We start from the raw sequence: 115,343 nt of genomic DNA, 5'->3' as shown, positions 1-115,343 counted from the left end.
CCATCCGGGCCCGGCGGTCGCTGGACTCCGCGGCCGGGTGGCTGGCTCCGCTGGGTGGGGCGCACCTGCGGTCCGGGGAGGAGATGGCCCGGTTGTTCGCGTGGTGCCCCGAGGCGGTGACCGCGGCCGCCGAGCTCGGCGAGCGGTGCGCCTTTGGCCTACAGCTCATCGCGCCGCGGCTGCCGCCGTTCGATGTTCCCGACGGGCACACCGAGGACAGCTGGCTGCGGTCGTTGGTCATGGCGGGCGCCCGCGAGCGTTACGGGCCGCCCAAGAGCGCGCCCCGGGCGTACTCCCAGATCGAGCATGAGCTGAAAGTCATTGCCCAACTGAGATTTCCGGGCTACTTCCTGGTGGTGCACGACATCACCCGGTTTTGCCGGGACAACGACATCCTGTGTCAGGGCAGGGGATCGGCGGCCAACTCCGCGGTCTGCTATGCCCTGGGCGTCACCGCCGTCGACCCGGTGGCCAACGAGCTGTTGTTCGAGCGCTTCTTATCGCCCGCCCGCGACGGGCCACCCGACATCGACATCGACATCGAGTCGGATCAGCGCGAAAAGGTCATCCAGTACGTCTACCACAAATACGGCCGCGACTACGCCGCCCAGGTCGCCAACGTCATCACCTACCGGGGGCGCAGCGCGGTGCGTGACATGGCCCGCGCCCTGGGCTTCTCGCCGGGCCAGCAGGACGCGTGGAGCAAGCAGGTCAGCCACTGGACCGGGCAGGCCGACGACGTTGACGGCATCCCCGAGCAGGTGATCGACCTGGCCACCCAGATCCGCAACCTGCCGCGGCACCTAGGCATCCACTCCGGCGGCATGGTCATCTGCGACCGCCCGATCGCCGACGTGTGCCCGGTGGAATGGGCGCGCATGGCCAACCGCAGCGTCCTGCAATGGGACAAAGACGACTGCGCGGCAATCGGCTTGGTGAAATTCGACCTACTCGGGCTGGGCATGCTCTCGGCGCTGCACTATGCGAAAGACCTGGTGGCCGAGCACAAGGGCATCGAGGTGGACCTGGCCCGCCTCGACCTCTCCGAGCCGGCGGTGTATGAGATGCTGGCCCGCGCCGATTCCGTCGGCGTGTTCCAGGTGGAGTCACGTGCGCAGATGGCCACCCTGCCGCGCCTTAAGCCGCGAGTGTTCTACGACCTGGTGGTGGAGGTGGCGCTGATCCGCCCCGGGCCCATCCAGGGCGGATCGGTGCACCCCTACATCCGGCGGCGCAACGGCGTCGACCCGGTCATCTACGAGCACCCGTCGATGGCGCCGGCATTGCGAAAGACGCTGGGAGTGCCGCTGTTTCAGGAGCAGCTGATGCAGTTGGCGGTCGACTGCGCCGGCTTTTCCGCCGCCGAGGCCGACCAGCTGCGCCGCGCCATGGGGTCCAAACGCTCCACCGAACGCATGCGCCGGCTGCGCGGCCGGTTCTACGACGGCATGCGCGCGCTGCACGGCGCCCCCGACGAGGTGATCGACCGGATCTACGAAAAGCTGGAGGCGTTTGCCAATTTCGGCTTCCCCGAGAGCCACGCACTGAGTTTCGCGTCGCTGGTGTTCTACTCGGCGTGGTTCAAGCTGCACCACCCGGCGGCGTTCTGTGCGGCGCTGCTGCGCGCCCAGCCGATGGGTTTCTATTCGCCGCAGTCGCTGGTGGCCGACGCCCGCCGGCACGGCGTGGCGGTGCACGGCCCGTGTGTCAATGCCAGCCTGGCGCACGCCACGTGTGAGAACGCCGGAACGGAGGTGCGTTTGGGCTTGGGCGCCGTCCGCTACCTCGGCGCCGAGCTGGCCGAGAAGCTGGTCGCGGAGCGAACAGCCAACGGCCCGTTCACCTCCCTGCCGGACTTGACGTCGCGGGTGCAGCTTTCCGTGCCGCAGGTCGAAGCGCTGGCGACGGCCGGGGCGCTGGGCTGCTTCGGCATGTCTCGGCGGGAGGCGCTGTGGGCGGCCGGGGCCGCGGCCACGGGCCGGCCGGACCGGTTACCCGGGGTGGGCTCGTCGTCGCACATCCCGGCGCTGCCGGGGATGAGCGAGCTGGAGCTGGCCGCCGCCGACGTGTGGGCCACCGGCGTCTCCCCGGACAGCTATCCGACCCAGTTCCTGCGGGCGGACCTGGACGCGATGGGGGTGCTGCCCGCCGAGAGGCTGGGATCGGTGTCCGACGGCGACCGCGTGCTGATCGCCGGCGCGGTGACTCATCGGCAGCGACCCGCCACGGCCCAGGGGGTGACGTTCATCAACCTCGAAGACGAGACCGGGATGGTCAACGTGCTCTGCACGCCCGGGGTGTGGGCGCGACACCGCAAGCTCGCGCACACGGCGCCGGCGCTGCTGATCCGCGGCCAGGTCCAAAACGCCAGCGGCGCAATCACCGTCGTCGCCGAACGGATGGGCCGCCTCACCCTGGCGGTCGGCGCGCGCTCGCGCGACTTCCGGTGAACCTCTGCGCCGACAGTGAAACGGGCGACGCGACACGCCGCAAACGCGTCGTGGATTTCACTCTGGCGGCGAGCGGGGGCCAGCCCGCTCAGCCCGTGGGCGTCGTCCACACCCGGGTCGGGGTGATCTTCAGCCGGGTGCTGTAGGCGGCGATCGCCTCGGTCAGCCCGAACTTCGCGGCATCCTCGCGGTACTTGGCCCAATACGGCGCGTCGTCGCGGCAGTCGACATCGGTGGCCACCACCGCCGCCGTCCCGCCCACCACGATGATCCCGGCGCCGTTGCCGTCGGAGTCCAGGTTCAGGCTGACCTGCGGATGGGCGGTGATGTGGGCGACCTTGGCCGCCTGAGGCATGGAGTACACCGTCAGGTCGGTCCCGTCGAAGTAGAACCACACCAGCCGCGGAACCGGCTGCCCCGATCGGGCGACGGTGGTCAACCACCCGTAAAGGTCGGACGTGAGCCTGGCAGAAACCTCTTGTGTCAGTTCGACGCTCATGGCCCAACGGTAGCCTGCCCACATGACCCTCAACCTGTCCGTCGACGAGGTCCTGACCACTACCCGCTCGGTGCGCAAGCGTCTCGATTTCGACAAGCCGGTGCCACGCGACGTGCTGATGGAATGCCTCGAGCTGGCGCTGCAGGCGCCCACCGGTTCCAATTCCCAAGGCTGGCAGTGGGTGTTCGTCGAGGACGCCGCCAAGAAAAAGGCGATCGCCGACGTCTACCTGGCCAACGCCCGGGGCTACCTCAGCGGGCCGGCGCCCGAGTACCCCGACGGCGACACCCGCGGCGAGCGGATGGGGCGGGTCCGCGATTCGGCGACCTATCTCGCCGAACACATGCACCGGGCGCCGGTGCTGCTGATCCCCTGCCTGAAAGGCCGGGAAGACGAGTCGGCGGTGGGTGGCGTGTCGTTTTGGGCCTCACTGTTCCCGGCGGTGTGGAGCTTCTGCCTGGCGCTGCGCTCCCGCGGGCTGGGTTCGTGCTGGACGACGCTGCACCTGCTCGACAACGGCGAGCACAAGGTGGCCGACGTGCTCGGCATTCCCTACGACGAATACAGCCAAGGCGGGCTGCTTCCGATCGCCTACACACAAGGCATCGACTTCCGGCCGGCCAAGCGGCTGCCGGCCGAGAGCGTGACGCACTGGAACGGCTGGTAATTAGCCGGGGTTGCCGTCGGTGCCGCGACTGCCGTTAAACGCGTCCCCGCCGAGGCCGTCGCTGCCTGGCCCGCCGTTTGTGCTGTCAGCGTTACCGGTGCCGGTGCCGCCTGCGTTGCCGCTGCCGGGGGTGCCATGGGTGCCCCCGGCACCGCCGGTACCGCCGCCACCGCCATTGCCGGAGTTGGCGTGCTGGCCGGCCAGTAACCCGCCACGTCCACCGGTGCCGGCATGCCCCCCGTCACCGCCGTCGCCGCCCGTTCCGCCGTGACCAGCGTCGCCACCAGCGCCGCCGTTACCCCCGTGGGCGTCGAAGGGGATGCTCGACGTGCTCGTGGCGTTTCCGCCGCCGGCGCCGTCACCGCCGATGCCGCCATTGCCGCCGACACCGCCTGAGCCGCCGGTGCCGCCGTTGCCGCCGTTGCCGCCGTTGCCCATCAACCAACCGCTCGCGCCGCCCGCGCCGCCGGATCCGCCGTCGCCGCCACGCCCGCCGGTGCCTCCGGTGCCCCCGTTGCCGCCGTCGCCGCCGTCGCCGCCGACCGGCTGGGTGCCTAGGGCGCTGTTACCGCCCTGGTTGGCGGGGACGCCGCCGGCGCCACCGGTACCGCCGATGGCGCCGTTGCCGCCGGCGGCACCGTTGCCACCGTTGCCACCGTTGCCACCGTTGCCGACCAGCCACCCGCCGCGACCACCGGCACCGCCGGCGCCGCCCGCACCGCCGGCGTGCCCGTTCGTGCCCGTACCGCCGGCACCGCCGTTGCCGCCGTCACCGCCGACGGAACTACCGGCGGACGCGGCCTGCCCGCCGGCGCCGCCCGCACCGCCATTGGCACCGCCGTCACCGCCGGCGGCGCCGTTCCCGCCGGCGCCTGCGTTGGCGATCGAGGTGTTTGCGGGGTTGCCATTGGCGTCTCCGCCCGCGCCACCGTTGCCGCCGTTGACGCCAGCACCCCCGGGCGTGCCGTCACCGCCTTGGGTGCCGATCAGGACGCTGGTTTGCGGCTCGATATTGCTGTCGCCGGCGGCGCCATTTAGCGCGGGGTTTGTGACGGGGGCCGGATTCACGCCGTCGTTGCCGGTCAGACCGTTGCCGCCTTGGCCGCCGCTGCCGCCACTGCCCCACAATCCGGCGGCGCCGCCAGCGCCCCCATTGCCGCCGGCACCGCCCGCGACGATCGCATTCCCGCCGATGCCGCCGTTTCCGCCGTTGCCGTACAACCAGCCGCCGCTGCCGCCGGCGCCACCGGCCGCGCCGGCACCGCCCGACCCGCCAGTACCGCCGTTGCCGATCAATCCGGCGTTGCCGCCGTTGCCGCCGGCCATTCCGGGCGTGGCGGCGCTGTTGTAGCCGGCGCCCCCGTTGCCGAACAGCAGACCGCCATCTTGCCCGTCGGGGCTGCTGGCGGTGCCGACAGCCCCGTCGCCAATTAACGGGCGCCCCAACAGCGCCTGAGTGGGCGCGTTAATTGCGTTCAGCAGATTCTGCTGGACGTTGGCGGCCTCGGTGAGGGCGTACGATCCGCCGGCACCGGTCAAGGCCTGGACAAACTGATCGTGTAACGCCGTCGCCTGGGCCGCGACCTGTTGGTAGCTCACAGCGTGCCCGGAAAACAGCGACGCCAGGGCGGCCGAGACCTCGTCGGCACCGGCTGCCAGTAGCCCCGTTGTGCCGGCGGCTGCCGCTGCATTCGCGGCACTTAGCGCAGAACCGATGTTCGCCACATCCGACGCGGCCGCCGCCAATGCCTCCGGGACTGCTACGACAAACGACATCACAACCCACCCCCAGGCTGCCAGCACGCAACCTGCGAGATCACAACACCCGGATGCTAGCGCAATATGGGCCAACGGGCGTGGGGTTTGCGGCAGATTCATTGACCGCAACGCCTTCGCTGCGCGCCGCCGCTGACAGCTGCGCCTGCGCTGCCGTTGTTGCCGGTGAAGGTGTCACCGCTGACGGTGGTGGTAGCTGGACGCGCAAGCTCACCGGCATCGATTTTCCCGGGATGTCGTGGTCCGATGTGATCGCCCGGGTTGCGTTCGGTGTGCTGTCACCGGTTGGGTGCTCCTGTCCGGCGCCCGACGCCGATGAGCTTCGTTGTGCGCATACCGGCTGGTTCGGTGTCACCTTGGTCGCGACTAGACCGCCCCGGCAAAGCCGTGCTGACGCCAGGCCTCGTAGACCGCGACGGCTGCGGCGTTGGACAGGTTCAACGAGCGCCGGCCCGCCAGCATCGGAATGCGCACCTGCCCGGTGATGTGCGTATCAGCCAGGGTGGCCTCGTCCAGGCCGGTGGGTTCGGGCCCGAACATCAACACGTCACCGGCCCGGTAGCCGACGTTGGTGAACAACGTCGTCGCCTGCGCCGTGAAGGCGAACACCCGCGCTGGCGACAGCGCCTCCCAGGCGTGCGCGAGCGAGGCATGAACGGTGACCGAGGCCAGGTCGTGGTAGTCCAGCCCGGCCCGTCGCAGCTTGGGTTCGGACAGGTCGAAGCCGAGCGGCTCGACCAGATGCAGTTCACAGCCGGTTGCGGCGCACGTCCGGATGGCGTTGCCGGTGTTGGGGGCGATACGCGGAGATACGAACAGCAGCCGGAACATCCGCCGATCATGGCAAAGCGCCCGGTGCCCGTTTGCCGGCCTGTCCGGTGACATGCTCGGTGACAGCGGTGGAGACCTCGGCCGTGGGCTGTCATACTCGTCGGATTGCCAGTTGTTTACGTCCGCGCCCGGCCGGCTGGGGCGGACGGCATCAAGGCATGAGCAGGAAGTCTATGAGTCTCTCCGTTTTTCGAGCGCTGCATAAGGGTGCGGCCGGTGGCACGGCCGCGGCCACGTGACCATGTTCGCCCGCCCGACCATCCCGGTCGCGGCGGCCGCTTCTGATATTTCCGCCCCGGCTCAACCGGCCCGCGGCAAACCTCAGCAACGCCCGCCGTCCTGGTCGCCGCGCAACTGGCCGGTCCGATGGAAAGTGTTCACGATCGCGCTTCTGCCGCTGGTAGTGGCGATGGTGTTAGCAGGATTGCGGGTCGAGGCTGCGATGGCCAGCACCAGCGGCCTGCGGCTGGTCGCCGCGCGCGCCGAAATGATACCCGCGATCACGAAATACATGTCGGCGCTGGACGTCGCCGTGCTGGCCAGCTCGACCGGACACGATGTGGAGGGGGCGCAGAAAAACTTCACCGCCCGCAAGTACGAGCTGCAGACGCGACTGGCCGACACCGACGTCATCGCAGACGTGCGGTCGGGAGTGAACACGCTGCTCAACGGCGGTCAGGCGCTGCTGGATAAGGTGCTGGCCGACAGCATCGGCTTGCGGGATCGGGTCACCGCCTACGCGCCGCTGCTGTTGACGGCCCAGAACGTGATTGACGCGTCGGTGCGGGTTGACAGCGAGCAAATCCGAACCCAGGTGCAGGGTTTGAGCCGAGCCGTTGGCGCCCGCGGGCAGATGACGATGCAGGAGATCCTGGTGACTCGCGGCGCCGACCTTGCCGAGCCGCAACTGCGCAGCGCGATGGTTACCCTGGCCGGCACCGAACCCTCGACGCTGTTCGGGATGAGCGCGGCGCTCGGTGCAGGCTCGCCGGACACCAAGAACCTGCAGCAGCAAATGGTGACCAGGATGGCGATCATGTCCGATCCGGCCGTTGCACTGGTCAACAACCCAGAGCTGCTGCACTCGATACAGATCACCCGCGACATTGCCGAGCAGGTGATCACCGACACCACCGAGGCGGTGACGAAGTCGGTGCAAAGCCAGGCCACCGACCGGCGGGATGCCGCGATTCGCGACGCCGTGCTGGTGTTGGCCGCCATCGCGACCGCGATCGTCGTCGTGTTGGTGGTGGCGCGCACGCTGGTCGGGCCGATGCGGGTACTGCGTGATGGGGCGCTCAAGGTTGCTCATACCGATCTCGACGGCGAGATCGCGGCGGTCCGCGCCGGCGACGAGCCGATCCCCGAGCCACTGGCGGTGTACACCACCGAGGAAATCGGTCAGGTCGCGCATGCGGTCGACGAGCTGCACACCCGGGCCCTGTTGCTGGCCGGCGAGGAAACGCGGTTGCGACTGCTGGTCAACGAGATGTTTGAGACCATGTCGCGGCGTAGCCGTTCCCTGGTCGACCAGCAGCTGTCGGTCATCGACCAACTGGAGCGCAACGAGGAGGATCCCGCCCGACTCGACAGCCTTTTCCGGCTCGATCACCTGGCCGCCCGGCTGCGCCGCAACAGCGCCAACCTGCTGGTGCTGGCCGGTGCGCAGATTACCCGTGACCACCGCGAGCCGGTGCCGCTGTCAACCGTGATCAGCGCCGCCGTGTCAGAGGTCGAGGACTATCGCCGCGTCGACATCGCGAGGGTACCCGACTGTGCGGTAGTCGGCGCAGCGGCTGGTGGCGTCATTCATCTGCTTGCCGAGCTGATCGACAACGCGTTGCGCTACTCGTCACCGACCACACCCGTTCGGGTTGCCGCCGCAATCGGCAGCGAAGGCAGTGTTCTGCTGCGAATCTCGGATTCCGGCCTGGGCATGACCGATGCCGATCGGCGGATGGCCAATATGCGGCTGCGGGCCGGCGGTGAGGTCACCCCGGATAGTGCCCGGCACATGGGTCTGTTCGTAGTCGGCCGGCTGGCCGGTCGGCACGGCATCCGAGTCGGGCTGCGCGGTCCGGTGACCGGTGAACAGGGCACCGGCACCACCGCCGAGGTCTACCTGCCGCTAGCCGTGCTCGAGGGGACGGCCCCAGCGCAGCCGCCAAAGCCGCGGGTATTTGCGATCAAGCCGCCGTGTCCTGAACCCGCGGCGGCCGATCCGACGGACGTTCCCGCCGCCATCGGGCCGCTACCACCGGTCACGTTGCTCCCGCGCCGTACCCCGGGGTCCAGTGGCATCGCCGACGTCCCGGCCCAGCCGATGCAGCAGCGGCGGCGCGAGCTGAAAACACCCTGGTGGGAGGATAGGTTTCAACAGGAGCCCAAACAACCGCCCGCACCAGAACCGCGACCGGCGCCGCCGCCCGCCAAACCCGCGCCACCGGCGGGCCCGGTTGATGACGACGTCATCTACCGGCGGATGCTCTCCGAGATGGTGGGTGACCCGCACGAGCTGGCCCACAGCCCCGATCTGGACTGGAAGTCGGTGTGGGACCACGGCTGGTCGGCGGCCGCCGAGGCCGCGGACAAGCCCGTGCAGTCCCGCACGGACTACGGCCTGCCGGTGCGCGAACCCGGGGCCCGGTTAGTGCCGGGGGCGGCGGTGCCTGAGGGACCCGATCGGGAGCATCCGGGTGCAGCGCTAGCATCCAACGGCGGACTTCATCCCGGCCGAGCGCCGCGGCACGCGGCTGCGGTACGCGACCCCGACGCGGTTCGTGCCTCCATCAGCAGCCATTTCGGCGGCGTGCGCACCGGGCGGTCGCATGCCCGCGAGAGCAGTCAGGGACCCAATCAGCAATGAAAGCCCGCTTGCCGGACAGCCCGCTTGACTGGCTGGTGTCGAAGTTCGCCCGCGAGGTTCCCGGGGTGGCCCATGCATTGCTGGTGTCGGTCGACGGGCTTCCCGTGGCGGCCAGCGAACATCTACCACGCGAACGCGCCGATCAGTTGGCCGCGGTGACGTCCGGGCTGGCCAGCCTGGCCGGCGGCGCCGCGCAACTGTTCGACGGCGGGCAGGTGCTGCAGTCGGTGGTTGAGATGCAGAACGGCTACCTGCTGTTGATGCAGGTGGGAGACGGGTCGGCGCTGGCGGCGCTGGCCGCGACCGGATGCGATATCGGCCAGATCGGTTATGAGATGGCCATCCTTGTCGAGCGGGTGGGCGGTGTTGTTCAATCCTGCCGGCGATAGACCGAAGGCGGGCCTGGTCCGCCCCTACACGCTGACCGCCGGACGTACCGGTACCGACGTCGACCTTCCGCTTCAGGCGCCGGTGCAGACCCTGCCGGCGGGACCGGCTGGCCGCTGGCCGGCCTACGACATGCGACGCAGGATCTTGCAATTGTGCATTGGCAGTCCGTCGGTCGCGGAAATCTCGGCTCGGCTGGATTTGCCGGTGGGTGTGGCGCGTGTGCTGGTCGGTGATCTGGTCACGTCCGGTTACCTTCGGGTGCACGCGACCTTGACCGACCGATCGACCCGCGACGAACGCCACGAACTCATAGGAAGGACCCTGCGTGGCCTTAAAGCACTCTGAGGCATCCGGCACCGCGTCGACGAAGATCGTCATCGCGGGCGGATTCGGGTCCGGCAAGACCACACTCGTCGGCGCTGTTTCGGAGATCATGCCGTTGCGCACCGAAGCGATGGTCACCGATGCCTCCGCCGGCGTCGACATGCTGGAGGCCACTCCCGACAAGCGGAGCACCACGGTGGCGATGGACTTCGGCCGCATCACCTTGGGCGAGGATCTGGTGCTTTATCTATTCGGTACCCCGGGCCAGCGCCGGTTCTGGTTCATGTGGGACGACCTGGTGCGTGGTGCCATCGGGGCGATCGTCTTGGTCGACTGCCGGCGTCTGCAGGACAGCTTTGCGGCGGTCGACTTCTTCGAACACCGCAACCTGCCGTTCTTGATCGCCATCAACGAGTTCGACAGCGCGCCAAGGTATCCGGTTAGCGCGGTGCGCGACGCGTTGACGCTGCCCGCACACATTCCGGTGATCAATGTTGACGCCCGCAATCGCAGGTCGGCGACCGATGCACTGATCGCGGTGAGCGAATACGCGCTGGCCACCCTGTCTCCTGCGGGCGGTTGAAAAGCGTTGCAGCAGTGGGTTGATTGCGAATTCACCGGTCGAGACTTCCGCGACGAGGACCTTAGCCGCCTGCACACCGAACGGGCGATGTTCAGCGAATGCGATTTCAGCGGCGTGAATCTGGCCGAGTCACAACACCGAGGGTCGGCGTTTCGTAATTGCACCTTCGAACGGACGACACTGTGGCACAGCACATTTGCCCAGTGCAGCATGTTGGGCTCGGTCTTCGTGGCTTGCCGGCTGCGGCCGCTGACGTTGGACGACGTGGATTTCACGCTCGCCGTGCTCGGCGGAAATGATCTGCGTGGTCTCAACTTGACCGGCTGCCGGTTGCGAGAGACCAGCCTGGTGGATACCGACTTGCGCAAGTGCGTGCTGCGCGGCGCCGACCTCAGTGGTGCCCGTACCACGGGCGCCCGGCTGGATGACGCCGACTTGCGGGGCGCGACCGTGGACCCGGTATTGTGGCGGACCGCGTCGTTGGTGGGTGCGCGTGTCGACGTCGACCAAGCCGTGGCCTTTGCGGCGGCGCACGGGCTGTGCTTGGCAGGGGGCTAGATCGGTGAGCCGGGACGCGACGACGGGGTGCGTGACAGCCGTCCGATGATGCCCTGGTGATGGCCGACCTCGAAGGTGATCCACGGCCCGGTGGGCTTCCCGATGTTGATAGTCAGGCCGTCATAAATGTCGACTTCCGACACCCGCTGGCCGTCGACGAACATCCCGCTCTGCGAATCGTTGTCGATCGCGATCCAATTGCCCCGATCGAAGCGCAGCAACAGGTGCGCACGGGCGATCAGTGGGTGCGCCACGCGCATGTCGGCACGAAGATCACTCCCGACAACCACGTCGCGGCCCGCGGCGAAGCATTGCTGCGACCGATCGGACCGAACTGTCAGCACCGGTGGATGGGGTCGACTCATCGGTTCAAATTATGCTGCGCGCGGTCAATAGTGCTTGAGCCGGATTCGCGCGGGGAAGTCAACCGGATTTCCGGCACAATGGGTTGCACTTCTTCACGGTGGCGTCAATCTGGACGCTATGGAGCCCCGGTGACCACACAGTGAGTGCGGCGATAAATCGTGGCCATGCACTGATTACAGTGTGTGCACGCCGACCGCACCTGGCTGCCTTCGGCCGCGATCCGATTGACCAGGTCGGGCTCGGCGAGCAGCGCCCGAGCCATCGCGACGAACTCGAACCCTTCGGCCATCGCCAGGTCCATGGTCGTTCGGTTGGTGATGCCGCCCAGCAGAATCAGCGGGATTGTCAGCTCGGCGCGAAACAACCGAGCCTCGCGTAACAGATAGGCATCGCGGTAGGGGTATTCGCGGAAAAACCTATGGCCGGTCATCCGGATGCCCCAGCGCAGCGGTGGTTTGAACGCGGCGGCGAACTCCTTAACCGGCGCGTCGCCGCGGAACAAATACATCGGGTTGACCAGCGAGCTGCCCGCGGTGAGCTCGATCGCGTCTAGCCCGCCGTCGTCCTGCAGCCACCTGGCGGTGGTCAGTGCCTCGTCGACTGTGATGCCGCCGCGGATGCCATCGGTCATGTTGAGCTTGGCGGTCACCGCGACCTGCTGCCGGACGGCGCGGCGCACGGCCATCACCAATCCGCGAGCTACCTTCGCCCGGTTCTGCAACGAACCGCCGAACTCGTCATCACGCCGGTTGAGCAGCGGAGACAGAAACGCGCTCGCCAGATAGTTATGCCCCAAATGGATTTCGACGGCGTCGAAGCCGGCGTCGACGGCCAGCCGGGCGGCATGGGCGTGCGCGGCCAGCACATCGTCGATGTCCTCGCGGGTCGCCTTCTGGGCGAACCGCATAGCGATCGGATTGAAGAACCGCACCGGAGCCAGCGCGGTCGCCTGGTTGGAGCGGGCGTCGGCCACCGGGCCGGCGTGGCCGATCTGGGCGCTGATCGCCGCCCCCTCGGCGTGGATCGCCTCGGTGAGCCGGCGCAGTCCCGGCACCGCATGCGGGCGCATCCAGATCTGGTTGCCGCCGGTGCGTCCGCCGGGGGAGACCGCGCAATAGGCGACGGTGGTCATGGCGACCCCGCCCGCGGCCGGCAGCCGGTGGTACTCGATCAGGTCATCGGTCACCAACGCGTCAGGTGTGCGGGCCTCGAAGGTGGCGGCCTTGATGACCCGGTTACGCAGCGTGAGCGGACCGAGTTTGGCCGGGTTGAACACGTCCGGGGCTTCGCAGCTGCCGGGAGCCACATGGGGAGCTTAAGCCCGCCGGAATACCACCAGCCCCCAAATCAGTAGTGGTATCGGGCCTTCAGCATCGTGACTTCGTCGTCGCCCGCTCGATACACCAGCCGGTGTTCGTCGTCGATCCGGCGCGACCAGTATCCCGACAACTCACCTTGGAGCGGCTCGGGTTTGCCGATCCCGCTGAACGGATCACGCTGAATTTCTCCGATCAACCGGGTGATCCGACGGGCCGTTTTGCGATCAGCGGCCAGCCAGAACAAGAAGTCCTCCCAGGCATCGGGATCGAAGTTGACGCTTCTCACTCCTCGCCGCCGGCCATCTCCCGCAGCTCATCTACAGACTTGGTGAAAGCCGAGTGCCCAGCCTTATCCCGGGCAACCGCTTCCATCAACCGCCTGGCGTTCTCCGGTGAGCGCAGCAGATAGACCGTTTCCTGCCACGCGTCGTAGTCGTCGGCGGACATCAGCACCGCATCGCCGGCCCGGGAGGTGATCCGCACCGGCTGGTGATCGGTATTGACCTGTTCGATGAGTGGAAACAGGCGCTGCCTCGCCTCGCTCGCACTGATGCTCATGCGTCCTCTCTTAGAAAGATGTACGGATAATCTGTACCACAATGGTACAAGTTGTCCGTACGGTGGGCGCGTGAGCGGGTCGTCGCCATCGGCACCGCGGACACGCATGCCAGACTGGCTGGCGTGGGCGCGATCATGCTGGACGGCAAGGCTACCCGCGACGAGATCTTCGGTGACCTCAAGCAGCGGGTGGCCGCATTGGACGCGGCGGGCCGCACGCCCGGCTTGGGCACCATCCTGGTCGGTGACGACCCGGGGTCGCAGGCCTACGTGCGCGGTAAGCACGCTGATTGCGCCAAGGTGGGCATCACGTCGATTCGCCGCGACCTGCCCGCCGACATCAGCACCGCCACGCTGAATGAGACCATCGACGAACTGAACGCCAACCCCGACTGCACCGGCTACATCGTGCAGTTGCCGTTGCCCAAGCATCTCGACGAGAACGCGACGTTGGAGCGCGTCGACCCGGCCAAGGACGCCGATGGGTTGCACCCGACCAACCTGGGCCGGCTGGTGCTGGGCACCCCGGCGCCGCTGCCGTGTACTCCGCGCGGCATTGTGCACCTGCTGCGGCGCTACGACATCTCGATCGCCGGCGCGCATGTGGTCGTTATCGGTCGTGGTGTGACGGTGGGCCGGCCGCTGGGGCTGTTGCTGACCCGGCGCTCGGAGAATGCCACGGTGACGTTGTGCCACACCGGTACCCGCGACCTGCCCGCGTTGACCCGGCAGGCCGACATCGTCGTGGCCGCGGTCGGGGTGGCGCACCTGTTGACGGCTGACATGGTGCGCCCGGGTGCCGCGGTAATCGACGTCGGCGTCAGCCGCACTGATGACGGACTGGTCGGCGACGTGCATCCCGATGTGTGGGAGCTCGCCGGCCACGTGTCACCCAATCCGGGCGGCGTGGGCCCGTTGACCCGGGCGTTCTTGTTGACCAATGTCGTGGAGCTGGCTGAGCGGCGATGACCGTGAGGGCCGTTTTCCGGCGCACTGTTGGCGCCCAGTGGCCGATCCTGCTGGTTGGGTCGATCTTCGCGGTGGGGTTCGTGCTGGCGGGGGCTAACTTCTGGCGCCGTGGTGCGCTGCTGATCGGTATCGGCGTTGGGGTGGCGGCGGTGCTGCGGTTGGTGTTGTCCGAGGAACGGGCCGGCCTGTTGGTGGTGCGCAGCAAGGGGATCGATTTCGTGACGACCGTGACGGTCGCGGCGGCCATGGTCTACATCGCATCCACGATCGATCCGTTAGGGACCGGCTAGGAGCCGCGCACGCCTAGGACCCGGGCAGCCCCGGCATGTCTGGCAGGGCCGGCAGGTTGCCGCTGGCGACGTCTGCCATCACCGAGGGGCAGTACATCGAAATCGCGATACTGGTGAAGGTTTGCGCCATGTCCTGGGACATGCCTTGGGCGCGCGCCACAACGCTGGCTACCGCGGTGTTAAACGACCCGCCGGGCTCGGCCAGGATCGGGCAGACGGACTGACCCAGCGCTTTGGCGTCGACCGGATCGCCGTAGTTGACGCCGGCATTGTTCAGCGCGGCGATGAACGCGTCGTCGACGGGGTTTGCCTGTGCTGGCGCGGCGAAGGCCGCGGCGCTGAGAATGCCCGCGGATGCCGCCAGCAGTCGCAGCGTCAGGGTCTGATGGCGCCGTAGGTTCATCTCAGGAACCTTGGTCCATGGTCGTCACATTTGGGACACGAAGTTATAAAGGTTTGCGCTCTGGCGCGTTCTGATACCGGCCGGGGTTCTCGATACGACACGATCGCGGTCGTGATGTCTCGCCAGACGTTTCTTCGCGGCGCCGTCGGAGCGCCGGCGACGTCGGCGGTCTTCCCGACGATATTGGCGCGCGCAACACCGGGTGATGGGTGGGCCAGTCTGGCCTCATCGATAGGCGGGCAGGTGCTGCTGCCGGCCAACGGCAGGGCGTTCACGAGCGGAAAGCAGATCTTCAATTCGAACTACAGCGGCTTGAATCCGGCCGCGGTGGTGACGGTCGCCTCGCAGGCAGACGTCCGGAAGGCGGTTTCGTAGCGGCGGCCAGCAAGCTCAAGATCGCTGTGCGCGGCGGCGGACATTCCTACATCGGCGCCTCGTCGGCCAATGGCGCCATGGTGCTCGATCTGCTGGGCCTACCGGGCGGGGTGCATTTCGACAGCGCCACGAGAAACGTACGGTGTCGGCCGCGACCGATCTCTATGCGGTCCATCAAGCGTTGGCCGGTGAGAGCCGGGCGATTCCGACCGGCAGCTGCCCGACCGTGGGTGTGGCGGGTTTGACCCTGGGCGGCGGGTTAGGCGCCGATTCTCGCCATGCGGGGTTGACCTGCGATGCGCTCAAGTCGGCGACGGTGGTGTTGCCCGGCGGTGATGCGGTGAGCGCGTCTGCCGACGACCACGCGGAGCTGTTCTGGGCGCTTCGTGGCGGCGGGGGCGGCAACTTCGGGGTGACGACATCGATGACGTTCGCGAGGTTCCCCACCGCGGACTGCGATGTCGTCCGTGTCGATTTCGCGCCGTCTGCGGCCGCGCAGGTGCTGGTCGGCTGACAGACGTGGCTGGCCGGGGCCGACCGCACCACGTGGGGTCTGGTTGACCCCGCGGTCAGCTCATCCGGAGGCAATTGTCATGTGCTGGCGAGCTGCCCGGCGCGGTCCGGCGCGGCTGTCGCGGATGCGATCAAGTCCGCGGTTGGAGTGCAACCCAGTGGAGTTGAGCACAAGACGCTGCGCCGTATGGACCTGGTGAGGTATCTGGCCGGCGGCCATACGACCTATCCGCCGGAGGGCTTCGTGGCTGGATCCGATGTCATCGGGACGACGAATCCGGCCGCGGCCCAAGCCATCGTCGCCGCCATCGGAACATGGCCACCCGCTGCGGGCCGCGCGTCGGCTCTGATCGATTCGCTGGGCGGCGCGGTGGGCGACATGGACCCGGAGGGCTCGGCATTTCCCTGGTGCCGCCAGTCCGCTGTGGTGCAGTGGTATGTCAACACCCCCAGCGACGGCCAGGTGGCGACGGCCAACAAATGGCTGAGCGACGCACACCACGCGGTGCAACACTTTTCGGTCGGCGGCTATGTCAACTACCTGGAGGCCAACGCCGCGGCGTCACAATACTTCGGCGCGAACCTGTCGCGGCTGACCACAGTGCGGCGCAAGTACGATCCCGACCGGATCATGTACTCGGGTCTGGATTTCTCTACCAGACAGGTCGCTGAACGACTTTTACCCGCTCTCGGCTTTCGAGTGAGGTTCGGGGTTTTGGTAATCAGGTGCGCACTGTGCACTGACACTGTGAAACGCTTGGGAACTTTGCCCAACCTTACGTGGTCGCGCTTAAAAGTGAACGTCGCAGTGACCCAAGAACAGGCTGGGGTCATGGATTTGCCGGCGCTGCCGGTTCGGCGCACGCCGCGGCGGTGAGCATGCTCGCGGACTCCGCCAGCAGTCGAAGTGTCAGGGCAGATGACGCCCTGCCGCTCGCCGGTCTGGACAGGGCATATGTGCATTTTGCTGCGGCGTCTGTGCAAAGTGCACCCAGTACCCGCGATTATCGGGGAATCGTTCTTGGGCCGTTGGCAATGCGAGCAAAATTATCGGGGCGTCGACACGTCATGTGGGGGGTGTCGGTGGGGATTGGTGTCGGGCTGGGAAGGGGAATGGGTGATGGAGTTTCCGGTGTTGCCACCGGAAATCAACTCCGTGCTGATGTATTCGGGTGCGGGGTCGAGCCCGTTGCTGGCGGCGGCCGCGGCGTGGGATGGGCTGGCTGAGGAGTTGGGGTCGGCGGCGGTGTCGTTTGGGCAGGTGACGTCGGGCCTGACGGCGGGGGTGTGGCAGGGTGCGGCGGCGGCGGCGATGGCGGCCGCGGCGGCGCCGTATGCGGGGTGGTTGGGTTCGGTGGCGGCCGCGGCCGAGGCGGTGGCCGGGCAGGCGCGGGTGGTGGTGGGGGTCTTTGAGGCGGCGTTGGCGGCGACGGTGGATCCGGCGCTGGTGGCGGCCAACCGGGCGCGGCTGGTGGCGTTGGCGGTGTCGAATCTGTTGGGGCAGAACACGCCGGCGATCGCGGCCGCCGAGGCCGAGTACGAGCTGATGTGGGCCGCCGATGTGGCGGCGATGGCCGGCTACCATTCCGGCGCGTCGGCTGCTGCCGCGGCGTTGCCGGCGTTCAGCCCACCGGCGCAGGCGCTGGGGGGAGGTGTCGGCGCGTTCCTTACCGCCCTGTTCGCCAGCCCTGCGAAGGCGCTGAGCCTGAATGCGGGTTTGGGCAATGTCGGCAATTACAACGTCGGGTTGGGCAATGTCGGGGTGTTCAACCTGGGCGCGGGCAATGTGGGTGGGCAGAATCTGGGTTTCGGGAATGCCGGTGGCACCAATGTCGGGTTCGGCAACCTCGGTAACGGGAATGTCGGGTTCGGCAACTCCGGTCTGGGGGCGGGCCTGGCCGGCTTGGGCAATATCGGGTTGGGCAATGCGGGCAGCAGCAACTATGGTTTCGCAAACCTGGGTGTGGGCAACATCGGTTTCGGCAACACCGGCACCAACAACGTCGGCGTCGGGCTCACCGGCAACCACCTGACGGGTATCGGGGGCCTGAATTCGGGCACCGGGAATATCGGGTTGTTCAACTCCGGCACCGGGAATGTGGGGTTCTTCAATTCGGGGACCGGGAACTTCGGGGTGTTCAACTCGGGTAATTACAACACCGGTGTCGGTAATGCGGGGACGGCCAGCACGGGGTTGTTCAATGCCGGCAATTTCAACACCGGCGTGGTGAACGTGGGCAGTTACAACACCGGCAGTTTCAACGCCGGCGACACCAACACCGGTGGCTTCAACCCCGGCGGTGTGAACACCGGCTGGCTGAACACCGGCAACACCAACACCGGCATCGCCAACTCGGGCAACGTCAACACCGGCGCGTTCATCTCGGGCAACTTCAACAACGGCGTGCTGTGGGTGGGTGACTACCAGGGCCTGTTCGGCGTCTCCGCCGGCTCGTCGATCCCCGCAATTCCCATCGGCCTGGTGCTCAACGGCGACATCGGCCCGATCACCATCCAGCCCATCCCGATCCTGCCCACCATCCCGCTCAGCATTCACCAAACCGTCAACTTGGGCCCGCTGGTGGTTCCCGACATCGTGATCCCCGCCTTCGGCGGCGGTATCGGCATACCCATCAACATCGGCCCGCTGACCATCACACCCATCACCCTGTTTGCCCAACAGACATTTGTCAACCAATTGCCCTTTCCCACCTTCAGTTTAGGGAAAATCACAATTCCACAAATCCAAACCTTTGATTCTAACGGTCAGCTTGTCAGCTTTATCGGCCCTATCGTTATCGACACCACCATTCCCGGACCCACCAATCCACAGATTGATTTAACGATCAGATGGGATACCCCTCCGATCACGCTGTTCCCGAATGGCATCAGTGCTCCCGATAATCCTTTGGGGTTGCTGGTGAGTGTGTCGATCAGTAACCCGGGCTTTACCATCCCGGGATTTAGTGTTCCCGCGCAGCCGTTGCCGTTGTCGATCGATATCGAGGGCCAGATCGACGGGTTCAGCACCCCGCCGATCACGATCGATCGCATCCCCCTGACCGTGGGGGGCGGGGTCACGATCGGCCCCATCACGATCCAGGGCCTTCATATCCCGGCGGCGCCGGGAGTGGGGAACACCACCACGGCCCCGTCGTCGGGATTCTTCAACTCCGGTGCGGGTGGGGTGTCGGGTTTCGGCAACGTCGGCGCGGGCAGCTCGGGCTGGTGGAACCAGGCGCCGAGCGCGCTGTTGGGGGCCGGTTCGGGTGTTGGCAACGTGGGCACCCTGGGCTCGGGTGTGCTCAACCTGGGCTCAGGGATCTCGGGGTTCTACAACACCAGCGTGTTGCCTTTCGGGACACCGGCGGCGGTGTCGGGCATCGGCAACCTGGGCCAGCAGCTGTCGGGGGTGTCGGCGGCGGGAACCACGCTGCGCTCGATGCTCGCCGGCAACCTCGGGTTGGCCAATGTGGGCAACTTCAACACCGGGTTCGGAAATGTCGGGGACGTCAACCTGGGTGCGGCCAACATCGGTGGGCACAACCTGGGCCTGGGCAATGTCGGGGACGGCAACCTGGGGTTGGGCAACATCGGCCATGGCAACCTGGGGTTTGCCAACTTGGGCCTGACCGCCGGCGCGGCGGGGGTGGGCAATGTTGGTTTTGGCAATGCCGGCATCAACAACTATGGCTTGGCGAACATGGGTGTGGGCAATATTGGGTTTGCCAACACCGGCACGGGCAACATCGGGATCGGGCTGGTCGGGGACCATCGGACCGGGATCGGGGGCTTGAACTCCGACATCGGCAATATCGGGTTGTTCAACTCCGGCACCGGCAACGTCGGGTTCTTCAATTCCGGGACCGGCAACTTCGGCATCGGGAACTCCGGCCGCTTCAACACCGGGATCGGTAATAGCGGAACGGCCAGCACCGGGCTCTTCAATGCCGGCAGCTTCAGCACCGGCATCGCCAACACTGGTGACTACAACACGGGCAGCTTCAACGCCGGCGACACCAACACCGGTGGCTTCAACCCGGGCGGCATCAACATTGGCTGGTTCAACACCGGGCATGCCAACACCGGGTTGGCCAACGCGGGCACCTTCGGCACCGGCGCCTTCATGACGGGCGACTACAGCAACGGCCTGTTGTGGCGGGGCGGCTACGAGGGCCTGGTCGGCGTCCGCGTCGGGCCCACGATCTCCCAATTCCCGGTCACCGTGCACGCGATCGGCGGGGTGGGCCCGCTGCATGTGGCGCCCGTCCCGGTACCCGCCGTGCACGTCGAGATCACCGACGCCACCGTCGGCCTGGGTCCGTTCACCGTCCCACCGATCAGCATTCCCTCACTTCCCATCGCCAGCATCACCGGAAGCGTGGACCTGGCCGCAAACACCATCTCGCCGATTCGCGCTCTTGACCCGCTCGCCGGTTCGATAGGGCTTTTTCTCGAGCCGTTCCGCCTCAGTGACCCATTTATCACCATTGATGCGTTCCAAGTTGTTGCCGGTGTCTTGTTCCTAGAGAACATCATTGTGCCCGGCCTCACGGTTAGCGGTCAGATATTGGTCACCCCGACACCAATTCCCCTAACCCTCAACTTGGACACCACCCCGTGGACGCTTTTCCCGAATGGTTTCACCATTCCCGCGCAAACCCCCGTGACGGTGGGTATGGAAGTCGCCAACGACGGGTTCACCTTCTTCCCGGGTGGGCTGACCTTTCCGCGGGCCTCCGCCGGGGTCACCGGACTGTCCGTGGGGCTGGACGCGTTCACGCTGTTGCCCGACGGGTTCACCCTCGACACCGTGCCGGCGACCTTCGACGGCACCATCCTCATCGGCGATATCCCGATCCCGATCATCGATGTGCCGGCGGTGCCGGGGTTCGGCAACACCACCACGGCCCCATCGTCGGGGTTCTTCAACACCGGCGGCGGCGGTGGATCGGGGTTCGCCAACGTCGGCGCGGGCACGTCGGGCTGGTGGAACCAGGGGCACGACGTGTTAGCAGGGGCGGGCTCGGGAGTTGCCAATGCCGGCACGCTGAGCTCGGGCGTGCTGAACGTCGGCTCGGGGATCTCCGGGTGGTACAACACCAGCACCCTGGGAGCGGGCACCCCGGCGGTGGTCTCGGGCATCGGCAACCTCGGCCAGCAGCTGTCGGGGTTCTTGGCAAATGGGACCGTGCTCAACCGGAGCCCCATTGTCAATATCGGGTGGGCCGATGTGGGCGCGTTCAACACCGGGTTGGGCAATGTGGGGGACCTCAACTGGGGTGCGGCCAACATCGGCGCGCAGAACCTGGGCCTGGGCAATCTCGGCAGCGGGAACGTCGGGTTCGGCAACATCGGTGCCGGCAACGTCGGGTTCGCCAACTCGGGTCCGGCGGTGGGCCTGGCCGGCCTGGGCAACGTGGGGTTGAGCAATGCCGGCAGCAACAACTGGGGGCTGGCCAACCTGGGTGTGGGCAACATCGGGTTGGCCAACACCGGCACGGGCAACATCGGGATCGGGCTGGTCGGCGACTACCAGACCGGCATCGGCGGCCTCAACTCGGGTAGTGGCAATATCGGATTGTTCAATTCCGGCACCGGCAATGTCGGGTTCTTCAACACCGGCACCGGCAACTTCGGACTGTTCAACTCCGGTAGTTTCAACACCGGCATCGGTAATAGCGGAACCGGCAGTACTGGGCTCTTCAATGCCGGCAATTTCAACACCGGCATCGCCAACCCCGGGTCGTACAACACGGGCAGCTTCAATGTCGGTGATACCAACACCGGTGGTTTCAACCCGGGCGACATCAACACCGGCTGGTTCAACACCGGCATTATGAATACGGGCACCCGCAACACCGGCGCCCTCATGTCGGGGACCGACAGCAACGGCATGCTGTGGCGCGGCGACCACGAGGGCCTGTTCGGCCTGTCCTATGGCATCACGATCCCGCAATTCCCGATCCGCATCACCACGACTGGCGGTATCGGCCCCATCGTCATCCCGGACACCACGATCCTTCCGCCGCTGCACCTGCAGATCACCTGCGACGCGGACTACAGCTTCACCGTGCCCGACATCCCCATCCCCGCCATCCACATCGGCATCAATGGCGTCGTCACCGTCGGCTTCACCGCCCCGGAAGCCACCCTGCTGTCCGCCCTGAAGAATAACGGTAGCTTCATCAGCTTCGGCCCCATCACGCTCTCGAATATCGATATTCCGCCCATGGATTTCACGTTAGGCCTGCCCGTTCTTGGTCCTATCACGGGCCAACTCGGACCAATTCATCTTGAGCCAATCGTGGTGGCCGGGATCGGTGTGCCCCTGGAGATCGAGCCCATCCCCCTGGATGCGATTTCGTTGAGTGAGTCGATTCCTATCCGCATACCTGTTGATATTCCGGCCTCGGTCATCGATGGGATTTCAATGTCGGAAGTGGTGCCGATCGATGCGTCCGTGGACATCCCGGCGGTCACGATCACAGGCACCACCATTTCCGCGATCCCGCTGGGCTTCGACATTCGCACCAGTGCCGGACCCCTCAACATCCCGATCATCGACATCCCGGCGGCGCCGGGCTTCGGGAACTCGACCCAGATGCCGTCGTCGGGGTTCTTCAACACCGGTGCCGGCGGCGGATCGGGCATCGGCAACTTGGGTGCGGGCGTGTCGGGCCTGCTCAACCAGGCCGGCGCGGGGTCACTGGTGGGGACACTCTCGGGGCTGGGCAATGCCGGCACCCTGGCCTCGGGTGTGCTGAACTCCGGCACCGCCATCTCCGGGCTGTTCAACGTGAGCACGCTGGACGCCACCACCCCGGCGGTGATCTCGGGGTTCAGCAACCTCGGCGACCATATGTCGGGGGTGTCCATCGATGGCCTGATCGCGATCCTCACCTTCCCACCTGCCGAGTCCGTGTTCGATCAGATCATCGACGCGGCCATCGCCGAGCTGCAGCACCTCGACATCGGCAACGCTTTGGCCTTGGGCAATGTCGGCGGGGTGAACCTCGGTTTGGCTAACGTCGGTGAGTTCAACCTGGGTGCGGGCAACGTCGGCAACATCAACGTCGGCGCCGGCAACCTCGGCGGCAGCAACTTGAGCCAATCGTGGTGGCCGGGATCGGTGTGCCCCTGGAGATCGAGCCCATCCCCCTGGATGCGATTTCGTTGAGTGAGTCGATTCCTATCCGCATACCTGTTGATATTCCGGCCTCGGTCATCGATGGGATTTCAATGTCGGAAGTGGTGCCGATCGATGCGTCCGTGGACATCCCGGCGGTCACGATCACAGGCACCACCATTTCCGCGATCCCGCTGGGCTTCGACATTCGCACCAGTGCCGGACCCCTCAACATCCCGATCATCGACATCCCGGCGGCGCCGGGCTTCGGGAACTCGACCCAGATGCCGTCGTCGGGGTTCTTCAACACCGGTGCCGGCGGCGGATCGGGCATCGGCAACTTGGGTGCGGGCGTGTCGGGCCTGCTCAACCAGGCCGGCGCGGGGTCACTGGTGGGGACACTCTCGGGGCTGGGCAATGCCGGCACCCTGGCCTCGGGTGTGCTGAACTCCGGCACCGCCATCTCCGGGCTGTTCAACGTGAGCACGCTGGACGCCACCACCCCGGCGGTGATCTCGGGGTTCAGCAACCTCGGCGACCATATGTCGGGGGTGTCCATCGATGGCCTGATCGCGATCCTCACCTTCCCACCTGCCGAGTCCGTGTTCGATCAGATCATCGACGCGGCCATCGCCGAGCTGCAGCACCTCGACATCGGCAACGCTTTGGCCTTGGGCAATGTCGGCGGGGTGAACCTCGGTTTGGCTAACGTCGGTGAGTTCAACCTGGGTGCGGGCAACGTCGGCAACATCAACGTCGGCGCCGGCAACCTCGGCGGCAGCAACTTGGGGTTGGGCAACGTCGGGACCGGCAACCTCGGGTTCGGCAACATCGGTGCCGGCAATTTCGGATTCGGCAACGCGGGCCTGACCGCGGGCGCGGGGGGCCTGGGCAATGTGGGGTTGGGTAACGCCGGCAGCGGCAGCTGGGGGTTGGCCAACGTGGGTGTGGGCAATATCGGGTTGGCCAACACCGGCACCGGCAACATCGGGATCGGGCTGACCGGGGACTATCGGACCGGGATCGGCGGCCTGAACTCGGGCACCGGGAACCTCGGGTTGTTCAACTCGGGCACCGGCAACATCGGGTTCTTCAACACCGGGACCGGGAACTTCGGGCTGTTCAACTCGGGCAGTTACAGCACCGGTGTGGGGAATGCGGGCACGGCCAGCACCGGGTTGTTCAACGCGGGGAACTTCAACACCGGTCTGGCCAATGCCGGCTCCTACAACACCGGCAGCCTCAACGTGGGCAGCTTCAACACCGGCGGCGTCAACCCGGGCACCGTCAACACCGGCTGGTTCAACACCGGCCACACCAACACCGGCCTGTTCAACACCGGCAACGTCAACACCGGCGCGTTCAACTCCGGCAGCTTCAACAACGGGGCGCTGTGGACCGGTGACTACCACGGGCTGGTCGGCTTCTCCTTCAGCATCGACATCGCCGGCAGCACCCTGCTGGACCTCAACGAAACCCTCAACCTGGGCCCCATCCACATCGAGCAGATCGACATCCCCGGCATGTCGCTGTTCGACGTCCACGAAATCGTCGAGATCGGACCCTTCACCATCCCGCAGGTCGATGTTCCCGCGATACCGCTAGAGATCCACGAATCGATCCACATGGATCCCATCGTCCTGGTGCCCGCCACCACAATTCCCGCACAGACGAGAACCATTCCGCTGGACATCCCCGCCTCACCCGGGTCAACCATGACGCTTCCGCTCATCAGCATGCGCTTCGAAGGCGAGGACTGGATCCTCGGGTCGACCGCGGCGATTCCCAATTTCGGAGACCCCTTCCCGGCGCCCACCCAGGGCATCACCATTCACACCGGCCCTGGCCCCGGAACGACCGGCGAGCTCAAGATATCTATTCCGGGTTTCGAGATTCCGCAAATCGCTACCACGAGATTCCTGTTGGACGTGAACATCAGCGGTGGTCTGCCGGCCTTCACCTTGTTCGCGGGTGGCCTGACGATCCCCACGAACGCCATCCCGTTAACGATCGATGCGTCCGGCGCGCTGGATCCGATCACGATTTTCCCGGGTGGGTACACGATCGACCCGCTGCCGCTGCACCTGGCGCTGAATCTCACCGTGCCCGACAGCAGCATCCCGATCATCGATGTCCCGCCGACGCCAGGGTTCGGCAACACCACGGCGACCCCGTCGTCGGGGTTCTTCAACTCCGGCGCCGGTGGGGTGTCGGGGTTCGGAAACGTCGGGTCGAACCTGTCGGGCTGGTGGAACCAGGCGGCGAGCGCGCTGGCGGGGTCGGGATCGGGGGTGTTGAATGTCGGCACGCTGGGCTCGGGTGTGCTCAACGTCGGCTCGGGTGTCTCGGGGATCTACAACACCAGCGTGTTGCCGCTCGGGACGCCGGCGGTGCTGTCGGGCCTCGGCAACGTCGGCCATCAGCTGTCGGGCGTGTCTGCGGCCGGGACCGCGTTGAACCAGATCCCCATCCTCAACATCGGGTTGGCGGATGTGGGCAACTTCAACGTCGGGTTCGGCAACGTCGGGGACGTTAACCTGGGCGCGGCCAACCTCGGTGCGCAAAACCTGGGGCTGGGCAACGTCGGCACCGGCAACCTCGGCTTCGCCAACGTCGGCCACGGCAATATCGGTTTCGGCAATTCGGGTCTGACCGCCGGCGCGGCCGGCCTGGGCAACACGGGGTTCGGCAATGCCGGCAGCGCCAACTATGGTTTCGCCAACCAGGGCGTGCGCAACATCGGGTTGGCCAACACCGGCACCGGCAACATCGGGATCGGGCTGGTGGGGGACAACCTCACCGGCATCGGGGGCCTGAACTCCGGTGCCGGCAATATCGGCTTGTTCAACTCCGGCACCGGCAACATCGGGTTCTTCAACTCCGGGACCGGCAACTTCGGCATCGGTAACTCGGGCAGCTTCAACACCGGCATCGGCAATAGCGGAACGGGCAGCACTGGGCTCTTCAATGCCGGCAGCTTCAACACCGGCGTGGCCAACGCCGGCAGCTACAACACCGGCAGCTTCAATGCCGGCGACACCAACACCGGGGGGTTCAACCCGGGCACCATCAACACCGGCTGGTTCAACACCGGCCACACCAATACCGGCATCGCCAACTCGGGCAACGTCGGCACCGGCGCGTTCATGTCGGGCAACTTCAGCAACGGCCTGTTGTGGCGGGGTGATCACGAGGGCCTGTTCAGCCTGTTCTACAGCCTCGACGTGCCCCGGATCACCATCGTGGACGCCCACCTCGACGGCGGCTTCGGACCCGTGGTCCTCCCGCCCATCCCGGTGCCGGCCGTTAATGCGCACCTGACCGGAAACGTCGCGATGGGCGCATTCACCATTCCGCAGATCGACATCCCCGCACTCACCCCAAACATCACCGGTAGCGCCGCCTTCCGCATCGTTGTGGGGTCCGTGCGCATTCCGCCGGTGAGTGTCATTGTGGAGCAAATAATCAACGCCTCGGTTGGGGCGGAGATGAGGATAGATCCCTTCGAAATGTGGACTCAAGGCACTAATGGCCTTGGTATAACCTTCTATTCATTCGGATCGGCCGACGGTTCGCCCTACGCCACCGGCCCACTCGTTTTCGGCGCCGGCACGAGCGACGGAAGCCATCTCACCATTTCCGCGTCCAGCGGGGCGTTTACCACTCCGCAGCTCGAAACTGGCCCGATCACGTTGGGCTTCCAGGTGCCCGGCAGCGTCAACGCGATCACCCTCTTCCCCGGTGGTTTGACGTTCCCGGCGACCTCGCTGCTGAACCTGGACGTGACCGCCGGCGCCGGCGGCGTGGACATCCCGGCCATCACCTGGCCCGAGATCGCGGCGAGCGCCGACGGCTCGGTGTATGTCCTCGCCAGCAGCATCCCGCTGATCAACATCCCGCCCACCCCGGGCATTGGGAACAGCACCATCACCCCGTCGTCGGGCTTCTTCAACGCCGGCGCGGGCGGGGGATCGGGCTTCGGCAACTTCGGCGCGGGCACCTCGGGCTGGTGGAACCAGGCGCACACCGCGCTGGCGGGGGCGGGCTCGGGTTTTGCCAACGTTGGCACGCTGCATTCCGGTGTGCTCAACCTGGGCTCGGGTGTCTCGGGGATCTACAACACCAGCACGCTGGGGGTGGGGACCCCGGCGCTGGTCTCAGGCCTGGGCAACGTCGGCCACCAACTGTCGGGGCTGCTTTCCGGCGGGTCCGCGGTGAACCCGGTGACCGTTCTGAATATCGGGTTGGCCAACGTCGGCAGCCACAACGCCGGTTTCGGCAATGTCGGGGAGGTCAACCTGGGCGCGGCCAACCTCGGCGCGCACAACCTGGGCTTCGGAAATATCGGCGCCGGCAACCTGGGGTTCGGCAATATTGGCCACGGCAATGTCGGAGTCGGCAACTCGGGTCTGACCGCGGGCGTGCCGGGCCTGGGCAATGTGGGGTTGGGCAATGCCGGCGGCAACAACTGGGGGTTGGCCAACGTGGGCGTGGGCAATATCGGGTTGGCCAACACCGGCACCGGCAACATTGGGATCGGGCTGACCGGCGACTACCAGACCGGCATCGGCGGCCTAAATTCCGGTGCCGGCAACCTGGGGTTGTTCAACTCCGGCGCCGGCAACGTCGGGTTCTTCAACACCGGGACCGGCAACTTCGGGTTGTTCAACTCCGGCAGCTTCAACACCGGCGTCGGCAATAGCGGAACGGGCAGCACTGGGCTCTTCAATGCCGGCAGTTTCAACACCGGTGTGGCCAACGCCGGCAGCTACAACACGGGCAGCTTCAATGTCGGTGACACCAACACCGGGGGCTTCAACCCGGGCAGCATCAACACCGGCTGGCTCAACGCCGGCAACGCCAACACCGGGGTGGCCAACGCGGGCAATGTCAACACCGGCGCCTTCGTCACCGGCAACTTCAGCAACGGCATCCTGTGGCGCGGCGACTACCAGGGCCTGGCCGGCTTCGCCGTGGGCTACACCCTCCCGCTGTTCCCCGCGGTGGGCGCCGACGTCAGCGGCGGGATCGGCCCGATTACCGTGCTGCCGCCCATCCACATCCCGCCCATTCCGGTCGGCTTCGCCGCGGTCGGTGGCATCGGCCCGATCGCCATCCCGGACATCTCTGTTCCATCCATTCACTTGGGCCTCGACCCCGCCGTCCATGTCGGCTCCATCACCGTCAACCCCATTACCGTCAGGACCCCGCCCGTGCTCGTCAGTTACTCCCAAGGAGCCGTCACCAGCACGTCCGGACCAACCTCAGAGATTTGGGTCAAGCCCAGCTTCTTCCCCGGAATCCGGATCGCGCCCTCTAGCGGCGGGGGTGCAACGTCCACGCAAGGGGCATACTTTGTGGGGCCCATCTCCATCCCCTCCGGCACGGTGACCTTCCCGGGATTCACCATCCCCCTCGACCCGATCGACATCGGCCTGCCGGTGTCGCTGACCATCCCGGGGTTCACCATCCCGGGCGGCACCCTGATCCCCACCCTCCCGCTGGGCCTCGCGTTGTCCAATGGCATCCCGCCCGTCGACATCCCGGCCATCGTTCTCGACCGGATCTTGCTGGACCTGCACGCCGACACCACTATCGGCCCGATCAACGTCCCGATCGCCGGGTTCGGCGGGGCGCCGGGTTTCGGGAACTCGACCACGCTGCCGTCGTCGGGCTTCTTCAACACCGGAGCTGGCGGCGGTTCGGGCTTTAGCAACACCGGCGCGGGCATGTCGGGATTGCTCAACGCGATGTCGGATCCGCTGCTCGGGTCGGCGTCGGGCTTCGCCAACTTCGGCACCCAGCTCTCCGGCATCCTCAACCGCGGCGCCGGCATCTCGGGCGTGTACAACACCGGCGCGCTGGGTGTTGTCACCGCGGCCGTCGTCTCGGGTTTCGGCAACGTCGGCCAGCAACTGTCGGGCTTGCTCTTCACCGGCGTCGGGCCCTAACGGATTCTTAAATGCACGCCGGTGGTCACGCCGTGTGTGCGGCGGTAACTCTGGTGTGGGCGCAACGACGCTAAATTTTGCGCCGACACCGGGCCCTTGCTGATATGGGGGCTCTTCAACCTTGACCGGGCAGGTAGCTCGTTGATCTTGGTCGGCGTGTTTAGCGGCTGAGGGCCCTTGGCCTTCTGAAGTCTAAGTGTTGCGAAGCATTCAGGCCGAGGAAGGAGCCAAGGGCTGTGTCTGACGCTACGACAGTGTTGTTCGGGCTGCCAGGAGCACGGGTTGAGCGTGTCGAGCGCCGCAGTGACGGGACCCGGGTGGTCGATGTGATCACCGATGAGCCGACGGCGGCGGCGTGCCCGTCGTGCGGGGGTGGTCTCGATATCAGTGAAGGAATACGCGGTTACCTCACCGAAAGATCTACCTTATGGCGAAGACCGCATCATGGTGCGCTGGAACAAAATTCGCTGGCGATGCCGAGAAGACTACTGCAAGCTGGGGCCGTTCACCGAGGCCATCACCCAGGTACCTGCCCGCGTCCGCAGCACGCTGCGGCTGCGTCGGCAGATGGCCAAGGCGATCGGGGATGCGGCCCGCTCGGTGGGCCGAGGTCGCCCAGGCTGACGCCGTGTCGTGGCCGACGGCACATCGGGCGTTTGTTGCCTACGCCGAGACGGGTATTGACCGAGCCGTTGCCCACCCCGGTGCTGGGCGTTGACCAGACACGGCGAGGAAAACCCAGATGGGAGCGCTGCGCCAAGACTGGCCGGTGGGTACGGGTCGACCCGTGGGATACCGGGTTCGTCGACCTGGCCGGTGATCAGGGGTTTATGGGGCAGCATGAAGGCCGCGGCGGCGCGGCGGTGCTGGCATGGCTGCAAGCGCGCACACCGCAGTTCCGGGAGAGCATCCAGTACGGTGGCCATCGACCCCGCCGCTGCCTACGCCTCGGCGATCCGCACGCCCGGGCTGCTGCCCAACGCCAAGCTCGTCGTCGACCACTTCCATGTGACCACGCTGGCCAACGACGCGCTGACCGCGGTGCGCCGCCGGGTGACCTGGGCGTTCCACGACCGGCGCGGCCGCAAGATCGACCCGCAGTGGGCCAACCGACGTCGCTTGCTGACCGCCCGGGAACGCTTGTCGGACAAAAGCTTCGCCAAAATGCGGAATCGGATCAACGCCGTCGACCCCCGCGCGCAGATTCTCTCGGCCTGGATCGCCAAAGAGGAGCTGCGCACCCTGCTGTCGACCGTGCGCACCGGCGGGGACCCCCACCTGGCGCGCCATCACCTACACCGCTTCCTGCCTGGCGCATCGACTCGCAGATCCCCGAACTGCTCACCCTGGCCACCACCATTGACTAGTCACCCAAGATCAACACCTTCTTGGTCACCGGCATCACCAACGCGCGCATCGGTCGTCGGTGAGGTCGCTGAGATGCTCGGTGACATCGACGGCCAGTGCGTCCAGGTCGAGGTGCCCGTCCCAGAACGCGGCCCAGCCGGTTGCGGCGGTCTTGATGGCCTCGGCCGGGCCGGGGTGTCGGCGACACCGCGGGTGTGCGCGGCGATGACGGCGGTCAACGTGGCGGGTCGGTGCGCCGGCCAGCAAGCGGATGTCGGGCCAACGCCCCAGCACCGCTGTCGCGGTCGGTAACGACCCGGCGAACGCGGTCCACACATCGGGGAACGCCTACCGCGCCAACGACATCAACCGACGCCAGGACCGGTTCGCGTCAATCACTGCGCCGGCACGTCGGATCACCGATCGACGTAACGCCAACTGCGCGGGCGTCGGCAGTGTCAGCGGCGTCAGGTCGAACACCTCGCTGGCGCGGGTGAGAACCTCGGCGTCGATGACGTCGGACTTGCTCTTGCCCACGATCGCACCCCGCAGCCGGGCGCAATGCCGCGCGCCGGCCATGTGCATGGTGTCACCGGCATTCTCGACAGCGATCGTGAGCGGCAGCCACGTCATCGAGGTCGGTTCCACGGTGGCGTCGATATCGTCGTAACCGCTGAGCTTGTCGGTGAGGGTGCGCAGTCCGGCCAGCGTGGGTTCGACACTGAATCGAATCGACCTCGCACCGACATCATCGCGGATCGCGATGTGGTGACAGGCCGTGATCGCCGCGTCGATTCCGACCAGCGTCCGCCTGCTCCGTCCTGGATTCTCGGCAGTCACGGGTTAGCGTTGTTGTGCATGGAGGTTCTCCCCTTCATCGTCAATCATGTTGTGTTGATGAAGAGTTCACGCATTCCAGGGCCCACCCAGCCGACCGTCGTGCGTGAACTCGTTGCGGTGGGAGAACCTTCGTACACAGCACTGCCGGCCGGTCTCCCACATCATCCCCGACCACAACGCGGCGGGAGTTCACGCGCGGCTCCGGTGCTTGTCGATGATTCGATGCCTCACCCAGGTACACGTCGATGCTGCGCACTTCCGCAACCTGGCCACCAATTCCCTAAACCGGGTCAGTTCAGGAGACAAAGCTGGAGCAGACGATCTCTTTCACGGGCCCAGACACTCAGCCCAAACGTCGAGCCCTCCAGCCTCTCCCGAGGCCACCGTACCTGACCACCACCCCGTCAAAGCGGCACTACAAGAGATACAAGCCGATATGGGCATTAATGCGCCGCAAATGTCGGCACGTTTGTACGCGATCGGGATATTGCAGATTAGTTTGTCGAAGTGCCCGCGCTCACCACGTCGTGGTGAGACGATGAGGTGTGAACGCATCGTGAGCGGCAGAGGTAGGGGCGGTTGAATTTTCCAGTTCTGCCCCCGGAAATCAACTCCGTGCTGATGTATTCGGGTGCGGGGTCGAGCCCATTGCTGGCGGCGGCCGCGGCGTGGGATGGGCTGGCTGAGGAGTTGGGGTCGGCGGCGGTGTCGTTTGGGCAGGTGACGTCGGGCCTGACGGCGGGGGTGTGGCAGGGTGCGGCGGCGGCGGCGATGGCGGCCGCGGCGGCCCCGTATGCGGGGTGGTTGGGTTCGGTGGCGGCGCAGGCCGTGGCGGTGGCCGGGCAGGCGCGGGCCGCGGTGGCGGCGTTTGAGGCGGCGTTGGCGGCGACGGTGGATCCGGCGGCGGTGGCGGTCAACCGGATGGCGATGCGGGCGTTGGCGATGTCGAACCTGCTGGGGCAGAACGCCGCAGCGATCGCGGCCGTCGAGGCCGAGTACGAGTTGATGTGGGCCGCCGATGTGGCGGCGATGGCCGGCTACCATTCCGGCGCGTCGGCTGCTGCCGCGGCGTTGCCGGCGTTCAGCCCACCGGCGCAGGCGTTGGGGGGTGGTGTCGGCGCGTTCCTCAATGCTCTATTTGCCGGACCCGCGAAGATGTTGAGGCTTAACGCGGGCTTGGGCAATGTCGGTAATTACAACGTCGGGTTGGGCAATGTCGGGATATTCAACCTGGGCGCAGCCAATGTCGGTGCGCAGAATTTGGGTGCTGCCAACGCCGGTAGCGGGAATTTCGGTTTCGGCAATATCGGCAACGCCAACTTCGGGTTCGGCAACTCGGGTCTTGGGTTGCCGCCGGGCATGGGCAATATTGGGTTGGGCAATGCGGGCAGCAGCAACTACGGCCTCGCAAACCTGGGTGTGGGCAACATCGGTTTTGCCAACACGGGTAGCAACAACATCGGGATCGGGTTGACCGGGGACAACCTGACTGGCATTGGGGGCCTGAATTCAGGAACCGGTAATCTGGGGTTGTTCAACTCCGGCACCGGCAACATCGGGTTCTTCAATTCGGGGACCGGCAACTTCGGGGTATTCAACTCGGGCAGCTACAACACCGGTGTCGGTAATGCGGGGACGGCCAGTACCGGGTTGTTCAACGTTGGTGGGTTCAACACGGGTGTGGCCAACGTGGGTAGCTATAACACGGGCAGCTTCAACGCGGGCAACACCAATACGGGTGGCTTCAACCCGGGCAACGTCAACACCGGCTGGCTGAACACCGGCAACACCAACACCGGCATCGCCAACTCGGGCAATGTCAACACCGGCGCGTTCATCTCGGGCAACTTCAGCAACGGTGTGCTGTGGCGGGGTGACTACGAGGGCCTGTGGGGGCTCTCCGGTGGATCGACCATTCCGGCGATCCCCATTGGTCTCGAGCTCAACGGCGGCGTCGGCCCCATCACCGTGTTGCCGATCCAGATTTTGCCCACCATCCCGCTCAACATTCACCAAACCTTCAGCCTCGGCCCGCTGGTCGTTCCGGACATCGTGATCCCCGCTTTTGGTGGCGGTACGGCCATACCTATCAGCGTCGGCCCCATCACCATCTCGCCCATCACCCTGTTCCCGGCTCAGAACTTCAACACGACTTTCCCCGTCGGCCCCTTCTTTGGCTTGGGGGTCGTCAACATTTCAGGAATCGAAATCAAAGATCTTGCCGGCAACGTCACCCTCCAATTAGGTAACCTTAATATCGACACCAGAATTAACCAGTCATTCCCGGTGACCGTCAACTGGAGTACCCCGGCAGTAACGATCTTCCCGAATGGCATCAGTATTCCCAACAATCCACTGGCGCTGCTGGCCAGCGCGTCGATCGGCACGCTGGGATTCACGATCCCGGGCTTCACCATTCCCGCTGCGCCGCTGCCGCTGACGATCGACATAGACGGCCAGATTGACGGCTTCAGCACCCCGCCGATCACGATCGACCGCATCCCGCTGAACCTCGGCGCCAGCGTCACTGTCGGCCCTATCCTGATCAACGGCGTTAATATCCCGGCGACCCCGGGCTTTGGCAACACGACCACCGCTCCGTCGTCGGGTTTCTTCAACTCCGGCGACGGTGGGGTGTCGGGCTTCGGGAATTTCGGTGCGGGCAGCTCGGGTTGGTGGAACCAGGCGCAGACCGAGGTGGCTGGGGCGGGTTCGGGTTTCGCCAATTTCGGTTCGCTGGGATCGGGTGTGCTGAACTTCGGCTCGGGTGTGTCGGGGCTGTACAACACCGGCGGGTTGCCGCCGGGGACCCCGGCGGTGGTCTCGGGCATCGGCAATGTTGGTGAGCAGCTGTCGGGGTTGTCCTCGGCGGGGACGGCACTCAACCAGAGCCTCATCATCAACCTCGGGCTGGCCGATGTGGGCAGCGTAAACGTCGGTTTCGGCAACGTGGGGAACGTCAACCTGGGTGCGGCCAATATCGGCGACTTGAACGTGGGTTTGGGCAATGTCGGCGGCGGCAACGTCGGGTTCGGCAATATCGGCGATGCCAACTTCGGGTTGGGCAATGCGGGTCTGGCGGCGGGCCTGGCCGGGGTGGGCAACATCGGGTTGGGCAATGCCGGCAGCGGCAACGTCGGCTTCGGCAACATGGGTGTGGGCAACATCGGGTTCGGTAACACCGGCACCAACAACCTCGGGATTGGGCTGACCGGGGACAACCAGACTGGGATCGGCGGCTTGAACTCCGGTGCCGGCAACATCGGGTTGTTCAACTCCGGCACCGGCAACGTCGGGTTGTTCAACTCCGGGACCGGGAACTTCGGGTTGTTCAACTCGGGCGGCTACAACACCGGGATCGGCAATGGCGGAACGGGCAGTACTGGGCTTTTCAATGCCGGTAATTTCAATACCGGTGTGGCCAACCCTGGGTCGTACAACACGGGCAGCTTCAATGTGGGTGACACCAACACCGGTGGTTTCAACCCGGGCAGCATCAACACCGGCTGGTTCAACACCGGCAACGCCAACACCGGCGTCGCCAATTCGGGCACCGTCAACACCGGCGCCTTCATCACCGGCAACGACAGCAACGGCATCTTGTGGCGAGGCAACTTCGAGGGCCTGTTCAGCGCCTACCTCGGATTCACTATTGAGCAATTCCCCCTCACCTATCATGCGGTCGGTGGAATCGGTCCCTTGCACGTGGCGCCCGTCCCAATTTCCGCCGCCCATTTCAACATCACCAATGCAAGCATCGGCCTGGGTCCCTTCACTATTCCAGAAATCCATATTCCCAAGATCCCCATCGACGTCCTGGGATCCGTGGGCTTAGGACAAACCACCATCTCGGATGTCACCGCTCTTAACGCCCTCAACGGTGGCATAGGGCTCAGCATCGGATCCTTCAAATTCAACGACCCGTTTATCAGCATCGCTAATTTCGGCAATCCCAACCCTCCCGCTATAGGCTTCTTTATATCGAACCTGTCAATCACCGGCCCCCAGATCAGCGGCCTCAGTATTGGGTCCCCAATTCCCCTGAGCCTTGCGCTGGGCACCACCACCTGGACCCTCTTCCCGAATGGCTGGACCATTCCCGCCCAAACTCCGGTGACCCTCGGCTTGTCCGGCGGCAACGACCCCTTCACCTTCTTCCCGGGTGGCCTCACATTTCCTAAGGCTTCCGCGGGCGTGATCAACCTGTCCGGCGGCACCGACCCGTTCACCCTGCTGCCCAACGGTTTCCAGATCACCACGGTCCCGGTGCTCTGGGACGGCACCGTCCTGTTCGGTCCCATCCAGATCCCGATCATCAACGTCCCGCCGACCCCGGGCTTTGGCAACACGACCACCACCCCGTCGTCGGGTTTCTTCAACTCCGGCGACGGTGGGGGATCGGGTTTCTACAACTTCGGTTCGGCGATGTCGGGTTGGTGGAACCAGGCGCACAGCGCGGCGGCCGGGGCGGGCTCGGGCTTCGCCAACTTCGGCTCGCTGGACTCGGGTGTGCTGAACTTCGGCTCGGGTGTGTCGGGGCTGTACAACACCGGCGGGTTGCCGCCGGGGACCCCGGCGGTGGTCTCGGGCATCGGCAATGTTGGTGAGCAGCTGTCGGGGTTGTCCTCGGCGGGGACGGCACTCAACCAGAGCCTCATCATCAATCTCGGGTTGGCCGATGTGGGCAGCGTAAACGTCGGTTTCGGCAACGTGGGGAACGTCAACCTGGGTGCGGCCAATATCGGCGACTTGAACGTGGGTTTGGGCAATGTCGGCGGCGGCAACGTCGGGTTCGGCAATATCGGCGATGCCAACTTCGGGTTGGGCAATGCGGGTCTGGCGGCGGGCCTGGCCGGGGTGGGCAACATCGGGTTGGGCAATGCCGGCAGCGGCAACGTCGGCTTCGGCAACATGGGTGTGGGCAACATCGGGTTCGGTAATACCGGCACCAACAACCTCGGGATTGGGCTGACCGGGGACAACCAGACTGGGATCGGCGGCTTGAACTCCGGTGCCGGCAACATCGGGTTGTTCAACTCCGGCACCGGCAACGTCGGGTTGTTCAACTCCGGGACCGGGAACTTCGGGTTGTTCAACTCGGGCGGCTACAACACCGGGATCGGCAATGGCGGAACGGGCAGTACTGGGCTTTTCAATGCCGGTAATTTCAATACCGGTGTGGCCAACCCTGGGTCGTACAACACGGGCAGCTTCAATGTGGGTGACACCAACACCGGTGGTTTCAACCCGGGCAGCATCAACACCGGCTGGTTCAACACCGGCAACGCCAACACCGGCGTCGCCAATTCGGGCACCGTCAACACCGGCGCCTTCATCACCGGCAACGACAGCAACGGCATCTTGTGGCGAGGCAACTTCGAGGGCCTGTTCGGCCTGAACGTCGGCATCACGATTCCCGAATTCCCGATCCACTGGACTTCAACCGGCGGCATCGGCCCCATTATCATCCCGGACACCACGATCCTTCCCCCCATCCACCTGGGCCTCACGGGACAAGCGAACTACGGCTTCGCCGTGCCGGACATCCCCATTCCGGCAATCCACATCGACTTCGACGGTGCCGCCGACGCCGGCTTCACCGCCCCGGCCACCACCCTGCTTTCTGCGCTGGGCATTACCGGACAATTCAGGTTCGGCCCGATCACCGTCTCAAACGTCCAGCTCAATCCGTTCAACGTTAACCTCAAGCTTCAGTTCCTCCACGACGCGTTCCCAAATGAATTTCCCGATCCCACAATCTCGGTTCAGATACAGGTCGCCATACCCCTTACTTCGGCAACGCTGGGCGGATTGGCCCTGCCGCTGCAGCAGACCATCGACGCCATCGAATTGCCGGCAATCTCGTTCAGCCAATCCATACCCATCGACATTCCGCCGATCGACATCCCGGCCTCCACTATCAACGGAATTTCGATGTCGGAGGTCGTGCCGATCGATGTGTCCGTCGACATTCCGGCGGTCACCATCACCGGCACCAGGATCGACCCGATTCCGCTGAACTTCGACGTTCTCAGCAGCGCCGGACCCATCAACATCTCGATCATCGACATTCCGGCGCTGCCGGGCTTTGGCAACTCGACCGAGCTGCCGTCGTCGGGCTTCTTCAACACCGGCGGCGGTGGCGGCTCGGGCATCGCCAACTTCGGCGCGGGGGTGTCCGGCTTGCTGAACCAGGCCTCGAGTCCGATGGTGGGGACGCTCTCCGGCCTGGGCAATGCCGGCAGCCTGGCATCCGGTGTGCTGAACTCCGGCGTCGACATCTCGGGCATGTTCAACGTGAGCACGCTGGGCTCCGCGCCGGCGGTGATCTCGGGTTTCGGCAACCTGGGCAACCACGTGTCGGGGGTGTCCATCGATGGCCTGCTGGCGATGCTGACCAGCGGCGGGTCGGGCGGCTCCGGGCAGCCGAGCATCATCGACGCGGCGATCGCCGAGCTGCGGCACCTGAATCCGCTGAACATCGTCAACCTGGGCAACGTCGGCAGCTACAACCTCGGCTTCGCCAACGTCGGCGACGTCAACCTGGGCGCGGGCAACCTCGGCAACCTCAACCTCGGCGGTGGCAACCTCGGCGGGCAGAACCTGGGGTTGGGCAACCTCGGGGACGGCAACGTCGGGTTCGGCAACCTCGGCCACGGCAATGTCGGGTTCGGCAACTCGGGCCTGGGGGCGCTGCCGGGGATCGGCAACATCGGGTTGGGCAACGCCGGCAGCAACAACGTCGGCTTCGGCAACATGGGCCTGGGCAACATCGGGTTCGGCAATACCGGCACCAACAACCTCGGGATCGGGCTGACCGGCGACAACCAGACCGGGTTCGGCGGCCTGAACTCCGGTGCCGGCAACCTGGGGTTGTTCAACTCCGGCACCGGCAACATCGGGTTCTTCAACACCGGGACCGGAAACTGGGGGTTGTTCAACTCGGGCAGCTACAACACCGGCATCGGTAACAGCGGAACGGGCAGTACCGGGCTTTTCAATGCCGGGAGTTTCAACACGGGTCTGGCCAATGCCGGTAGTTACAACACCGGCAGCCTCAACGCGGGCAACACCAACACCGGCGGCTTCAACCCTGGCAATGTCAACACCGGCTGGTTCAACGCCGGCCACACCAACACCGGCGGCTTCAACACGGGCAATGTCAACACCGGCGCGTTCAACTCCGGCAGCTTCAACAACGGCGCGCTGTGGACCGGTGATCACCACGGGCTGGTCGGCTTCTCCTACAGCATCGAAATCACCGGCAGCACCCTGGTGGACATCAACGAAACCCTCAACCTCGGTCCCGTCCACATCGATCAGATCGATATTCCCGGCATGTCGCTGTTCGACATCCACGAACTCGTCAACATCGGGCCCTTCAGGATCGAGCCCATCGATGTCCCCGCAGTGGTGCTGGACATCCACGAAACGATGGTCATCCCGCCCATCGTCTTCCTGCCGAGCATGACGATCGGCGGTCAGACCTACACGATTCCGCTCGACACGCCCCCGGCCCCCGCCCCGCCGCCCTTCAGACTTCCGTTGCTGTTCGTGAATGCGCTCGGCGACAACTGGATCGTTGGGGCGTCCAACTCAACCGGAATGAGTGGTGGCTTTGTCACCGCACCCACTCAGGGCATCCTGATCCATACCGGTCCCAGCAGCGCAACCACCGGTAGCCTCGCACTAACCCTCCCAACCGTCACCATCCCAACGATCACGACATCGCCTATCCCGCTCAAGATCGATGTGTCGGGCGGTCTTCCGGCCTTCACGCTGTTCCCCGGTGGCCTCAACATCCCGCAAAATGCGATCCCGTTGACCATCGATGCGTCCGGCGTGCTGGATCCGATCACGATATTCCCGGGTGGTTTCACGATCGATCCGCTGCCACTGAGCCTGGCCCTCAACATCAGCGTGCCGGACAGCAGCGTTCCGATCATCATCGTTCCGCCGACGCCCGGCTTCGGGAACGCGACCGCCACCCCGTCGTCGGGTTTCTTCAACTCCGGCGCGGGCGGGGTGTCGGGTTTCGGCAACTTCGGGGCCGGCAGCTCAGGCTGGTGGAACCAGGCGCATGCCGCGTTGGCGGGCGCGGGCTCGGGCGTTCTCAACGTTGGCACGCTGAACTCGGGTGTGCTGAACGTCGGCTCGGGGATATCGGGGCTGTACAACACCGCTATCGTGGGTTTGGGGACGCCGGCGCTGGTGTCGGGTGCCGGCAACGTGGGCCAGCAGCTGTCGGGGGTGTTGGCGGCCGGGACGGCGTTGACCCAAAGCCCCATCATCAACCTCGGGTTGGCCGATGTCGGCAACTACAACCTCGGGTTGGGCAACGTTGGGGACTTCAACCTGGGCGCGGCCAACCTCGGCGACCTCAACCTAGGGTTGGGCAATATCGGGAACGCCAACGTCGGCTTCGGCAATATCGGCCACGGCAACGTCGGGTTTGGCAATTCGGGCCTGGGGGCGGCGCTCGGCATCGGCAATATCGGGTTGGGCAATGCGGGCAGCACCAACGTTGGCCTGGCCAACATGGGTGTGGGCAACATCGGGTTCGCCAACACCGGCACCAACAACCTCGGGATTGGGCTGACCGGCGACAACCAGACCGGCATCGGCGGCTTGAACTCCGGTGCCGGCAACCTGGGGTTGTTCAACTCCGGCGCCGGCAACGTCGGGTTCTTCAACTCCGGGACCGGAAACTGGGGGTTGTTCAACTCGGGCAGCTTCAACACCGGCATCGGTAATAGCGGAACGGGCAGTACTGGGCTTTTCAATGCCGGTGGTTTCACTACGGGTCTGGCCAACGCCGGCAGCTACAACACGGGCAGCTTCAATGTCGGTGACACCAACACCGGGGGCTTCAACCCGGGCAGCATCAACACCGGCTGGTTCAACACCGGTAACGCCAACACCGGCATCGCGAACTCGGGCAATGTCGACACCGGCGCCCTCATGTCGGGCAACTTCAGCAACGGCATCCTGTGGCGGGGCAACTACGAAGGCCTATTCAGCTATTCCTACAGCCTCGACGTTCCCCGGATCACCATCCTGGACGCGCATTTCACCGGGGCCTTCGGCCCGGTGGTCGTCCCGCCCATCCCGGTTCCGGCGATCAACGCGCACCTGACCGGCAACGCGGCGATGGGCGCCTTCACCATCCCGCAAATCGATATTCCCGCCCTCAATCCGAACGTCACCGGAAGCGTCGGCTTCGGCCCCATCGCGGTCCCCTCGGTCACCATTCCCGCCCTGACCGCCGCACGAGCGGTCCTCGATATGGCCGCGTCGGTCGGGGCGACCAGCGAAATAGAGCCGTTTATCGTCTGGACGTCATCCGGTGCGATCGGCCCAACGTGGTACTCGGTCGGCAGAATCTACAACGCCGGTGACCTGTTCGTCGGCGGCAATATCATCTCGGGAATCCCGACGCTCAGCACGACCGGCCCGGTGCATGCCGTCTTCAATGCGGCATCTCAGGCGTTCAACACCCCGGCGCTCAATATTCACCAGATCCCGTTGGGTTTCCAGGTGCCGGGCAGCATCGACGCGATCACCCTGTTCCCCGGTGGTCTGACGTTCCCGGCGAACTCGCTGCTGAACCTGGATGTGTTCGTCGGCACCCCCGGCGCCACCATTCCGGCGATCACGTTCCCGGAGATCCCGGCGAACGCCGACGGCGAACTCTACGTCATCGCCGGCAACATCCCGCTGATCAACATCCCGCCCACCCCGGGCATTGGGAACACCACCACCGTTCCGTCGTCGGGCTTCTTCAACACCGGGGCGGGCGGGGGCTCGGGTTTCGGCAACTTCGGCGCGAACATGTCGGGGTGGTGGAACCAGGCGCACACCGCTTTGGCAGGCGCGGGTTCGGGTATTGCCAACGTCGGCACACTGCACTCCGGCGTGCTCAACCTCGGTTCGGGGCTGTCGGGGATCTACAACACCAGCACGCTGCCGCTTGGGACGCCGGCGTTGGTGTCGGGCCTGGGCAACGTCGGTGATCACCTGTCGGGCTTGTTGGCCTCCAACTTGGGGCAAAACCCCATCACCATCGTCAACATCGGGTTGGCTAACGTCGGCAACGGCAACGTCGGCCTCGGCAACATCGGCAACCTCAACCTGGGTGCGGCCAACATTGGCGACGTGAACCTGGGATTCGGCAACATTGGCGACGTGAACCTGGGCTTCGGCAACATCGGCGGCGGCAACGTCGGGTTCGGCAATATCGGCGATGCCAACTTCGGGTTCGGGAATTCGGGTCTGGCGGCGGGCCTGGCCGGCATGGGCAATATCGGGCTGGGCAACGCCGGCAGCGGCAACGTCGGCTGGGCCAACATGGGCCTGGGCAACATCGGGTTTGGCAACACCGGCACCAACAACCTCGGGATCGGGCTCACCGGCGACAACCAGTCCGGCATCGGCGGCTTGAACTCCGGCACTGGCAACATTGGCCTGTTCAACTCCGGCACAGGCAATATCGGCTTCTTCAACTCCGGGACTGCCAACTTCGGGTTGTTCAACTCCGGCAGCTACAACACCGGTATCGGCAACTCCGGGGTGGCCAGCACCGGGTTGGTCAACGCCGGCGGCTTCAACACCGGTGTGGCAAACGCCGGGTCGTACAACACGGGCAGCTTCAATGCTGGTGACACCAACACCGGTGGCTTCAACCCAGGCAGCACCAACACCGGCTGGTTCAACACCGGTAACGCCAACACCGGCGTCGCCAACGCGGGCAATGTCAACACCGGCGCCCTCATCACGGGCAACTTTAGCAACGGCATCTTATGGCGGGGCAATTACGAGGGCTTGGCCGGCTTCTCCTTCGGGTACCCCATTCCGCTGTTCCCCGCGGTGGGCGCCGACGTCACCGGCGACATCGGCCCCGCCACCATCATTCCGCCCATCCACATCCCGTCCATCCCGTTGGGCTTCGCCGCGATCGGCCACATCGGGCCGATCAGCATCCCGAACATCGCCATCCCCTCGATCCACCTGGGCATCGATCCCACCTTCGACGTCGGCCCTATCACCGTGGACCCCATCACCCTCACCATCCCTGGCCTAAGTTTGGATGCTGCCGTCTCGGAGATCAGGATGACGTCCGGAAGCAGCTCCGGATTCAAGGTCAGACCCAGCTTTTCATTCTTCGCGGTCGGACCCGACGGCATGCCCGGGGGCGAGGTCTCCATACTTCAACCATTCACCGTGGCACCCATCAACTTGAACCCGACGACACTGCACTTCCCCGGATTCACCATTCCCACCGGACCCATCCACATCGGCCTGCCGCTGTCGCTGACCATTCCGGGCTTCACCATCCCGGGCGGCACCCTGATTCCCCAACTCCCGCTGGGCCTCGGTTTGTCCGGCGGCACCCCACCCTTTGATCTCCCGACGGTCGTTATCGACCGGATCCCGGTGGAGTTACACGCCAGCACCACCATCGGCCCCGTCAGCCTCCCGATTTTCGGGTTCGGCGGAGCACCGGGCTTTGGCAACGACACCACCGCGCCGTCGTCGGGCTTCTTCAACACCGGCGGTGGTGGCGGGTCCGGCTTCTCCAACTCCGGGTCGGGCATGTCGGGGGTGCTCAACGCGATCTCGGATCCGCTGCTCGGGTCGGCGTCGGGCTTCGCCAATTTCGGCACCCAGCTCTCCGGCATCCTCAACCGTGGCGCGGGCATCTCGGGCGTGTACAACACGGGCACGCTTGGCCTGGTCACATCGGCCTTCGTCTCGGGCTTTATGAACGTCGGCCAGCAGCTGTCGGGCCTGCTGTTCGCGGGCACCGGGCCGTAACCGGCCGTTGGTCACACCGGGATTGACCTCACCGCGACGTCTTCTCGAACGTCTCCGCGCTGCCGTCGACCTCGGCTTCAGGGCGGCATCACCGATCGCGTATGAAATAAGAAGTCCTCCCAGGCATCACGATCGAAGTTGACGCTTCTCAACCCTCGCCGCCGGCCATCTCCCGCAGCTCATCTACAGACTTGGCGAACGCCCTTCGCCCCGGGCGTCCTTGCTGACAAGTGTCGTGGAGCTGGCTGAGCGGCGATGACCGTGAGGGCCGTTTTGCGGCGCACTGTTGGCGCCCAGTGGCCGATCCTGGCGGGGGTCAACTTCTGGCGCCGTGGTGCGCTGCTGATCGGTATCGGCGTTGGGGTGGCGGCGGTGCTGCGGTTGGTGTTGTCCGAGGAACGGGCCGGCCTGTTGGTGGTGCGCAGCAAGGGGATCGATTTCGTGACGACCGTGACGGTCGCGGCGGCCATGGTCTATATCGCATCCACCATTGACCCGTTGGGGACGGGCTAGAACCGGGTACCTTTCGCCTGCTCCGGTGGTGCCATTGCCGACCGATCCTGGCGCGGCTGACCACGGTGCGGCAAAGCTAGCAACCGATCCAATTGATGTTCTGCGTTTTCCGCGCTCTCGGCCTTTGGTGTGCGTTATGCCACGGTGATTGGTTAAACATGTGTGCACTGTGCACTGAGATCCCGAAGACTTTCGTAATCCCCCCCTTTCCTGCGCTGGTCACGAGCAGAATAAACGCGACGAGATTGGCAGCCGGAGTGCTTCGAGATGTCTATTGCTGCGCCGCAACGCAACGACCGGGTGAATCGATCCGCTAAACGTGGCGTTCGCCCGAGAACCGCCTAGGGCCATGGGATCGCTCGGGTTGCCGCCGGCGGTCAAGGCTCGCGCGAGCCGGCTGTACGCGCCATTGGTGTTGGAGGAATGGTCATGTCGCTGATGGTGGCGCCGGAGCTGGTGGCGGCGGCCGCGGCGGACTTGACCGGGATTGGGCAGGCCATCAGCGCGGCGAATGCGGCGGCAGCGGGCCCGACGACGCAGGTGTTGGCGGCCGCCGGTGATGAGGTGTCGGCGGCGATCGCGGCGTTGTTTGGTACCCACGCGCAGGAGTACCAGGCGTTGAGCGCCCGGGTGGCGACGTTTCATGAGCAGTTTGTGCGCTCGCTGACCGCGGCTGGCAGCGCGTATGCGACTGCCGAGGCGGCGAATGCATCACCGCTGCAGGCGCTGGAGCAGCAAGTGTTGGGTGCGATCAACGCGCCCACACAGCTGTGGTTGGGGCGCCCGCTGATCGGTGATGGCGTTCACGGGGCGCCGGGGACCGGGCAGCCCGGTGGGGCCGGGGGGTTGTTGTGGGGTAATGGCGGTAACGGCGGTTCGGGGGCGGCCGGTCAAGTCGGTGGGCCCGGCGGCGCGGCCGGGTTGTTCGGCAACGGCGGGTCCGGCGGGTCCGGCGGGGCCGGCGCTGCCGGCGGTGTCGGCGGATCCGGCGGGTGGTTGAACGGCAACGGCGGGGCCGGCGGGGCCGGCGGGACCGGCGCTAACGGTGGTGCCGGCGGCAACGCCTGGTTGTTCGGGGCCGGCGGGTCCGGCGGCGCCGGCACCAATGGTGGCGTCGGCGGGTCCGGCGGATTTGTCTACGGCAACGGCGGCGCCGGCGGGATCGGCGGCATCGGAGGTATAGGCGGCAACGGTGGCGACGCCGGGCTGTTCGGGAACGGCGGCGCCGGGGGGCCGGGGCCGCGGGCCTGCCGGGTGCCGCCGGCCTCAACGGCGGCGACGGCAGCGACGGCGGCAACGGCGGAACCGGCGGCAACGGCGGTCGCGGCGGGTTATTGGTTGGCAACGGCGGGGCCGGCGGGGCCGGCGGCGTCGGCGGCGACGGTGGTAAGGGCGGCGCTGGCGATCCGAGTTTCGCCGTCAACAACGGTGCCGGCGGTAACGGCGGTCACGGCGGCAACCCCGGCGTGGGCGGGGCCGGTGGGGCCGGCGGCCTGCTGGCGGGTGCGCACGGTGCCGCCGGCGCCACCCCCACCAGCGGCGGCAACGGCGGCGATGGCGGCATCGGCGCCACCGCCAACTCACCCCTACAAGCCGGCGGGGCCGGCGGTAATGGCGGTCATGGCGGGTTGGTCGGCAACGGCGGCACCGGCGGCGCCGGCGGTGCCGGTCATGCGGGTTCCACCGGCGCTACCGGTACCGCCTTACAACCGACGGGCGGTAACGGCACCAATGGCGGCGCCGGGGGCCACGGCGGTAATGGCGGAAATGGCGGCGCCCAGCACGGCGACGGCGGCGTCGGCGGCAAGGGCGGTGCCGGCGGTAGCGGCGGCGCCGGCGGAAACGGATTCGACGCCGCCACCTTGGGTTCGCCCGGTGCCGATGGCGGTATGGGCGGCAACGGCGGCAAGGGCGGTGACGGCGGTGGTGGCGGCGCCGGCGGCAAGGCCGGTGATGGCGGAGCCGGTGCCGCCGGTGATGTGACCTTGGCCGTCAACCAGGGTGCCGGCGGTGACGGCGGCAACGGCGGTGAAGTGGGCGTTGGCGGCAAGGGTGGGGCCGGCGGTGTTAGCGCGAACCCGGCCCTGAACGGTTCGGCCGGGGCGAACGGCACCGCGCCCACCAGCGGCGGCAACGGTGGCAACGGAGGTGCCGGCGCCACCCCCACCGTCGCGGGAGAAAACGGCGGCGCCGGTGGTAACGGCGGCCATGGCGGGTCGGTCGGTAACGGCGGTGCGGGTGGTGCCGGCGGAAATGGCGTCGCCGGCACCGGCCTTGCCCTCAACGGCGGCAACGGCGGCAACGGCGGCATCGGCGGCAACGGCGGATCGGCGGCCGGCACGGGCGGGGACGGCGGCAAGGGCGGCAACGGGGGCGCCGGAGCCAACGGCCAAGACTTCTCCGCGTCCGCCAATGGCGCGAATGGCGGACAGGGCGGCAACGGCGGCAATGTGGGCGTTGCCGGCCAGGGTGGGGCCGGCGGCAAGGGCGCCATTCCAGCCATGAAGGGTGCGACCGGCGCCGATGGCACCGCACCCACCAGCGGCGGTGACGGCGGCAACGGCGGCAACGGCGCCAGCCCCACCGTCGCGGGCGGCAACGGCGGTGACGGCGGCAAGGGCGGCAGCGGCGGGAATGTCGGCAATGGCGGCAATGGCGGGGCCGGCGGCAACGGCGCGGCCGGCCAAGCCGGTACGCCGGGCCCTACCAGCGGTGATTCCGGCACCTCGGGCACCGACGGTGGGGCTGGCGGCAACGGCGGGGCGGGCGGCGCCGGCGGAACACTGGCCGGCCACGGCGGCAACGGTGGTAAGGGTGGTAACGGCGGCCAGGGTGGCATCGGCGGCGCCGGCGAGAGAGGCGCCGACGGCGCCGGCCCCAATGCTAACGGCGCAAACGGCGAGAACGGCGGTAGCGGTGGTAACGGTGGCGACGGCGGCGCCGGCGGCAATGGCGGCGCGGGTGGCAAGGCGCAGGCGGCCGGGTACACCGACGGCGCCACGGGCACCGGCGGCGACGGCGGCAACGGCGGCGATGGCGGCAAAGCCGGTGACGGCGGGGCCGGCGAAAACGGCCTAAACAGCGGGGCCATGCTGCCGGGCGGCGGCACCGTAGGAAACCCCGGTACCGGCGGCAACGGCGGCAACGGCGGCAACGCCGGCGTCGGCGGCACCGGAGGCAAGGCCGGCACCGGCTCCTTGACGGGCTTGGACGGCACCGACGGCATCACCCCCAACGGCGGTAACGGCGGCAATGGCGGCAACGGCGGCAAGGGCGGCACCGCCGGCAACGGGAGCGGCGCGGCCGGCGGCAACGGCGGCAACGGCGGCTCCGGCCTCAACGGCGGTGACGCCGGCAACGGCGGCAACGGCGGTGGGGCGCTGAACCAGGCCGGCTTCTTCGGCACGGGCGGCAAAGGCGGTAACGGCGGCAATGGCGGTGCCGGCATGATCAACGGCGGCCTCGGCGGCTTCGGCGGCGCCGGCGGTGGCGGCGCCGTTGACGTCGCCGCGACAACGGGCGGCGCTGGCGGCAATGGCGGTGCCGGCGGCTTCGCTAGCACCGGGTTGGGTGGCCCAGGCGGCGCCGGCGGTCCCGGCGGCGCGGGCGACTTTGCTAGCGGTGTTGGCGGTGTCGGCGGCGCCGGCGGGGACGGCGGGGACGGCGGTGCCGGCGGGGTCGGCGGCTTCGGCGGCCAGGGCGGCATCGGCGGGGAAGGGCGCACAGGCGGCAACGGCGGTAGCGGCGGCGACGGCGGTGGCGGCATTTCCTTAGGCGGCCAGGGCGGCAACGGCGGCTTCGGCGGCGCCGGCAAATTCGGCGGCGCCGGCGGCAACGGCGGCCTCGGCGGCAACGGCGGCGTCTCCGAGACTGGGTTTGGCGGCGCCGGCGGCAACGGCGGCTACGGCGGTCCGGGAGGCCCCGAAGGCAATGGCGGCCTCGGCGGCAACGGCGGCGCCGGCGGCAACGGCGGCGTCAGCACCACGGGCGGCGACGGCGGCGCCGGCGGCAAGGGCGGCAACGGCGGCGACGGCGGGAACGTCGGTTTGGGCGGTGACGCCGGCTCCGGCGGCGCGGGCGGCAATGGCGGTATCGGCACCGACGCGGGCGGTGCCGGAGGGGCCGGTGGCGCTGGCGGTAACGGCGGTAGCAGCAAAAGCACGACCACCGGCAACGCCGGCTCCGGTGGTGCCGGCGGTAATGGGGGCACTGGCCTCAACGGCGCGGGCGGTGCTGGCGGGGCCGGCGGCAACGCGGGTGTCGCCGGCGTGTCCTTCGGCAACGCTGTGGGCGGCGACGGCGGCAACGGCGGCAACGGCGGCCACGGCGGCGACGGCACGACGGGCGGCGCCGGCGGCAAGGGCGGCAACGGCAGCAGCGGTGCCGCCAGCGGCTCAGGCGTCGTCAACGTCACCGCCGGCCACGGCGGCAACGGCGGCAATGGCGGCAACGGCGGCAACGGCTCCGCGGGCGCCGGCGGCCAGGGCGGTGCCGGCGGCAGCGCCGGCAACGGCGGCCACGGCGGCGGTGCCACCGGCGGCGACGGCGGCAACGGCGGCAACGGCGGCAACTCCGGCAACAGCACCGGCGTCGCGGGCTTGGCCGGTGGTGCCGCCGGCGCCGGCGGCAACGGCGGCGGCACTTCCAGCGCCGCCGGCCACGGCGGCAGCGGCGGCAACGGCGGCAGCGGCGGCAGCGGTGGCAGCGGCACCACGGGCGGCGCCGGCGCGGCCGGCGGCAACGGCGGCGCCGGTGCTGGCGGGGGCAGCCTGAGCACAGGCCAGTCCGGCGGCCACGGCGGCAGCGGTGGTGCCGGTGGCAACGGCGGCGCTGGCTCGGCCGGCAACGGCGGCGCCGGTGGTGCCGGTGGCAACGGCGGTGCCGGCGGCAACGGTGGCGGTGGCGATGCCGGCAACGCCGGCTCAGGCGGCAATGGCGGCAAGGGCGGCGACGGTGTCGGCCCTGGCTCCACCGGCGGCGCGGGCGGCAAGGGCGGCGCTGGCGCCAACGGCGGTTCCAGCAACGGCAACGCTCGCGGTGGCAACGCCGGTAACGGCGGCCACGGCGGCGCCGGCGGCAGCGGCGACACGGGCGGCGCCGGCGGCGCAGGTGGCCAGGGTGGGTTCGGTGGCACCGGGGGCAGCGGCAGCGGCATTGGCGGCGGCGCCGGCGGCAACGGCGGCAACGGCGGCGCCGGCGGCACCGGCGTCGTGCTTGGCGGCAAGGGCGGCGACGGGGGCAACGGTGACCACGGTGGGCCTGCCACCAACCCGGGCAGCGGCAGCCGCGGCGGCGCCGGCGGCTCCGGCGGCAACGGTGGCGCCGGGGGTAACGCCACCGGCTCAGGCGGCAAGGGCGGCGCCGGTGGCAATGGCGGTGATGGGAGCTTCGGCGCTACCAGCGGCCCCGCCTCCATCGGGGTCACGGGCGCCCCCGGCGGCAACGGCGGCAAGGGCGGCGCCGGTGGCAGCAACCCCAACGGCTCAGGTGGCGACGGCGGCAAGGGCGGCAACGGCGGTGCCGGCGGCAACGGGGGCTCGATCGGCGCCAACAGCGGCATCGTCGGCGGTTCCGGTGGGGCCGGTGGCGCTGGCGGCGCCGGCGGAAACGGCAGCCTTAGCTCCGGCGAGGGCGGCAAGGGCGGCGACGGTGGCCACGGCGGTGACGGCGTCGGCGGCAACAGCTCCGTCACCCAAGGCGGCAGCGGCGGTGGCGGCGGCGCCGGCGGCGCCGGCGGCAGCGGCTTTTTCGGCGGCAAGGGCGGCTTCGGCGGCGACGGCGGTCAGGGCGGCCCCAACGGCGGCGGTACCGTCGGCACCGTGGCCGGTGGCGGCGGCAACGGCGGTGTCGGCGGCCGGGGCGGCGACGGCGTCTTTGCCGGTGCCGGCGGCCAGGGCGGCCTCGGTGGGCAGGGCGGCAATGGCGGCGGCTCCACCGGCGGCAACGGCGGCCTTGGCGGCGCGGGCGGTGGCGGAGGCAACGCCCCGGACGGCGGCTTCGGTGGCAACGGCGGTAAGGGTGGCCAGGGCGGCATTGGCGGCGGCACTCAGAGCGCGACCGGCCTCGGCGGTGACGGCGGTGACGGCGGTGACGGCGGCAACGGCGGCAACAGCGGCGCCAAGGCCGGCGGCGCCGGCGGCAAAGGGCAGGCCGGCCAGCCCAACTCAGGCACGGAGCCAGGGTTCGGCGGCGACGGCGGCCTCGGCGGCGCCGGCGCAACACCCTGATCACCGGTTGACAGCGATGTTGGGAACGCACGGGAAAGGGCTGGCGGCATGAGTTTTGTCGTAATGCCGCCAGAGATCAACTCCCTGCTGATATATACCGGGGCGGGTCCGGGCCCCCTGTTGGCGGCGGCCGCGGCCTGGGATGAGCTGGCCGCCGAGCTGGGCTCGGCGGCGGCGGCTTTCGGGTCGGTGACCTCGGGGCTGGTCGGTGGTATCTGGCAGGGGCCGTCCTCGGTCGCGATGGCGGCGGCGGCCGCCCCGTATGCGGGGTGGTTGAGCGCGGCGGCGGCCTCCGCCGAGTCGGCGGCCGGGCAGGCCCGGGCGGTGGTGGGTGTGTTCGAGGCGGCGTTGGCCGCGACGGTGGACCCCTTCGTCATCGCGGCCAATCGGTCGAGGTTAGTGTCGCTGGCGTTATCGAATCTGTTCGGCCAGAACACGCCGGCGATCGCGGCCGCGGAGTTCGACTACGAGCTGATGTGGGCCCAGGACGTGGCCGCGATGCTGGGGTACCACACCGGCGCCTCGGCGGCGGCCGAGGCGTTGGCGCCGTTTGGCTCGCCGCTGGCAAGCCTGGCGGCCGCCGCCGAGCCGGCCAAGTCGCTCGCCGTCAATCTGGGTTTGGCCAACGTTGGCCTCTTCAACGCGGGAAGCGGCAACGTCGGCAGCTACAACGTGGGGGCCGGCAACGTCGGGAGCTACAACGTGGGCGGCGGCAATATCGGTGGCAACAATGTCGGGTTGGGCAATGTCGGGTGGGGCAACTTTGGGCTCGGGAATTCGGGGTTAACGCCGGGTCTGATGGGTTTGGGTAATATCGGGTTTGGTAATGCCGGCAGCTACAATTTCGGTTTGGCGAATATGGGTGTGGGCAATATTGGGTTCGCTAACACCGGCAGTGGGAATTTCGGTATTGGGTTGACCGGTGATAATCTGACCGGGTTCGGTGGTTTCAATACCGGTAGCGGGAATGTGGGGTTGTTTAATTCGGGGACCGGTAATGTGGGGTTCTTTAACTCTGGCACCGGGAACTGGGGGGTGTTCAATTCGGGGAGTTATAATACCGGGATCGGTAATTCGGGGATTGTCAGCACGGGGTTGTTCAACGCGGGTGGGTTCAATACGGGTGTGGTCAATGCGGGTAGCTACAACACCGGCAGTTTCAACGCGGGGGAGGCCAATACGGGCGGTTTCAACCCGGGCAGTGTCAACACGGGTTGGTTGAACACCGGTGACACCAACACCGGGGTGGCCAACTCCGGCGACGTCAACACCGGTGCCTTCATCTCCGGTAACTACAGCAACGGCGTCTTGTGGCGGGGCGACTACCAGGGCCTGCTCGGCTTCTCCTCGGGAGCGAACGTTCTTCCTGTCATTCCCCTCAGCCTGGACATAAACGGTGGTGTCGGCGCCATCACTATCGAGCCCATCCACATACTTCCCGACATCCCGATCAACATCAACGAAACCCTCTACCTCGGACCCTTGGTCGTCCCGCCCATCAACGTCCCGGCAATCTCGCTCGGCGTCGGCATACCCAATATTTCGATCGGCCCCATCAAAATCAATCCCATCACCCTGTGGCCGGCACAAAACTTCAACCAAACCATCACGCTGGCCTGGCCCGTCTCGTCCATAACAATTCCCCAAATCCAACAGGTCGCCCTCAGCCCTTCCCCCATTCCCACAACCTTGATCGGCCCAATACATATCAATACCGGGTTTTCCATCCCAGTAACCTTCAGTTATTCCACCCCAGCCCTCACCCTTTTCCCGGTTGGCCTCAGCATTCCCACCGGGGGGCCGCTCACCCTGACTCTTGGCGTAACGGCAGGCACCGAGGCCTTCACCATTCCGGGATTCTCGATTCCCGAGCAACCACTTCCGCTGGCGATCAACGTGATTGGCCACATCAACGCCCTGAGCACCCCGGCAATCACCATCGACAACATCCCCCTGAACCTGCACGCCATCGGCGGCGTCGGGCCCGTCGACATCGTGGGCGGCAACGTTCCGGCGTCGCCGGGGTTCGGGAATTCGACCACCGCCCCGTCCTCGGGCTTCTTTAACACCGGCGCCGGCGGGGTGTCGGGATTCGGGAACGTCGGCGCGCACACCTCGGGCTGGTTTAACCAGTCCACCCAGGCCATGCAGGTGTTGCCGGGAACGGTTTCGGGCTATTTCAACTCCGGCACGTTGATGTCGGGTATCGGCAATGTAGGTACTCAGTTGTCGGGGATGTTGTCGGGCGGCGCGCTGGGCGGCAACAACTTCGGATTGGGCAATATCGGGTTCGACAACGTCGGGTTCGGCAATGCCGGCAGCAGCAATTTCGGCCTGGCGAACATGGGCATCGGCAACATCGGGTTGGCCAATACCGGCAACGGGAATATCGGTATCGGGCTCAGCGGGGACAATCTGACTGGGTTCGGTGGTTTCAATTCGGGCAGCGAGAATGTGGGATTGTTCAATTCGGGTACCGGCAATGTCGGGTTCTTCAACTCCGGCACCGGGAATTTGGGCGTATTCAATTCGGGAAGCCACAACACCGGTTTCTTCTTAACGGGCAACAACATCAACGTCCTGGCCCCCTTCACCCCCGGCACCCTTTTCACCATTTCCGAAATCCCCATTGACCTGCAGGTGATTGGCGGGATCGGTCCCATCCACGTCCAGCCCATCGATATTCCGGCATTCGACATACAAATCACCGGGGGATTCATCGGGATCCGCGAATTCACTCTCCCGGAGATCACCATTCCCGCGATCCCGATCCACGTGACCGGAACCGTCGGCCTCGAGGGTTTTCACGTGAATCCCGCGTTTGTTCTTTTCGGGCAAACCGCCATGGCAGAAATCACCGCGAACCCGGTCGTCTTGCCGGACCCGTTCATCACGATCGACCACTACGGCCCGCCGCTAGGCCCACCCGGCGCGAAATTCCCCTCCGGGTCGTTCTACCTCAGCATCAGCGACCTGCAGATCAATGGACCCATCATCGGCAGCTACGGCGGCCCGGGCACGATCCCCGGCCCGTTCGGCGCGACTTTCAATCTGTCCACATCGTCCTTGGCCTTGTTCCCGGCCGGCCTCACCGTTCCCGACCAAACACCGGTGACCGTCAACCTGACCGGCGGCCTGGACAGCATCACGCTATTCCCGGGCGGCCTGGCGTTCCCGGAAAACCCCGTGGTCAGCCTCACCAACTTCTCCGTCGGCACCGGTGGATTCACCGTGTTCCCGCAGGGTTTCACGGTTGACCGCATCCCGGTGGACCTGCACACCACCCTTTCTATTGGCCCCTTCCCGTTCCGGTGGGACTACATCCCGCCAACCCCGGCCAACGGCCCCATTCCGGCGGTCCCAGGCGGCTTTGGCCTCACCAGCGGGCTGTTTCCATTTCACTTCACCCTCAACGGCGGCATCGGCCCCATCAGCATCCCGACCACCACCGTTGTGGATGCGCTAAATCCCCTCCTGACCGTCACGGGAAACCTCGAGGTCGGCCCCTTTACCGTCCCGGACATCCCCATCCCCGCCATCAATTTTGGCCTCGACGGAAACGTCAATGTGAGTTTTAACGCCCCGGCCACTACCCTGCTGTCCGGCCTGGGCATCACGGGAAGCATCGATATCTCCGGAATCCAAATCACGAATATACAGACCCAGCCCGCCCAGCTGTTCATGTCGGTCGGTCAGACTCTTTTCTTGTTTGACTTCAGAGACGGCATCGAACTGAATCCGATTGTAATTCCGGGAAGTTCTATTCCCATCACCATGGCGGGACTCAGTATCCCGTTGCCCACTGTCAGTGAATCCATACCGCTCAACTTCTCTTTCGGTTCCCCGGCATCCACCGTAAAGTCAATGATTCTGCACGAAATCCTGCCTATCGACGTGTCCATCAACCTCGAGGACGCCGTCTTCATCCCGGCCACCGTGCTGCCCGCAATTCCGCTGAACGTGGACGTCACAATCCCGGTGGGCCCCATCAACATCCCGATCATCACCGAGCCGGGCTCAGGGAACTCCACCACCACCACGTCGGATCCCTTCAGCGGTTTGGCTGTCCCGGGCCTGGGTGTGGGACTGTTGGGCCTGTTCGACGGGAGCATCGCCAACAACCTGATCTCGGGCTTCAATTCCGCGGTCGGGATCGTCGGCCCGAACGTGGGGTTGAGCAACCTCGGTGGCGGCAATGTCGGGTTGGGCAATGTCGGGGACTTTAACCTGGGTGCGGGCAACGTCGGTGGGTTCAATGTGGGTGGCGGCAATATCGGCGGCAACAATGTCGGGTTGGGCAATGTCGGGTTTGGCAATGTCGGGTTGGCGAATTCGGGGTTAACGCCGGGTCTGATGGGTTTGGGTAATATCGGGTTTGGTAATGCCGGCAGCTACAATTTCGGTTTGGCGAATATGGGTGTGGGCAATATTGGGTTCGCTAACACCGGCAGTGGGAATTTCGGTATTGGGTTGACCGGTGATAATCTGACCGGGTTCGGTGGTTTCAATACCGGCAGCGGGAATGTGGGGTTGTTTAATTCGGGGACCGGTAATGTGGGGTTCTTTAACTCTGGCACCGGGAACTGGGGGGTGTTCAATTCGGGGAGTTATAATACCGGGATCGGTAATTCGGGGATTGTCAGCACGGGGTTGTTCAACGCGGGTGGGTTCAATACGGGTGTGGTCAATGCGGGTAGCTACAACACCGGCAGTTTCAACGCGGGGCAGGCCAATACGGGCGGTTTCAACCCGGGCAGTGTCAACACGGGTTGGTTGAACACCGGTGACATCAACACCGGGGTGGCCAACTCCGGCGACGTCAACACCGGCGCCTTCATCTCCGGTAACTACAGCAACGGCGTCTTGTGGCGGGGCGACTACCAGGGCCTGCTCGGCTTCTCCTACCGCCCCGCCGTGCTTCCCCAAACGCCGTTCCTGGACCTCACCCTCACCGGCGGACTGGGCTCCGTCGTTATCCCCGCCATCGACATTCCCGCGATCCGCCCCGAGTTCAGCGCCAACGTCGCCATCGACAGCTTCACTGTGCCGAGCATCCCGATTCCCCAGATCGACCTGGCCGCCACCACGGTCAGCGTCGGCCTCGGCCCCATCACCGTCCCGCACCTCGATATTCCACGGGTGCCCGTCACGCTGAATTACTTGTTTGGCTCACAACCCGGCGGGCCCCTGAAAATCGGTCCGATTACGGGACTCTTCAACACCCCCATCGGCCTTACCCCCCTGGCGTTAAGCCAGATAGTCATCGGTGCTAGCTCGTCGCAAGGGACCATCACGGCTTTCCTGGCCAACCTGCCGTTCAGCACCCCCGTCGTCACCATTGACGAGATCCCGCTGCTGGCCAGCATTACCGGCCACAGCGAGCCCGTCGACATCTTCCCGGGCGGCCTCACGATCCCCGCGATGAACCCGCTGAGCATCAACCTGTCCGGTGGCACCGGCGCCGTCACCATTCCGGCAATCACCATCGGCGAAATCCCCTTTGACCTCGTGGCCCACAGCACGCTCGGCCCCGTTCACATCCTCATCGACCTTCCCGCCGTGCCGGGGTTCGGGAATACGACCGGTGCTCCGTCGTCGGGTTTCTTCAACTCCGGTGCGGGTGGGGTGTCGGGGTTTGGGAATGTCGGCGCGATGGTGTCGGGTGGCTGGAATCAGGCTCCGTCGGCGTTGCTGGGTGGGGGTTCGGGTGTTTTCAACGCCGGCACGCTGCATTCGGGTGTGCTGAATTTCGGCTCTGGCATGTCGGGGCTGTTCAACACCAGCGTGTTGGGGTTGGGTGCGCCGGCGTTGGTGTCGGGTTTGGGTAGTGTCGGTCAGCAGTTGTCGGGATTGTTGGCGAGCGGGACGGCGCTGCATCAGGGTCTGGTCCTCAATTTCGGGTTGGCCGATGTGGGGTTGGGCAATGTCGGGTTGGGCAATGTCGGGGACTTTAACCTGGGTGCGGGCAACGTCGGTGGGTTCAATGTGGGTGGCGGCAATATCGGCGGCAACAATGTCGGGTTGGGCAATGTCGGGTGGGGCAACTTTGGGCTCGGGAATTCGGGGTTAACGCCGGGTCTGATGGGTTTGGGTAATATCGGGTTTGGTAATGCCGGCAGCTACAATTTCGGTTTGGCGAATATGGGTGTGGGCAATATTGGGTTCGCTAACACCGGCAGTGGGAATTTCGGTATTGGGTTGACCGGTGATAATCTGACCGGGTTCGGTGGTTTCAATACCGGCAGCGGGAATGTGGGGTTGTTTAATTCGGGGACCGGTAATGTGGGGTTCTTTAACTCTGGCACCGGGAACTGGGGGGTGTTCAATTCGGGGAGTTATAATACCGGGATCGGTAATTCGGGGATTGTCAGCACGGGGTTGTTCAACGCGGGTGGGTTCAATACGGGTGTGGTCAATGCGGGTAGCTACAACACCGGCAGTTTCAACGCGGGGCAGGCCAATACGGGCGGTTTCAACCCGGGCAGTGTCAACACGGGTTGGTTGAACACCGGTGACACCAACACCGGGGTGGCCAACTCCGGCGACGTCAACACCGGCGCCTTCATCTCCGGCAACTACAGCAACGGCGCCTTCTGGCGGGGCGACTACCAGGGCCTGCTCGGCTTCTCCTACACCAGCACCATCATTCCCGAATTCACTGTCGCGAACATCCACGCGTCCGGCGGCGCCGGACCCATCATCGTTCCGTCGATCCAATTTCCGGCAATTCCCTTGGACCTCAGCGCAACCGGCCACATCGGCGGCTTCACCATCCCGCCGGTGTCCATTTCCCCGATCACGGTTCGCATCGACCCAGTCTTCGACCTCGGCCCCATCACCGTCCAGGACATCACGATTCCCGCCCTGGGACTCGACCCCGCAACCGGTGTCACCGTGGGCCCGATATTCAGCTCAGGCTCCATCATCGATCCATTCAGCCTTACGCTGCTGGGGTTCATCAACGTTAATGTCCCCGCCATCCAAACGGCGCCCAGCGAGATTCTGCCATTCACCGTGCTGCTGAGTTCGCTTGGCGTGACCCATCTAACACCGGAAATCACCATCCCGGGATTCCACATACCCGTCGATCCAATCCATGTCGAGCTGCCCCTGTCCGTCACCATCGGACCCTTCGTGAGCCCGGAAATCACCATTCCCCAACTCCCGCTGGGCCTCGCGTTGTCCGGCGCCACCCCCGCCTTCGCCTTCCCTCTGGAGATCACCATCGACCGAATCCCAGTGGTTCTCGACGTCAACGCGCTGCTCGGCCCCATCAACGCCGGGTTGGTCATCCCGCCCGTCCCGGGATTCGGCAACACCACCGCGGTCCCGTCGTCGGGGTTCTTCAACATCGGCGGTGGCGGCGGGTTGTCGGGCTTCCACAACCTCGGCGCGGGCATGTCGGGCGTGCTCAACGCGATCTCGGATCCGCTGCTCGGATCGGCGTCGGGCTTCGCCAACTTCGGCACCCAACTCTCCGGCATCCTCAACCGCGGCGCGGACATCTCGGGTGTGTACAACACCGGCGCGCTGGGCCTGATCACCTCGGCCCTGGTCTCCGGCTTCGGCAACGTCGGCCAGCAACTGGCGGGCCTGATTTACACCGGCACCGGGCCCTAAAGGCGGCGTCAGGCCAGAGTCGCCCGCACACAGACCGTGACGTAGGGCAGCGCCAGGCCGTTGCTATTCGCCAGCGCCGGATGGGTGGCCAGCAACTGCCGCACCCGGTCGAGCGTTTTGGTGCGGACCTGCGCCGGTGAGGTGATGCAATAGCTGCGCGAAGCCACCAGGTCGATAAGGGCTTGTGGTGTCAGGTAATTCGTCCACTCGACCTGATGGCGCTGCACCGTAGTGAACGGCTCGGGCAGCGTCACCCTGTCGCGCACCGGATCGCCGTCGCGACCGATGATCTCACCCAGCTCGCGCACCCAGCCCAGCCGTTCGTCGCGGGTGTTCCACACCAGGCCGAGCCGCCCGCCCGGACGCAACACCCGGGCGACCTCCGGAATCGCCCGGGCGGGATCCACCCAGTGCCACGCCTGAGCCACCAACACCGCGTCAACGCTGTTGTCGTCCAACGGAATCTCTTCGGCGGTGCCCAGCAGCGCGACGGTTTGCGGCAGCGCAGCACGCAGCACGTCCAGCATCTCCGGGATCGGGTCGACGGCAACCACGTCCAGGCCGCGCTCGACTAGCCGGGTGGTCAGCTTGCCGGTGCCCGCTCCCAGGTCGAGCACGCGGCGGGCGGCGGCCGGCAGCAGCCAGTCGATGGCTTCCGGTGGATACGAGGGGCGCCCGCGCTCGTAGGCGCCGACCGCGGAGCCAAACGACAGGGACATGTCGCGTCGGGAGCACGTCACCGCCGACACGCGCCTTCACGATCAGCCAATCCCAGTGTCTGGCGGATCAATTCGCCCACGGCCTCGGTTTCCACCAGGAAGCCGTCGTGTCCGTAGACCGACTCGACGACTCGCAGCCCGGCGCAGCCCGGCAGCAGGTCGGCCAGCTCCTGCTGCAGGCGCAGCGGGTAGAGCCGGTCGGAGGTGATGCCGCCCACCACCACCGGCACCGGGCAGGCGCGCAGAGCCGCGGAGACCCCGCCGCGGCCGCGGCCGACGTCGTGGCTGTTGAGCGCCTCGGTGAGAATCACGTAGCTGCCGGCGTCGAACCGGGATAACAGTTTGTCTCCTTGGTGTTCCAGATAACTTTGCACCGCGTAGCGCCCGCCGGCCGTCGGATCCTCGTTGCCCTGGTTGTGGTTGGCGAACCGGGTGTCGAGCTCGATCTCGCCGCGGTAGGTGAGGTGCGCGAAGCGGCGGGCGAGTCGCAGCCCGGCGTCTGGTGCCCTCCCCGTCTCGTGGTAGTCGCCGCTCTGCCAGTCCGGGTCGGCTTTGATGGCCGCGATTTGCGTTGTCTGCGTGCCGATCTGGTCTGCGGTGGCACGCGCACCGACCGCCAGCAGCAATCCGGCTCGGACCCGATCCGGGTAGCCGACCACCCATTCCAGGGCCCGGGCGCCGCCCATGGAGCCGCCGACGACGGCGGCGACCTCGGTGATGCCCAGCGCGGCCAGCGCCGCGACGTCCGCCTGCACCTGGTCACGTATCGAGATCAGCGGAAATCTTGAGCCCCAAGGCTTTCCGTCGCGGGCAAGCGAGCTGGGCCCGGTGGAGCCGCGGCAGCCGCCGAGCACATTGGTAGCTACCGCGCACCAGCGGGTGGTGTCAATCGGCGCACCCGGCCCGGCCACCCCGTCCCACCAGCCGGGGGTGGGGTGGCCGGGTCCGGCGGGTCCAGTGATGTGCGAGTCGCCGGTGAGCGCGTGCAAGACCACCACCACGTTGTCCCGTGCGGGCGACAATTTGCCCCAGCGTTGCACGGCGATACAGACATCGTCGATCACCGCCCCGCTTTCCAGTTGCAGCGAGCCGACGTCTATCAGGCCGATTTCGCCTTCGGCGGGCAGCGTCTGGGTGGGTACATCGGAGATCGTCATGTCAGAATTCCTCAGAACGCCGCCACGGACTGCGGGTCGGCGCTGAATCTGCGGGCCGCGGCAAAGCCAAGCTCCAGGTCGGCCAGGATATCGTCGATACCTTCGATGCCCACAGCCAAACGCACCAGGCCCGGGCTGACCCCGGTCGCCAGCTGCTCGGCCGGGCTCAGCTGGGCATGAGTGGTCGATGCCGGGTGGATCACCAGCGAGCGCACGTCACCGATGTTGGCGACGTGGCTGTGCAGCTTCAACGCGTTCACGAATGCCTTGCCGGCCTCGATGCCGCCGGCCAACTCGAAGGACAGCACGGCCCCGGTTCCCTTGGGCGCCAGCCTCTTGGCCCGCTCATGCCAGGGCGAGGAGGGCAGCCCCGCATAGTTGACCGAAAGCACGTCGTCGCGGGCGGCCAGGAACTCGGCGACGCGCTGCGCGTTGGCGACGTGCCGCTCGATCCGCAGGCTCAGCGTTTCCAGACCCTGCGCCACCAAGAACGCGTTGAACGGCGAAGCCGCCGAGCCGTAGTCACGGAGCAGCTGCACTCGAGCTTTGAGCGCAAACGCCGGTGGACCCAGCTCGGCGAACACCACGCCGTGGTAGCTGGGGTCGGGGGTGGTGAAGCCGGGGAAGCGGCCCTGGGTCCAATCGAAGTTGCCGCCGTCGACGATCACACCCGCGATGGCGGCACCGTGCCCGCCCAGGTACTTGGTGGCCGAATGCACGACGATGTCGGCGCCCTGGGCCAACGGTTGGATCAGGTATGGCGTGGCGATGGTGTTGTCGACGATCAACGGCACCCCGTTGCGATGGGCGACCTCGGAAACCGCCGGGGTGTCCAGCAGGTCGATCTGCGGGTTGGAGATGGTCTCGGCGAAGAACGCCTTGGTGTTGGGCCGTACCGCCGCCTGCCAGGTGTCCAGATCGTCCGGATCGTCGACGAAGCTGACCTCGATGCCGAGCTTGGCCAGCGAATAGTGGAACAGGTTGTAGGTGCCGCCGTACAGGCGCGGGCTGGACACGATGTGATCGCCCGCGCCGGCCAGGTTCAAGATGGCGAACGTCTCCGCGGCCTGCCCCGACGACAGGAACAGCGCGGCCACACCGCCCTCGAGCGCGGCGATGCGCTGCTCGACGACGTCGGTGGTGGGGTTGCCGATCCGGGTGTAGATATTGCCCGGAATTTCCAGTCCGAACAGGGCGGCGGCGTGCGCGGTGTCGTCGAAGGTGTACGACGTGGTCGCATAGATCGGCAGAGCCCGGGCGTTGGTGGTCGGATCAGGGTGCTGACCAGCGTGTATCTGTTTGGTTTCGAACGACCAATGCGCGGTCGGATCGGCGTCGGTGCTATTGCTGTCGGCGCTCATGAGCTTTCCCCGTCTGGTCAGGGGCCCGTCATGGCGGACCCGCGCTTGCCGCGCAGCCGGCGATGGCTACTCAACCTGGTCATCACCCGGGGCACCCCACCGCGGTTGGAGGGTTGCCGGCCAGCAAGCCGGGGCTTGACGCTGGCGCTCATGACCGACTCGAAGCCTAGCGCATGGCAGCTACTCAGTGCCAACTCAAAGCACAACTCCGGCGGTCTCAACTGGCCCTTTACCGGCCGCTAGGGGCCCGCGCGGGCTGCTAGTAATCTGATGTGGACTCCCATGTCCAACGCACCCAAGATAAAAGTCAGCGGTCCGGTCGTAGAGCTCGACGGTGACGAGATGACCCGTGTCATCTGGAAGCTCATCAAGGACATGCTTATCCTTCCCTATCTCGACATCCGCTTGGACTATTACGACTTGGGCATCGAGCACCGCGACGCCACCGACGACCAGGTGACGATCGACGCGGCGTATGCGATCAAGAAACACGGTGTGGGCGTAAAGTGCGCGACGATCACCCCCGACGAGGCCCGTGTCGAGGAATTCAACCTGAAGAAGATGTGGCTGTCGCCCAATGGGACAATCCGGAACATCTTGGGCGGCACAATCTTTCGCGAACCTATCGTGATTTCTAATGTGCCGCGACTGGTTCCGGGGTGGACCAAGCCGATCGTCATCGGCCGGCACGCTTTTGGTGACCAATATCGGGCGACGAACTTCAAGGTCGACCAACCGGGCACCGTCACACTGACTTTCACGCCCGCCGACGGCAGCGCGCCGATCGTGCACGAAATGGTGTCCATCCCCGAGGACGGCGGCGTCGTGCTGGGGATGTACAACTTCAAGGAATCCATCCGGGATTTCGCGCGCGCGTCGTTCTCCTACGGCCTCAACGCGAAATGGCCGGTATATCTGTCCACCAAGAACACCATCCTCAAGGCCTACGACGGGATGTTCAAAGACGAGTTCGAGCGCGTCTACGAAGAGGAATTCAAGGCGCAGTTCGAAGCGGCGGGGCTGACCTACGAGCATCGGTTGATCGACGACATGGTCGCCGCCTGCCTGAAATGGGAAGGCGGTTACGTCTGGGCGTGCAAGAACTACGACGGCGACGTGCAGTCGGACACCGTCGCACAGGGCTACGGCTCGCTGGGCCTGATGACGTCGGTGCTGATGACGGCCGACGGCAAGACAGTCGAGGCCGAAGCCGCCCACGGCACCGTCACCCGGCATTACCGGCAGTATCAGGCCGGTAAACCGACCTCAACAAACCCGATCGCGTCGATCTTTGCCTGGACCCGCGGATTACAGCATCGCGGCAAGCTGGATGGCACTCCCGAAGTCATCGACTTCGCCCACAAGCTGGAGTCCGTCGTCATCGCCACGGTGGAGAGCGGGAAGATGACCAAGGACCTCGCGATCCTCATCGGTCCGGAGCAGGACTGGCTGAATAGCGAGGAATTCCTCGATGCGATCGCCGACAACCTGGAAAAGGAGCTGGCCAATTAGGGCGAGCAGACGCAAAATCGCCCAATTTCGTGCCGAAATGGGCGATTTTGCGTCTGCTCGCGCCCGCTAACTGGCCCGGACATGCGGGCAGCACTCTTCGATGAAGCTGGTGATCAGCTCAGTGATGCGCCCCGGAGCCTCGAACATCGGAACGTGACCGACGCCGTCGAGCACGGTGAGCCGGTGGCCCGCCGGCAGTGAGTCGGTGAAATGACGGCTGAACCTGCTGGGAGGGACCACCCGGTCCTGCTCGCACAGCACCACGTGCGAGGGCACGGCGGTGTGTTCCAACTCCTGCAGCCCGGGCAGCACCAGCGCCTTGACCAGCAGCTGAAAATAGGCCGGGCAGTGCGCGGCGTCGTCGATGATGCCGGACAGCTCGCGCTCGCTCACGCCGTCCGGTGTGGCGCTGATCGGCAGGGTGGCCAGCAGGCGGCTGAACGGCAGCCGAAGCGCCCGTTGGCCAAGAATGTGGGCGACGGCCAAGATCGGCGCCCCTGCGATGAACTTAGCGATCACTTCGAACTTGACCGGACTCCAGCGGGTCCAACCGCCCGCCGGGGCGATACCGGTCACGCTGCGTGCCCGGCCACGTCGTTCGAGTTCGAACGCGACCCAGCCGCCCAACGAGTTGCCGACGATATGGCTGGTTTCCCAGCCCAGTTCGTCGAGCTGGCGTTCGACGTGGTCGGCCAGCACCGCCGAGGACAAAAACCGGGTGCCCGAGGCCGGTCCGCCGTTGTGGCCGGCCATCGTGGGGGCAAATACCTCGAAGCGGCCGGTGTCGGCCAGCTGCTGGGCGACCTTCTCCCACACCGTTTGGGACATCAAGAACGGGTGTAGCAGTAGGACCGGCTCTCCCGAACCCACGCGTATCGGACTGCGCATAGAGCCGACACTAAAGCCGGTACCGCCGGTACCGCAAGCAGCGTGGTGACCGGTGGTCGACGGGGAGGGCACCCCGCGTGAAAGGATCGGGGCATCATGAGCACCCCTACCGGGTCCCGCCGGATCTTCTCCGGCGTGCAGCCCACGTCTGACTCGCTTCACCTCGGTAATGCCTTGGGCGCCGTCGCCCAATGGGTTGGCTTGCAGGATGACCACGATGCGTTCTTCTGCGTGGTCGACCTGCATGCGATCACCATCCCTCAGGATCCCGAGGCACTGCGGCGCCGGACCCTGATTACCGCCGCGCAATACCTGGCGTTGGGAATCGATCCCGGCCGCGCCACCATCTTCGTGCAAAGTCAGGTGCCGGCTCACACCCAGCTGGCGTGGGTGCTGGGTTGTTTCACCGGCTTTGGCCAGGCGTCGCGGATGACCCAGTTCAAAGACAAGTCGGCGCGTCAGGGCAGCGAGGCCACCACCGTCGGCCTGTTCACCTACCCGGTACTGCAGGCCGCGGACGTGTTGGCCTACGACACCGAGCTGGTGCCCGTCGGGGAGGATCAGCGGCAGCACCTCGAGCTGGCCCGCGACGTCGCGCAACGGTTCAACAGCCGATTCCCCGGCACCCTGGTGGTTCCCGACGTGCTCATCCCCAAGATGACCGCCAAAATCTACGATCTACAAGACCCGACGTCAAAGATGAGCAAATCGGCGGGCACCGATGCCGGTTTGATCAACCTGCTCGACGATCCGGCATTGTCCGCCAAGAAGATTCGCTCCGCCGTGACCGACAGCGAACGTGACATCCGCTATGACCCGGACGTCAAGCCAGGGGTGTCTAACCTGTTGAACATCCAGTCGGCGGTCACCGGGACCGACATCGACGTTCTCGTCGACGGCTATGCCGGACACGGCTACGGCGATTTGAAGAAAGACACCGCCGAGGCCGTCGTCGAATTCGTCAACCCGATCCAAGCCAGAGTTGACGAATTGACCGCAGATCCCGCGGAGCTGGAGGCCGTGCTCGCCGCCGGGGCGCAGCGCGCCCACGATGTGGCCAGCAAAACGGTTCAGCGAGTCTACGATCGGCTCGGGTTCCTTCTATAACGGGGGTAGGGCAGTCGATCATGGGCGAGCTCGCCGAGCCAGGGGTGCTTGACCGGCTGCGGGCCCGGTTCGGGTGGTTGGACCATGTCGTGCGTGCGTTCACGCGCTTTAACGATCGCAACGGCAGTCTTTTTGCGGCCGGACTCACCTACTACACGATCTTTGCGATATTTCCTTTGCTGATGGTCGGTTTCGGGGTGGGTGGATTCGCGTTGTCGCGTCGTCCGGAGCTGCTGACCACGCTCGAGGAGCGCATCCGCACCTCGGTCTCCGGTGCGGTGGGACAGCAGCTGGTCGACCTGATGAATTCGGCGATCGATGCACGCGCGTCGGTCGGGGTGATCGGTCTGGCGACCGCGGCCTGGGTGGGCCTGGGCTGGATGTGGCACCTGCGGGAAGCGTTGAGCCAGATGTGGGCACATCCAGTCGCTCCGGCGGGCTACTTGCGCACCAAACTGTCGGATCTAGCGGCCATGGTGGGGACGTTCGTGGTGATCGTGGCCACCATCGCGCTCACCGTGCTCGGCCATGCCAGGCCGATGGCTGCGGTACTGAGATGGCTTGAAATACCCCAGTTTTCAGTGTTCGACGAGATCTTTCGGGGCATCTCGGTGCTGGTATCGGTGCTGGTGTCGTGGGTGCTGTTCACCTGGATGATTGGCCGGCTGCCGCGGGAGCCGGTCGGTTTGGTCACCGCGGCGCGGGCCGGGTTGATGGCGGCGGTCGGCTTCGAGCTGTTCAAGCAGGTGGGGGCGATCTACCTGCAGATAGTGTTGCGCAGCCCGGCGGGCGCGGTGTTCGGGCCGGTGCTGGGGTTGATGGTGTTCGCGTTCGTCACCGCGTGGCTGATCCTGTTCGCCACCGCGTGGGCGGCGACGGCTTCGGCGTAAAACCCGTGGGCCAGCCCGCGTACCCAGCGACCTCTAGGCGTGAATGTCGCTGACCTCGATGGCGGTGGGCTCATCGAGGTCGCTTTCCAGGATCCAACACACCGTGGAGTGGTCGTGTTCGGTGGGCGGGCCATATGAAGCGTGGTCAAGCAGGGTCTGCAAGTGGCCTTCGAGGGCAATCAGTTCGGCGATCTGCGCGCGGACTTCGTCGATGCGGGTGCTCAGTAGTTGGCGGACGTGTGCGCACGGCGCCTCGCCGCGGTCGTGGATGGCCAGGATTTGGCGTACTTCCTGTAATGCCAGCCCGGCCGCTTGGCCCCGATGGATAAACCGCAGCCGATCCACGATCTCGGGTCCATAGTTGCGATACCCCGATGCTGTGCGTGCAGGCGGCGGCAGCAGCCCCGAGTTCTCGTAGAAGCGGAGGGTCTTGGTGCTGGTGTTGGTGAGCGCGGCTACCTCGCTGATCTTCATGCGACTCCCCTTGACCTTCTAGTGCACTAGAAGGTTAACACTGGGTACATGTGAGCCGCCAGCAGTGCGGGCGATCGTGACGAGCCTGATCTCGGTGAGCCCATACCGCTGAATTGCGGCCTGCGGAAAGGAGTTACCAGATGAGAACAACCATCGACACCGCACCGCGTGTGCCCGCGCAGGCCTGGCGCCCGACGCCACTATGACCATCCGCTGATTCCGTCGGCAGGCGCCCATGCCGACAACGGGAGCGGGATCGAAGGCTTGTGGATGAGCCTCGGCCAGCGGCTCCGGTGTGGTTCTCTGGATCTGGCTCCTCAATGCACCCATGCCCTGGTCCCCTCCCAGACTGCATCGGCGCTGTGAAACGACATCATGGCGCCGGTCAAACCTGACCAGACAGCCACACCTATGGCGTGGATCGCGATCCAAAGCCCGCCAGGTAACGGCTTTTAGCAGAACGGAAACCCCATCATGTTCACCGGCATCGCTAGCCATGCCGGCGCCCTGGGTGCCGCCTTAGTGGTGCTGATCGGCGCCGCAATTCTGCACGACGGCCCAGCAGCGGCCGACCCAAACCAAGACGATCGGTTTCTGGCGCTGCTCGAGAAAAAGGAAATCCCCGCCGTCGCGAATGTGCCTCGCGTCATCGACGCGGCCCACAAAGTGTGTCGCAAACTCGATGGCGGCATGCCGGTGAACGACATTGTGGACGGGTTACGCAACGATGCCTACAACATAGACCCGGTCATGCGCCTCTACCCTGTCCGCCTCACGACGACCATGACCCGATTTATCAGTGCGGCAGTGGAGATCTACTGCCCGAACCATCACAGCAAGATGGCGTTCGCCATGGCCAATTTCGAGCCGGGATCGAATGAACCGACGCATCGCGTTGCGGCGTCCACGCGCAGCGCGGTCAACTCGGGAAGCGACCTGCGGGCGTCGGTGTCGGACATGACCATCATGTCGCCGGGATGGCGGGAACCGACGGGTGCGATGCTTGCCTCGGTGCTCGGAGCGGTTCGCGCGGGGGATCCCCTGATACCGAATCCGCCGCCGATTCCGGTACCGCCGCCGGCGGCGCAGACCCTGATTCCACCCCCGCCGATCGTGGCACCGCCGCCACCGCGACCAGCGCCGCCGCAACAGCCGCCGCCCCCGCCGCCAGAGGTTGAGCCGCCTGCTGGTGTTCCGCAGTCCGGGGGCGCTGCCGGCAGTGGCGGCGCCGGCAGCGGTGGTGGCGGCGGTGGTGACGGACCGGTAGAGCCGTCGCCTGCACGACCCATGCCGCCGGGCTTTATCAGGCTCGCGCCGTGAGACCGTACCCGTGTCGTCGGCTACCGCCCAAGCCGGCTGCCGAGCGCTTCGCGGCGATCGGATGATTGCGGTACAAGCCGCGCGGCGCCGGTAGCCCTCGCCAGAGTGACCGGGTCGCCGGGGCAACCGTCAACGTTGACCGAGTACTCACGGTGCGAGCCTGGGCATTGTGACGGGCCTCCACGGACGCTCAGCCCACCCGCCAGTCATCGTTGACCATGACGGCCGTCACCCGCAGATCACGGTCCAGCACAACAAGATTGGCGGCATAGCCCGCCGCCAGCCGGCCCACCCCGGTGAGCCCGAGAGCGCGGGCCGGCGTCGCCGAGGTCACCTGCACCGCGGCGGCCAGCGCCACATCGCCGGCTGAGTCCGACTTCGAGCCGAGCCCAGCCACCGTCCGGAAGAGCTGATCCATGGTGGTGGTGCTGCCCGCCAGCGTCGACGCACCAGCCACCCGTGCCACGCTCGACTCGACCTCGATCGGCATTGTGCCGAGCCGGAACGCGCCATCGCCGCATCCGGCCGCGGCGATCGCGTCGGTGACCACGGCGACCCGATCGGGACCGACGGCTTCGATCACCGCGTGCACCACCGCGGGGTGCACGTGCACGCCGTCGGCGATGATTTCGACGGTCACCCGCGGGTCGCACAGCAACGCCAGCACGGGTCCGGGCGCCCGATGGTCCAGCGGCGGCATCGCGTTGAACAGGTGGGTGCCGACTGTCGCGCCCAGGTCGATGGCGTGTCGGGTCTGTGTGTAGGTCGCATCCGTATGCCCCACGGCGACAACCACTTCGGCGTCACGGAAGCGCCGGATCGCCGCATCGCTTCCGGGCAACTCGGGTGCCAACGTGACCATCCGGACGGCGCCGTCGGCGGCGGCGAGCACCGACTCGATCTCGGCGGGATCCGGGGCACGCATCCGGGTGTGGTCGTGCGCTCCGCACCGCGCTGGGCTCAGCCACGGCCCCTCCAGATGGATGCCCGCGACGACGCCGTCCCGAGTTGCCTCGGCCAAAGCGCCCACGGCGGAGAGCAACTCGGCGGGGCCCGCGGTGACCAGACTGGCCAGCGTGGTAGTGGTGCCGTGCCGCAGGTGAAACTCGGCCGCACGGGCGATGTCTGCGGCGTTGCCGTCGGCGAACGACGCGCCGCCCCCGCCGTGCACATGCATATCGACAAAGCCGGGCACCACGATCGCATCGGGGAATTCCGCGTCGGCCGGCATGGGCGGTGCCCCAGCGCCACCGGAGAGAATCCGACCATCGGCGGTGTGCACCCACCCTGGCCGGCATATCCGGCCGTCGATGACGACGGCGTCGGCGCCGAGCACGGTCACGGTTCGTCCGCCGCCGGTGACCGCTCGGCGGGCCAGCGGCCGCCGTTCTCCCAGAAGTGCCGGATCTCCTCGAGTTTGCGGCCCTTGGTCTCCGGCGCAAAGCGGTACACGACCACGAACGCGACGACGGCGAACGTGCCGAAGACCGCGAAAACGCCTGCGCCGCCGAGCACACGCAGCATGGTGAGCGAGAAGGCGGCAACGATCGCGTTGGCCGTCAGTGTCGAGGTGAGCATCAGGCTCGATCCCATCGACCGCAGCCGGGACGGGAAGCTCTCCGCGGCGTACACCCAGACCAGCGAGCCGAATCCGAAGTTGAACCCGATGATGAACAGCAGCACGCCGGCGAACCCCAACACCAGCCCCGTGCCACCATCGGAGTCGTTGGCGAATACGGTGATCAGCACGGCATCTGCGGTGATCATCGTCGCGATGCCGGACAACAGGATCGGGCGACGGCCCAGCCGATCGACCAGAAACAGCGAGGCACACACCGCCGCCAAGCCGGCGACTTGCACCATCGCGGGCAGGGCAAGCATCGCGAAATAGCCCGCGAAGCCCATGGCGGCGAAAAGTCGCGGACTGTAGTAGATGATCGCGTTGATCCCGGTGATCTGGACGAGGAAGCCGAGCGCGATGACGAACAGCGTGGCCCGCAGATACGGCCGCCGCACCATTTCGCCGATACCGCCGCCGCGTTCGTCGACCGCGGCCGCCATATCGGCCAGCTCGGCATCGATGTCGGCCTCCGGCTGGATCCGCCGCAGCGCGCTACGCGCGTCGGCGATCCGGCCCTTGAGCAGATACCAGCGGGCGGTATCGGGCATGCGCCACAACAACGGCAACAGCAGCGTGGCCGGCGCGGCGGCCAGCCCGAACATCGCGCGCCAGCCGTGCGATCCGGCCAACAGGTAGCCGACCAGGTAACCGACGACGATGCCGCTAAGCGTCGCCAGCTGATACGCGGTCACCAACGACCCACGCACCGCCGCCGGCGCCGACTCGGCCACATACACCGGCACCACCACCACCGACAGGCCGATTGTCACACCCAGCAGCAGACGCGCCACCACCAGCATCGGTACGGACACCGAGGTCGCGCCGAGCAGGGCGAACACTGCGTAGCCGGCGACGATGAGCACCACCGATTTCTTGCGTCCGATCGCGTTGGCGAGGATGCCGCCGCCAAGCGCCCCGGCGATCTGGCCGAGCACCGCCGTGGTGGTCAGCAACTCCTGTTCTCGAGTGGTGAGTTCGAATTCCTCGCTGAGAGACAGCAACGCACCCGCGATGGCGGAAAGGTCGTACCCGTAGAGGACGCCGACGCTGGCGGCGGTGAGCCCGACGAGGAGCGCCCGGCGCCCCGATCTGGTCAGTTGACCGGTACCGGGGCGCTCAGCACGTCCACCACGCGGTCGGGGTCGTCGGGCGCCCCGGCGGGCGTGAACCCCGCGTCCTGGTATAGGGCTGTAGTCATTTCGATGAGGCTGCCACAGCGTCGTCACGCGGTCAACCGCTGGTCAAGCCCCGATTTCGGTGCCGACCAAGGCCGGCTAGGATGCCCGCCCGCAAACGACGCCGAAGGTATCGGGGTAAGCAGCTAGTGCTGCGGCCGGCGGTTCATCGCCCGCGCGACCATGATCAACCCGAACACGATCAGGGCGCCGATGACGGCCACGCCAACCCGCACCGGAAGGGCGTCGGCGGCCGATATCCGCGCCGCGGCCTGGGGGTCGACTCGTTGCCGGTCGGCGGGATTGCGGTCGGTGGACATCAGCGACGGGTCGGGTTCGATCAGTGTCCCGATCTGGGTGCCTGCCGGGGTGTTGAACCCGTAGTCGAGCAGGTGCGCCGCCTGCTCCCACGGCGGGATCGGCTGCCGGGTCCCGTGCAGCAGCACCGTCATCAGCCGCCGGCCGTCGCGGTTGGCCGCGCCCACGAAGGTCTGCCCCGCGTCGTCGGTATAGCCGGTCTTGCCGCCGAGCGCGCCCGGATAGTTGTAGAGCAGCTGGTTGTCGTTCTCCAACTCGTAGCCTGGATGGTCGCCGTGCCCCGGGAAGTCGAAGGTGCGGGTCGCGACGATGTCGGCGAAGACCGGGTTCTGCCACGCGTACCGGTAGAACAGGCCGATGTCATAGGCCGACGTGCTCATGCCGGGCCCGTCCAGTCCGGACGGCGTGGCCACTCGGGTGTCCCGGCCGCCCAGCTTGGCGGCCAGCAGATTGATTTTCTCCAGCGCGGCCGGCATGCCGCCGAGCTGCCTGGCCAGCGCGTACGCAGCGTCGTTGCCGGAGTGCATCAGCAGCCCGTGCAGCAGCTGGTTGACGGTGTAGGTGCCACCGGTGTTCACCCCGACTTTGGTGCCCTCGACCGCCGCGTCGTCGGCGGTTCCGGCGACCGACTTGTTGAGGGTGAGCGTGTTGATGGACGCCATCGCCACCAGCACCTTGATGACGCTGGCCGGGCGGTGCCGGCCGTGCGGATCCCGGGCGGCGATCACCGCGCCGCTGTCCAGGTCCGCCACCAGCCAGGCCTCGGCTGAGACGTCGCCGGGCGCTGGCGCGCTGCCAGGGGCGGTGATGATGCCGCAGCCGCCCAGCGCGTTGCCGCCGACCGGGGTGGGGGGTACCACCAGCGGCAGTGGGGGTTCACCGGCCGCGGGAACCTCCGACGAGTCCACGGCGGGTGGGGTGGACACCTTGTACGGGCACGCCGCCGGTGCGGCATTGGGTTCGCCGGCCGCGGTAGGTAGACCAATTCCGGTGCCTACCGCAAACACGGCTGCTGCCAGGCACGATACCGAACGTAAGAAGGCCATCGTCTGTGCAGAGTAGGTGATCGGCGGCCCGACCGTGAGGAGCCGCGCTGTGACTGGCGGGACGAAAGTTACAGATGAAGATATTTGCGTCCGGTGTCGGTGAGCACGCTGCGCAGGATGGTTTCGATGGTGTCGAACTCGGGCTGTCCGCTAATCAGCGGGGGAGCCACCTGGACGACGGGGTCCCCGCGGTCGTCGGTGCGGCAGTACAGCCCGGCCTCAAAGAGCGCCGCGGATACCTGGCCTAGCAGTCGTGCGCGTTCGTCATCGGTGAAGGTTTGCTTGGTCGCCTGGTCTTTGACCAGTTCGATGCCGAAGAAATACCCCTCGCCGCGGATGTCGCCGACGATGGGCAGGTCGTACAGTTTCTCCAGGGTGGCCCGCAGCGCGGGGGAATTCCGCTTGACGTGATCGCTGAGACCCTCGCGCTCGAAGATGTCGAGGTTGGCCAGGCCGACGGCCGCCGACACCGGATGACCGCCAAACGTGTAGCCGTGTGCGAACATCGTCTCGCCGTCGTTGAACGGTTCGAACAACCGGTCGCTGGCGATCATCGCGCCCAGCGGCGAGTAGCCCGACGTCAGGCCCTTGGCGCAGGTGATCATGTCGGGCACGTAGCCGAGGTCTTCACAGGCGAACATCGACCCGATCCGGCCGAACGCACAGATCACCTCGTCGGAGACCAGCAGCACGTCGTAGCGGTCACAGATCTCGCGGACCCGTTCGAAATAACCCGGCGGCGCCGGGATGCAGCCGCCCGCGTTCTGCACCGGCTCCAAAAACACCGCGGCCACGGTGTCGGGGCCTTCGAACTCGATGGCCTCGGCGATCCGGTCAGCAGCCCATCGCACGAACTCTTTGAGGTCGGTGTGCAACGGTGCTCGGTAGAAATTGGTGTTGGGCACCCGGAAGCCGCCCGGCGTCAGCGGTTCGAATGGCGCCTTGAACAATGGCAGGCCGGTGATCGCCAGCGCGCCCTGGGTGGTGCCGTGGTAGGCGATCGAGCGTGAAATGACCTTGTGTTTGCCCGGTTTGCCGGTGAGCTTGAAGTACTGCTTGGCCACCTTCCAGGCGGTTTCGACGGCCTCGGTGCCGCCGCTGGTGAAAAACACCCGGTTTAGGTCCCCGGGCGCGTAGCGGGCCAGGCGCTCGGCGAGCTCGATCGCCGGCGGGGTGGCATACCCCCAGAGCGGGAAATACCCCAGCGTGCCGGCTTGCCGCGCGGCCGCCTCGGCGAGTTCGGCCCGGCCGTAACCGACCTGCACCACGAACAGCCCGGACAAGGCGTCCAGATAGCTCTTGCCGCGGTCGTCGAAGATGGTGACGCCGTCGCCGCGGACGATGACCGGGTGTTGGATGCCGGCACCGTGCCGGGCGAAGTGCAACCAAAGGTTTCGTGTCGTCGTGTTGGCGAGCGCAGCGCTAGGCTCGGGCAATGACCTCGATGGAGGTTTCCGAATTCGAGGCACTGCGACAGCATCTCATGTCGGTCGCCTACAGGCTGACCGGCACGGTCGCCGATGCTGAGGACATCGTGCAGGAGGCCTGGCTGCGCTGGGACTCACAGGACACCGTGATCGCCGACCCGCGGGCCTGGCTGACCACCGTGGTGAGCCGGCTGGGTCTGGACAAGTTGAGGTCGGCGGCGCACCGGCGGGAGACCTACACCGGCACCTGGCTGCCCGAACCGGTGGTCACCGGCTTGGACGCGACCGATCCGTTGGCCGCCGTGGTGGCCGCCGAGGACGCCAGGTTCGCGGCCATGGTGGTGCTGGAGCGGCTGCGCCCCGATCAGCGGGTCGCGTTCGTGCTGCACGACGGGTTCGCCGTGCCGTTTGCCGAAGTGGCCGAGGTGCTGGGAACCAGCGAGGCCGCCGCGCGCCAGCTGGCGTCGCGGGCCCGCAAGGCCGTCACGGCGCAGCCCGCCCTGATATCGGGGGATCCGGATCCGGCCCACAACGAGGTGGTCGGCCGGCTGATGGCCGCCATGGCCGCTGGTGACCTGGACACGGTGGTGTCGCTGCTGCATCCCGACGTGACGTTTACCGGCGATTCGAATGGCAAGGCGCCCACAGCGGTACGGGCCGTCCGCGGATCCGACAAGGTGGTCCGGTTCATACTCGGGCTGGTCCAGCGTTACGGCCCGGGGCTCTTCGGCGCGAATCAGCTGGCGCTGGTCAACGGAGAGCTCGGCGCCTACACGGCGGGCTTACCCGGGGTCGACGGGTATCGGGCGATGGCGCCGCGGATCACCGCGATAACCGTGCGCGACGGAAAGGTGTGCGCGCTGTGGGATATCGCCAATCCCGACAAGTTCACCGGCTCTCCGCTGAAGGAACGTCGGGCGCAGCCCACGGGACGCGGCAGGCATCACCGGAATTGAAGCCTTGCTCGGTGATGCCCAGCGCCGAATTCATCCGGGCTCGCATGTTCTCCACGCCGATCTGGTAAGTCAGCTCGATCACGCCGGCCTCGCCGAAGCGGGCCCGCAGGTCGGCCACCTGCTCGTCGGTCACCGAATGCGGGTCTGCGGTCATCGCCTCGGCGTAGGCGATGGCGGCGCGTTCGTCGTCGCTGAATTTCGATGAGGTGGCGTAATTGTCGATGTCCGTGAGCCTGTCCACGTCCAGCCCGTCCAGGCGCTGCAGCATGGCTCCGAAGTCCACGCACCACGAGCAGCCGATGCTGCGGGCGGTCCAAAACACCGCCAGCTCACGGACGCTGGGCGGTAGCTTCCGCGACGCTCGCTGCAGCAGGGCTTCGTGCACCACATTGGCGATCAGCAGCCGCCGATGATGTGCGGTGACCGTGAACGGCTCGGGAACTTCGCCGAAGCGCCGCTTGGCGATCCGATACAGTGCGCGGATCAACAGGCCGGCTCGCTTGGGAGGTAGGGGCTGGATGCGGGTTTTCTGTGTCATATCCGTTAGACGAGGTGGCTCGCCGAGGTGTGACGAGCAATAGCTCCTATGGCAAGCGGCCGCGGGTTGGGTGTGTTCGGAGCTGGGCTGGTGGACGGTGCGCAGGGCCTGGAAGACGGTGCGGGCTAGGCGGCGTTTGAGGCAGCGTAGTGCTGCGCGTTTGGTTTTCCCGGCGTCTTGCAGCCTTTGGTAGTAGGCCTGGCCCCGGCTGTCGGTCATCCGGATTTGGGTCAGTGCGATGCGGTGTAGGGCGGCGTTGAGCTGGCGGTTGCCCGAGCGGCTGAGCCGCATCTGGCCGGCGGTGTTGCCCGACCACACCGGGATGGGAGCCACTGCGGCATGGCAGGCGAAGGCGGCTTCGCTTTTGAACCGGGTCACTCCGGCGGCTTCGCCGACGATTTTGGCTGCAGTCAGCTCCGCGCAGCCAGGGATTTCCAGCAGTGCGGGGGCGACCTGGTGGACTCGGGCGCTGATGCGCTGGGCCAGGGTGTTGATCTCGCCGGTGAGCCGGATGATGTCGGTCAGCTCGGCGCGCGCGAGTTCGGCGACCAATCCTGGCTGGGTGTCCAGCCAGGTCCGCAGGGCCTGCTGGTGCTTGGCGGCATCGAGCGAGCGTGCTGCCGGTGCCCGCTCGGGATCGAGTTCATGGACGAGCCAGCGCAACCGGTTGATCGCCGACGTGCGTTGGGCCACAAGGACATCTCGACGGTCAGTCAACAACTTCAACTCCCGCGACGTCTCGTCGTGGGTGGCCAGGGGTAGGTCGGTTTCACGCAGCACCGCCCGCGCCACCGCCAGCGCATCGATCGGATCCGACTTGCCCCGACTGCGCGCCGACTTGCGGGTCTGGGCCATCAGCTTGGTGGGTACCCGCACCACCTGCTGGCCGGCCGCCAGTAGGTCACGCTCCAGACGCGCCGACATGTTGCGGCAGTCCTCGATGCCCCAGATCAGCTCGAGGCCGAACTGTTCACGGGCCCACATGATGGCTGTGGCGTGCCCGGCCGTGGTGGCCTTGACGGTCTTCTCACCGAGTTGGCGACCCACTTCGTCGGTGGCCACAAAGGTGTGGCTGTACTTGTGCGCATCGGTTCCAACAACAACCATGGTGGTTGCCTCCTTCACTTGAGGGAGTGTTGAGGTTGGGCCGGTCGGCGGACACATCTCAGTCGGGGCGAAAGCCACGCTCCTATCAAGTCACGCCGGCCGGTCCTTCTCACCTAGTGCCGGCAATACTGCTCAACGCCAACCCCAAGAGGACGGCAGACGCAAAGTGAGCCAGACACCAGGTGATCCGGAACAAACCACCGCGACACGGCGTCTGTCACACCGACACACCCACCTCGCGGCACACACAACACCGACACTGAGACGCAAAGGGCCCCCATTTCGTGCCGAAATGGGGTGCTTTTGCGTCTGCTCGGCCCAGGTCCAAGAAGTTGCCAAGAATTCGCTGAGGGGTGTGCCGGAGTCTGTGGTCATGTCGTATTCGTATTTCGTTGAGCTTCCCAGGCTCGAGGACATCGAGCCTGGCGCGCACACCGACGTTCTGATTGCGAACTCACGGGTGGACCAGGGGCGTATCCGCGCGGCGGTGGAGGCGGTCTTCGACGCCCATCCGGCCCTTGGCACCGTATTCGAGCCGCGCGTTGACACCTTGACTTCTCGCCCGGGCGGCGGCGGGTGGGGCTGGGGAGTGGAACCCCCGGGAGCCGCCGTCGCGGAGGTGATCGCACGGCACAGCGCGAGCTTCGATATGTACACCGGCAGGTTGTTCGCGGTTTCTCTGCTCCCCGGAAGTCCCGACCGGCTAGTACTTACCGCCAGCCGCCTCTGCGTGGACGATGCCTCGTGGCAGACCGTGGTCGAAGACCTGGTGAGGCAATACGACGAGAGTGTGCTGGTGCCAGCACGGTAGGCATCCTGGTGTCCGCGGCGGGTCGGCGAGCCGGCCTGCCTACCGAAGGGTAGGCGCGGGTGGGCGCAGAACCGGGGATGGGCAAACCCGCCGGCTAACGGCCCGATTCGTGCGGTATGACCTCGAACGTGAGTTCATGGTCGCCGATGCGAATGTGGTCGCCGTCGTTGAGGGTGGCTGTGGTCGCGATGCGCCGCCCACGCACGTAGACGCCGTTGACCGATCGCAGGTCGGTGATCATGAAGCTTTCACCGGTGTTGACGATAACGGCATGGTAGGGACTGACTTTGCCGTCCGGCAGCACCATGTCGTTACTTTTGCTACGCCCGATACGAAGGGGCAACCGGCCAAGTGGAGACCGGTGCCCCGCGGCGTCGCGTATTGCGGCGCGCGGCGAACGGTCGGTCATGCCGGGAGAGTGTTCGAGGGCCCTGATGATATCTCCTGCGGCAGCCTGGACGACGACTCGCGTGTCCAGTGCTTGTTGGCGCAGCACTTGCTCGTATAGCGTGCGTACCTTGGGTCCCGGGTCGACGCCGAGGTCTTCGGCCAGGCTGGTCTTTAATCGCCGGTAGGCGTCCAGGGCATCGGATTGACGTTCCGAGACATAGTATGCGGCGATGAGTTGCCGCCACAGGGCCTCGTGATAAGGATGCTCCAGGATCAGCTCCTCGAGCTCGCTGATCACTGAATCGGCACGCCCGCAGGCGATTTCAGCCTCCGCGAGAGCTGTGTGGGCGATGATTTTGTCTTCAACCAATGAGTTGGCCAAGCGGGTGACAAAGCTGAATTCACGCAGATCGTCCAGGACCGGGCCGCGCCACTCGGCCAGCGCGGCCGACAAATGGTCACTGGCCTGTTCGAAAGAACCGGCAGCGGCGGCGCGCAGCCCGGCCGACCTTTGGCTGATAAAACGTGCCACATCATATTGGTTATCGGCAACGGCGAGTCGATACCCTGGCGGTGCGCTAGCCAAGATGCTGTGCGAATCCGCCCCCGTGGTGCTTACCAACCGACGCAAATTCGAGACATACGTATACACGGTCGCTCGTGATCCCTCCGGCCGGTCCTGCTCCCAAGCCGCGTCGATCAACGAGTCGATCCCAACCGGGCGATTACGATGAATGATCAGCGTCGCCAAGACCGCACGTTGCTTCGGTGTGCCCAACGGTAGACTGCGGAAACCTGCGCTTATCTCTAGCGGTCCGAGAATACCGAACCGGAGTTCGTTTCGGGCCATCACAATCCTCGTCGGTCGCGGGTCCGTTTGATGAGCGATTCACCGGGCGCCAGGGCCTGATGGGGAAAGCTCGAATTCGAAGAATACCGGCTCCGCCGACATGACGGGTGTCAAGTGTGACCGATTTGGAACGTGGCGGTGACCGATTGCGGTCGCACCCGCAACGCCTACCATGACGCCGTGCGGCGACCTCCGGCCCGGTGCTCGACACCGAACCGGAGCTACCTGGCTTCTCGACATCACTGTCGGGAATTCGGGTCACCGTCGTGGATGAACGGCCAACGGGTGGCCGTTGCCTTGCCGGACCCACATGCGCCGCCGAATCCGGTCGTGCGCCGTGCGCATTGAGATTCCATTGAGGCCGGTGTTGAACAGTAATGAACGTGAACCCCGGAAAGCGCGCGAATGAGAAGGAGGCATGTGGTGCCAGTGTGCACGCGAAACGTGTTGCGATGGTCTTCGCGGGCGCCATCGCCGCGGCCAGCCCCCGATAACGCCCGATGTCCTAGATCCCTGCGGGGATGCCTGGCGTCGCCCATCGCCGTCGGTGGCCTTGTCGGCGGAGCTATCCAATGACTCGGGTTTTTCATCCAGCATTGTCCGGACCGGAACAGTCGCGCTATCAGATCACGGATGTCGCCTCGGTGAGCCGGTCCGGCTTGTGCATCAATGAATCCCCCATCAGGGACCGCTGTGGTCGCACCATGGGTGATCTGCGGCTTTCTGTGATCGATCAGTGCAACCTCCGCTGCCGCTACTGCATGCCCGAGGCCGAGTACGCCTGGTTGCCGCGGGCGGATCTGCTGTCTGTGGACGAAATCAGCCTGATCGTCGATGCATTTATCGCTGTCGGTGTCGATAAAATTCGGCTCACCGGTGGAGAACCGCTGATCCGCTCGGATCTGGCGGCAATCATTGAGGTTATAAGCGCGAAAGTTGGCGATGGCAGCGGTTTACAGGATTTGGCGATCACAACTAATGGCGTGCTGCTCGCGGACCAGGCCAGAAAGTTAAAATCGGCGGGCATGCGGCGCATCACCATTAGTCTTGATACGTTGCGGCCGGACCGGTTCAAAGCAATCAGCCAGCGCGGGACCCACTATAAAGTTATCGAAGGCATTGAGGCGGTTGCGGCGGCGGGCTTCACCGATACGAAGCTTGATTCCGTGGTGATACGTGGCTTCAACGATGATGAGTTGTCCGATCTGATCGAATTCGCTCGCAACGTCAATGCCGAGGTGAGATTCATTGAATACATGGACGTCGGCGGTGCGACGCAATGGTCGATGGACAAGGTCTTCACGAAAGCGCAGATGCTGTCAACTCTCGGGAAGAAATACGGTCCCATCGCGGCCTTGCCGAAGTACGATTCCGCGCCCGCGAACCGCTACAGATTGCCGGACGGAACAACATTCGGCATCATTGCTTCGACCACCGAGCCATTCTGTGCAACCTGTGACAGGTCGCGACTGACCGCCGATGGCATCTGGCTACATTGCCTTTACGCCCTGTCCGGCATCAATTTGCGGGAATCCGTGCGTGCGGGAGCGTCCGCCAATGACGTTGTGCAGATTCTGCAGCGTGGCTGGCGGGACCGCGCGAACCGTGGGGCAGAACAACGCTTGGCCCAACGAACGCGACAGGTCTTTCTTCCGGTGTCCCGCTTGAAACGCGACCCACATCTGGAGATGCACACCAGAGGCGGATAATTCCGGCCGGTCTGGTGCCCATGCCCGCATGCGCGCACTCGCTGGGCGACCAGGTGCGACATCCACCATCAATCCAACCAAGTCCAGGAGGGAACCATGGCACACGGCAACGTCAGTCGATGTGAGGAGTCAAGCCTTCACGACGTGTGCTGCGGCAGGCTGTCGGCTCTCACCGACAGGGAGCTGTCCGAGAGGTTGACGGCACTGCCCGGGTGGGAGCTCGTCGATGGAAAGCTCCGCCACACATTTGGGTTTGGGAGCTTCGATCAATCCATGAAATTTGTGGCGAAGATCGCCGCCATCGCCGACAAATTCAATCATCACCCCGATATCTGTGTCCATAACAAGCGGTCGGTGCGGTTGACTTGTTGGACGCGCCAGATGCACTGTTTGACTCGCGTCGACTTCGACCTCGCCGAGGCTTTCAGCGCAGTGCACGATGAGCAATGCAGCCAGCAGGTGGCACGGTGAACGACCACGATGGGGTGCTTACCCACCTTGATGAACAAGGCGCCGCCCGAATGGTCGATGTGTCGGCGAAGGCGGTGACCTTGCGGCGAGCGCGGGCATCCGGGGCCGTCCTGATGAAACCGTCGACCCTGGACATGATCTGTCACGGCACCGCGGCAAAGGGCGATGTCATAGCGACCGCACGGATAGCCGGCATTATGGCGGCCAAACGGACCGGTGAGCTTATCCCGCTGTGTCACCCGCTGGGGATCGAGGCGGTCACCGTCACGCTCGAGCCGCAGGGCGCGGACCGGCTCTCGATTGCGGCGACGGTGACCACGGTGGCACGTACGGGTGTGGAGATGGAGGCGTTGACCGCCGTTACGGTGACAGCGCTCACGGTTTACGACATGTGCAAAGCAGTCGACCGTGCCATGACGATCACGGATATCAGATTGGACGAAAAAAGCGGTGGCCGATCGGGTCATTACCGGCGGCACGACGCGGACGTCAAACCCAGCGATGGTGGCTCCACCGAGGATGGATGTTGAATGATTACTGTCAATGTGCTCTACTTTGGCGCGGTTCGCGAAGCGTGCAAGGTCGCTCACGAGAAGATCTCACTCGAAAGCGGCACCACCGTCGACGGCTTAGTCGACCAATTGCAAATCGACTATCCGCCACTTGCTGATTTTCGCAAGCGAGTGCGGATGGCCGTTAACGAATCCATAGCGCCAGCATCAACGATTCTCGACGATGGCGACACGGTGGCGTTCATACCGCAGGTTGCCGGGGGCTCCGATGTCTACTGCCGGCTCACCGATGAGCCGCTGAGCGTCGATGAAGTGCTCAACGCGATATCTGGACCTTCCCAGGGCGGCGCCGTCATCTTCGTGGGTACCGTGCGTAACAACAACAACGGCCACGAAGTGACCAAGTTGTACTACGAGGCCTATCCGGCCATGGTGCACCGCACGCTGATGGACATCATCGAAGAGTGTGAACGACAGGCCGACGGTGTGCGAGTTGCCGTGGCACACCGGACCGGTGAATTGCGCATCGGTGATGCGGCGGTTGTCATCGGTGCTTCGGCTCCTCACCGCGCGGCCGCGTTCGACGCCGCTCGCATGTGCATCGAGCGGCTCAAACAGGATGTGCCGATATGGAAGAAGGAGTTCGCACTCGACGGTGTTGAGTGGGTGGCCAATCGGCCATGAGCGTGCAGACGGATCCGGCGCTGCGGGAGCACCCCAACCGCGTCGACTGGAACGCGCGATACGAACGCGCGGGTTCGGCGCACGCGCCGTTTGCCCCGGTGCCTTGGCTCGCCGATGTCCTCAGAGCAGGCGTTCCGGACGGTCCCGTTCTGGAGTTAGCCAGCGGTCGATCGGGTACCGCACTGGCGTTGGCCGCCCACGGCCGCCAGGTCACCGCAATCGATGTGTCCGATGTCGCGCTGCTGCAGCTGGACAGCGAGGCCGTGCGTCGAGGCGTGGCCGATCGGCTCAACCTCGTGCAGGCCGACTTGGGCTGCTGGGAACCCGGCGAGACGCGTTTCGCGCTGGTGCTCAGCAGGCTCTTTTGGGATGCGGCGATATTTCACCGCGCCTGTGAGGCGGTGATGCCAGGCGGCGTATTGGCATGGGAGTCGCTGGCTCTCAGTGGCGCCGAGGCGGGCACAGCCAGCGCGAAGCGACGTGTCAAGCCGGGAGAGCCAGCGTGTCTGCTTCCTGCCGACTTCACCGTTGTACACGAGGGGCAGGGTAACTGCGATTCGGCGCCGTCGCGGATCATGATCGCGCGGCGCTCACCGTTGCCAGGGGCATAGATGGTGGTCGTCGGCCCCTACCTCGCGTGGGAGTGCACCCACGAAGGAGATTCTCAATGCCGCGAGCGCTGGCCATCCTGTAGACGCGTTGCGCCCAGATTGGTGCGATAGCATCTGATGCATGCGCACCACGTTGTCCATCGACGACGATGTATTGCTGGCCGTGAAGGAACGGGCACGCAGGGAGAAGCGCACCGCGGGTGAAATCCTGTCGGATCTGGCCCGGCAAGCGTTAACCAACCAGAATCCCCAGCCTGCGGCGAGCCAGGAGGACGCCTTTCATGGCTTCGAACCCCTGCCTCATCGCGGTGGAGCGGTATCGAACGCGCTGATCGATCGGCTTCGTGACGAGGAGGCCGTGTGATCGATGCGAGCGCTGTTGGACGTCAACGTGCTACTGGCGCTGTTGGACCGCGATCACGTCGACCACGAGCGCGCCCGAGCGTGGATCACCGGGCAGATCGAGCGGGGATGGGCTTCCTGTGCGATCACCCAAAACGGGTTCGTCCGCGTCATCAGCCAACCGCGCTATCCCAGCCCAATCTCGGTAGCCCATGCCATCGACTTGTTGGCTCGTGCGACGCACACGCGCTATCACGAGTTCTGGTCCTGCACCGTCAGCATTCTCGACTCAAAGGTCATCGATCGTTCCCGCCTGCACAGCCCCAAACAGGTCACCGACGCGTACTTGCTGGCCCTCGCGGTCGCTCATGATGGCCGATTTGTCACCTTCGATCAGTCGATTGCGTTGACTGCGGTTCCTGGCGCAACCAAACAGCACCTGGCAACGCTGTAGACCCGGCTGCGCGAGCAGACGCAAAATCGCCCAAAACCACTGGTTTTCGGGCGATTTTGCGTCTGCTCGCGCAAGCCCTCAGCGGGTGAACATCAGCGCGCGCTTGACCTCCTGGATCGCCTTGGTCACCTCAATGCCCCGTGGGCAGGATTCGGTGCAGTTGAACGTGGTGCGGCAGCGCCACACCCCGTCGACCTCGTTGAGGATGTCGAGGCGCTCGGCGGCGGCCTCGTCGCGGCTGTCGAAGATGAAGCGGTGCGCGTTGACGATCGCCGCCGGGCCGAAGTAGCTGCCCTCGTGCCAGAACACCGGGCAGCTGGTGGTGCAGCACGCGCACAGGATGCACTTGGTGGTGTCGTCGTAGCGGGCGCGGTCGGTCGGGCTCTGGATCCGTTCGCGGGTGGGCGGGTTGCCGCTGGTGATCAGGTACGGTTTGATCGCCCGGTAGGCGTCGAAGAACGGCTCCATGTCGACCACCAGGTCCTTTTCCACCGGCAGCCCGCGGATCGGCTCGACCGTGACGGTCAACGATTTGCCCTTCTTCTTCGGCAGCAGGTCACGCATCAGCACCTTGCAGGCCAGCCGGTTCACCCCGTTGATGCGCATGGCATCAGAGCCGCACACCCCATGGGCGCAGGATCGCCGGAAGGTGAGCGTGCCGTCGAGGTAGCCCTTGATGTAGATGAGCAGGTTGAGCAGCCGATCGCTGGGCAAACAGGGCACCCGGAAGCTCTGCCAGCCGCCGGTGGCCGCGAACGCGTCGGGGTCGTCGGGGTTGAACCGGGCGATCTTGACGGTCACCATCACCGCGCCGTCCGGTACCGGCGGTAGGGGCGGATCCAAAGTTTCGACGTCCGGCTCGACGCTCATTAGTACTTCCGTTCCTTGGGTTCGTAACGGGTCTGCACGACGGGTTTGAAATCAAGGCGGACATCGCTGCGCAGCTCGGGGCCCTCCTTATCGGCCCCAATTTCCTTGTAGGCCATGGTGTGTCGCATGTAGTTGACGTCGTCGCGGTTGGGATAGTCCTCGCGGGCGTGACCGCCGCGGGACTCCTTGCGATTCAAAGCGCCGACCACCGTGACCTCGGCCAGCTCCAGTAAAAATCCCAGCTCGATGGCTTCCAGCAGGTCGGTGTTGAAGCGTTTCCCCTTGTCGTGCACCGTGATTCGGGAGTAGCGCTCCTTGAGCGCGTGGATGTCGGTGAGCGCCTGCTTCAGGGTCTCCTCGGTGCGGAACACCGCGGCGTTGTTGTCCATCGACTGCTGCAGCGCCCCGCGAATGTCGGCGACCCGCTCGTTTCCGTGTTCGGACAGGATGTCGCTGACCCAGCCCACCACCATGGCCTCCGGGTTGGGCGGCATGTCGACAAAGTCGTGACCCTGCGCATAACTGGCGGCGGCGATGCCGGCCCGACGACCGAAGACGTTGATATCCAACAGCGAGTTGGTGCCCAGCCGGTTGGCGCCATGCACCGACACGCACGCGCACTCGCCGGCCGCATACAGGCCCGGGACAACGCTGGTGTTGTCCCGCAGCACCTGCCCGGTGACTGTGGTCGGGATGCCGCCCATCAGGTAGTGGCACGTCGGGTAGACCGGCACCAGCTCGGTGACCGGATCCACGCCCAGGTAGGTGCGGGCGAACTCGGTGATGTCGGGCAGCTTGGCCTCGAGCACTTCCTCGCCCAGGTGGCGGACGTCGATGTAGACGTAGTCCTTGAGCGGTCCGGCGCCGCGTCCCTCCAGCACTTCCAGCACCATCGAGCGGGCGACGATGTCGCGGGGCGCTAGGTCGACGATCGTCGGGGCGTAGCGCTCCATGAAACGCTCACCTTCCCCGTTGAGCAGCCGGCCGCCTTCGCCGCGCACCGCTTCGGAGATTAAGATGCCCAGACCGGCCAGGCCGGTAGGGTGAAACTGGTGAAACTCCATGTCCTCCAAGGGAAGTCCCTTGCGGAACACGATGCCGATGCCGTCGCCGGTCAGGGTGTGTGCGTTGGACGTGGTCTTATACATGCGGCCCGAGCCGCCGGTCGCGATCACGACGGCCTTGGCGTGAAAGACATGGATGTCACCGGTCGCTAGCTCGTAGGCGATCACCCCGGTGGCCACCGGGCCCGACGGCGTTTGAGTCAAAGCCAAATCCAGCGCGTAAAACTCGTTGAAGAACTCGACGTCGTGCTTGACGCAGTTCTGATACAGCGTCTGCAGAATCATGTGGCCGGTGCGATCGGCCGCGTAGCAGGCCCGGCGCACCGGGGCCTTGCCGTGGTCGCGGGTGTGCCCGCCGAAGCGGCGCTGGTCGATGCGGCCCTCGGGGGTGCGGTTGAACGGCATCCCCATCTTCTCCAGGTCGAGCACCGCGTCGATGGCTTCCTTGCACATGATCTCCACGGCGTCCTGGTCGGCGAGATAGTCGCCGCCCTTGACGGTGTCGAACGTGTGCCACTCCCAGTTGTCGTCCTCGACGTTGGCCAGCGCGGCGCACATGCCGCCCTGGGCCGCGCCGGTGTGGCTGCGGGTGGGATACAGCTTGGTCAGCACCGCGGTACGCACCCGCGGACCCGCCTCGACCGCGGCGCGCATCCCGGCACCGCCCGCGCCGACGATCACCACGTCGTATCGGTGTTGGCAGATCAACGCCGCCGCCGACGATGCAGTGGGGGCACCCCCAGCCGCGAAGCGACGAGGGGGCCGCAGCGATGAGGTGGGGGTACCGCCCGCTTGCGGGGGAGAGGTGGCGTGATCATGTGCTCCTTCCGGGCCTTTCAGGAGATGTTCGGGTCGAATGTCACTATCACGTAGGTTCCCAGCATCAGGGTGAACAGCATGGACAACACCAGCAACGAGTTCAGCCAGAATCGGGTGGTGTCTTTGCGGCTGTAGTCGTCAATGATGGTGCGCAGACCGTTGCCGCCGTGCAGCTGCGCCAGCCACAACAACAGCAGATCCCAGGTCTGCCAGAACGGCGACGCCCAGCGTTGGGCAACGAAGTTGAAGTCCAGGCGATACACGCCGTTGTCCCACATCAGCATGATGAACAGGTGCCCGATCGCCAGGAACACCAACACAACACCGGAAAACCGCATGAACAGCCAGGCGAATTTCTCGAAGTTGGGCATGCCGGCACGCCGCCGTGGTGATCGTGGGTTGTCCAGGCTGGCTGGACGGTCATGGCTGCGCTGTCTGACCGGGGCGCTCATCGGAAGTGCTCCCACATGTGGATGCCCACCACCACGCCTGCCGGAACCATCAGCAAGAGGAAGACGCTGCCGATGATCCACAACATCAGCCGCTGATAGCGCGGGCCTTCCGACCAGAAATCGATCAAGATGACCCGAATCCCGTTCAGTGCGTGAAAAAGGACCGCGGCGACTATGCCGTACTCCATCAGGCCGACGATCGGGGTCTTGTAGGTCGCCAGCACCGCGTTGTAGGTCTGCGGGCTCACCCGCAGCATGGCGGCGTCCAGGACATGGACAAACAGGAAGAAGAAAATCGTCGCGCCGCTGATGCGATGGCATACCCACGACCACATACCGGGATCTCCCCGATACAGGGTCCGAGGTGGCCGCCGCCCGCGCGAGACGGTTGTCGCCGTTGTATTCACCGCTGGCAAACCCCTTAAAAGCACTATCGAACAGCTAGAGCCGGGCAATCGAGCTTAACTTGGCCAGGTTGCCCGCGGTGTCGAACAGTCCGATCGGGATCGTGTGTGGATCCGGGGTTAGGCTGGCTTTTCTTAGTCGGCCCATCGACGAGCGGGGTTGCCGAATGCCTGATGTCGATTGGAATATGCTGCGGGGCAATGCAACCCAGGCAGCAGCCGGAGCCTATGTGCCGTATTCGCGGTTTGCGGTGGGTGCGGCCGCACTGGTCGACGATGGTCGCGTGGTGACCGGATGCAACGTGGAAAACGTCTCGTATGGCTTGACTTTGTGCGCCGAATGTGCGGTGGTGTGCGCCCTGCATTCGACCGGCGGCGGCCGGCTGCTCGCGCTGGCCTGCGTCGACGGCCATGGATCCGTGCTGATGCCGTGCGGGCGATGCCGTCAGGTGCTGCTCGAACACGGGGGTTCCGAGCTACTGATCGACCATCCGGTGCGACCCCGCCGGCTCGGCGACCTGCTGCCCGACGCCTTCGGCCTCGACGACCTCCCCCGGGAACGCCGGTGACCGACTTCGCATTCGACGCCCCGACCGTCATCCGCACCAAACGTGACGGCGGCCGGTTGTCCGACGCCGCCATCGACTGGGTCGTCAAGGCCTATACCGACGGCCGGGTCGCCGACGAACAGATGTCGGCGCTGCTGATGGCGATCGTTTGGCGGGGCATGGACCGCGGCGAGATCGCCAGATGGACGGCGGCCATGCTGGCCTCGGGTGCCCGGCTGGATTTCACCGATCTGCCACTAGCGACCGTGGACAAGCATTCCACCGGCGGGGTAGGTGACAAAATCACGCTGCCATTGGTGCCCGTCGTCGCCGCCTGCGGTGGCGCAGTGCCCCAGGCGTCGGGCCGCGGACTCGGCCACACCGGCGGCACCCTGGACAAGCTGGAATCCATCACCGGGTTCACCGCGAATCTGTCCAACCAGCGGGTGCGCGAGCAGCTTTGCGACGTCGGCGCCGCGATCTTCGCCGCCGGCCAGCTGGCGCCAGCCGATGCCAAGCTGTATGCGCTGCGCGACATTACCGGCACCGTCGAATCGCTGCCGTTGATCGCCAGTTCGATTATGAGCAAGAAGCTGGCTGAGGGTGCGGGTGCACTGGTGCTCGACGTCAAGGTTGGTTCCGGGGCCTTCATGAGGTCGCCAGTGCAGGCGCGCGAACTTGCGCACACCATGGTCGAACTGGGCGCGGCGCATGGCGTGCCCACCCGTGCCCTGCTGACGGAGATGAACTGCCCGCTGGGTCGAACCGTCGGCAATGCGCTCGAGGTGGCCGAGGCGCTGGAGGTGCTGGCCGGCGGCGGACCGCCCGACGTGGTGGAGCTGACGTTGCGGCTGGCCGGCGAGATGCTCGAGCTTGCCGGGATCCACGGCCGGGACCCGGCCCAGACGCTGCGGGACGGCACCGCAATGGACCGGTTTCGCCGGTTGGTTGCCGCGCAGGGAGGTGACTTGTCGAAACCGTTGCCGATCGGTTCGCATTCGGAAACCGTCACGGCGGGCGCGAGCGGCACAATGGGCGACATCGATGCGATGGCAGTGGGGTTAGCGGCATGGCGACTCGGTGCGGGCAGGTCCCGCCCGGGCGCACGCGTACAGCACGGTGCGGGGGTGCGGATTCATCGCCGCCCGGGGGAGCCGGTTGTGGTCGGTGAGCCGTTGTTCACCCTCTACACGAATGCTCCCGAGCGCTTTGGTGCGGCGCGAGCCGAGCTGGCCGGCGGTTGGAGTATCCGGGACAGTCCGCCGCAGGTGCGGCCGCTAATCGTCGATCGGATCGTCTGATGACCGCTGCGCCGACCCTGCAGACGATCAGGCTAGCCCCCAAGGCGTTGCTGCACGATCACCTCGACGGCGGGCTGCGGCCGGCCACCGTGCTGGACATTGCCGGGCAGGTCGGATACGACGACCTGCCGGCAACTGACGTCGACGCGCTGGCAAGTTGGTTTCGCACCCAGTCGCACAGCGGCTCGCTGGAGCGCTACCTGGAACCGTTTTCGCACACGGTGGCGGTGATGCAGACTCCCGAGGCCTTGTATCGGGTCGCCTTCGAATGCGCGCAAGACCTGGCCGCCGATTCGGTGGTCTATGCCGAGGTGCGGTTCGCGCCGGAGCTGCACATCAGCTGCGGGCTGTCGTTCGACGACGTCGTCGACACCGTTCTGACGGGCTTCGCCGCCGGCGAGAAGGCGTGTGCCGCCGATGGTCAACCCATCACCGTCCGCTGTCTGGTCACCGCGATGCGGCACGCCGCAATGTCCCGGGAGATCGCAGAGTTGGCGATCCGGTTCCGGGACAAGGGAGTTGTCGGATTCGACATCGCCGGCGCGGAGGCCGGCCACCCGCCAACCCGGCACTTGGATGCATTCGAGTACATGCGTGATCACAACGCGCGCTTCACGATTCATGCCGGTGAGGCGTTCGGGTTGCCGTCCATCCACGAGGCGATCGCCTTCTGCGGTGCCGACCGGCTGGGTCACGGGGTGCGGATCGTCGACGACATCGACGTGGATGCCGACGGCGGTTTCCAGTTGGGTCGGCTGGCAGCTATCCTGCGGGACAAGCGAATTCCGCTGGAGCTGTGCCCCAGCTCCAACGTGCAGACCGGCGCGGTCGCAAGCATCGCCGAGCATCCGTTCGACCTACTGGCTCGGGCCCGGTTCCGGGTGACCGTCAATACCGACAACCGGCTGATGAGCGACACCTCGATGAGCCTCGAAATGCATCGTTTGGTAGAGGCTTTCGGTTATGGCTGGAGCGACCTGGCGCGCTTCACCGTCAATGCGATGAAATCCGCGTTCATTCCGTTCGACCAGCGGCTGGCGATAATCGACGAAGTGATCAAGCCGCGGTTCGCGGCGCTCATGGGTCACAGCGAGTAATCAGCAAGTTCTCTGGTATATCGCACCTAGCGTCCAGTTGCTTGCCAGATCGCTTTCGTACCGTCATCGCATGTACCGGTTCGCGTGCCGCACGCTCATGCTGGCGGCGTGCATCCTGGCCACGGGTGTGGCGGGTCTCGGGGTCGGCGCGCAGTCCGCAGCCCAAACCGCGCCGGTGCCCGACTACTACTGGTGCCCGGGGCAGCCTTTCGACCCCGCATGGGGGCCCAACTGGGATCCCTACACCTGCCATGACGACTTCCACCGCGACAGCGACGGCCCCGACCACAGCCGCGACTACCCCGGACCCATCCTCGAAGGTCCCGTGCTTGACGATCCCGGTGCTGCGCCGCCGCCCCCGGCTGCCGGTGGCGGCGCATAGCGCTCGTTGACCGGGCCGCATCAGCGAATACGCGTATAAACCCGGGCGTGCCCCCGGCAAGCTACGACCCCCGGCGGGGCAGATTTACGCTCCCGTGCCGATGGATCGCGCCGTCCGATGACAGAAAATAGGCGACGGCTTTGGCAACCGCTTGCAGGACGCTTGAAGGGAACCTGTCATGAACGGCGACAGCGCCTCCACCATCGACATCGACAAGGCTGTTACCCGCACACCCGTTCGCCGGATCGTGCGTTCGGCGCTGGATCGGCTGTGGTTGCGGCAGTCCCAGCCTAGGCGCTATCGGTTCCTCGAGGACTCGTGCATGGCACGCGCGCTGAATCGACTCTGATCGGCATACCATCGCTGGTGTGCTCTTGACCGGGCCACCGCCATCGCTGCCCGAGCGCATTCGCACCGACGAGGCGGATGTGCTCATGCTGCCCGACGGGCGGGCGCTTGCCTACCTGGAATGGGGTGATAGCACCGGCTACCCAGCGTTCTACTTCCACGGCACGCCAAGTTCGCGGCTCGAGGGGGCCTTCGCCGATGGTGCCGCGCGGCGCACCGGCTTCCGACTGATAGCGATTGATCGGCCCGGGTACGGGCGCTCCACCTTTCAAGCGGGACGCAATTTTCGCGATTGGCCCGCGGACGTGTGTGCCCTGGCTGACGCGTTCGAGCTGGAGGAGTTCGGGGTGGTCGGGCATTCGGGCGCGGGACCGCACCTATTCGCCTGCGGTGCCGTCATCCCGCGGACCCGACTAGCGTTCGTCGGCGCGCTCGGACCATGGGGTCCACTGGCGACGCCGGATATCATGCGCAGCCTCAACGCGGCCGATCGGTGCTACGCGCGGTTGGCGCGAAGCGGGCCGCGGCTATTCGGTGCGTTGTTTGCCCCGCTCGGCTGGTGCGCGAAATACACGCCCGGGCTGTTTTCTACGTTGTTGGCGGCTGCGGTCCCCGCGGCCGACAAGCACCTGCTGAGCGACGAACGCTTCGGCCGCCACCTGCGCGCCATCCAGCTCGAAGCGTTCCGACAGGGCAGCCGCGGCGCAGCCTATGAATCATTTCTGCAATTTCGGCCGTGGGGTTTCGACCTCGCCGAGGTGGCCGTGCCTACCCATATCTGGCTGGGTGATCGTGACTCCTTCGTGCCACGCGCCATGGGCGAATACCTGCAGCGCGCGATTCCGCACGTTGATTTGCACTGGGCGCACGGCAAGGGCCATTTCAACATCGAAGACTGGGATGCGATCCTCGCCGCGTGTGCCCTGGACATCGGCAAGCGCCGCGGCGGCTAGCCTTCGCCGGCTGACGGTGCCTATTCGCGCCTGAGCCGCGACTCCACGAACCTTTCCAATTTCTCCCATTCACGGACAGCCGCCGCATACGGGGCCGTGGGTTTGCCGACCGAGTGGGGGTCCAACACATAGGCCACCAGCTGGCCCAGCGGGCGGGTTGTCTCGAGTGCCTTGTCGACTGCGCTGTCCTCGGAGTAGTCGCCGATATCGCGGAGCAGCTCGACGGCCAGGTCGAGCTGCTCACGGTCCACCGCGTCCGGCCCGTCGGCAAAATCGTCGACCAGCCCACTGAGCACATAGACGTTGTCGTCGGTAACGGCAACCGCCAGCGAGCCGTCGGTGGCGGCCGTGCGGATGTCGTCGTAGGTGCTCAGGTCCGACAAGTCGTGGTCGTGCTCATCGGCAAGATAGCGGGCCAATGCCCGCTCGGAGCCAAACACACTGATCCGACCATTGCGGCCCAGGAAGATCGGTCGATCATCCAGGTAACAGCGAAGCGTGTAGAAGGTGGCGGTGCCCGTCATGATCTGGATCGGGTCGATGCCCACCTGCAACCAGAAGTCCCGATCGCCGCCCAGTACGACACTGTCACCGGGTGCGTCGGCTTCCTCGTCGTCGGACTCGGCCGCCTCCTGCGTGTCCTGCGTGGCCTCCACCTCCGCCGCCACTTCCTCGGCGCCCTCGGGCTCCTCCGCCAACTCCTCGGCGACCTTTTCCGACAGCTCAGCGTCGACCTCGGGGGTGCTGATGATCTCGTCGATGGCCGCGAGCACGTCGTCCCAGCTGCGTCCGATGACCTCGGCAATCGAATTCCAGCGTTTATTGCCGGCTTTTCCGGTGAAGTGTTCGAGCCCGCCGGAAACCGTGCCCAGGATGGGATTGCCGTTGAAGAACTTCGACACTGCCGCCAGTTCGCACACCGATCCGATGGCGGATACGATCGCCAATGAGGCGGCCAGCGCGGCCACTGACTCCGCCGTCGGCTTCTCAGCCAGCAGTTCCTCGACGACGACCAGGTCGAACTGATTGTCTTCGGCCGGATTGAGGTTGTGCGCGTGGGCTCCGGTCAGGTCTTGCCATGCCGGGTGGTCGACCAGGTCGTTCTCGGTGTCGGTGCGCACGAACGCGACCAGGTCAGAGACGCTCTCGAAGCCATACAGGTCGTCGTCTTTGCCCAGGAACGCCTCCCACTCGTCGCCGGCATCCCGCCAGCGAGGAGCCCACAGCGTGTAGCGGTCACCAGCGGACAGGCTCAAGCGGATGGGTACGAGGTCAGCAACCATGCGGCACAGAATAGCGACGGCGGCTAGTCGCCCCAAATATCGGTTATTGGCGGAGCATTGGTCGCATAACCCGTCTTGGGCAGTCCGTAGATCTGCTCCAATGTGGACAGCACGTTGTAGTGGCTGATGGTCTCGTTGTAAGTTCCGGGCCGCACGTGCGCGCCGTAGAACACCGTCGGGATCTGATTGCGGCTGCTGCCGTCGTCTTCGTCCCAGGTCACAACGAGCAGGCTGTTGTTTGTCTTGGCCCAGTTGGCATATGCCGACAGGTGGCGGTTCAGCCAGGCGTCGCCTTGGGCGATCGAGCCGTCGTGCATGTCGTTGTCGGCGTTAGGGATGACAAACGACACCGTCGGCAGGCCGGGGTAATTCTGCGGCTTCGGAAATGCCGAAAACGGCACCGACAGTGTCGCCGGCACGTTACTGAAGTTGACCCACGGCACGTGTTTGCGTGCGTATTTGCCCGCACTGCACACCGTGGAGCCGACCGCAGGCAAGTCTTCGGCGAACCCCATGAATGTGTAACCGGCGCTGAGCAACTCAGAACCCAGGTTGGGCAGCGCGCCGCCGTTGACGGGGCAGGTGTTCTTCGTCAACCCGAATGTGTTGCCAGCGAACAGTGCCAGGTAGTTCGGTTCGCTCGGGTGTGTTTCGGCGAACGCCTGGGCCATCATCGCGCCGTTGGCGGCCAGCGAATTGATGAAGGGAGCCGACTTGTTACCGATGATGGCGGCCTGCGAGCGGTTCTCCTCCACCACGATGACCACGTGCGCGAAGGTCGGCAGGGCACTCGCTGCCAGACCCACTTGTGGGACAGCGCCGACCCATGAGGCCAGCAACGATGCTGCCAGGACACCGATCACCGCCAAGGCACGGTATACCCTGGTCAGGGGCCGGCTGAGAGCCTGGATTCCGCGGAGCATGCCGGGAGTATATGGACGGGGTTGACCGGTCGCGCGGATGGACGCACCCGTATCAGCCCCCTTTTAGGGGACCGAGCCACGATTGTTATATAGGGTTCAACGCCGTGCAGGTCCATGTCGTTGACCACCCACTGGCCGCGGCCCGACTGACCACGCTGCGTGACGAACGCACCGACAACGCCGGCTTCCGGGCAGCGCTGCGCGAGCTCACGCTGCTGTTGATCTATGAGGCCACCCGCGATGCGCCCTGCGAGCCAGTCCCGATCCGTACGCCGCTGGCCGAGACGGTCGGGTCGCGGCTAACCAAGCCACCCCTGCTGGTTCCTGTGTTGCGGGCGGGGTTGGGGATGGTCGACGAGGCGCATGCCGCCTTGCCGGAGGCGCACGTTGGCTTTGTCGGTGTCGCCCGCGACGAGCAAACCCACCAGCCGGTGCCGTATCTGGACTCGCTGCCCGACGACCTGACGGATGTACCGGTCATGGTGCTTGACCCGATGGTGGCCACCGGCGGGTCGATGACGCACACCCTCGGTCTGCTGATCTCGCGCGGTGCAGCGGATATCACGGTGCTGTGTGTGGTTGCGGCGCCAGAAGGAATCGCGGCGCTGCAGAAGGCTGCGCCAAACGTGCGGTTGTTCACTGCGGCCATCGACGAAGGGCTTAACGAGGTCGCCTACATTGTGCCCGGTCTCGGCGATGCCGGCGATCGCCAGTTCGGCCCGCGCTGAGTCACCACCACCGCCGCACGCTAGCCGACAGCTCATCGATCCTCGCCCGCACCAGCTGTCGGGCAGCTGGTAGGTCACCGGTCACCGCGCAGCGAATCTCCAAGTAGCACTTCAGCTTCGGTTCTGTTCCAGAAGGCCGCACCGCCACCCTGACCAACATGTTGTCGTCGCCGCCGGTGAGGATCAGCGTGTCGCCGATATCGGTGACCGTGGCGGGGAAACCGGCCAGCCGACGCGGCGGGTCCTCGCGGAGCCGTCGCATCAGGTCGGTGGTCTCGACGGCGCCGCCCACGGGGCGTGACAGGGCGGCAACCTCATGCACGCCGTAGCATCGGGCGAGCTCGTCGAGCGCGTCGGTCACCGAACGACCCTGGCCTTTGAGCGCGGCCACCAGATCGCACACCAACACCGCGGCGCTGATGCCGTCTTTGTCACGCACCGCGGTGGGGTCGACGCAGTGCCCGATCGCTTCCTCGTAGGCGTACACCAGGGTGCCGGGCAGGTTCGCATCGGCGCGCGCCAGCCACTTAAAGCCGGTGAGGGTCTCCACGTGCACGGCAGCGTGATGCGCGGCGATCGCCGCCAGCATCCGCGACGACACCACGGTGCTGGCCACCACCCTGGTTTCCGGCGGCGACGCCCGGTCGTCGGTTTGCGACAAGATGTAATCACCTAGTAGCCAACCGGTTTCGTCACCGGACAGCATCCGCCATCCCGACACCGTGGGTATCCCGACCGCGCAGCGATCCGCATCGGGATCCAGCGCGATCGCGACGTCGGCGTCCACGTCGGTAGCCAGGGTGAGCAGTGCGTCGGTGGCTCCGGGCTCCTCGGGGTTCGGCAATGTCACGGTGGGGAAGTCGGGATTCGGCGCGAATTGCGTCGCCACGGTATGCACCTCGGTGAAACCGGCTCGCCGAAGGGTCTCGACGGCCATCGCCCCGCCAACCCCGTGCAGCGGCGTCAGGGCCACCCGGACCGAACCGGCGCACCTTCGGACCCCGGCCGCACGCTGGATATAACGGTCGATCAGATCGGAGGCGCGGTTTTCACTGGGGTTGACGGTCTTCCTGGCGATCTGATCGGCCGGGGGCGCGGTGGCCATCGCGGCTTCGATCTGCCGGTCGGTAGGGGCGAGGAGCTGAAGGCCGCCGTCGACATAGACCTTGTAGCCGTTGTCGGTCGCCGGGTTGTGTGACGCCGTGATCTGTATCCCAGCGGCGGCGCCGGTGTGCCGCACCGCGAACGCCACCACCGGGGTGGGTGCGGGATCGGGCAGAAGCAGCACGGAAAAACCTGCGGCGGCAAGCACTTCGGCGGCCGCAGCGGCAAACGCCGGTGAGCCGTGCCGAGCGTCGCGCCCCACGATCACCGGCGAACCAGCCAGACCTCGATCCGTGAGCACCCGTGCCACCGCCCAGGTGGCGCGCAACACCACCGCCAGGTTCATCGCGTCCGGCCCGCCCCGCAGGTGCCCGCGCAACCCCGCGGTGCCGAACGCCAGTGGGCGGCTGAACCGCGCTTTCAGCTCGTCGGGGCCGCAGGCGGCGAGCTCGGCGGCCGTCTGCGGGTCCGGGTCGTGGGCGATCCAATTCTCTGGCGTCACGGCTTAGAACCGGGCGATCACGTCGGCTAGCAGCGCGCCCATCCGAGTCGCCGATGCGGCTCCGGCGGCGAGCACCTCGGCGTGGCTCAGCGGCTCGCCGGTGATCCCGGCCGCCAGATTTGTCACCAGGGATACGCCCAGTACCTCAGCGCCCGCCGCCCGGGCCGCGATGGTCTCGTGCACCGTGGACATGCCGACCAGGTCGGCGCCCAGTGTCTGCAACATCCGGATCTCCGCCGGTGTCTCGTAGTGCGGCCCCGGCAGGCCGGCGTAGACGCCTTCGGCCAGCTGCGGGTCGGATTGGCGGGCGAGTTCCCGCAGTCGCGGTGAGTAGGCGTCGGTCAGGTCGACGAACTCCCCGCCAACCAGTGGCGAACGTGCGGTCAGGTTCAGGTGATCGCTGATCAGCACCGGCTGGCCGACCTGAAGGTCCGCCCGCAGCCCACCGGCGGCGTTGGTGAGCACCATAATCTGCGCCCCTGCCGCACGGGCCGCCCGAACCGGATGCACGACGTAGCGCAGGTCGTGTCCCTCGTAGGCGTGGATGCGACCGGCCAGCACCAGCACCCGGTGCGCACCGATGGGCACGGACAGTAGCTCGCCCGCATGCCCGGCTGCGGTTGGCGGCACAAACCCGGGCAGTTCGGCCTGCGGCAGCACGGTGGTCGGGGAGCCCAACGCCGCAACGGCCGGTAACCATCCCGACCCGAGCACGACCGCGACGTCATGTTCGCCGATCCCGGTGCGGTCAGCGATGACCTGCGCCGCCCGCCGGGCCAGTTCGTCGGGATCGGGGCGCGGGTCAGCCACACTGGGCGAGCTTAACTGAGCCGCTCGCCGGGGAGCGGGTGCTCGTCGATGAGATACTGCGAGCATGCCAGCAGCCAGCGCATCCGACCGCGTCGAGGAATTGGTGCGGCGCCGTGGTGGCGAGCTGGTCGAGCTGTCCCATGCCATCCACGCCGAGCCCGAGCTGGCGTTCGCCGAGCATCGCAGCTGCGCCAAGGCTCAGGCGCTGGTCGCCGAACGCGGTTTCGAGATCACCACGGCCGCCGGTGGGTTGGACACGGCGTTTCGCGCCGACTACGGCAGCGGACCGTTGGTTGTCGGAGTGTGCGCCGAGTACGACGCGCTTCCCGGGATCGGACACGCCTGCGGGCACAACATTATTGCGGCCTCCGCGGTGGGCACCGCGCTGGCACTGGCTGAGGTGGCGGACGACCTGGGCTTGACCGTGGCTCTGCTGGGGACCCCTGCCGAGGAGTCCGGCGGCGGTAAGGCGCTGATGCTGCAGGCCGGGACGTTCGATGACGTTGCGGTGGCCGTGATGGTCCATCCCGGGCCGACCGATATCGCCGGCGCACGATCACTGGCCCTGTCCGAGGTCACCGTGCGCTATCGGGGTAAGGAATCGCACGCGGCCGTCGCGCCGCACCTAGGGGTTAACGCCGCCGACGCCGTGACCGTGGCGCAGGTCGCTATTGGGGTACTTCGACAGCAATTGGCGCCCGGGCAAATGGTGCACGGCATTGTGACCGACGGCGGGCAGGCGGTCAATGTCATCCCCGGGCAGGCGAGGCTGCAGTATGCGATGCGTGCGGTCGAATCGGATTCGCTGCGCGAGCTGCAGACCAGAATGTTCGCCTGCTTTGCGGCCGGCGCGCTGGCCGCCGGGTGCGAATACGAAATCGACGAGGCTGCACCGGCATACGCGGAGCTCAAACCCGACCCGTGGCTGGCTGACGTGTGCCGGGAGGAGATGCAGCGGCTGGGGCGCGAGCCGTTGCTGCCAGCCTTGGAGGCAGAGCTGCCGCTGGGTAGCACCGACATGGGCAACGTGACGCAGGTGCTGCCCGGGATCCATCCGGTGATCGGCCTGGACGCCGGCGCGGCGACGGTGCACCAACGGGCCTTCACCGTCGCTTCCGCTGGTGCCAGCGCCGACCGCGCGGTGGTTGACGGCGCGATCATGTTGGCACGCACGGTTGTCCGTCTCGCGCAGACTCCTGATGAGCGTGACCGGGTGCTGGCCGCGCAGCAGCGCAGGGCGGCGCGATGAGCCTCGCCGACGCCGCCGAATCATGGCTAGCCGCCCACCACGACGACCTGGTCGGCTGGCGCCGGCACATCCACCGCTATCCGGAGTTGGGCCGTCAGGAATACGCCACTACCCAGTTCGTCGCCGAGCGGTTAGCCGACGCGGGGCTGAACCCCAAGGTGCTGCCCGGTGGAACGGGACTCACCTGCGACTTCGGTCCTCAGCATCAGCCGCGGATCGCGCTGCGCGCCGATATGGATGCGCTGCCGATGGCCGAGCGGACCGGCGCGCCCTACGCCTCGACCATGCCCAACGTCGCGCATGCTTGTGGCCATGATGCGCACACCGCGATCCTGCTGGGTGCCGCATTGGCATTGGCTTCGGTACCGGAGCTGCCGGTGGGGGTGCGGTTGATCTTCCAGGCGGCCGAGGAACTGATGCCCGGTGGTGCCATCGACGCGATCGCGGCCGGCGCGTTGGCCGGGGTGTCGCGGATCTTCGCCCTGCACTGCGATCCCCGGCTTGAAGTCGGCAAGGTCGCCGTTCGGCAAGGCCCCATCACGTCGGCGGCCGACTCGATAGAAATCACGCTGTATTCGCCGGGCGGGCACACGTCGCGTCCACACTTGACCGCCGACCTCGTCTACGGGCTCGGCACGCTGGTCACCGGGCTGCCCGGGGTGCTGTCGCGTCGCATCGACCCACGTAACAGCACCGTGCTGGTGTGGGGCGCGGTCAACGCGGGTATGGCCGCCAACGCCATTCCGCAAACCGGAGTTCTGTCCGGCACTGTTCGCACGGCCAGCCGGCAGACCTGGGTTGACCTTGAGGAGCTTGTCCGCCAAGCCATTTCGGCGTTGCTATTACCGTTGGCGATCGAGCACACGCTGCAATACCGTCGGGGGGTGCCGCCGGTGGTCAACGAGGAAATCTCGACACGCATTCTCGCCCACGCTATTGAGGCTATTGGCCCAGGTGTGCTGGCCGATACCCGGCAGTCCGGCGGTGGTGAGGACTTCTCCTGGTATTTGGAGGAGGTTCCCGGCGCGATGGCTCGACTGGGCGTGTGGTCCGGTGACGGACTGCAGTTGGACCTGCATCAGCCGACGTTCGACATCGACGAGCGAGCCCTGGCGATCGGGCTGCGGGTGATGGTCAACATCATCGAGCAGGCCGCCGCGCATTAGCCTGGGCGCTCGCGATAATTAGGCAATAGTTCCCGGGCCGATGTTGCGGGCCGGGCGAGTACGCAAGTCATGTACGTAATCACTTGGCGCGCCCGCGATCTCAGCGGCATCGGCCATCACACCTAGATAGCGGGCCGACGGCAGGCCACCCTCCCAGGCGTCCAAAACGTACAACCACGCGAGGACGGGATCCGTTGTGGTGTCCGAGGAAATGCGCTCCACGCGGCATCGGATCTTCTGGTGGATGCCGAACTCGGAGCCTTCCCACCGGTCAAGGTTCTTCTCGTCCGCCGGGGTCATGTCGTAGAGCACGACGAACACCTTCGAATCTGGGTCTTCGACGACGGTGGCAAGCGCCCCTTCCCAGCCGATGTCCTCGCCGCCGAACGTCAGCCGCCACCCGGGTAACCAGCCGGTTCCGGCCATCGGCGAGTGGGGTGCGCGCTCGAGCATCTGCTCGGGATGCATGTTCGACCCGTAGGCGGCGTAGAGCGGCACGGGGGAAAGCTTAGACGGCGGGGGCTCGGGTGGTACCCATCGCGCCGCGCTGCGGTGCGGGTCATCGTCAAGCTGTGCTTGACTGCTCGGCTCCTCCTCACGCCGCTGCGCGGCGTGCATCGTCGCCGAGCTGTGTTGGACTGCTCGGCTCCTCCTCACGCCGCTGCGCGGCGTGCATCGTCGCCGAGCTGTGTTGGACTGCTCGGCTCCTCCTCACGCCGCTGCGCGGCGTGCATCGTCGCCGAGCTGTGTTGGACTGCTCGGCTCCTCCTCACGCCGCTGCGCGGCGTGCATCGTCGCCGAGCTAGGTTATGGGCTGTGGTGACCCGCATCGTGATCCTCGGTGGCGGCCCGGCCGGTTACGAGGCCGCACTGGTGGCCGCCACCTCACACCCGGAAACAACCCAAGTTACCGTGATTGACTGCGACGGCATCGGCGGGGCTGCCGTACTGGACGACTGTGTGCCGTCGAAGACGTTCATCGCCTCCACCGGGCTGCGTACCGAACTGCGCCGAGCGCCGCACCTGGGCTTTCATATCGACTTCGACGACGCCAAGATCTCGTTGCCGCAAATCCATGCCCGGGTCAAGACGCTGGCCGCCGCACAGTCGGCCGACATCACCGCCCAGCTGCTCAGCATGGGGGTTCAGGTGATCGCCGGCCGGGGCGAGTTGATCGACTCCACACCGGGTCTGGCGCGCCATCGCATTAAGGCGACCGCCGCCGACGGCTCCACCAGTGAGCATGAGGCCGACGTCGTGCTGGTCGCCACCGGCGCCAGCCCGCGGATCCTGCCGTCGGCCCAGCCGGACGGTGAGCGCATTCTGACCTGGCGGCAGCTCTACGACTTGGACGCGTTGCCCGACCACCTCATCGTGGTGGGCTCCGGGGTTACCGGTGCTGAGTTCGTGGACGCCTATACCGAATTGGGGGTGCCGGTCACGGTGGTGGCCAGCCAGGACCACGTGCTGCCGTATGAGGACGCTGACGCTGCGCTGGTCCTGGAAGAGTCGTTCGCCGAACGGGGAGTCCGGCTGTTCAAAAATGCCCGGGCAGCATCGGTCACCCGCACCGGGGCCGGGGTGCTCGTCACGATGACCGACGGTCGCACCGTCGAGGGCAGCCACGCCCTGATGACCATCGGGTCGGTGCCCAACACCAGCGGCCTGGGCCTGGAACGGGTCGGCATCCAGCTTGGCCGGGGCAATTACCTGACCGTGGACCGGGTGTCGCGGACGTCGGCGACCGGCATCTACGCCGCGGGCGACTGCACGGGTTTGCTGCCCCTGGCGTCGGTCGCCGCAATGCAGGGCCGCATCGCGATGTACCACGCGCTGGGGGAGGGCGTCAGCCCGATCCGGTTACGCACGGTGGCCGCGACGGTTTTCACCAGGCCCGAGATCGCCGCGGTCGGGGTGCCGCAATCGGTCATCGACGCCGGTTCGGTGGCCGCCCGGACCATCATGCTGCCGTTACGAACCAACGCGCGCGCCAAGATGTCGGAGATGCGTCACGGGTTCGTCAAGATCTTCTGCCGGCGGTCCACCGGCGTTGTGATCGGCGGCGTGGTGGTGGCGCCGATCGCATCGGAGCTGATCCTGCCCATCGCCGTAGCCGTTCAGAACCGCATCACCGTCAACGAGCTGGCCCAGACACTGGCCGTTTACCCATCGTTGTCGGGTTCGATAACCGAGGCGGCCCGCCGGCTGATGGCGCACGACGATCTGGACTGAACGGCAGCTCAAGACGCGGCTGAACAACTAACCTTGGTGCCACACCACCTACCGACGAGTAACTGACAGGAGCCGGTTTCGTGAGCAACCCAATCCAGGCACCGGACGGCGGGCAGGGGTGGCCCGCCGCGGCGCTGGGACCTGCACAGCGCGCGGTCGCCTGGAAGCGACTCGGAACCGAGCAATTCGACGTCGTGGTGATCGGCGGCGGAGTAGTGGGCTCCGGATGCGCTTTGGATGCTGCCACCCGTGGGCTCAAGGTGGCGTTGGTCGAGGCGCGGGACTTGGCCTCCGGCACGTCGAGCCGCTCCTCGAAGATGTTCCACGGCGGGCTGCGCTACCTCGAGCAACTGGAGTTCGGGCTGGTGCGTGAGGCGCTCTATGAACGTGAACTGTCGCTGACCACGCTGGCACCGCATTTGGTCAAGCCGCTGCCGTTTTTGTTCCCGCTGACCAAACGCTGGTGGGAGCGTCCCTACATCGCCGCGGGTATCTTTCTTTACGACCGGCTGGGTGGCGCGAAATCGGTTCCGGCGCAACGGCATTTTACTCGCGCCGGTGCGCTGCGACTGAGCCCCGGCTTGAAGCGCAGCTCGCTGATCGGTGGTATCCGTTACTACGACACCGTCGTCGACGACGCCCGGCACACCATGACGGTCGCGCGCACCGCGGCGCATTACGGCGCGGTTGTCCGCTGCTCCACCCAGGTAGTGGCCTTGTTGCGAGAGGGTGACCGGGTGATCGGCGTGGGCGTCCGCGACTCCGAGAACGGCGCGGTTGCCGAGGTTCGCGGCCACGTCGTGGTCAACGCGACCGGGGTCTGGACCGATGAGATTCAAGCGTTGTCCAAACAGCGCGGGCGCTTCCAGGTGCGCGCATCCAAGGGCGTGCATGTGGTGGTGCCGCGGGACCGGATTGTCAGTGACGTCGCGATGATCCTGCGCACGGAGAAGTCGGTGATGTTTGTCATTCCGTGGGGAAGTCACTGGATCATCGGAACCACCGATACCGACTGGAACCTCGACCTGGCGCACCCCGCGGCCACCAAGGCCGACATCGACTACATCCTGGGCACTGTCAACGCCGTGTTGGCGACCCCGTTGACGCACGCCGACATTGACGGAGTGTACGCCGGGCTGCGGCCGCTGCTTGCCGGGGAAAGCGACGACACCTCCAAGCTGTCCCGGGAACACGCCGTGGCTGTGCCGGCGGCGGGCCTGGTGGCCATCGCCGGTGGCAAGTACACCACCTACCGAGTAATGGCGGCCGACGCGATCGACGCTGCTGTGCAGTTCATCCCCGCCCGCGTTGCGCCGTCGATCACCGAGAAGGTCAGCCTGCTGGGCGCCGACGGTTACTTTGCACTGGTCAATCAGGCCGAACACGTCGGCGCGCTGCAGGGCCTGCACCCGTACCGGGTGCGCCATCTGCTGGACCGCTATGGTTCGCTGATCAGCGACGTTCTAGCGATGGCGGCCTCCGATCCCAGCCTGTTGAGCCCGATAACGGAGGCACCGGGCTATTTGAAGGTGGAAGCCGCTTACGCCGCCGCCGCCGAGGGCGCCCTGCATCTCGAGGACATCCTGGCCCGTCGGATGCGGATTTCCATCGAATACCCGCACCGGGGCGTCGACTGCGCCCGGGAGGTGGCCGAGGTGGTCGCGCCCGTGCTCGGGTGGACCGCCGCAGACATCGACCGCGAGGTCGCGAACTATATGGCGCGCGTGGAGGCCGAGGTGCTCTCCCAGGCCCAGCCCGACGACGTTTCGGCGGACATGTTGCGGGCCAGCGCACCCGAGGCGCGTGCCGAGATCCTCGAGCCGGTGCCTTTGGATTGAAGGCTACGCCAAGCGGGTATGTCGCGCGGTGCCGCCATGGTCGATGATGGCGGTGTGGATCCGCGGCAGCACCACACGACGACTCAGGGTCAGAGAGGCGTGACACCATGCGGACGGTCTATCACCAGCGGCTAACCGAGTTGGCCGGACGATTGGGAGAGATGTGCAGCCTGGCCGGGATAGCGATGAAACGCGCAACGCAGGCTCTGCTCGAGGCCGACATTGGCGCCGCTGAACAAGTAATCCGTGACCATGAGCGGATCGTGGCGATGCGAGCCCAAGTCGAAAAGGAAGCGTTCGCGCTGCTGGCGTCGCAACATCCGGTGGCCGGCGAGCTGCGGGAAATCTTCAGTGCGGTGCAGATCATCGCCGACACCGAGCGCATGGGTGCGTTGGCTGTGCATATTGCCACGATCACCCGACGCGAGTATCCGAACCAGGTGCTTCCTGAGGAAGTTCGCAACTGCTTCGCCGACATGGCGAAGGTGGCAATCGCGTTGGGTGACAGTGCAAGACAAGTGCTGGTGAACCGTGACCCGCAGGAAGCCGCGCAACTGCACGATCGTGACGACGCGATGGATGACCTGCATAGGCATTTGCTGAGCGTGCTGATAGATCGAGAATGGCGGCACGGCGTTCGCGTCGGTGTGGAAACGGCGTTGCTGGGTCGTTTCTTTGAGCGCTTCGCCGACCACGCTGTGGAAGTGGGCCGCCGCGTCATCTTCATGGTCACCGGGGTGCTACCGACCGAGGACGAGATTTCCACTTACTGAGAGGGTCTCGTGTGGCGTTGCGGCCAGAGGATCGTTTGCTTAGCGTGCACGACGTGCTGGGGCCGGTGCGGGTGCGACTGCTTGGCGGGTCGGTGTTAGCCGAGCTGACCGCACGGTTTGGCGTGGCGGCCCGTGCGAAGGTGCTGGCCGGGGAGGTGGTCGACGACGACGGTGCGGTGGTCGACAGTGGCACGGTGCTGCCGCCCGGTTCGGTTGTGCACCTGTATCGCGACCTGCCCGACGAGGTGCCGGTGCCCTTCGATGTCCCAGTGCTGCATCAAGACGCCGACATCGTCGTCGTCGACAAGCCACATTTCTTGGCGACCATGCCTCGGGGGCGACACGTCGCGCAGACCGCGCTGGTGCGGCTGCGTCGCGAACTGGGATTGCCCGAGCTGAGCCCGGCCCACCGGCTGGACCGGCTGACCGCCGGGGTGTTGTTGTTCACCACCCGACGCGAGGTGCGCGGCAGCTACCAGACGATGTTCGCCCGCGGTTTGGTGCGCAAGACCTATCTGGCTCGCGCACCCGTTGCCCCGGGTCTGGCCCTGCCGCGCCTGGTCCGCAGTCGCATCGTCAAGCGCCGGGGCCATCTGCAGGCGGTCTGTGAGCCCGGCGTTCCCAACGCGGAGACGCTGGTGGAGCGGATAGCGCGCGACGGTCTGTATCGGCTGACACCGACCACCGGGCGCACCCACCAGCTGCGAGTGCACATGGCGGCGCTGGGGATACCGATCATGGGTGACCCGTTGTACCCCAACGTGATATCCGTGGCCGCCCACGACTTCAGCACACCGCTGCAGTTGCTCGCGCAGCGCATCGAGTTCGACGATCCGCTGACCGGGTCGCACCGCGAGTTCGCCAGCACGCGCACGTTGACCGGTGCTACGTTGCCAACATGGTCAGCCGCGGCCGATTGCCGGCCGTGACACACATATCGGGAGTTTCGTGATGAGTGAAGACAACGCGCTGGTGCTCGTCGCCGGCTATCAGGACCTCGATTCGGCTCGTCACGATTTTCAAACCCTCGTCGATGCCGCCAAGGACAAAAGCATTCCGCTGCAGGGTGCGGTGCTGATCGGCAAGGACGCCGAGGGCAGTCCGGTTTTGGTCGACACCGGAAATCGGCTCGGCCGGCGCGGCGCCGCGTGGGGCGCCGGGGTGGGCCTGGCGATCGGCCTGTTCTCGCCGGCACTGTTGGCCTCGGCGGCGCTCGGCGCCGCGACCGGAGCATTGGCCGGCACCTTCGCCCACCATCGGATCAAGACCGGGCTGGCCGACAAGATCGGCCAAGCGCTGGCGGCGGGCCGAGCAGTGGTCATCGCCGTGACGGAGGCACAAGGCCGACTGGAAGCGGGGCAGGCGTTGGCTAGCTCTCCAATGAAATCGGTTGCGGAGCTGAGTCGTTCGACGTTGCGAAGCCTGGGTGCGGCGTTGCGAGAGGCGATGGGCAAGTTCAACCCAGACCGCACCCGGCTGCCGCTACCGCAGCGCCGCTTTGGTGGCGTGGTTGGCCGCACCATGGCAGAGTCGGTCGGCGACTGGTCGATTGTCCCCGGTCCCTTTCCGCCCGACGACGCACCGAATGTGCTGATCGTGTTGATCGATGACGCTGGGTTCGGCGGACCGGATACATTCGGCGGCGCGATCCGAACCCCGACGCTGTCCCGGCTAGCCCAGAATGGGTTGATCTACAACCGTTTTCATGTGACCGCGGTGTGCTCGCCGACCCGTGCGGCGCTGTTGACCGGGCGTAACCATCACCGGGTGGGCTTCGGGTCGGTCTGCGAGTTCCCCGGCCCGTACCCGGGGTATTCGGCGGTCAGGCCACGCAGTTGCGCAGCGCTGCCGCGTATTCTGCGCGACAACGGTTATGTGACTGGCGCTTTCGGCAAGTGGCATCTGACCCCGGACAATGTCCAGGGAGCCGCGGGGCCGTTCGACAACTGGCCGCTGGGTTGGGGATTCGACCATTTCTGGGGCTTCCCGAGCGGCGCCGCGGGTCAGTACGACCCGATCATCAGTCAGGACAACTCCGTCATAGGCATACCCGAGGGTTCTGGGGAAGACGGCCGTCCCTACTATTTCCCCGACGACCTCACCGACAAGGCTATCGAGTGGCTGCACACCGTGCGGGCCCAGAATGCCACCAAGCCGTGGATGCTGTACTACGCGACCGGCGCCACCCACGCGCCACACCACGTATTCAAGGAATGGGCCGACAAGTACCGAGGTGAGTTCGATGATGGCTGGGATGTGTACCGGCAGAAGACATTCGAACGGCAAAAGCGACTCGGGATCATTCCACCCGACGCCGAACTCACCGAGCGGCCCGACCTATTCCCCGCGTGGGACAGTATGTCGGAGGCGCAAAAACGGCTCTTTGCCCGCCAGATGGAGGTGTTCGCCGGGTTCTCGGAAAATGCGGACTGGAATGTTGGCCGGCTGCTGGACGCGATCGAGGATCTCGGCGAGTCCGACAACACGTTGGTGTTCTACATCTGGGGCGACAATGGCGCCAGCATGGAGGGCACCAACACCGGTTCGTTCAATGAGATGACGTTCCTTAACGGCCTGGATCTGGATGCCGAGCGGCAATTGGAGCTGATCGAACAATACGGCGGCATCGCCGCACTCGGCGACGAGTTCACCGCACCGCATTTCGCCAGCGCGTGGGCGCATGCGAGCAACACCCCGTTGCAGTGGGGCAAGCAGATGGCCAGCCACCTGGGCGGCACGCGCGATCCATTGGTGGTCGCTTGGCCGGCCCGGATCCGGCCAGACGGCCGTGTTCGTAGCCAGTTCACCCACTGCATCGACATCGCGCCGACCGTGTTGGCGGCCATCGGTTTACCGGAGCCGACCCATGTCGACGGCTTCGAGCAGGAACCGATGGACGGAACCAGTTTCGTGCGGACCTTCGACGACGCTGAAGCCGAAGACCGCCACACCGTGCAGTACTTCGAAAACTTCGGCAGCCGTGCCATCTACAAAGACGGCTGGTGGGCGTGCGCTCGCTTGGACAAGGCGCCCTGGGATCTGTCACCGGAGACGATGCGACGGTTCGCGCCGGGGACCTACGACCCGGACCAGGACGTCTGGGAGCTGTACTACCTACCAGATGACTTCTCCCAGGCGAAAAACCTGGCAGCCGAGCATCCCGACAAGGTCGCCGAGCTCACCCAGCTGTGGTGGCCGGAGGCCGAACGAAACCGGGTGCTGCCGCTGCTGGGCGGGCTCGCGGTAATGTTCGGCGACCTGCCGCCCCTGCCCACCACCGCACGGTTCAGTTTCAAAGGTGACGTGCAGAACATTCAGCGCGGCATGGTCCCCCGTATCTGCGGTCGTTCTTACGCGATCGAGGCACGGCTGCACATCCCCGACGGCGGCGCGCAGGGTGTGATCGTCGCCAACGCCGACTTCATGGGAGGGTTCGCGCTATGGGTCGACGAACAGCGGCACCTGCACCACACCTACTCCTTCCTGGGCGTCGAAACCTACCGGCAGGTGTCCAGCGAGCCGCTCCCCACCGGGGATGTCACGGTGCGGATGCTGTTCGATTCCCATCAACCCGTCGCCGCCTCCGGTGGTCGGGTGACGCTCTGGGCCGACGATCGGTTGATCGGAGAGGGTGAGCTGCCCCAGACGGTGCCGCTGGCCTTTACCTCCTATGCAGGCATGGACATCGGCCGCGACAACGGCCTGGTCGTTGACCGCGGCTATGAGGACAAGGCGCCCTATGCGTTCACCGGGACCGTCACCGAGGTCATCTTCGACCTCAAGCCCGTACATCCCGAAGCCGCCAGGGCGTTGCACGAGCACGCATCGGTCCAAGCGGTGGGACAGGGCGCCGCGGGCTGAGCGCTCGCGATCGGTACCTTGACGAGATGCCGTGGGCGCGAATGCTGTCGCTTATCGTTCTCATGGTTTGCCTGGCCGGGTGTGGCGGTGATCAGCTACTGGCCAGGCATGCCAGTTCGGTAGCGACGTTCCAGTTCGGGGGCTTGACCCGCAGTTATCGCTTGCACGTGCCGCCCGCTGAGCCCTCCGGGTTGGTGATCAGCCTGCACGGTGGTGGCGGCACCGGAGCCGGACAGGAGGCTCTCACCGATTTCGACGCTGTTGCCGACGCCGCCGACTTGTTGGTTGTCTATCCTGACGGCTACGACAAAAGCTGGGCCGACGGGAGGGGGGCGTCGCCGGCGGATCGCCGTCATCTCGACGACGTTGGGTTCTTGGTCGCGCTGGCCGCAAAGCTGGTGCACGACTTCGACATCGCTCCCGGGCACGTCTTCGCCACCGGCATGTCCAACGGTGGCTTCATGTCCAACCGGCTGGCGTGTGACCGTGCCGATATCTTCGCCGCGGTCGCGCCGGTGGCGGGCACGCTGGGTGTGGGTGTGACATGTAATCCGTCGCGGCCGGTGTCGGTGCTCGAAGCACACGGCACCGCCGACCCGCTGGTGCCGTTCAACGGCGGGGCGGTGCGTGGTCGCGGCGGGCTCAGCCATTCCATCTCGGTTGCGAGCTTGGTGGATCGCTGGCGGGCGGTCGATGGGTGTCAGGGCGATCCGTCGGCGGCGGAGCTGCCTGACGTCGGGGACGGAACAATGGTGCACCTTTTCGATTCCAGCTCATGTGCGGCCGGCACCGAGGTGATCTCCTACCAGATCGACAATGGCGGACATACCTGGCCGGGTGGCAGGCAATATCTGCCCAAGGCGGTCATCGGGGCGACCACGCGCGCGTTCGACGGGTCGCAAGTCATTGCCCAGTTCTTCGCTACCCACGGCCGCGACTAGGTGCTGGCTTTGATCGCCCGGTTCAGCGCTGGCAGGCCGGGCACCAATACCGCACCCGCTCGTCGGTAGTGTCGTAGGCGATGAGCGTGCCGCAGCGGCGGCAACCCTGCCCGGCCCGCCCGTAGACCCACAGTCGCCGGCCGGCCCGGGTATCGCCAGTGGTGCACCGATTCCAGCGGAAGCGGTTGACCCACAGCATGTCTCGGGCGCGGGTGACCAGGCGGCGCGGGTCGGCGACCGCGCTCACCGGGGCCGTCGGCAATACTCCGCTGACGAAGCACAGTTCGTTGCAATACACGTTGCCGATCCCGGCGAGCACCCGCTGGTCGAGCAGTGCCTCGGCGATGGGCCGGTCCGGGGCAACGATCAGGTTGGCGGCTGCACGCTGCGGGTCCCAATCGTCGGCCAGCAGATCAGGTCCTAGGTGTGCGACGACGGCGCCGTCGTTGTGCCGGTCGATGACCTCCAACAGGCCTAGGTCGACGCCGACCACCCGGATGGCCTGTTCTTGCTGGTTGGCTTCCAAAATGATTCGCGCCCGATGATCCACCCGCACCGGCCGGTTGCCGACCCGCCAGCTGCCGTCCATCTGCAGATGCGAATGAATGCTGGCTGTCCCGGTTCGGATGAACAGGTGCTTGCCCCGACTGATCACCTCGTCCACTACCTCGCCGGTGAGGTCGACGGCGGCAAACCGTGGCACTCGGATGTCGCAACGTGTCAACGTGCGACCGGCCAGATGCCGCCGCAACGTGGCCGCGGTGTGCCAGACGGTGTCGCCCTCGGGCATGGCTTACCGCCGCCGCAGACCGCGAGGTGTGCGGACGAAGCCGGCTGCCAGCAGCGCCGTCAGTGCCGCCGACGCCCGCCCGCCGGGCTGCAGCACCGGCATGCCGTCGGCCCGCTCGACCAGAATCGACGCGACGCGCCCGGCGGTGACCAGGTCGGCCAGCCCGATGGCCGCCGCGTGGTTGGCCTCGGGATCATCGGTGAACGTCAGCAACGACCGCCCGCCGCGCTCGAGGAACCAGGCCAACTCGCCGTCCACCAGAACGACCAGTGCGCCGGCTTTGCGGCCCGGCCGGGCGGTACCGTCAGCGCTCGACGCTGGCCAGGGCAACGCCGCCCCATACGGGTTGGCCGGGTCGGCAGCGGCCAGCACCACCGCGTGGTAGTCCGGCTGTTCGGGGTCGACACCGTCGAGGTAGCTACGCAGCCGGTCTACGGTCGAGGCGACGGCGAACTGAGCGCCCCCCAACGACTCGATGAAGTAGCCACGCTGGCACCTGCCGGCATCCTCGAACGCACTGAGCACCTTGTAGAGCGTCGCGAACCCGCCCGCCACACCCTCGGCAGCAACTGCGTCTTTGGTCAACACGCCGTGGCGGTTCAACAGCAGCTCGGCTTGGTAATGGGCGCGCAGCGTGGAGTCCGGTTCGGGAAGCGGCAGCGCGGACCACCGCCCGGCGACGGTCGGGTCAGCGTTGCGGGCCTGGGCGTGCGTGAGGCGGTATCGGCTCAGGCGCGGCGGTCGATGCCCGCCGTGTGCGGGAGCAGCACGCTTCCGGGTGCCCGCCCCGCCGAGTACCGCGCGTACCGGTGCGAACGTGTCGCCGGTCACTCGTCCGGCCCAAATCAATTCCCACAGAGCGGCTTTGAGTTCCGCCTCGGTCAGGCCGTCGTGGGTCAACTGGCGGAAGAAGTACGCGCCGCCAGTGCCCAGGCTGGCTAAGATCGCCCGGTGGGCGTCGGTGAAGTCGATCTCGGCCGGCTCCGCCAGCGTCATGGGCGCCGAGTCGGCGGGGTGCAGGGCGATCCAGCCGTCACTGCCTGAGATCGACCCGGCGCCCGACCAGGTGACGTCCCCGCTCGCGAGCAGCTCGTCGAGCATCGCCGGCGAGTAATCGCGGATCCGTGGGGCAAGCACCAGCGGTTCGATCGCCGAGGCCGGTATCCGGACGCCGGCGAGCTGATCGATGACCGCGGCCAGCCCGTCGATGCCCGAGTTGCCCGCGGAAACGTGCTGCCAGGCCGGCAGGAAGCGTCCGTAGGCGGCGGTGCTGACCGGCTCTGCCTGCGCCCTCAGTGCGGCCAGCGAGCGGCGCCGCAGAATTCGCAACACCTCGGCGTCACACCACTGCTCGCCGCCGGCGGATCCTTCGGCCGCGGCCACGAATTCGCCGCGCACCAGCCGGCCATCGCTGGCCAGCCGGCCCAGCACGTCGGCGGTCACCCGCAGCCCAAGACCGAACCGGGCTGCGGCCGCAGCGGTGGTGAACGGTGTGTGGGTGCGTGCGTAGCGGCCCAGTAGTTCGCCCAGCGGGTCGGCTACCGCCTCGGTGAAGCTGGCCGGCAGCCCCACCGGAACCGCCGCGCCAACGCCGTCGCGCAGCCGGCCCATGTCCTCGACGGCAACCCACCAGCTGCGGCCGGCGAAGGACACCACGAGCGCGCGTTTGGCGGCGCGTAAGCCGTCCAGCCAGCCGCTGACCTCGGGCGCGCCCGCCCGGGCAGCGATCTCGTCTTCGGTGAGCGGACCCAGCAGCCGCAGCAGATCGGCAACCCCTTCGGCGTCACGGGCTACCCGGTCGGCCGCCAGATGCTGGAGCTGGCGGCTGGTAGCGGCGATGACGTCAGGATCGAGCAGCTCGCGCAGCTCCACCCGGCCTAGCAGCTCGGCCAGCAACGTGCCGTCCAGCGCGAGCGCGGCGGCGCGCCGTTCGGCCAGCGGCGTATCGCCCTCGTACATGAAGGCGCCGACGTAGCCGAACAACAGCGATGCCGCAAATGGCGAAGGTTTGGCGGTCTCGGCTTCGGCGACACGCACCCGCCGCTGGGCGATCCGCGCCATCAGCTCGACCAAGATCGGGACGTCATAGACGTCCTGCAGGCACTCGCGGACCGTCTCCAGCACAATCGGGAAGTCGGGGTATTTGCGGGCCACTTCCAACAGCCGGGCGGCGCGCTGCCGCTGCTGCCACAGCGGCGAGCGGCGGCCGGGGTGCCGGCGGGGCAGCAGCAGAGCGCGGGCCGCCGATTCCCGGAACCGTGACGCGAACAGCGCCGAACCGGCCACTTCGGTGGTGACGATCGGGTCGATCTCGTCGGCGTCGAAAACGAACAGTTCGGCACCCGGCGGGCTGTCTTCGCCAGCGGACACGGTGTCCGGTAGGCGCACCACTATGCCGTTGTCGGAGGCGGTCGGCTTCTCGTCGATGCCATAGCGGTCGCGCAGCCGCCGGCCGACTGCGAGCGCGAGCGGTCCGTGCACCCGCAGCCCATACGGCGAATGCAAGATCACCCGCCAATCGCCCAGCTCGTCACGAAACCGCTCGACCAACAATGTGCTGTCGGTGGGTACCACTGCGGTAGCGGTGCGTTGGTCGTCCAGCAGTCGCCACAGGTTGTCGGTGGCATAGTCGTCGAAACCCAAACCCGCACAACGTGTGCCGAATGCCGTACGGTCCAGGGCGGCCAGCTCGCCGGTGAGGGCGCCGAGTGCGGCGCCGAGCTCGGCGGGGCGGCCGGCATCGTCTCCGCGCCAGAACGGCAATCGGGCCGGCTGGCCCGGCGCGGGGATCACCAGCACCCGGTCGTGGGTGATCTCGGTGATTCGCCAGCTGGTGGCACCCAGCGAGATCACGTCACCGGGGCGGGACTCGTAAACCATTTCCTCGTCGAGTTCGCCTACCCGCGACGGCCGCTCGGTAGCGAGGTAGACGGCGAACAACCCGCGATCGGGAATGGCGCCGCCGGAGGTGACGGCCAGTCGCTGGGCTCCGGGTCGCGCGGTCAGCGTGCCGGTATCGCGGTCATACACCAGCCGCGGCCGCAGCTCAGCGAACTCGGTGGATGGGTACTTGCCGGACAGCAGGTCCAGGGTGGCCTCGAACAGGCTACGCGGCAGGGTCGCGAACGGGGCGGCCCGCCGCACGGTGTCGAACCACGCGTCGGCATCCAACGGTTCCAGCGCAGCCGCCGCCACCGTGTGCTGGGCCAGAATGTCGAGTGGGTTGGCTGGCACCCGCATGGTCTCGATCTCACCGGCAAGCATGCGCTGCACGCTGACCGCGCAGCCGAGTAGGTCGGTGCGATGCTTGGGAAACAGCACCCCCCGCGAAATCTCGCCGACCTGATGACCGGCCCGGCCAATGCGCTGCAGCCCGCTGGCCACCGATGGTGGTGCCTGTACTTGGATCACCAGATCGACCGCGCCCATGTCGATGCCCAGCTCCAGGCTGGACGTCGCCACCACCGCTTTGAGTTGCCCGCGTTTGAGGTCCTCTTCGACAACGGCGCGCTGCTCCTTGCTGATCGAGCCATGGTGGGCGCGGGCCAGCACCGGCGGCGCTCCGAACGTCTGGCCCGAGCCCATGATGTGCGCCGGGGCGCCGCCGGCAACCTGCTGGTTGGTGTCTGGCGCGAGCTCAATCCCGCAGCGCGCGGCGTGAATTTCGTTGAGCCGTGCGGTAAGTCGCTCGGCCAATCGTCGCGAATTGGCGAACACGATGGTCGAGTTGTGTGATTCGATCAGGTCGACCAGCCGAGCCTCCACATCCGGCCAGATGGTGTTGTCGGTCAAGTTGGCCATGTCGGGCACCGGCACCTGCACGGACAGCTCAACGGTCTTGGCGGCCGGGGGCGCCACAATGGTCGTCGGGGACTGTCCGGACAGGAACCTTGCGAGTTCCTCGGGAGGACGTACGGTCGCCGACAGCCCGATGCGCTGCGCCCGTCGCCGGCTAGACAGGTCGTCGAGCCGTTCTAGGGATAGTGCCAGGTGTGCGCCGCGCTTGGTGGCGGCGATGGCATGAATTTCGTCGATGATGACGGTCTGCACACCGGTCAGAGTTTGGCGTGCGGCCGAAGTGAGCATCAAAAACAATGACTCCGGGGTGGTGATCAGCACGTCGGGCGGCTGGCTGACGAGCTGGCGGCGAAGTGCGGGCGGGGTGTCGCCCGAACGGACGCCCACCCTGATCTGGGGCGCGGGCAGACCCTGGCGTTCGGCGAGTCGGGTCAGTCCGGCCAGCGGAGTGCGCAGGTTGCGCTCGACGTCGACGGCCAACGCTTTGAGCGGCGACACATACAGCACGCGGGTGGCCGCCGGCCGCTCGGACATAGGTTCCGAACCGGCCAAGCTATCCAGGGCCCACAGGAACGCCGCCAGGGTCTTCCCGGATCCGGTGGGAGCGATGACCAGCGTGTTGTCGCCGTCTGCGATGGCCGCCCAGGCGCTGGCCTGGGCGGCGGTGGGCGCGGCGAAAGTGCTGGTGAACCAGTCTCGGGTGAGCGCGCTGAATCGGCTCAGTGCTGAAGGCTGCGCGAACCTCACCTAGCCATCGTGCCAACAGGCACCGACAAAAACCGCCTACCGCTCACATTCGCGCGGTTGCCATCGCGTCAGCCAGTTCGGCAGGGATCTGCGGCAGCCGGGAGATGGCGTCCAGCAGCGCGTGTGCGCAAGCATCGGCGAGCCGTTCAGCGTCGGTCGACGGGTCCATGATCCGCTGACGACACAGCTCGAAGGTGAACGCCAGCCAGCCGTGGATGATCACCCGCAGGTCGCGCTCGACCTCTGGGTCCAGGGTGTTATCGCGGTCAATCCCGCTCACGACCTCGGCGATGCGGGACATGATGTGTTCCATCTGGCGGTTCTTGGCTTCGTCGTCGATACCGAGCAGAACCGGGTCCGATCGGCCGAGGCCGACGTAGGCGGCCCACGCCGCCTCGGGGTTTTGTTGGTGGTAGGCCATATAGGCCAGCACGCCGGTTCGTATCTCTTCGAACATCGTCATCCCAGGGGCGGGCGCCTTGTTGGTCGCCGCGTACAGCCGGTCGGCCTCGTCCTTGACGACCGCGGCGAAGAACGCCCGCTTGTCCGGGAAGTAGTGATACATCAGTGCCCGCGACACCCCAGCGCGCTCGGCGATCTCATCGATGCGAACCTCGTCGTAAGGCCGCTTCCCAAAGACCTCCGCCCCCAGAGCGAGCAGTTCAGCGCGGCGGTCCTGCGGGGATAACCGCCTTCTGGCTGTCGCCATGTGACAGATATTACTCACGTAGACCACACGTTCGGCTAGGCGAGCAGGTGGTGGTGGTTCTTTCGGTGGGGTGGGTCTGCCCCGACGTCCCTGCTGCGACACCACCGGCTCCGCCAGATATCGCGAATCGGTGAGGAGATATCCGCGAATTGGCGAAGATAGTGCCGCGTATCGGCGACGGCTTTGTCGCGAATCGGCGAAAGCTAGGAACGTCGACCGCGTCGTCAAACGTGACGCGGCCGACGTCTCCAATCTCCAACGCATCGCCGACCTGCCGCGCCTCATCCGACTTCTAGCCGCACGCAGCGCGTCCGAACTTAACCTGAGCTCCCTAGCTACCGACGCCGAAATCCCCGTACGTACCCTGCCGCCGTACCTCGACCTCCTCGAGACCCTGTATCTCATCGACCGCATACCCGCGTGGTCGACCAACCTTTCCAAGCGGGTCGTCGATAGACCGAAAGTCCTCCTTCTCGACTCCGGACTGGCCGCTCGCCTCGTCAATGTCTCGCCTACCGGAGCCGGTCCACATGCCAACCCCAACGCGGCCGGAGCCATCATCGAAACTTTCGTGATCGCAGAACTCCGGCGACAACTCGGATGGTCGCAACAGGCACCTCGACTGTTCCACTACCGCGATCGAGACGGCGCCGAAGTAGACCTCATACTGGAAACCGCAGACGGCCTCATTGCCGCGATCGAAATCAAGTCGGCGGCAACCCTCCGTGGTAGAGACACCCGCTCGATCAGCAGACTCCGCGACAAAGTCGGCGCACGCTTCGCCGGCGGCGTGATCCTGCACACCGGCCCACAAGCCCAGCCATTCGGCGACCGCCTCGCCGCCGTCCCCATCGACATCCTCTGGTCGCCGTCGGGGTAGCTTGGGGATTCGCAACGGGCACTGAATGAAATGGATGAATTCCACCCCGCCCAACCCCAAGCGCGCGTCGATGATGCCCAGACGCACCCACGGGCATGGTTACCCGAACTTCACGCCCTGCGCCAGCGGCAGCTCGCTCGAATAGTTGACGGTGTTGGTGGCCCGGCGCATGTAGGCCTTCCACGCGTCGGACCCGGACTCGCGGCCGCCGCCGGTCTGCTTCTCGCCGCCGAAGGCACCACCGATCTCCGCTCCCGACGTCCCGATGTTGACGTTGGCGATACCGCAGTCGGACTGGTCGAGGAAGTGCTCGGCCTCACGCAGGTCGGTCGTGAAGATCGACGACGAAAGCCCTTGTGGTACCGCGTTGTTGAGGGCTATCGCCTCGTCGAGGTCGTCGTAGGTGAGCACGTACAGGATTGGTGCGAACGTTTCGGTCGCCACGATGGCGGTCTGGGACGGCATTCGGACCACAGCGGGCGCGACATAGTAGGCGCCCGGTGAGCCCACCTCGCGACGATCACCGCCGATGACCTCGCCGCCGTCGGTGCGTGCCCGCTCGAGCGCTGCCACCATGTCGCGGTAGGCGGCCTCGTGGATGAGTGGGCCTACCAGCGTGTCCGGGGCCGACGGGTCACCGATCGCCAGCTGGCGATAGGCGCCGACGACGCGTGCCACCACATCGTCAGCCACCGAGCGGTGCACGATCAGCCGGCGCAGGCTGGTGCAGCGCTGACCTGCGGTGCCGGCCGCGGCGAACACGATGCCGCGCACCGCCAGCTCCAGGTCGGCCGACGGCGCCACAATGGCCGCGTTGTTGCCGCCCAACTCCAGCAGCACCCGCCCGAAGCGCCGGGCGACGCGTGGACCGACCTGCTGGCCCATCCGCACCGAACCCGTCGCCGACAACAACGCAACCCGCGGGTCGTCGACGAGTTGCGCACCACGCTCGGCGCCGCCCAACAGCAGGCCGCCCACCGCGGCCGGCGCGCCGACATCAGCGGCGGCCCGACTGAGCAGCGCCTGGCAGGCCAGCGCCGTCAACGGCGTCAGCTCCGAGGGTTTCCACACCACCGTGTCGCCGCAGACCAGTGCCACCGCGGTGTTCCACGCCCAGACCGCGACCGGGAAGTTGAACGCGGT

General features: G+C 66.2%; 77 protein-coding genes, 6 pseudogenes and 1 riboswitch (2 of these 84 only partly in view). Of the genes and pseudogenes, 49 read left to right on the top strand and 34 right to left on the bottom strand.

Annotated elements, in window-relative coordinates; all coding sequences use genetic code 11:
* Positions 1 to 2,450, top strand: the 3' portion of a protein-coding gene (gene dnaE2 / locus FF952_RS17790; protein ID WP_003417885.1) for an error-prone DNA polymerase DnaE2. It extends 826 nt beyond the left edge of the window; the window shows 2,450 of its 3,276 coding nt (coding positions 827–3,276); the start codon falls outside the window, past its left edge; the stop codon is at positions 2,448 to 2,450.
* A gap of 88 nt (positions 2,451 to 2,538) precedes the next feature.
* On the opposite strand, the gene FF952_RS17785 is transcribed toward dnaE2, so the two are convergent.
* Positions 2,539 to 2,949: a TIGR03667 family PPOX class F420-dependent oxidoreductase gene (locus FF952_RS17785; protein ID WP_003912209.1), complete on the bottom strand. Its 411-nt coding sequence runs from the start codon at positions 2,947 to 2,949 to the stop codon at positions 2,539 to 2,541.
* 22 nt (positions 2,950 to 2,971) lie between these two features.
* Here FF952_RS17785 and FF952_RS17780 point away from each other — a divergent pair, with 22 nt between their 5' ends.
* Positions 2,972 to 3,616 carry a nitroreductase family protein gene (locus tag FF952_RS17780; RefSeq protein WP_003417881.1) on the top strand — a complete coding sequence of 215 codons (645 nt, stop codon included), beginning with the start codon at positions 2,972 to 2,974 and terminating at the stop codon, positions 3,614 to 3,616.
* On the opposite strand, the gene FF952_RS17775 is transcribed toward FF952_RS17780, so the two are convergent.
* Together FF952_RS17775 and FF952_RS17770 are read right to left on the bottom strand one after the other, a co-directional pair.
* Positions 3,617 to 5,392, bottom strand: coding sequence for a PE family protein (locus tag FF952_RS17775; protein ID WP_009938654.1), 1,776 nt, complete (start codon positions 5,390 to 5,392; stop codon positions 3,617 to 3,619).
* Positions 5,393 to 5,758: 366 nt separating this feature from the next.
* On the bottom strand, positions 5,759 to 6,223 hold the full coding sequence (locus FF952_RS17770; RefSeq protein WP_003417878.1) for a tRNA (cytidine(34)-2'-O)-methyltransferase: 465 nt from the start codon (positions 6,221 to 6,223) through the stop codon (positions 5,759 to 5,761).
* A gap of 235 nt (positions 6,224 to 6,458) precedes the next feature.
* On the opposite strand from FF952_RS17770, the gene FF952_RS17765 reads away from it, so the two are divergent.
* Genes FF952_RS17765 through mfpA form a run of 5 tightly spaced genes read left to right on the top strand, consistent with a single transcriptional unit; the run spans position 6,459 to position 10,944 of the window.
* A complete protein-coding gene (locus FF952_RS17765) occupies positions 6,459 to 9,089 on the top strand; it encodes a sensor histidine kinase (protein ID WP_003900676.1) in 2,631 nt (876 codons plus the stop codon).
* Positions 9,086 to 9,478, top strand: coding sequence for a serine protease inhibitor (locus FF952_RS17760; protein ID WP_003417776.1), 393 nt, complete (start codon positions 9,086 to 9,088; stop codon positions 9,476 to 9,478). Before FF952_RS17765 ends, FF952_RS17760 begins: the two co-directional genes overlap by 4 nt.
* Positions 9,456 to 9,824, top strand: a complete 369-nt coding sequence (locus FF952_RS17755) for a DUF742 domain-containing protein (RefSeq protein WP_003417772.1) — start codon at positions 9,456 to 9,458, stop codon at positions 9,822 to 9,824. Before FF952_RS17760 ends, FF952_RS17755 begins: the two co-directional genes overlap by 23 nt.
* Positions 9,805 to 10,386 carry a GTP-binding protein gene (locus FF952_RS17750; protein WP_015631560.1) on the top strand — a complete coding sequence of 194 codons (582 nt, stop codon included), beginning with the start codon at positions 9,805 to 9,807 and terminating at the stop codon, positions 10,384 to 10,386. The genes FF952_RS17755 and FF952_RS17750 overlap by 20 nt, the downstream gene beginning before the upstream one ends.
* Positions 10,387 to 10,392: 6 nt before the next feature.
* Positions 10,393 to 10,944, top strand: a complete 552-nt coding sequence (gene mfpA / locus FF952_RS17745) for a pentapeptide repeat protein MfpA (RefSeq protein WP_003417767.1) — start codon at positions 10,393 to 10,395, stop codon at positions 10,942 to 10,944.
* On the opposite strand, the gene FF952_RS17740 is transcribed toward mfpA, so the two are convergent.
* From FF952_RS17740 to relJ, 4 genes are all read right to left on the bottom strand, one after another.
* Positions 10,941 to 11,309, bottom strand: a complete 369-nt coding sequence (locus tag FF952_RS17740) for an FHA domain-containing protein (RefSeq protein ID WP_003417765.1) — start codon at positions 11,307 to 11,309, stop codon at positions 10,941 to 10,943. The genes mfpA and FF952_RS17740 overlap by 4 nt on opposite strands.
* Positions 11,310 to 11,425: 116 nt before the next feature.
* On the bottom strand, positions 11,426 to 12,616 hold the full coding sequence (locus FF952_RS17735; RefSeq protein WP_003900033.1) for an NADH:flavin oxidoreductase: 1,191 nt from the start codon (positions 12,614 to 12,616) through the stop codon (positions 11,426 to 11,428).
* A 41-nt stretch (positions 12,617 to 12,657) separates the two neighbouring features.
* Entirely contained in the window at positions 12,658 to 12,915 is a 258-nt protein-coding gene (locus FF952_RS17730) for a Txe/YoeB family addiction module toxin (protein ID WP_003417760.1), read from the bottom strand.
* A complete protein-coding gene (gene relJ / locus FF952_RS17725; protein WP_003417757.1) occupies positions 12,912 to 13,187 on the bottom strand; it encodes a type II toxin-antitoxin system antitoxin RelJ in 276 nt (91 codons plus the stop codon). Before relJ ends, FF952_RS17730 begins: the two co-directional genes overlap by 4 nt.
* 123 nt (positions 13,188 to 13,310) lie before the next feature.
* Between relJ and FF952_RS17720 the strand changes: the two genes are divergently transcribed.
* Positions 13,311 to 14,156: a bifunctional methylenetetrahydrofolate dehydrogenase/methenyltetrahydrofolate cyclohydrolase gene (locus FF952_RS17720; protein ID WP_003905054.1), complete on the top strand. Its 846-nt coding sequence runs from the start codon at positions 13,311 to 13,313 to the stop codon at positions 14,154 to 14,156.
* Positions 14,153 to 14,446 (top strand): DUF3017 domain-containing protein, encoded by a 294-nt coding sequence (locus tag FF952_RS17715; protein WP_003417749.1) that lies wholly within the window; start codon positions 14,153 to 14,155, stop codon positions 14,444 to 14,446. The genes FF952_RS17720 and FF952_RS17715 overlap by 4 nt, the downstream gene beginning before the upstream one ends.
* 13 nt (positions 14,447 to 14,459) lie before the next feature.
* Here FF952_RS17715 and FF952_RS17710 read toward each other — a convergent pair whose 3' ends face one another.
* The gene (locus tag FF952_RS17710) at positions 14,460 to 14,849 is read right to left on the bottom strand and encodes a DUF732 domain-containing protein (RefSeq protein WP_003417745.1); all 390 of its coding nucleotides are present in this window, start codon (positions 14,847 to 14,849) and stop codon (positions 14,460 to 14,462) included.
* 114 nt (positions 14,850 to 14,963) lie between these two features.
* Here FF952_RS17710 and FF952_RS17705 point away from each other — a divergent pair, with 114 nt between their 5' ends.
* The 6 genes and pseudogenes from FF952_RS17705 to FF952_RS17670 form a co-directional block, all read left to right on the top strand.
* Complete coding sequence (locus FF952_RS17705; protein ID WP_003417741.1) at positions 14,964 to 15,224, top strand: hypothetical protein; 261 nt, start codon at positions 14,964 to 14,966, stop codon at positions 15,222 to 15,224.
* A 26-nt stretch (positions 15,225 to 15,250) separates the two neighbouring features.
* Positions 15,251 to 15,738: pseudogene (locus FF952_RS17695) on the top strand (FAD-binding protein).
* A gap of 186 nt (positions 15,739 to 15,924) precedes the next feature.
* Positions 15,925 to 16,614 (top strand): BBE domain-containing protein, encoded by a 690-nt coding sequence (locus tag FF952_RS17690; RefSeq protein WP_003917774.1) that lies wholly within the window; start codon positions 15,925 to 15,927, stop codon positions 16,612 to 16,614.
* A 243-nt stretch (positions 16,615 to 16,857) separates the two neighbouring features.
* Positions 16,858 to 28,817 (top strand): annotated as a pseudogene (locus tag FF952_RS21020) (PPE domain-containing protein).
* A gap of 336 nt (positions 28,818 to 29,153) precedes the next feature.
* The gene (locus FF952_RS17675) at positions 29,154 to 29,441 is read left to right on the top strand and encodes a hypothetical protein (protein WP_009938650.1); all 288 of its coding nucleotides are present in this window, start codon (positions 29,154 to 29,156) and stop codon (positions 29,439 to 29,441) included.
* A gap of 216 nt (positions 29,442 to 29,657) precedes the next feature.
* Positions 29,658 to 30,011 (top strand): annotated as a pseudogene (locus tag FF952_RS17670) (transposase); the annotation flags it as partial.
* Positions 30,012 to 30,408: 397 nt separating this feature from the next.
* On the opposite strand, the pseudogene FF952_RS17665 reads toward FF952_RS17670, so the two are convergent.
* A pseudogene (locus FF952_RS17665) lies at positions 30,409 to 30,498 on the bottom strand (IS110 family transposase); the annotation flags it as partial.
* 14 nt (positions 30,499 to 30,512) lie between these two features.
* On the bottom strand, positions 30,513 to 31,004 hold the full coding sequence (locus FF952_RS17660; RefSeq protein ID WP_003422266.1) for an IS110 family transposase: 492 nt from the start codon (positions 31,002 to 31,004) through the stop codon (positions 30,513 to 30,515).
* Between the two features lie 579 nt (positions 31,005 to 31,583).
* Here FF952_RS17660 and FF952_RS17655 point away from each other — a divergent pair.
* The 5 genes and pseudogenes from FF952_RS17655 (at position 31,584) to FF952_RS17635 (ending at position 57,178) form a co-directional block, all read left to right on the top strand.
* The gene (locus FF952_RS17655; protein ID WP_031680957.1) at positions 31,584 to 42,818 is read left to right on the top strand and encodes a PPE family protein; all 11,235 of its coding nucleotides are present in this window, start codon (positions 31,584 to 31,586) and stop codon (positions 42,816 to 42,818) included.
* A 255-nt stretch (positions 42,819 to 43,073) separates the two neighbouring features.
* Complete coding sequence (locus FF952_RS17650; protein ID WP_003417619.1) at positions 43,074 to 43,331, top strand: DUF3017 domain-containing protein; 258 nt, start codon at positions 43,074 to 43,076, stop codon at positions 43,329 to 43,331.
* Between the two features lie 423 nt (positions 43,332 to 43,754).
* A pseudogene (locus FF952_RS17645) lies at positions 43,755 to 48,384 on the top strand (PE family protein).
* A 157-nt stretch (positions 48,385 to 48,541) separates the two neighbouring features.
* The gene (locus FF952_RS17640) at positions 48,542 to 49,558 is read left to right on the top strand and encodes a hypothetical protein (protein WP_009938644.1); all 1,017 of its coding nucleotides are present in this window, start codon (positions 48,542 to 48,544) and stop codon (positions 49,556 to 49,558) included.
* 48 nt (positions 49,559 to 49,606) lie between these two features.
* Positions 49,607 to 57,178, top strand: a complete 7,572-nt coding sequence (locus tag FF952_RS17635; protein WP_031653940.1) for a PPE family protein — start codon at positions 49,607 to 49,609, stop codon at positions 57,176 to 57,178.
* Between the two features lie 8 nt (positions 57,179 to 57,186).
* Here the strand turns inward: FF952_RS17635 and FF952_RS17630 are convergent, their stop codons facing one another.
* The 3 genes from FF952_RS17630 to FF952_RS17620 are packed head-to-tail and all read right to left on the bottom strand — an operon-like array spanning position 57,187 to position 60,415.
* Positions 57,187 to 57,918, bottom strand: a complete 732-nt coding sequence (locus FF952_RS17630) for a class I SAM-dependent methyltransferase (RefSeq protein ID WP_003417461.1) — start codon at positions 57,916 to 57,918, stop codon at positions 57,187 to 57,189.
* Positions 57,915 to 59,054 (bottom strand): homoserine O-acetyltransferase MetX, encoded by a 1,140-nt coding sequence (gene metX / locus FF952_RS17625; protein ID WP_003417458.1) that lies wholly within the window; start codon positions 59,052 to 59,054, stop codon positions 57,915 to 57,917. Before metX ends, FF952_RS17630 begins: the two co-directional genes overlap by 4 nt.
* 11 nt (positions 59,055 to 59,065) lie before the next feature.
* Positions 59,066 to 60,415 carry a bifunctional o-acetylhomoserine/o-acetylserine sulfhydrylase gene (locus FF952_RS17620; RefSeq protein ID WP_003900028.1) on the bottom strand — a complete coding sequence of 450 codons (1,350 nt, stop codon included), beginning with the start codon at positions 60,413 to 60,415 and terminating at the stop codon, positions 59,066 to 59,068.
* Positions 60,416 to 60,451: 36 nt separating this feature from the next.
* Positions 60,452 to 60,571: riboswitch (SAM riboswitch) on the bottom strand.
* Positions 60,572 to 60,697: 126 nt separating this feature from the next.
* On the opposite strand from FF952_RS17620, the gene FF952_RS17615 reads away from it, so the two are divergent.
* On the top strand, positions 60,698 to 61,927 hold the full coding sequence (locus FF952_RS17615; protein WP_003417452.1) for an NADP-dependent isocitrate dehydrogenase: 1,230 nt from the start codon (positions 60,698 to 60,700) through the stop codon (positions 61,925 to 61,927).
* 66 nt (positions 61,928 to 61,993) lie between these two features.
* Here the strand turns inward: FF952_RS17615 and ephH are convergent, their stop codons facing one another.
* The gene (ephH, locus tag FF952_RS17610; protein WP_044083113.1) at positions 61,994 to 62,815 is read right to left on the bottom strand and encodes an epoxide hydrolase EphH; all 822 of its coding nucleotides are present in this window, start codon (positions 62,813 to 62,815) and stop codon (positions 61,994 to 61,996) included.
* A gap of 96 nt (positions 62,816 to 62,911) precedes the next feature.
* Here ephH and trpS point away from each other — a divergent pair, with 96 nt between their 5' ends.
* Both trpS and yhjD read left to right on the top strand, forming a co-directional pair.
* On the top strand, positions 62,912 to 63,922 hold the full coding sequence (gene trpS / locus FF952_RS17605; protein ID WP_003417440.1) for a tryptophan--tRNA ligase: 1,011 nt from the start codon (positions 62,912 to 62,914) through the stop codon (positions 63,920 to 63,922).
* Between the two features lie 20 nt (positions 63,923 to 63,942).
* Positions 63,943 to 64,812, top strand: coding sequence for an inner membrane protein YhjD (yhjD, locus tag FF952_RS17600; RefSeq protein WP_003417435.1), 870 nt, complete (start codon positions 63,943 to 63,945; stop codon positions 64,810 to 64,812).
* A 33-nt stretch (positions 64,813 to 64,845) separates the two neighbouring features.
* Here yhjD and FF952_RS17595 read toward each other — a convergent pair whose 3' ends face one another.
* Positions 64,846 to 65,286, bottom strand: a complete 441-nt coding sequence (locus tag FF952_RS17595) for a hypoxia response transcriptional regulator (protein WP_003900026.1) — start codon at positions 65,284 to 65,286, stop codon at positions 64,846 to 64,848.
* A gap of 474 nt (positions 65,287 to 65,760) precedes the next feature.
* Between FF952_RS17595 and prp1 the strand changes: the two genes are divergently transcribed.
* Entirely contained in the window at positions 65,761 to 66,606 is an 846-nt protein-coding gene (gene prp1, locus FF952_RS17590; protein ID WP_003417421.1) for a PDZ-interacting protease regulator Ppr1, read from the top strand.
* A 190-nt stretch (positions 66,607 to 66,796) separates the two neighbouring features.
* On the opposite strand, the gene nagA is transcribed toward prp1, so the two are convergent.
* The 4 genes from nagA to FF952_RS17570 form a co-directional block, all read right to left on the bottom strand.
* On the bottom strand, positions 66,797 to 67,948 hold the full coding sequence (nagA, locus tag FF952_RS17585) for an N-acetylglucosamine-6-phosphate deacetylase (RefSeq protein WP_003417418.1): 1,152 nt from the start codon (positions 67,946 to 67,948) through the stop codon (positions 66,797 to 66,799).
* Positions 67,945 to 69,324 carry a sugar porter family MFS transporter gene (locus FF952_RS17580; RefSeq protein ID WP_003912183.1) on the bottom strand — a complete coding sequence of 460 codons (1,380 nt, stop codon included), beginning with the start codon at positions 69,322 to 69,324 and terminating at the stop codon, positions 67,945 to 67,947. Before FF952_RS17580 ends, nagA begins: the two co-directional genes overlap by 4 nt.
* Positions 69,325 to 69,548: 224 nt before the next feature.
* A complete protein-coding gene (dacB1, locus tag FF952_RS17575; RefSeq protein WP_003417415.1) occupies positions 69,549 to 70,766 on the bottom strand; it encodes a D-alanyl-D-alanine carboxypeptidase DacB1 in 1,218 nt (405 codons plus the stop codon).
* Between the two features lie 68 nt (positions 70,767 to 70,834).
* A complete protein-coding gene (locus FF952_RS17570) occupies positions 70,835 to 72,202 on the bottom strand; it encodes an aspartate aminotransferase family protein (protein WP_078442289.1) in 1,368 nt (455 codons plus the stop codon).
* Positions 72,203 to 72,210: 8 nt separating this feature from the next.
* Between FF952_RS17570 and sigJ the strand changes: the two genes are divergently transcribed.
* Entirely contained in the window at positions 72,211 to 73,149 is a 939-nt protein-coding gene (gene sigJ, locus FF952_RS17565; RefSeq protein WP_003417413.1) for a sigma-70 family RNA polymerase sigma factor SigJ, read from the top strand.
* On the opposite strand, the gene FF952_RS17560 is transcribed toward sigJ, so the two are convergent.
* Positions 73,082 to 74,794 carry an IS110 family RNA-guided transposase gene (locus FF952_RS17560; RefSeq protein WP_003905037.1) on the bottom strand — a complete coding sequence of 571 codons (1,713 nt, stop codon included), beginning with the start codon at positions 74,792 to 74,794 and terminating at the stop codon, positions 73,082 to 73,084. The two genes, sigJ and FF952_RS17560, sit on opposite strands and share 68 nt — an antisense overlap.
* Before the next feature lie 373 nt (positions 74,795 to 75,167).
* Here FF952_RS17560 and FF952_RS17555 point away from each other — a divergent pair, with 373 nt between their 5' ends.
* Positions 75,168 to 75,605: a condensation domain-containing protein gene (locus tag FF952_RS17555; protein WP_003913449.1), complete on the top strand. Its 438-nt coding sequence runs from the start codon at positions 75,168 to 75,170 to the stop codon at positions 75,603 to 75,605.
* Positions 75,606 to 75,699: 94 nt separating this feature from the next.
* Here the strand turns inward: FF952_RS17555 and FF952_RS17550 are convergent, their stop codons facing one another.
* Entirely contained in the window at positions 75,700 to 76,845 is a 1,146-nt protein-coding gene (locus FF952_RS17550) for a BTAD domain-containing putative transcriptional regulator (protein WP_003417299.1), read from the bottom strand.
* Positions 76,846 to 77,417: 572 nt separating this feature from the next.
* On the opposite strand from FF952_RS17550, the gene moaA reads away from it, so the two are divergent.
* The 7 genes from moaA to FF952_RS17515 all read left to right on the top strand — a co-directional run bounded on the left by moaA (position 77,418) and on the right by FF952_RS17515 (position 81,628).
* Complete coding sequence (gene moaA, locus FF952_RS17545) at positions 77,418 to 78,554, top strand: GTP 3',8-cyclase MoaA (protein ID WP_003417297.1); 1,137 nt, start codon at positions 77,418 to 77,420, stop codon at positions 78,552 to 78,554.
* Positions 78,555 to 78,650: 96 nt separating this feature from the next.
* Positions 78,651 to 79,025, top strand: a complete 375-nt coding sequence (locus tag FF952_RS17540; RefSeq protein WP_003417295.1) for a 4a-hydroxytetrahydrobiopterin dehydratase — start codon at positions 78,651 to 78,653, stop codon at positions 79,023 to 79,025.
* Positions 79,022 to 79,555 carry a cyclic pyranopterin monophosphate synthase MoaC gene (gene moaC / locus FF952_RS17535; RefSeq protein ID WP_003417293.1) on the top strand — a complete coding sequence of 178 codons (534 nt, stop codon included), beginning with the start codon at positions 79,022 to 79,024 and terminating at the stop codon, positions 79,553 to 79,555. The genes FF952_RS17540 and moaC overlap by 4 nt, the downstream gene beginning before the upstream one ends.
* Positions 79,556 to 80,221: a molybdopterin converting factor subunit 1 gene (gene moaD / locus FF952_RS17530; RefSeq protein WP_003417290.1), complete on the top strand. Its 666-nt coding sequence runs from the start codon at positions 79,556 to 79,558 to the stop codon at positions 80,219 to 80,221.
* Positions 80,218 to 80,832 (top strand): methyltransferase domain-containing protein, encoded by a 615-nt coding sequence (locus tag FF952_RS17525; protein ID WP_003417288.1) that lies wholly within the window; start codon positions 80,218 to 80,220, stop codon positions 80,830 to 80,832. The genes moaD and FF952_RS17525 overlap by 4 nt, the downstream gene beginning before the upstream one ends.
* A gap of 121 nt (positions 80,833 to 80,953) precedes the next feature.
* Complete coding sequence (locus tag FF952_RS17520; RefSeq protein ID WP_003417286.1) at positions 80,954 to 81,196, top strand: ribbon-helix-helix domain-containing protein; 243 nt, start codon at positions 80,954 to 80,956, stop codon at positions 81,194 to 81,196.
* A gap of 3 nt (positions 81,197 to 81,199) precedes the next feature.
* Positions 81,200 to 81,628, top strand: coding sequence for a type II toxin-antitoxin system VapC family toxin (locus FF952_RS17515; RefSeq protein ID WP_003417282.1), 429 nt, complete (start codon positions 81,200 to 81,202; stop codon positions 81,626 to 81,628).
* 78 nt (positions 81,629 to 81,706) lie between these two features.
* Here the strand turns inward: FF952_RS17515 and FF952_RS17510 are convergent, their stop codons facing one another.
* The 4 genes from FF952_RS17510 to sdhC form a co-directional block, all read right to left on the bottom strand.
* A complete protein-coding gene (locus FF952_RS17510) occupies positions 81,707 to 82,498 on the bottom strand; it encodes a succinate dehydrogenase iron-sulfur subunit (protein WP_003417279.1) in 792 nt (263 codons plus the stop codon).
* The gene (sdhA, locus tag FF952_RS17505) at positions 82,498 to 84,270 is read right to left on the bottom strand and encodes a succinate dehydrogenase flavoprotein subunit (protein WP_003417273.1); all 1,773 of its coding nucleotides are present in this window, start codon (positions 84,268 to 84,270) and stop codon (positions 82,498 to 82,500) included. Before sdhA ends, FF952_RS17510 begins: the two co-directional genes overlap by 1 nt.
* Positions 84,271 to 84,398: 128 nt before the next feature.
* The gene (locus tag FF952_RS17500; protein ID WP_003417269.1) at positions 84,399 to 84,833 is read right to left on the bottom strand and encodes a succinate dehydrogenase hydrophobic membrane anchor subunit; all 435 of its coding nucleotides are present in this window, start codon (positions 84,831 to 84,833) and stop codon (positions 84,399 to 84,401) included.
* Positions 84,830 to 85,168, bottom strand: coding sequence for a succinate dehydrogenase, cytochrome b556 subunit (gene sdhC / locus FF952_RS17495; protein ID WP_003904248.1), 339 nt, complete (start codon positions 85,166 to 85,168; stop codon positions 84,830 to 84,832). Before sdhC ends, FF952_RS17500 begins: the two co-directional genes overlap by 4 nt.
* A 236-nt stretch (positions 85,169 to 85,404) precedes the next feature.
* Here sdhC and FF952_RS17490 point away from each other — a divergent pair, with 236 nt between their 5' ends.
* The 6 genes from FF952_RS17490 (at position 85,405) to FF952_RS17465 (ending at position 89,866) form a co-directional block, all read left to right on the top strand.
* Complete coding sequence (locus FF952_RS17490; RefSeq protein ID WP_003417264.1) at positions 85,405 to 85,806, top strand: cytidine deaminase; 402 nt, start codon at positions 85,405 to 85,407, stop codon at positions 85,804 to 85,806.
* The gene (locus FF952_RS17485; RefSeq protein ID WP_003900016.1) at positions 85,803 to 87,086 is read left to right on the top strand and encodes a thymidine phosphorylase; all 1,284 of its coding nucleotides are present in this window, start codon (positions 85,803 to 85,805) and stop codon (positions 87,084 to 87,086) included. Before FF952_RS17490 ends, FF952_RS17485 begins: the two co-directional genes overlap by 4 nt.
* Entirely contained in the window at positions 87,086 to 88,183 is a 1,098-nt protein-coding gene (locus FF952_RS17480; RefSeq protein ID WP_003417259.1) for an adenosine deaminase, read from the top strand. The genes FF952_RS17485 and FF952_RS17480 overlap by 1 nt, the downstream gene beginning before the upstream one ends.
* 70 nt (positions 88,184 to 88,253) lie before the next feature.
* The gene (mtp, locus tag FF952_RS17475; protein ID WP_003417257.1) at positions 88,254 to 88,565 is read left to right on the top strand and encodes a pilin structural subunit Mtp; all 312 of its coding nucleotides are present in this window, start codon (positions 88,254 to 88,256) and stop codon (positions 88,563 to 88,565) included.
* A gap of 178 nt (positions 88,566 to 88,743) precedes the next feature.
* Complete coding sequence (locus tag FF952_RS17470; RefSeq protein ID WP_003900015.1) at positions 88,744 to 88,914, top strand: hypothetical protein; 171 nt, start codon at positions 88,744 to 88,746, stop codon at positions 88,912 to 88,914.
* 25 nt (positions 88,915 to 88,939) lie between these two features.
* Entirely contained in the window at positions 88,940 to 89,866 is a 927-nt protein-coding gene (locus tag FF952_RS17465; RefSeq protein ID WP_003417254.1) for an alpha/beta fold hydrolase, read from the top strand.
* Between the two features lie 20 nt (positions 89,867 to 89,886).
* Here FF952_RS17465 and satS read toward each other — a convergent pair whose 3' ends face one another.
* Positions 89,887 to 91,149, bottom strand: coding sequence for a protein export chaperone SatS (gene satS / locus FF952_RS17460; protein ID WP_003417251.1), 1,263 nt, complete (start codon positions 91,147 to 91,149; stop codon positions 89,887 to 89,889).
* A 23-nt stretch (positions 91,150 to 91,172) separates the two neighbouring features.
* The gene (sapM, locus tag FF952_RS17455) at positions 91,173 to 92,072 is read right to left on the bottom strand and encodes a phosphatidylinositol-3-phosphatase SapM (RefSeq protein ID WP_003417249.1); all 900 of its coding nucleotides are present in this window, start codon (positions 92,070 to 92,072) and stop codon (positions 91,173 to 91,175) included.
* A 104-nt stretch (positions 92,073 to 92,176) separates the two neighbouring features.
* Between sapM and upp the strand changes: the two genes are divergently transcribed.
* Positions 92,177 to 92,800: a uracil phosphoribosyltransferase gene (gene upp / locus FF952_RS17450; RefSeq protein ID WP_003417245.1), complete on the top strand. Its 624-nt coding sequence runs from the start codon at positions 92,177 to 92,179 to the stop codon at positions 92,798 to 92,800.
* Between the two features lies 1 nt (position 92,801).
* Here the strand turns inward: upp and FF952_RS17445 are convergent, their stop codons facing one another.
* Both FF952_RS17445 and FF952_RS17440 read right to left on the bottom strand, forming a co-directional pair.
* Positions 92,802 to 94,406: a phospho-sugar mutase gene (locus FF952_RS17445; RefSeq protein ID WP_003417238.1), complete on the bottom strand. Its 1,605-nt coding sequence runs from the start codon at positions 94,404 to 94,406 to the stop codon at positions 92,802 to 92,804.
* Positions 94,407 to 94,409: 3 nt separating this feature from the next.
* Positions 94,410 to 95,216, bottom strand: coding sequence for a purine-nucleoside phosphorylase (locus FF952_RS17440; protein WP_003417233.1), 807 nt, complete (start codon positions 95,214 to 95,216; stop codon positions 94,410 to 94,412).
* Positions 95,217 to 95,280: 64 nt separating this feature from the next.
* Between FF952_RS17440 and FF952_RS17435 the strand changes: the two genes are divergently transcribed.
* Both FF952_RS17435 and FF952_RS17430 read left to right on the top strand, forming a co-directional pair.
* On the top strand, positions 95,281 to 96,465 hold the full coding sequence (locus tag FF952_RS17435; protein ID WP_003900009.1) for a M20 family metallopeptidase: 1,185 nt from the start codon (positions 95,281 to 95,283) through the stop codon (positions 96,463 to 96,465).
* Positions 96,462 to 97,631: a M20 family metallopeptidase gene (locus FF952_RS17430; RefSeq protein WP_003417220.1), complete on the top strand. Its 1,170-nt coding sequence runs from the start codon at positions 96,462 to 96,464 to the stop codon at positions 97,629 to 97,631. Before FF952_RS17435 ends, FF952_RS17430 begins: the two co-directional genes overlap by 4 nt.
* An 18-nt stretch (positions 97,632 to 97,649) precedes the next feature.
* Here the strand turns inward: FF952_RS17430 and FF952_RS17425 are convergent, their stop codons facing one another.
* On the bottom strand, positions 97,650 to 98,129 hold the full coding sequence (locus tag FF952_RS17425; RefSeq protein WP_003417219.1) for a gamma-glutamylcyclotransferase family protein: 480 nt from the start codon (positions 98,127 to 98,129) through the stop codon (positions 97,650 to 97,652).
* A gap of 318 nt (positions 98,130 to 98,447) precedes the next feature.
* Between FF952_RS17425 and FF952_RS17420 the strand changes: the two are divergent.
* The 6 genes and pseudogenes from FF952_RS17420 to FF952_RS17395 all read left to right on the top strand — a co-directional run bounded on the left by FF952_RS17420 (position 98,448) and on the right by FF952_RS17395 (position 107,276).
* Positions 98,448 to 99,929 (top strand): annotated as a pseudogene (locus FF952_RS17420) (NAD(P)H-quinone dehydrogenase).
* Between the two features lie 14 nt (positions 99,930 to 99,943).
* Positions 99,944 to 101,701 carry a glycerol-3-phosphate dehydrogenase/oxidase gene (locus FF952_RS17415; protein WP_003417217.1) on the top strand — a complete coding sequence of 586 codons (1,758 nt, stop codon included), beginning with the start codon at positions 99,944 to 99,946 and terminating at the stop codon, positions 101,699 to 101,701.
* Between the two features lie 107 nt (positions 101,702 to 101,808).
* Positions 101,809 to 102,474, top strand: coding sequence for a phosphate signaling complex protein PhoU (phoU, locus tag FF952_RS17410; protein ID WP_244736077.1), 666 nt, complete (start codon positions 101,809 to 101,811; stop codon positions 102,472 to 102,474).
* 11 nt (positions 102,475 to 102,485) lie between these two features.
* Positions 102,486 to 103,403, top strand: coding sequence for an RluA family pseudouridine synthase (locus tag FF952_RS17405; protein ID WP_003417215.1), 918 nt, complete (start codon positions 102,486 to 102,488; stop codon positions 103,401 to 103,403).
* 19 nt (positions 103,404 to 103,422) lie between these two features.
* Positions 103,423 to 106,335, top strand: a complete 2,913-nt coding sequence (gene atsB / locus FF952_RS17400) for an arylsulfatase AtsB (RefSeq protein ID WP_003904240.1) — start codon at positions 103,423 to 103,425, stop codon at positions 106,333 to 106,335.
* 26 nt (positions 106,336 to 106,361) lie between these two features.
* A complete protein-coding gene (locus tag FF952_RS17395) occupies positions 106,362 to 107,276 on the top strand; it encodes an extracellular catalytic domain type 1 short-chain-length polyhydroxyalkanoate depolymerase (protein ID WP_003417210.1) in 915 nt (304 codons plus the stop codon).
* A gap of 22 nt (positions 107,277 to 107,298) precedes the next feature.
* Here FF952_RS17395 and nei2 read toward each other — a convergent pair whose 3' ends face one another.
* From nei2 to FF952_RS17380, 3 genes are read right to left on the bottom strand one after another with little or no spacing between them, the layout of a single operon-like run.
* Positions 107,299 to 108,066, bottom strand: a complete 768-nt coding sequence (nei2, locus tag FF952_RS17390) for an endonuclease VIII Nei2 (RefSeq protein ID WP_003900006.1) — start codon at positions 108,064 to 108,066, stop codon at positions 107,299 to 107,301.
* Between the two features lie 3 nt (positions 108,067 to 108,069).
* Positions 108,070 to 112,611, bottom strand: coding sequence for an ATP-dependent helicase (locus FF952_RS17385; RefSeq protein WP_003908991.1), 4,542 nt, complete (start codon positions 112,609 to 112,611; stop codon positions 108,070 to 108,072).
* Positions 112,612 to 112,654: 43 nt separating this feature from the next.
* Complete coding sequence (locus tag FF952_RS17380) at positions 112,655 to 113,320, bottom strand: TetR/AcrR family transcriptional regulator (protein ID WP_003417200.1); 666 nt, start codon at positions 113,318 to 113,320, stop codon at positions 112,655 to 112,657.
* Between the two features lie 130 nt (positions 113,321 to 113,450).
* On the opposite strand from FF952_RS17380, the gene FF952_RS17375 reads away from it, so the two are divergent.
* Positions 113,451 to 114,200: an ATP-binding protein gene (locus FF952_RS17375; protein ID WP_003900005.1), complete on the top strand. Its 750-nt coding sequence runs from the start codon at positions 113,451 to 113,453 to the stop codon at positions 114,198 to 114,200.
* A 99-nt stretch (positions 114,201 to 114,299) separates the two neighbouring features.
* Here FF952_RS17375 and amaB read toward each other — a convergent pair whose 3' ends face one another.
* Positions 114,300 to 115,343, bottom strand: the 3' portion of a protein-coding gene (gene amaB, locus FF952_RS17370) for an L-piperidine-6-carboxylate dehydrogenase (protein ID WP_031647156.1). It continues 468 nt past the right edge of the window; 1,044 of the gene's 1,512 nt are visible here — the last part of the coding sequence; the start codon falls outside the window, past its right edge; it ends in the stop codon at positions 114,300 to 114,302.

This window comes from Mycobacterium tuberculosis complex sp. N0072, assembly GCF_030323725.1.
GTDB classification, from domain to species: Bacteria; Actinomycetota; Actinomycetes; order Mycobacteriales; family Mycobacteriaceae; genus Mycobacterium; species Mycobacterium tuberculosis.
Note: the sequence above shows the minus strand (reverse complement) of the source record. Positions and strands in the feature narration are given on the sequence as shown.

Coding starts and splice junctions, on each gene's coding strand:
- FF952_RS17785 (WP_003912209.1), bottom strand. CDS start 2,949: ATGAGCGTCGAACTGACACAAGAGGTTTCTGCCAGGCTCACGTCCGAC.
- FF952_RS17780 (WP_003417881.1), top strand. CDS start 2,972: ATGACCCTCAACCTGTCCGTCGACGAGGTCCTGACCACTACCCGCTCG.
- FF952_RS17775 (WP_009938654.1), bottom strand. CDS start 5,392: ATGTCGTTTGTCGTAGCAGTCCCGGAGGCATTGGCGGCGGCCGCGTCG.
- FF952_RS17770 (WP_003417878.1), bottom strand. CDS start 6,223: ATGTTCCGGCTGCTGTTCGTATCTCCGCGTATCGCCCCCAACACCGGC.
- FF952_RS17760 (WP_003417776.1), top strand. CDS start 9,086: ATGAAAGCCCGCTTGCCGGACAGCCCGCTTGACTGGCTGGTGTCGAAG.
- FF952_RS17740 (WP_003417765.1), bottom strand. CDS start 11,309: ATGAGTCGACCCCATCCACCGGTGCTGACAGTTCGGTCCGATCGGTCG.
- relJ (WP_003417757.1), bottom strand. CDS start 13,187: ATGAGCATCAGTGCGAGCGAGGCGAGGCAGCGCCTGTTTCCACTCATC.
- FF952_RS17715 (WP_003417749.1), top strand. CDS start 14,153: ATGACCGTGAGGGCCGTTTTCCGGCGCACTGTTGGCGCCCAGTGGCCG.
- FF952_RS17710 (WP_003417745.1), bottom strand. CDS start 14,849: ATGAACCTACGGCGCCATCAGACCCTGACGCTGCGACTGCTGGCGGCA.
- FF952_RS17705 (WP_003417741.1), top strand. CDS start 14,964: ATGTCTCGCCAGACGTTTCTTCGCGGCGCCGTCGGAGCGCCGGCGACG.
- FF952_RS17690 (WP_003917774.1), top strand. CDS start 15,925: ATGGACCTGGTGAGGTATCTGGCCGGCGGCCATACGACCTATCCGCCG.
- FF952_RS17675 (WP_009938650.1), top strand. CDS start 29,154: ATGAGCCGACGGCGGCGGCGTGCCCGTCGTGCGGGGGTGGTCTCGATA.
- FF952_RS17650 (WP_003417619.1), top strand. CDS start 43,074: ATGACCGTGAGGGCCGTTTTGCGGCGCACTGTTGGCGCCCAGTGGCCG.
- FF952_RS17635 (WP_031653940.1), top strand. CDS start 49,607: ATGAGTTTTGTCGTAATGCCGCCAGAGATCAACTCCCTGCTGATATAT.
- metX (WP_003417458.1), bottom strand. CDS start 59,054: ATGACGATCTCCGATGTACCCACCCAGACGCTGCCCGCCGAAGGCGAA.
- FF952_RS17620 (WP_003900028.1), bottom strand. CDS start 60,415: ATGAGCGCCGACAGCAATAGCACCGACGCCGATCCGACCGCGCATTGG.
- FF952_RS17615 (WP_003417452.1), top strand. CDS start 60,698: ATGTCCAACGCACCCAAGATAAAAGTCAGCGGTCCGGTCGTAGAGCTC.
- ephH (WP_044083113.1), bottom strand. CDS start 62,815: ATGCGCAGTCCGATACGCGTGGGTTCGGGAGAGCCGGTCCTACTGCTA.
- trpS (WP_003417440.1), top strand. CDS start 62,912: ATGAGCACCCCTACCGGGTCCCGCCGGATCTTCTCCGGCGTGCAGCCC.
- yhjD (WP_003417435.1), top strand. CDS start 63,943: ATGGGCGAGCTCGCCGAGCCAGGGGTGCTTGACCGGCTGCGGGCCCGG.
- FF952_RS17595 (WP_003900026.1), bottom strand. CDS start 65,286: ATGAAGATCAGCGAGGTAGCCGCGCTCACCAACACCAGCACCAAGACC.
- prp1 (WP_003417421.1), top strand. CDS start 65,761: ATGTTCACCGGCATCGCTAGCCATGCCGGCGCCCTGGGTGCCGCCTTA.
- dacB1 (WP_003417415.1), bottom strand. CDS start 70,766: ATGGCCTTCTTACGTTCGGTATCGTGCCTGGCAGCAGCCGTGTTTGCG.
- sigJ (WP_003417413.1), top strand. CDS start 72,211: ATGGAGGTTTCCGAATTCGAGGCACTGCGACAGCATCTCATGTCGGTC.
- FF952_RS17560 (WP_003905037.1), bottom strand. CDS start 74,794: ATGGTTGTTGTTGGAACCGATGCGCACAAGTACAGCCACACCTTTGTG.
- FF952_RS17555 (WP_003913449.1), top strand. CDS start 75,168: ATGTCGTATTCGTATTTCGTTGAGCTTCCCAGGCTCGAGGACATCGAG.
- FF952_RS17550 (WP_003417299.1), bottom strand. CDS start 76,845: ATGGCCCGAAACGAACTCCGGTTCGGTATTCTCGGACCGCTAGAGATA.
- moaA (WP_003417297.1), top strand. CDS start 77,418: ATGACTCGGGTTTTTCATCCAGCATTGTCCGGACCGGAACAGTCGCGC.
- FF952_RS17540 (WP_003417295.1), top strand. CDS start 78,651: ATGGCACACGGCAACGTCAGTCGATGTGAGGAGTCAAGCCTTCACGAC.
- moaD (WP_003417290.1), top strand. CDS start 79,556: ATGATTACTGTCAATGTGCTCTACTTTGGCGCGGTTCGCGAAGCGTGC.
- FF952_RS17525 (WP_003417288.1), top strand. CDS start 80,218: ATGAGCGTGCAGACGGATCCGGCGCTGCGGGAGCACCCCAACCGCGTC.
- FF952_RS17520 (WP_003417286.1), top strand. CDS start 80,954: ATGCGCACCACGTTGTCCATCGACGACGATGTATTGCTGGCCGTGAAG.
- FF952_RS17515 (WP_003417282.1), top strand. CDS start 81,200: ATGCGAGCGCTGTTGGACGTCAACGTGCTACTGGCGCTGTTGGACCGC.
- FF952_RS17510 (WP_003417279.1), bottom strand. CDS start 82,498: ATGAGCGTCGAGCCGGACGTCGAAACTTTGGATCCGCCCCTACCGCCG.
- FF952_RS17500 (WP_003417269.1), bottom strand. CDS start 84,833: ATGAGCGCCCCGGTCAGACAGCGCAGCCATGACCGTCCAGCCAGCCTG.
- sdhC (WP_003904248.1), bottom strand. CDS start 85,168: ATGTGGTCGTGGGTATGCCATCGCATCAGCGGCGCGACGATTTTCTTC.
- FF952_RS17490 (WP_003417264.1), top strand. CDS start 85,405: ATGCCTGATGTCGATTGGAATATGCTGCGGGGCAATGCAACCCAGGCA.
- FF952_RS17480 (WP_003417259.1), top strand. CDS start 87,086: ATGACCGCTGCGCCGACCCTGCAGACGATCAGGCTAGCCCCCAAGGCG.
- mtp (WP_003417257.1), top strand. CDS start 88,254: ATGTACCGGTTCGCGTGCCGCACGCTCATGCTGGCGGCGTGCATCCTG.
- FF952_RS17470 (WP_003900015.1), top strand. CDS start 88,744: ATGAACGGCGACAGCGCCTCCACCATCGACATCGACAAGGCTGTTACC.
- satS (WP_003417251.1), bottom strand. CDS start 91,149: ATGGTTGCTGACCTCGTACCCATCCGCTTGAGCCTGTCCGCTGGTGAC.
- sapM (WP_003417249.1), bottom strand. CDS start 92,072: ATGCTCCGCGGAATCCAGGCTCTCAGCCGGCCCCTGACCAGGGTATAC.
- FF952_RS17435 (WP_003900009.1), top strand. CDS start 95,281: ATGCCAGCAGCCAGCGCATCCGACCGCGTCGAGGAATTGGTGCGGCGC.
- FF952_RS17430 (WP_003417220.1), top strand. CDS start 96,462: ATGAGCCTCGCCGACGCCGCCGAATCATGGCTAGCCGCCCACCACGAC.
- phoU (WP_244736077.1), top strand. CDS start 101,809: ATGCGGACGGTCTATCACCAGCGGCTAACCGAGTTGGCCGGACGATTG.
- FF952_RS17395 (WP_003417210.1), top strand. CDS start 106,362: ATGCCGTGGGCGCGAATGCTGTCGCTTATCGTTCTCATGGTTTGCCTG.
- nei2 (WP_003900006.1), bottom strand. CDS start 108,066: ATGCCCGAGGGCGACACCGTCTGGCACACCGCGGCCACGTTGCGGCGG.
- FF952_RS17380 (WP_003417200.1), bottom strand. CDS start 113,320: ATGGCGACAGCCAGAAGGCGGTTATCCCCGCAGGACCGCCGCGCTGAA.